107 protein-coding genes, 3 tRNA genes and 1 pseudogene are annotated in these 112263 nt (G+C 65.4%); 45 read left to right on the top strand and 66 right to left on the bottom strand.

The window, feature by feature from the left end; translation table 11 throughout:
- Window positions 1-236: 236 nt before the first annotated feature.
- Together mutL and hisS are read right to left on the bottom strand one after the other, a co-directional pair.
- Window positions 237-2066 (bottom strand): DNA mismatch repair endonuclease MutL, encoded by a 1830-nt coding sequence (gene mutL, locus NOG11_RS10145; RefSeq protein WP_256619642.1) that lies wholly within the window; start codon window positions 2064-2066, stop codon window positions 237-239.
- 10 nt (window positions 2067-2076) lie between these two features.
- Window positions 2077-3516 (bottom strand): histidine--tRNA ligase, encoded by a 1440-nt coding sequence (gene hisS / locus NOG11_RS10140; RefSeq protein WP_256619641.1) that lies wholly within the window; start codon window positions 3514-3516, stop codon window positions 2077-2079.
- 191 nt (window positions 3517-3707) lie between these two features.
- Between hisS and NOG11_RS10135 the strand changes: the two genes are divergently transcribed.
- Window positions 3708-4358 (top strand): outer membrane beta-barrel protein, encoded by a 651-nt coding sequence (locus tag NOG11_RS10135; RefSeq protein ID WP_256619640.1) that lies wholly within the window; start codon window positions 3708-3710, stop codon window positions 4356-4358.
- 54 nt (window positions 4359-4412) lie between these two features.
- On the opposite strand, the gene NOG11_RS10130 is transcribed toward NOG11_RS10135, so the two are convergent.
- Together NOG11_RS10130 and parC are read right to left on the bottom strand one after the other, a co-directional pair.
- Window positions 4413-5222 (bottom strand): MipA/OmpV family protein, encoded by an 810-nt coding sequence (locus NOG11_RS10130; RefSeq protein ID WP_256619639.1) that lies wholly within the window; start codon window positions 5220-5222, stop codon window positions 4413-4415.
- Between the two features lie 91 nt (window positions 5223-5313).
- The gene (gene parC, locus NOG11_RS10125; RefSeq protein WP_256619638.1) at window positions 5314-7581 is read right to left on the bottom strand and encodes a DNA topoisomerase IV subunit A; all 2268 of its coding nucleotides are present in this window, start codon (window positions 7579-7581) and stop codon (window positions 5314-5316) included.
- A gap of 322 nt (window positions 7582-7903) precedes the next feature.
- Between parC and NOG11_RS10120 the strand changes: the two genes are divergently transcribed.
- Complete coding sequence (locus tag NOG11_RS10120; RefSeq protein WP_256619637.1) at window positions 7904-8764, top strand: VPLPA-CTERM sorting domain-containing protein; 861 nt, start codon at window positions 7904-7906, stop codon at window positions 8762-8764.
- Window positions 8765-8859: 95 nt separating this feature from the next.
- Window positions 8860-10296 carry a cryptochrome/photolyase family protein gene (locus NOG11_RS10115; protein ID WP_256619636.1) on the top strand — a complete coding sequence of 479 codons (1437 nt, stop codon included), beginning with the start codon at window positions 8860-8862 and terminating at the stop codon, window positions 10294-10296.
- Window positions 10297-10308: 12 nt separating this feature from the next.
- On the opposite strand, the gene NOG11_RS10110 is transcribed toward NOG11_RS10115, so the two are convergent.
- A complete protein-coding gene (locus NOG11_RS10110) occupies window positions 10309-11703 on the bottom strand; it encodes an alpha/beta hydrolase family protein (RefSeq protein ID WP_256619635.1) in 1395 nt (464 codons plus the stop codon).
- A 151-nt stretch (window positions 11704-11854) separates the two neighbouring features.
- On the opposite strand from NOG11_RS10110, the gene NOG11_RS10105 reads away from it, so the two are divergent.
- Genes NOG11_RS10105 through NOG11_RS10090 form a run of 4 tightly spaced genes read left to right on the top strand, consistent with a single transcriptional unit; the run spans window position 11855 to window position 14298 of the window.
- Window positions 11855-13081: a bifunctional alpha/beta hydrolase/OsmC family protein gene (locus NOG11_RS10105; RefSeq protein ID WP_256619634.1), complete on the top strand. Its 1227-nt coding sequence runs from the start codon at window positions 11855-11857 to the stop codon at window positions 13079-13081.
- A 23-nt stretch (window positions 13082-13104) separates the two neighbouring features.
- Window positions 13105-13398, top strand: a complete 294-nt coding sequence (locus NOG11_RS10100; protein WP_256619633.1) for a chorismate mutase — start codon at window positions 13105-13107, stop codon at window positions 13396-13398.
- Window positions 13399-13402: 4 nt separating this feature from the next.
- Complete coding sequence (locus NOG11_RS10095) at window positions 13403-13864, top strand: PaaI family thioesterase (protein ID WP_256619632.1); 462 nt, start codon at window positions 13403-13405, stop codon at window positions 13862-13864.
- Window positions 13861-14298, top strand: a complete 438-nt coding sequence (locus NOG11_RS10090) for a PaaI family thioesterase (protein WP_256619631.1) — start codon at window positions 13861-13863, stop codon at window positions 14296-14298. Before NOG11_RS10095 ends, NOG11_RS10090 begins: the two co-directional genes overlap by 4 nt.
- 123 nt (window positions 14299-14421) lie before the next feature.
- Here NOG11_RS10090 and NOG11_RS10085 read toward each other — a convergent pair whose 3' ends face one another.
- The 7 genes from NOG11_RS10085 to proC all read right to left on the bottom strand — a co-directional run bounded on the left by NOG11_RS10085 (window position 14422) and on the right by proC (window position 21264).
- Window positions 14422-15501: a class I SAM-dependent methyltransferase gene (locus NOG11_RS10085; protein WP_256619630.1), complete on the bottom strand. Its 1080-nt coding sequence runs from the start codon at window positions 15499-15501 to the stop codon at window positions 14422-14424.
- Between the two features lies 1 nt (window position 15502).
- The gene (locus NOG11_RS10080; protein WP_256619629.1) at window positions 15503-16744 is read right to left on the bottom strand and encodes a class I SAM-dependent RNA methyltransferase; all 1242 of its coding nucleotides are present in this window, start codon (window positions 16742-16744) and stop codon (window positions 15503-15505) included.
- Window positions 16722-17459 (bottom strand): TlyA family RNA methyltransferase, encoded by a 738-nt coding sequence (locus tag NOG11_RS10075; protein WP_256619628.1) that lies wholly within the window; start codon window positions 17457-17459, stop codon window positions 16722-16724. The genes NOG11_RS10080 and NOG11_RS10075 overlap by 23 nt, the downstream gene beginning before the upstream one ends.
- A gap of 9 nt (window positions 17460-17468) precedes the next feature.
- Complete coding sequence (gene dxs, locus NOG11_RS10070) at window positions 17469-19418, bottom strand: 1-deoxy-D-xylulose-5-phosphate synthase (RefSeq protein ID WP_256619627.1); 1950 nt, start codon at window positions 19416-19418, stop codon at window positions 17469-17471.
- A gap of 111 nt (window positions 19419-19529) precedes the next feature.
- Window positions 19530-19775 carry an exodeoxyribonuclease VII small subunit gene (locus NOG11_RS10065; protein ID WP_256619626.1) on the bottom strand — a complete coding sequence of 82 codons (246 nt, stop codon included), beginning with the start codon at window positions 19773-19775 and terminating at the stop codon, window positions 19530-19532.
- Window positions 19772-20398: a histidine phosphatase family protein gene (locus tag NOG11_RS10060; RefSeq protein WP_256619625.1), complete on the bottom strand. Its 627-nt coding sequence runs from the start codon at window positions 20396-20398 to the stop codon at window positions 19772-19774. The genes NOG11_RS10065 and NOG11_RS10060 overlap by 4 nt, the downstream gene beginning before the upstream one ends.
- Window positions 20399-20442: 44 nt before the next feature.
- A complete protein-coding gene (gene proC, locus NOG11_RS10055; RefSeq protein ID WP_256619624.1) occupies window positions 20443-21264 on the bottom strand; it encodes a pyrroline-5-carboxylate reductase in 822 nt (273 codons plus the stop codon).
- Window positions 21265-21356: 92 nt separating this feature from the next.
- Between proC and NOG11_RS10050 the strand changes: the two genes are divergently transcribed.
- Both NOG11_RS10050 and NOG11_RS10045 read left to right on the top strand, forming a co-directional pair.
- Window positions 21357-22142, top strand: coding sequence for an NAD kinase (locus NOG11_RS10050; protein WP_256619623.1), 786 nt, complete (start codon window positions 21357-21359; stop codon window positions 22140-22142).
- Window positions 22143-22404: 262 nt separating this feature from the next.
- Window positions 22405-23115, top strand: a pseudogene (locus tag NOG11_RS10045) (EAL domain-containing protein); the annotation flags it as partial.
- An 867-nt stretch (window positions 23116-23982) separates the two neighbouring features.
- On the opposite strand, the gene NOG11_RS10040 reads toward NOG11_RS10045, so the two are convergent.
- Both NOG11_RS10040 and NOG11_RS10035 read right to left on the bottom strand, forming a co-directional pair.
- Complete coding sequence (locus NOG11_RS10040) at window positions 23983-24939, bottom strand: NAD(P)/FAD-dependent oxidoreductase (RefSeq protein WP_256619622.1); 957 nt, start codon at window positions 24937-24939, stop codon at window positions 23983-23985.
- Between the two features lie 9 nt (window positions 24940-24948).
- On the bottom strand, window positions 24949-25494 hold the full coding sequence (locus NOG11_RS10035; protein ID WP_256619621.1) for a hypothetical protein: 546 nt from the start codon (window positions 25492-25494) through the stop codon (window positions 24949-24951).
- Between the two features lie 135 nt (window positions 25495-25629).
- On the opposite strand from NOG11_RS10035, the gene NOG11_RS10030 reads away from it, so the two are divergent.
- Window positions 25630-27102, top strand: a complete 1473-nt coding sequence (locus NOG11_RS10030) for a coiled-coil domain-containing protein (protein ID WP_256619620.1) — start codon at window positions 25630-25632, stop codon at window positions 27100-27102.
- Window positions 27103-27109: 7 nt separating this feature from the next.
- Here the strand turns inward: NOG11_RS10030 and NOG11_RS10025 are convergent, their stop codons facing one another.
- Genes NOG11_RS10025 through NOG11_RS10010 form a run of 4 tightly spaced genes read right to left on the bottom strand, consistent with a single transcriptional unit; the run spans window position 27110 to window position 30638 of the window.
- Window positions 27110-27763, bottom strand: a complete 654-nt coding sequence (locus NOG11_RS10025) for an ABC-type transport auxiliary lipoprotein family protein (RefSeq protein WP_256619619.1) — start codon at window positions 27761-27763, stop codon at window positions 27110-27112.
- Window positions 27760-28695: an MlaD family protein gene (locus NOG11_RS10020; protein ID WP_256619618.1), complete on the bottom strand. Its 936-nt coding sequence runs from the start codon at window positions 28693-28695 to the stop codon at window positions 27760-27762. Before NOG11_RS10020 ends, NOG11_RS10025 begins: the two co-directional genes overlap by 4 nt.
- 13 nt (window positions 28696-28708) lie before the next feature.
- A complete protein-coding gene (locus NOG11_RS10015) occupies window positions 28709-29497 on the bottom strand; it encodes an ABC transporter ATP-binding protein (RefSeq protein ID WP_256619617.1) in 789 nt (262 codons plus the stop codon).
- 1 nt (window position 29498) lies between these two features.
- The gene (locus NOG11_RS10010; RefSeq protein WP_256619616.1) at window positions 29499-30638 is read right to left on the bottom strand and encodes an MlaE family ABC transporter permease; all 1140 of its coding nucleotides are present in this window, start codon (window positions 30636-30638) and stop codon (window positions 29499-29501) included.
- A 157-nt stretch (window positions 30639-30795) separates the two neighbouring features.
- On the opposite strand from NOG11_RS10010, the gene NOG11_RS10005 reads away from it, so the two are divergent.
- Window positions 30796-33066: a CHASE2 domain-containing protein gene (locus NOG11_RS10005; protein ID WP_256619615.1), complete on the top strand. Its 2271-nt coding sequence runs from the start codon at window positions 30796-30798 to the stop codon at window positions 33064-33066.
- Window positions 33067-33854: 788 nt separating this feature from the next.
- Here NOG11_RS10005 and NOG11_RS10000 read toward each other — a convergent pair.
- Complete coding sequence (locus NOG11_RS10000) at window positions 33855-34460, bottom strand: hypothetical protein (protein WP_256619614.1); 606 nt, start codon at window positions 34458-34460, stop codon at window positions 33855-33857.
- A gap of 155 nt (window positions 34461-34615) precedes the next feature.
- Here NOG11_RS10000 and pip point away from each other — a divergent pair, with 155 nt between their 5' ends.
- A complete protein-coding gene (pip, locus tag NOG11_RS09995; protein WP_256619613.1) occupies window positions 34616-35569 on the top strand; it encodes a prolyl aminopeptidase in 954 nt (317 codons plus the stop codon).
- A gap of 3 nt (window positions 35570-35572) precedes the next feature.
- On the opposite strand, the gene NOG11_RS09990 is transcribed toward pip, so the two are convergent.
- On the bottom strand, window positions 35573-37114 hold the full coding sequence (locus NOG11_RS09990; protein ID WP_256619612.1) for a sodium-dependent transporter: 1542 nt from the start codon (window positions 37112-37114) through the stop codon (window positions 35573-35575).
- 95 nt (window positions 37115-37209) lie between these two features.
- Between NOG11_RS09990 and NOG11_RS09985 the strand changes: the two genes are divergently transcribed.
- On the top strand, window positions 37210-37554 hold the full coding sequence (locus tag NOG11_RS09985; protein ID WP_256619611.1) for an Hpt domain-containing protein: 345 nt from the start codon (window positions 37210-37212) through the stop codon (window positions 37552-37554).
- A gap of 289 nt (window positions 37555-37843) precedes the next feature.
- Here NOG11_RS09985 and rodA read toward each other — a convergent pair whose 3' ends face one another.
- From rodA to NOG11_RS09950, 7 genes are all read right to left on the bottom strand, one after another.
- Window positions 37844-39001 carry a rod shape-determining protein RodA gene (gene rodA / locus NOG11_RS09980; protein WP_256619610.1) on the bottom strand — a complete coding sequence of 386 codons (1158 nt, stop codon included), beginning with the start codon at window positions 38999-39001 and terminating at the stop codon, window positions 37844-37846.
- Window positions 38998-41007, bottom strand: a complete 2010-nt coding sequence (mrdA, locus tag NOG11_RS09975; RefSeq protein WP_256619609.1) for a penicillin-binding protein 2 — start codon at window positions 41005-41007, stop codon at window positions 38998-39000. The genes rodA and mrdA overlap by 4 nt, the downstream gene beginning before the upstream one ends.
- Before the next feature lies 1 nt (window position 41008).
- Window positions 41009-41521, bottom strand: coding sequence for a rod shape-determining protein MreD (locus NOG11_RS09970; RefSeq protein WP_256619608.1), 513 nt, complete (start codon window positions 41519-41521; stop codon window positions 41009-41011).
- A complete protein-coding gene (gene mreC / locus NOG11_RS09965; RefSeq protein ID WP_256619607.1) occupies window positions 41514-42449 on the bottom strand; it encodes a rod shape-determining protein MreC in 936 nt (311 codons plus the stop codon). Before mreC ends, NOG11_RS09970 begins: the two co-directional genes overlap by 8 nt.
- A 212-nt stretch (window positions 42450-42661) precedes the next feature.
- Window positions 42662-43702, bottom strand: a complete 1041-nt coding sequence (locus NOG11_RS09960) for a rod shape-determining protein (protein ID WP_256619606.1) — start codon at window positions 43700-43702, stop codon at window positions 42662-42664.
- A gap of 71 nt (window positions 43703-43773) precedes the next feature.
- Window positions 43774-44574 carry a TVP38/TMEM64 family protein gene (locus NOG11_RS09955; RefSeq protein ID WP_256619605.1) on the bottom strand — a complete coding sequence of 267 codons (801 nt, stop codon included), beginning with the start codon at window positions 44572-44574 and terminating at the stop codon, window positions 43774-43776.
- Between the two features lie 68 nt (window positions 44575-44642).
- Window positions 44643-47915, bottom strand: coding sequence for a YhdP family protein (locus NOG11_RS09950; RefSeq protein ID WP_256619604.1), 3273 nt, complete (start codon window positions 47913-47915; stop codon window positions 44643-44645).
- 184 nt (window positions 47916-48099) lie between these two features.
- Between NOG11_RS09950 and NOG11_RS09945 the strand changes: the two genes are divergently transcribed.
- The 4 genes from NOG11_RS09945 to NOG11_RS09930 all read left to right on the top strand — a co-directional run bounded on the left by NOG11_RS09945 (window position 48100) and on the right by NOG11_RS09930 (window position 51625).
- On the top strand, window positions 48100-48564 hold the full coding sequence (locus tag NOG11_RS09945; RefSeq protein ID WP_370468262.1) for a peroxiredoxin: 465 nt from the start codon (window positions 48100-48102) through the stop codon (window positions 48562-48564).
- Complete coding sequence (locus NOG11_RS09940) at window positions 48564-49385, top strand: ferritin-like domain-containing protein (RefSeq protein WP_256619602.1); 822 nt, start codon at window positions 48564-48566, stop codon at window positions 49383-49385. The genes NOG11_RS09945 and NOG11_RS09940 overlap by 1 nt, the downstream gene beginning before the upstream one ends.
- A 199-nt stretch (window positions 49386-49584) precedes the next feature.
- Window positions 49585-50958 carry a M23 family metallopeptidase gene (locus NOG11_RS09935; protein ID WP_256619601.1) on the top strand — a complete coding sequence of 458 codons (1374 nt, stop codon included), beginning with the start codon at window positions 49585-49587 and terminating at the stop codon, window positions 50956-50958.
- Window positions 50942-51625: a bactofilin family protein gene (locus NOG11_RS09930; RefSeq protein WP_256619600.1), complete on the top strand. Its 684-nt coding sequence runs from the start codon at window positions 50942-50944 to the stop codon at window positions 51623-51625. The genes NOG11_RS09935 and NOG11_RS09930 overlap by 17 nt, the downstream gene beginning before the upstream one ends.
- A gap of 215 nt (window positions 51626-51840) precedes the next feature.
- Here NOG11_RS09930 and NOG11_RS09925 read toward each other — a convergent pair whose 3' ends face one another.
- The 5 genes from NOG11_RS09925 to NOG11_RS09905 all read right to left on the bottom strand — a co-directional run bounded on the left by NOG11_RS09925 (window position 51841) and on the right by NOG11_RS09905 (window position 57891).
- On the bottom strand, window positions 51841-52638 hold the full coding sequence (locus NOG11_RS09925; RefSeq protein ID WP_256619599.1) for a hypothetical protein: 798 nt from the start codon (window positions 52636-52638) through the stop codon (window positions 51841-51843).
- Window positions 52635-53018, bottom strand: a complete 384-nt coding sequence (locus NOG11_RS09920) for a DUF1489 family protein (protein WP_256619649.1) — start codon at window positions 53016-53018, stop codon at window positions 52635-52637. The genes NOG11_RS09925 and NOG11_RS09920 overlap by 4 nt, the downstream gene beginning before the upstream one ends.
- Before the next feature lie 26 nt (window positions 53019-53044).
- The gene (locus tag NOG11_RS09915; RefSeq protein WP_256619648.1) at window positions 53045-54016 is read right to left on the bottom strand and encodes a lysozyme; all 972 of its coding nucleotides are present in this window, start codon (window positions 54014-54016) and stop codon (window positions 53045-53047) included.
- A 359-nt stretch (window positions 54017-54375) separates the two neighbouring features.
- Window positions 54376-56652 (bottom strand): phosphoenolpyruvate--protein phosphotransferase, encoded by a 2277-nt coding sequence (ptsP, locus tag NOG11_RS09910; RefSeq protein WP_256619598.1) that lies wholly within the window; start codon window positions 56650-56652, stop codon window positions 54376-54378.
- A gap of 9 nt (window positions 56653-56661) precedes the next feature.
- Window positions 56662-57891 carry an aspartate kinase gene (locus tag NOG11_RS09905; protein WP_305889031.1) on the bottom strand — a complete coding sequence of 410 codons (1230 nt, stop codon included), beginning with the start codon at window positions 57889-57891 and terminating at the stop codon, window positions 56662-56664.
- Between the two features lie 190 nt (window positions 57892-58081).
- Between NOG11_RS09905 and NOG11_RS09900 the strand changes: the two genes are divergently transcribed.
- The gene (locus NOG11_RS09900) at window positions 58082-59071 is read left to right on the top strand and encodes an MBL fold metallo-hydrolase (protein ID WP_256619596.1); all 990 of its coding nucleotides are present in this window, start codon (window positions 58082-58084) and stop codon (window positions 59069-59071) included.
- Between the two features lie 177 nt (window positions 59072-59248).
- On the opposite strand, the gene NOG11_RS09895 is transcribed toward NOG11_RS09900, so the two are convergent.
- Window positions 59249-60091 (bottom strand): Rossmann-fold NAD(P)-binding domain-containing protein, encoded by an 843-nt coding sequence (locus NOG11_RS09895; RefSeq protein WP_256619595.1) that lies wholly within the window; start codon window positions 60089-60091, stop codon window positions 59249-59251.
- Window positions 60092-60162: 71 nt separating this feature from the next.
- Here NOG11_RS09895 and ubiG point away from each other — a divergent pair, with 71 nt between their 5' ends.
- Entirely contained in the window at window positions 60163-60900 is a 738-nt protein-coding gene (gene ubiG, locus NOG11_RS09890) for a bifunctional 2-polyprenyl-6-hydroxyphenol methylase/3-demethylubiquinol 3-O-methyltransferase UbiG (protein ID WP_256619594.1), read from the top strand.
- 69 nt (window positions 60901-60969) lie between these two features.
- Here the strand turns inward: ubiG and NOG11_RS09885 are convergent, their stop codons facing one another.
- Window positions 60970-63126 carry a ComEC/Rec2 family competence protein gene (locus NOG11_RS09885; protein WP_256619593.1) on the bottom strand — a complete coding sequence of 719 codons (2157 nt, stop codon included), beginning with the start codon at window positions 63124-63126 and terminating at the stop codon, window positions 60970-60972.
- Here NOG11_RS09885 and gltX point away from each other — a divergent pair.
- From gltX to NOG11_RS09845, 8 genes are all read left to right on the top strand, one after another.
- Window positions 63098-64507, top strand: a complete 1410-nt coding sequence (gene gltX / locus NOG11_RS09880) for a glutamate--tRNA ligase (RefSeq protein WP_256619592.1) — start codon at window positions 63098-63100, stop codon at window positions 64505-64507. The two genes, NOG11_RS09885 and gltX, sit on opposite strands and share 29 nt — an antisense overlap.
- A gap of 151 nt (window positions 64508-64658) precedes the next feature.
- Entirely contained in the window at window positions 64659-65948 is a 1290-nt protein-coding gene (locus tag NOG11_RS09875) for a citrate synthase (protein WP_256619591.1), read from the top strand.
- A 63-nt stretch (window positions 65949-66011) separates the two neighbouring features.
- A complete protein-coding gene (locus NOG11_RS09870) occupies window positions 66012-66734 on the top strand; it encodes an aspartate/glutamate racemase family protein (protein WP_256619590.1) in 723 nt (240 codons plus the stop codon).
- A 240-nt stretch (window positions 66735-66974) separates the two neighbouring features.
- Window positions 66975-67472: a DUF2059 domain-containing protein gene (locus NOG11_RS09865; protein WP_256619589.1), complete on the top strand. Its 498-nt coding sequence runs from the start codon at window positions 66975-66977 to the stop codon at window positions 67470-67472.
- Window positions 67473-67529: 57 nt separating this feature from the next.
- Window positions 67530-68684: a GNAT family N-acetyltransferase gene (locus NOG11_RS09860; protein WP_256619588.1), complete on the top strand. Its 1155-nt coding sequence runs from the start codon at window positions 67530-67532 to the stop codon at window positions 68682-68684.
- Window positions 68681-69064 (top strand): hypothetical protein, encoded by a 384-nt coding sequence (locus NOG11_RS09855; protein WP_256619587.1) that lies wholly within the window; start codon window positions 68681-68683, stop codon window positions 69062-69064. The genes NOG11_RS09860 and NOG11_RS09855 overlap by 4 nt, the downstream gene beginning before the upstream one ends.
- Window positions 69054-69488 (top strand): HIT family protein, encoded by a 435-nt coding sequence (locus tag NOG11_RS09850; protein ID WP_256619586.1) that lies wholly within the window; start codon window positions 69054-69056, stop codon window positions 69486-69488. The genes NOG11_RS09855 and NOG11_RS09850 overlap by 11 nt, the downstream gene beginning before the upstream one ends.
- Entirely contained in the window at window positions 69475-70197 is a 723-nt protein-coding gene (locus NOG11_RS09845; RefSeq protein WP_256619585.1) for an SDR family NAD(P)-dependent oxidoreductase, read from the top strand. Before NOG11_RS09850 ends, NOG11_RS09845 begins: the two co-directional genes overlap by 14 nt.
- Before the next feature lie 118 nt (window positions 70198-70315).
- Here the strand turns inward: NOG11_RS09845 and hemA are convergent, their stop codons facing one another.
- Together hemA and ldtR are read right to left on the bottom strand one after the other, a co-directional pair.
- On the bottom strand, window positions 70316-71563 hold the full coding sequence (gene hemA, locus NOG11_RS09840) for a 5-aminolevulinate synthase (protein ID WP_256619584.1): 1248 nt from the start codon (window positions 71561-71563) through the stop codon (window positions 70316-70318).
- A 206-nt stretch (window positions 71564-71769) separates the two neighbouring features.
- Window positions 71770-72279: a transcriptional regulator LdtR gene (ldtR, locus tag NOG11_RS09835; protein ID WP_256619583.1), complete on the bottom strand. Its 510-nt coding sequence runs from the start codon at window positions 72277-72279 to the stop codon at window positions 71770-71772.
- A gap of 134 nt (window positions 72280-72413) precedes the next feature.
- On the opposite strand from ldtR, the gene hemB reads away from it, so the two are divergent.
- Complete coding sequence (gene hemB, locus NOG11_RS09830) at window positions 72414-73406, top strand: porphobilinogen synthase (RefSeq protein ID WP_256619582.1); 993 nt, start codon at window positions 72414-72416, stop codon at window positions 73404-73406.
- Window positions 73407-73482: 76 nt separating this feature from the next.
- Here the strand turns inward: hemB and NOG11_RS09825 are convergent, their stop codons facing one another.
- Window positions 73483-73968, bottom strand: coding sequence for a flavin reductase family protein (locus NOG11_RS09825; RefSeq protein WP_256619581.1), 486 nt, complete (start codon window positions 73966-73968; stop codon window positions 73483-73485).
- Between the two features lie 454 nt (window positions 73969-74422).
- Between NOG11_RS09825 and NOG11_RS09820 the strand changes: the two genes are divergently transcribed.
- Window positions 74423-76267 carry an SLC13 family permease gene (locus tag NOG11_RS09820; protein WP_256619580.1) on the top strand — a complete coding sequence of 615 codons (1845 nt, stop codon included), beginning with the start codon at window positions 74423-74425 and terminating at the stop codon, window positions 76265-76267.
- 123 nt (window positions 76268-76390) lie between these two features.
- Window positions 76391-77110 carry an arginyltransferase gene (locus tag NOG11_RS09815; RefSeq protein WP_256619579.1) on the top strand — a complete coding sequence of 240 codons (720 nt, stop codon included), beginning with the start codon at window positions 76391-76393 and terminating at the stop codon, window positions 77108-77110.
- A gap of 6 nt (window positions 77111-77116) precedes the next feature.
- Here the strand turns inward: NOG11_RS09815 and NOG11_RS09810 are convergent, their stop codons facing one another.
- From NOG11_RS09810 to NOG11_RS09800, 3 genes are all read right to left on the bottom strand, one after another.
- Window positions 77117-78145, bottom strand: coding sequence for a hypothetical protein (locus NOG11_RS09810; RefSeq protein ID WP_256619578.1), 1029 nt, complete (start codon window positions 78143-78145; stop codon window positions 77117-77119).
- Between the two features lie 136 nt (window positions 78146-78281).
- A complete protein-coding gene (clpX, locus tag NOG11_RS09805; protein ID WP_256619577.1) occupies window positions 78282-79583 on the bottom strand; it encodes an ATP-dependent Clp protease ATP-binding subunit ClpX in 1302 nt (433 codons plus the stop codon).
- A 189-nt stretch (window positions 79584-79772) separates the two neighbouring features.
- Window positions 79773-80417, bottom strand: a complete 645-nt coding sequence (locus tag NOG11_RS09800; protein WP_370468261.1) for an ATP-dependent Clp protease proteolytic subunit — start codon at window positions 80415-80417, stop codon at window positions 79773-79775.
- A 235-nt stretch (window positions 80418-80652) separates the two neighbouring features.
- On the opposite strand from NOG11_RS09800, the gene NOG11_RS09795 reads away from it, so the two are divergent.
- On the top strand, window positions 80653-81300 hold the full coding sequence (locus NOG11_RS09795) for a hypothetical protein (protein ID WP_256619576.1): 648 nt from the start codon (window positions 80653-80655) through the stop codon (window positions 81298-81300).
- Window position 81301: 1 nt separating this feature from the next.
- Here the strand turns inward: NOG11_RS09795 and NOG11_RS09790 are convergent, their stop codons facing one another.
- The 4 genes from NOG11_RS09790 to NOG11_RS09775 are packed head-to-tail and all read right to left on the bottom strand — an operon-like array spanning window position 81302 to window position 83648.
- Window positions 81302-81844, bottom strand: coding sequence for a pyridoxamine 5'-phosphate oxidase family protein (locus NOG11_RS09790; RefSeq protein WP_256619575.1), 543 nt, complete (start codon window positions 81842-81844; stop codon window positions 81302-81304).
- A gap of 8 nt (window positions 81845-81852) precedes the next feature.
- Window positions 81853-82674, bottom strand: coding sequence for a 3-methyl-2-oxobutanoate hydroxymethyltransferase (gene panB, locus NOG11_RS09785; RefSeq protein WP_256619574.1), 822 nt, complete (start codon window positions 82672-82674; stop codon window positions 81853-81855).
- A 5-nt stretch (window positions 82675-82679) separates the two neighbouring features.
- Window positions 82680-83117: a TerB family tellurite resistance protein gene (locus NOG11_RS09780; protein ID WP_256619573.1), complete on the bottom strand. Its 438-nt coding sequence runs from the start codon at window positions 83115-83117 to the stop codon at window positions 82680-82682.
- Between the two features lie 3 nt (window positions 83118-83120).
- Window positions 83121-83648 (bottom strand): adenine phosphoribosyltransferase, encoded by a 528-nt coding sequence (locus NOG11_RS09775; RefSeq protein WP_256619572.1) that lies wholly within the window; start codon window positions 83646-83648, stop codon window positions 83121-83123.
- 72 nt (window positions 83649-83720) lie between these two features.
- On the opposite strand from NOG11_RS09775, the gene NOG11_RS09770 reads away from it, so the two are divergent.
- Complete coding sequence (locus NOG11_RS09770; protein WP_256619571.1) at window positions 83721-84137, top strand: c-type cytochrome; 417 nt, start codon at window positions 83721-83723, stop codon at window positions 84135-84137.
- 180 nt (window positions 84138-84317) lie between these two features.
- On the opposite strand, the gene NOG11_RS09765 is transcribed toward NOG11_RS09770, so the two are convergent.
- The 5 genes from NOG11_RS09765 to cpdR form a co-directional block, all read right to left on the bottom strand.
- A tRNA-Val gene (locus NOG11_RS09765) sits at window positions 84318-84392 on the bottom strand.
- 52 nt (window positions 84393-84444) lie between these two features.
- Window positions 84445-85305, bottom strand: a complete 861-nt coding sequence (locus tag NOG11_RS09760) for an acyl-CoA thioesterase (RefSeq protein ID WP_256619570.1) — start codon at window positions 85303-85305, stop codon at window positions 84445-84447.
- Between the two features lie 302 nt (window positions 85306-85607).
- Window positions 85608-85682: transfer RNA gene (locus NOG11_RS09755), tRNA-Val, on the bottom strand.
- Window positions 85683-85725: 43 nt separating this feature from the next.
- Entirely contained in the window at window positions 85726-85941 is a 216-nt protein-coding gene (locus NOG11_RS09750) for a hypothetical protein (RefSeq protein ID WP_256619569.1), read from the bottom strand.
- Window positions 85942-86230: 289 nt separating this feature from the next.
- Window positions 86231-86590 carry a cell cycle two-component system response regulator CpdR gene (gene cpdR / locus NOG11_RS09745; RefSeq protein ID WP_256619568.1) on the bottom strand — a complete coding sequence of 120 codons (360 nt, stop codon included), beginning with the start codon at window positions 86588-86590 and terminating at the stop codon, window positions 86231-86233.
- Window positions 86591-86766: 176 nt separating this feature from the next.
- Here cpdR and NOG11_RS09740 point away from each other — a divergent pair, with 176 nt between their 5' ends.
- The 7 genes from NOG11_RS09740 (at window position 86767) to NOG11_RS09710 (ending at window position 93738) form a co-directional block, all read left to right on the top strand.
- Window positions 86767-87639 (top strand): N-formylglutamate amidohydrolase, encoded by an 873-nt coding sequence (locus tag NOG11_RS09740; protein WP_256619567.1) that lies wholly within the window; start codon window positions 86767-86769, stop codon window positions 87637-87639.
- A 328-nt stretch (window positions 87640-87967) separates the two neighbouring features.
- Window positions 87968-89152 (top strand): glycosyltransferase family 4 protein, encoded by a 1185-nt coding sequence (locus NOG11_RS09735; protein ID WP_256619566.1) that lies wholly within the window; start codon window positions 87968-87970, stop codon window positions 89150-89152.
- Window positions 89153-89215: 63 nt separating this feature from the next.
- Window positions 89216-90298, top strand: a complete 1083-nt coding sequence (plsX, locus tag NOG11_RS09730) for a phosphate acyltransferase PlsX (RefSeq protein ID WP_256619565.1) — start codon at window positions 89216-89218, stop codon at window positions 90296-90298.
- Window positions 90295-91254, top strand: a complete 960-nt coding sequence (locus NOG11_RS09725) for a beta-ketoacyl-ACP synthase III (RefSeq protein ID WP_256619564.1) — start codon at window positions 90295-90297, stop codon at window positions 91252-91254. Before plsX ends, NOG11_RS09725 begins: the two co-directional genes overlap by 4 nt.
- Before the next feature lie 72 nt (window positions 91255-91326).
- Window positions 91327-91698, top strand: coding sequence for an integration host factor subunit alpha (locus NOG11_RS09720; RefSeq protein WP_370468263.1), 372 nt, complete (start codon window positions 91327-91329; stop codon window positions 91696-91698).
- A 163-nt stretch (window positions 91699-91861) separates the two neighbouring features.
- Window positions 91862-93109, top strand: coding sequence for a LysM peptidoglycan-binding domain-containing protein (locus NOG11_RS09715; protein WP_256619562.1), 1248 nt, complete (start codon window positions 91862-91864; stop codon window positions 93107-93109).
- Window positions 93110-93661: 552 nt separating this feature from the next.
- Window positions 93662-93738: transfer RNA gene (locus NOG11_RS09710), tRNA-Pro, on the top strand.
- A 10-nt stretch (window positions 93739-93748) separates the two neighbouring features.
- Here NOG11_RS09710 and NOG11_RS09705 read toward each other — a convergent pair.
- Window positions 93749-94252: a YceD family protein gene (locus tag NOG11_RS09705; protein WP_256619561.1), complete on the bottom strand. Its 504-nt coding sequence runs from the start codon at window positions 94250-94252 to the stop codon at window positions 93749-93751.
- Complete coding sequence (locus NOG11_RS09700; protein WP_256619560.1) at window positions 94239-94811, bottom strand: ubiquinol-cytochrome C chaperone family protein; 573 nt, start codon at window positions 94809-94811, stop codon at window positions 94239-94241. The genes NOG11_RS09705 and NOG11_RS09700 overlap by 14 nt, the downstream gene beginning before the upstream one ends.
- A 132-nt stretch (window positions 94812-94943) precedes the next feature.
- Between NOG11_RS09700 and NOG11_RS09695 the strand changes: the two genes are divergently transcribed.
- On the top strand, window positions 94944-95432 hold the full coding sequence (locus NOG11_RS09695) for an outer membrane protein assembly factor BamE (protein ID WP_256619559.1): 489 nt from the start codon (window positions 94944-94946) through the stop codon (window positions 95430-95432).
- Window positions 95433-95446: 14 nt separating this feature from the next.
- On the opposite strand, the gene NOG11_RS09690 is transcribed toward NOG11_RS09695, so the two are convergent.
- The 9 genes from NOG11_RS09690 to rpmF form a co-directional block, all read right to left on the bottom strand.
- Window positions 95447-96163, bottom strand: a complete 717-nt coding sequence (locus NOG11_RS09690) for a hypothetical protein (protein WP_256619558.1) — start codon at window positions 96161-96163, stop codon at window positions 95447-95449.
- Window positions 96164-96262: 99 nt separating this feature from the next.
- Window positions 96263-96730 carry a DUF2852 domain-containing protein gene (locus NOG11_RS09685; RefSeq protein ID WP_256619557.1) on the bottom strand — a complete coding sequence of 156 codons (468 nt, stop codon included), beginning with the start codon at window positions 96728-96730 and terminating at the stop codon, window positions 96263-96265.
- 335 nt (window positions 96731-97065) lie between these two features.
- Window positions 97066-97521: a type II toxin-antitoxin system RatA family toxin gene (locus tag NOG11_RS09680; protein WP_256619556.1), complete on the bottom strand. Its 456-nt coding sequence runs from the start codon at window positions 97519-97521 to the stop codon at window positions 97066-97068.
- Complete coding sequence (locus tag NOG11_RS09675; protein ID WP_256619555.1) at window positions 97518-97955, bottom strand: hypothetical protein; 438 nt, start codon at window positions 97953-97955, stop codon at window positions 97518-97520. The genes NOG11_RS09680 and NOG11_RS09675 overlap by 4 nt, the downstream gene beginning before the upstream one ends.
- Window positions 97948-98907 (bottom strand): lipoyl synthase, encoded by a 960-nt coding sequence (gene lipA / locus NOG11_RS09670; RefSeq protein WP_256619554.1) that lies wholly within the window; start codon window positions 98905-98907, stop codon window positions 97948-97950. Before lipA ends, NOG11_RS09675 begins: the two co-directional genes overlap by 8 nt.
- A gap of 61 nt (window positions 98908-98968) precedes the next feature.
- Entirely contained in the window at window positions 98969-99094 is a 126-nt protein-coding gene (locus NOG11_RS09665) for a hypothetical protein (protein WP_256619553.1), read from the bottom strand.
- Window positions 99095-99270: 176 nt separating this feature from the next.
- Window positions 99271-99690 (bottom strand): FtsB family cell division protein, encoded by a 420-nt coding sequence (locus NOG11_RS09660; RefSeq protein WP_256619552.1) that lies wholly within the window; start codon window positions 99688-99690, stop codon window positions 99271-99273.
- Window positions 99691-99860: 170 nt separating this feature from the next.
- Window positions 99861-101135 (bottom strand): phosphopyruvate hydratase, encoded by a 1275-nt coding sequence (gene eno, locus NOG11_RS09655; RefSeq protein WP_256619551.1) that lies wholly within the window; start codon window positions 101133-101135, stop codon window positions 99861-99863.
- A gap of 218 nt (window positions 101136-101353) precedes the next feature.
- A complete protein-coding gene (rpmF, locus tag NOG11_RS09650) occupies window positions 101354-101536 on the bottom strand; it encodes a 50S ribosomal protein L32 (RefSeq protein WP_256619550.1) in 183 nt (60 codons plus the stop codon).
- 196 nt (window positions 101537-101732) lie between these two features.
- On the opposite strand from rpmF, the gene NOG11_RS09645 reads away from it, so the two are divergent.
- From NOG11_RS09645 to NOG11_RS09635, 3 genes are all read left to right on the top strand, one after another.
- Window positions 101733-102017, top strand: a complete 285-nt coding sequence (locus NOG11_RS09645) for a hypothetical protein (protein ID WP_256619549.1) — start codon at window positions 101733-101735, stop codon at window positions 102015-102017.
- 141 nt (window positions 102018-102158) lie between these two features.
- Window positions 102159-103115, top strand: a complete 957-nt coding sequence (locus NOG11_RS09640) for a lipid A deacylase LpxR family protein (RefSeq protein WP_256619548.1) — start codon at window positions 102159-102161, stop codon at window positions 103113-103115.
- A gap of 74 nt (window positions 103116-103189) precedes the next feature.
- Window positions 103190-104374, top strand: coding sequence for a hypothetical protein (locus tag NOG11_RS09635; RefSeq protein ID WP_256619547.1), 1185 nt, complete (start codon window positions 103190-103192; stop codon window positions 104372-104374).
- A gap of 1 nt (window position 104375) precedes the next feature.
- On the opposite strand, the gene pyrG is transcribed toward NOG11_RS09635, so the two are convergent.
- From pyrG to NOG11_RS09620, 3 genes are all read right to left on the bottom strand, one after another.
- Window positions 104376-106022: a CTP synthase gene (gene pyrG, locus NOG11_RS09630; RefSeq protein WP_256619546.1), complete on the bottom strand. Its 1647-nt coding sequence runs from the start codon at window positions 106020-106022 to the stop codon at window positions 104376-104378.
- Window positions 106023-106175: 153 nt separating this feature from the next.
- Complete coding sequence (locus NOG11_RS09625) at window positions 106176-106448, bottom strand: HU family DNA-binding protein (protein ID WP_256619545.1); 273 nt, start codon at window positions 106446-106448, stop codon at window positions 106176-106178.
- Window positions 106449-106590: 142 nt separating this feature from the next.
- Window positions 106591-106905, bottom strand: a complete 315-nt coding sequence (locus tag NOG11_RS09620; protein WP_256619544.1) for a chorismate mutase — start codon at window positions 106903-106905, stop codon at window positions 106591-106593.
- Between the two features lie 90 nt (window positions 106906-106995).
- On the opposite strand from NOG11_RS09620, the gene NOG11_RS09615 reads away from it, so the two are divergent.
- Both NOG11_RS09615 and NOG11_RS09610 read left to right on the top strand, forming a co-directional pair.
- The gene (locus NOG11_RS09615; protein ID WP_256619543.1) at window positions 106996-107259 is read left to right on the top strand and encodes a DUF7218 family protein; all 264 of its coding nucleotides are present in this window, start codon (window positions 106996-106998) and stop codon (window positions 107257-107259) included.
- A gap of 260 nt (window positions 107260-107519) precedes the next feature.
- On the top strand, window positions 107520-108062 hold the full coding sequence (locus NOG11_RS09610; protein WP_256619542.1) for a hypothetical protein: 543 nt from the start codon (window positions 107520-107522) through the stop codon (window positions 108060-108062).
- A gap of 229 nt (window positions 108063-108291) precedes the next feature.
- On the opposite strand, the gene NOG11_RS09605 is transcribed toward NOG11_RS09610, so the two are convergent.
- The 3 genes from NOG11_RS09605 to ettA form a co-directional block, all read right to left on the bottom strand.
- On the bottom strand, window positions 108292-109137 hold the full coding sequence (locus tag NOG11_RS09605) for a GIY-YIG nuclease family protein (protein ID WP_256619541.1): 846 nt from the start codon (window positions 109135-109137) through the stop codon (window positions 108292-108294).
- 253 nt (window positions 109138-109390) lie between these two features.
- On the bottom strand, window positions 109391-110473 hold the full coding sequence (locus NOG11_RS09600; RefSeq protein ID WP_256619540.1) for an SDH family Clp fold serine proteinase: 1083 nt from the start codon (window positions 110471-110473) through the stop codon (window positions 109391-109393).
- A 2-nt stretch (window positions 110474-110475) separates the two neighbouring features.
- The gene (gene ettA / locus NOG11_RS09595; protein WP_256619539.1) at window positions 110476-112140 is read right to left on the bottom strand and encodes an energy-dependent translational throttle protein EttA; all 1665 of its coding nucleotides are present in this window, start codon (window positions 112138-112140) and stop codon (window positions 110476-110478) included.
- Between the last annotated feature and the right edge of the window lie 123 nt (window positions 112141-112263).

Raw genomic sequence — 112263 nt, 5'->3', positions numbered from 1 at the left:
ATGTCACCTCTCCCGCANGATCGACATTCCGGCGTTCACAGCGGCGGTGCTGGAGGCGCTGGAGTAACGAGGCAATAGGGATGTCACCTCTCCCGCATGCGGGAGAGGTCGAAATCTATCTGATTTCGGGTGAGGGCTTCGGCGAAGCCGTACTACAAGGCTTGCCACGAAAAACTGAGCTCAGAACGCCCTCACCCCCAACCCCTTTCCCGCAAGCGGGAGAGGGGAGCTGATCGTCAACGCCGCCCGAACAGCCGCTCCACATCCTTCAGCTTCAGCTCCACATAGGTGGGGCGACCGTGGTTGCACTGGCCCGAATGGGGGGTCTCCTCCATCTGCCTGAGGAGCGCGTTCATCTCGTCCGTGTTCAGACGGCGTCCCGCCCGGACCGAGTTGGCGCAGGCGTGGTTGCCCATGCGCTCCGCCAGAAGTTCCGGCAGACTGGTGTCCTCGCCGAGGTTTTCGAGCTCGCAGGCGATGTCGCGGATGAGGCCTGGAAGATCGGCCTTGCCGAGCATGGCCGGGACCTCGCGAACCAATACCCCGCCGCCGCCGAAATCCTCGACCACCAGGCCGTAGGCTTCCAGCGCCTCACGGCGCCCTAGAATCAATTCGGCTTCTTCTTGCGAAAGCTCCACCACCTCAGGCACGAGCAGGGTCTGGCGCAAAGGCGGCTGGCCCTCCCCTGCCCTCTTCATCCGCTCATAGACTAGCCGCTCATGGGCCGCGTGCTGATCGACCAGGACGAAGCCGTCCTTGGTCTGGGACAGGATATAGGTGTCGTGAAGCTGCGCCACCGCCGTGCCCAAAGGGTAGTCGCGCAGGGGCTGCGCCTCCGCCTCCGGGACAGGGACGCTGGCGACTGGCGTATTGTAGCGCCGAGCGCTCGGCGGTGTCGCGTGACCGAAGCTCTGCTGCCTCTCCGCGAAGTGCCCCACCGCCAAAGGCGGTGCCTCAGGCCGAGGCGGCGTAGGGGCATGGGCCGCCGCCATGGCCTGCTGCGCCACGGTGGTGGAGGCCTGGTGCCCCGCCTCCATCAGCGCCCTTTTCAGCCCGCTGACGATCATGCCCCGCACCAGGGCCGCGTCCTTGAAGCGCACCTCGGTCTTGGCCGGGTGGACGTTCACATCGACGTCCCCGCTATCCATGTCCACGAAGAGGCAGAGGAGCGGATGGCGATCGCGGGCGAGGAAGTCCGCATAGGCGCCCCTCACCGCGCCCACCATCAGCTTGTCCTTCGCTGGACGACCACGGACGAAGAGATACTGACGGTCAGGCAGCCCCCGGTTGAAGGTGGGCACACCGGCAAAACCTGAGAGCGTGACGCCGTCCCGCTCCAGCTCGACCTTCACCGCGTTGGCGCCGAACTCAGGCCCCATGATCGCGGCGAGCCTCGCCAGGTGCCCCTCAGGGCCGAGCGCCTCGGCGCGGAAGAAGAAGCGCTGGCGGCCGTCGCTCACCATGCGGAAGGAGACGTCGGGCCGCGCCATGGCGAGGCGCTTGACCACGTCGGCGCAGGCGGTGGTCTCCGCCCGCTCGCCCTTCAGGAACTTGAGCCGGGCGGGCGTCGCGTAGAAGAGGTCGCGCACCTCTACCTTCGTCCCGCGGCCCGGAAAGGGCGCGGGCTGCGGCTCCTCGCAGTGCCCCGCATCGGCCTTCAAGGACCACGCCTCCTCCCCCTCCCGGCGCGAGGTCAGCGAGAACCTCGCCACCGAGGCAATGGAGGGCAGCGCCTCGCCCCTAAAGCCCATTGTATCGATGGCGAGGAGGTCCACCTCGCCCCCCGCGCCGACGACCAGCTTCGATGTGGCGTGGCGCTCGAGGGCGAGGGACAGCTCGTCCCGACCCATGCCGCAGCCATCGTCGGTCACCGAAAGAAGCTCGCGGCCGCCGCCCCTGATCTCGACGGTAATGCTGGTTGCGCCCGCGTCGAGGGCGTTCTCGACCAGCTCTTTGACGGCGGCAGCCGGCCGCTCCACCACCTCCCCTGCCGCGATCCTGTTCACCGCGCCGGGGGGCAGGCGGCGGATCACCGGGCGGGGGTCGAGACGAGGAGAGGCGGACATCAAGTCCATTCTAGGCGAGTCGCGTGGTGACCGCTTCCACGAAGTTCCCCTCGCCCACGGTCTCCTGGCCGGGCCGCTCCTCGGTCCACTGCTCACGGCTGTCGATGTTCTGGGAGGCTTCCTTACCCGCGCGCAGGTCCTTGATGGTCACCTGACCGGCCTTGCGCTCGTCCTCACCCACGATGACCACCAGCGAGGCGCCGCGCTTGTCCGCGTAGCGCATCTGCGCCTTCATGCCCGCGCCGCCCAAATAGACTTCCGCCGCCACGCCTTCCCCCCGCAGGGCCTGGGCCATGCGGTGGTAGCGGGGCATCTCGGCCTCTTCGAGGGCGAGGATCACGACCGGGCCGTCCGCCTCCTCGAAGGCGGCCTTGGACGCGAGCGCCGTCAAAAGGCGGCTGACGCCCACGGAGCACCCGACCGAGGGCACGTCCTGGCCCTTGAAGCGCGCGATCAGGCCGTCATAGCGCCCGCCCGAGCCCACCGAGCCGAACTGCACCACCTGGCCCTTCTCGTTCTCCACATCAAAGGTCAGCGCCGCCTCGAAGACGGGGCCGGTGTAGTAGTCGAGGCCGCGGATGACCGAGGGGTCGAGCTTCACCCGGTTGCCGTAACCGAGCTCGGTCAGCGTCGAGACGATCTTTTGCAGCTCTTCGGCGCCCTCGGTTCCTGCCTGATTGCCCGCGAAGGCGTCCGCCATGTCGGAGCCCTCCATGAAGCGCAGGACCTGGTCGATCTGCCTGGCCTCGAGCTTCGCGCCCTCCGTATAGTCGCCGCTATCGTCCTTGCGGCCCTCGCCGAGGAGGAGCGCCACACCGTCCGCCCCCAGACGGTCGTACTTGTCCATGGCGCGAAGGACGGTGCCCGCGGTCGCCTGATCCTCCGGGTCCACGCCGATGACATCGAGAAGCCCCGTCATCACCCTCCGCGAGGAGAGCCTGATCTCGACATCGCTATCCTCGACGCCTGCGGCCTTGAGCGCGTCGATGAACATCATGATGATCTCGGCATCGGCGTGGGGCGCAGGCGCGAAGCAGGCATCGGCATCGATCTGGGTAAACTCGCGGAAGCGGCCAGGCCCCGGCTTCTCGTTGCGCCAGACCGTCCCCACCGCGTAGCGCCGGTAGGGCCTAGGCAGTGCGTCCATGTTCTCCGCCACGTAGCGGGCCAGGGGCGCCGTCAGATCGTAGCGAAGCGAAAGCCACTGCTCGTCATCGTCCTGGAGCGAGAAGACGCCAGCGTTGGGACGATCCACATCCGGCAGAAACTTGCCCAGAGCGTCGGTGTACTCGAAGGCGGGGGTCTGCAGCTCGGCGAAACCGTAGCTCCGGTAGACGCCGGCGATCCGCTCCAGCATCAGCCGCTCGGTAACGAGCTCCGCACCGGAGCGGTCGGGAAAGCCCCGAGGCTTGCGAGCCTTGGGACGCTGCACTTTGTTCTTCTTGGCCATCCGCGCCGTGTGCCCCAAGGCGGGGTGCGGCGCAATATGCGGGCGAGGCGTGGGGCGGGACCTACGGCTGGCGCGTGATCAACTCGGTTCGCGCCGAAGAACTGCCTTTTTGCGACGAACATCACTTGCAGAGGCTCACTCGCCATTGTCACCTTTCCAGGCTGTCTAACAATTCAGGAGAGGATCGACCCGTGAAGAAACCCGTTCTCATCTCGCTATGCAGTGCCGTTTTCCTGACCAGTGCCGCTCATGCACAGTCAGGCTCCGGTCCTTACGTTCAGCTACACGGCGGCTACTTTGCCAACCTCGCCGACGAGATCGACGTGACGGTTCCCGGTGCCCTTGGGCCGATCGAGACCACCAGCGAGTTCGACTATGGCGGCGGCTTTGCGTTCGGTGGCCTGGTGGGCTTCCATGTCACTCCGGCCTTCGCCCTGGAGGGAGAGATCACCTACCGTTCGAGCGATGTGGACAGCTTCCGCTTCGTGGTCGGCGGGGACGCCGTGGTCGAGACAGGCGGCGGCTCGGTCGATACGGTCGCCTTCATGGCCAACGGGGTCTATCGTCTGCAGAGCGAGGCGGCGTTCACGCCTTATGTCGGGGGCGGCATCGGCTACGCCACGATCGACAGGGACGATGAGGACGGCATCGAACTCGACGGGGCCTTCGCCTATCAACTCAAGGCCGGTGCGGACTTCCCCCTAGGCGCGGGCGCCCTGGGCGGCGAGATCAGCTATTTCGGCACGACGGGGTTCGAGGCCTCGGGGTCCGGCGCGGAGGCCGAGTACGACTACCGGGGCATCAGCGTGATGGCGACCTACAAGCTCCGCTTCGGTTCCTGACGGACGCACGAGCCTCAGGCACGGGGGCGGCGAGTATGTGCGCCCCCTGCCCGGCTACCACCACTGGCCTTTCTTGATGCCCGGACCTGACAGTCCGTAGCTGAGGCCGATGAAGGCGCTGGTTCTGGTGCTGCTGCCGACGATCGGGCTGTCGGTGATCTCTTCAGGCAGGAAGCTGGCTTTGACCTGACCGCTTAGGGCAAAGCGGCGGGAGAGGCGGATGCGGACCTCGGCGCCAGTGAAGGGCACGAAGGCGCTCTCGCCGCGAAAGGCGGTGCGGTCCATGAAATCGCCCTCGCCGGTGGGCAGGTTCAGCCGGGCCTCTCCTGGGTTCACGCCGTAATAGTAGTGCACCACGTTCTGCGAGAGGTAGTTCACCCCGCCGGTCGGCCTGAAGGAGATCATGCGGCCGTTGCCGACCTCGAAGGTGGCCTGGGCCTGAAGCTCGTGGCCGTCATGCTGCCCTGCGACATCGGTCATGGCTTGGGCCTGAAGCCTCAGGCGGTTGATGCGCTTCTGACCCTTGATGCCCACCTCGAACGTACCGTTGCGGTTGCCAAGGCCTTCGAGGAACGGGCTGTCGTCCTCATCGTAGTTCTGGAAGCGGTAGCGGCCCTCCGCGGAGAGCTGCACGTCCAGGGGACGCCAGAAACGGTAGGAGACGTTGGGTCCGGCCAGGGTCAGGTTGTTCTTGTTGTAGACGTAGAACGGCACGGGCAGGATGGTGGGGCTGTCATCGAGGCCGCGATAGGGCTCGTTGTTGATCGCCGTGGCGAGCCCCACCTGGAAGATCGTCATCTTCTTGTACTGCTCGATCTCCTCAGGCGTCTGCGCCGAAGCCAGTGCGAAACTGCTCGCAGCCAAGGCCGCTCCTATACCGATCCAACAACGCATGCGTGATTCGCCTCCCCTAAGTCCCTGATACTGGCACAGCCCGACCAGCAGGTTAAACGCCTCAGCTCAGCTTTAAGTTCCGCGGGAAGCCTCGGGGCACCGGAGAACCGGCCCCGGAGCGCTTTCCGAGCCATTCCTTCCACTTGGGCTCGGACTGCTCACGACCTGCCCGGTCGAGCCAGGTGAAGCCCTCCTTGGCGGTGAAGAGCTTGGCATCGGTGAGCTGACCCTTGGTCGAGCGCTGCAGCACCACGCCCTTGCCGCGGGTCATCACCGGCACGCCGGCTGCGGGGAAGACGAGGAGCTTCCTTGCCGAGGAGACGGCGGCGATGTAGCTCTTGTCGCCCGGCCCCTCTTCGCTGGGGCGCGCCACCACCATCTCGGCCTCACCCGAGAGGTTCAGGAGCTGCTTGCCCTTGCGCGTCGTGGCGACGGTATCCTTCTCCTCCACGAAGAGGCCGTGGCCTGCGGAGGAGGCCAGAAGGAAGGTCCGCCCCTCCCCTTGGGTGATGACCGAGAGCGCGTCTTCGCCGGGCTGGAGGCTGAGGATCAGGCGGATGGGCTCGCCCTGCCCACGGCCTCCCGGCAGATCCTGGATGGCCAGCGTGTAGGCCTTGCCGGCGGTGGAGAAGACCGTGAGCTTCTCATGGCTCATGGCGTTCAGGACGAAGCGCTCCTTATCGCCCTCCTTGTACTTGATGACCAAGGGGTCCTCGGTGTGGCCCTTGAGGGTCCGCACCCAGCCTTTCTGGGAGATGACCACGGTAACCGGCTCCTTCTCCACGAGGTCGTCGAGGTTCACCTCGTCGTCCTCGGGGGCTTCGTCGATCAGCGTACGGCGTGCACCGAGCCCGTCCTTGCCGCTGAACGCCTTCTTGGTCTCGCGGAGCTGGGCGATGATGGCGGCGGACTGCTTCTCGTCGGATTTGAGAAGCGCGCGCAGCTCCTTCTGCTCGGCCTTCAGCTCGCGGTTCTCGCGCTTGATCTCCATCTCTTCGAGCTTGCGCAGGCGGCGCAGGCGCATATCGAGGATGGCTTCGGCCTGCACCTCCGTCAGCTCGAAGGCGGCGATCAGCTCCTCCTTCGGCTTGTCCTCGTAGCGGATAATGCGGATCACCTCGTCGAGGTTGAGATAGGCGATCAGGTAGCCCGCAAGGATCTCCAGCCGCTGGGCGATCTTGTCCAGGCGGTGCCTGGTGCGCCGCTGCAAGACCTCGCGCCGGTGGTCATTGAAGGCGGTCAGGACCTCCTTGAGCCCCATGACACGGGGCGCCCCGTCAGCACCCAGAACGTTCATATTGAGGGGGAAGCGGGTCTCGAGATCGGTCGCCCTGAAGACCGCCGCCATCACGGCGTTGGGGTCGAGGGTGCCAGCGCGCGGCTCCAGCACAAGGCGCACATCCTCGGCGCTCTCGTCGCGGACATCGGTGATGATGGGGAGCTTTTTCGTGTTGATGAGCTCGGCGATGCGCTCGATCAGGCGGGCTTTCTGGACCTGATAGGGCACCTCGGTGACGACGATCTGGTAGCGGCCTCGGCCTAGATCCTCTGTCTCCCAGCGTGCCCTGAGGCGGAAGCCGCCGCGGCCTGTTTCATAGGACTGGACCAGGCTCTCATAGGGCTCGACCAAGACACCGCCGGTGGGAAAGTCAGGCCCCTTCACATGGCCTAGGAGTGTCTCCGTCCGGGCGTTCGGCGATTTAATAAGGTGGATGGCCGCGTCGATCAGCTCTGATGGGTTATGCGGAGGAATAGAGGTCGCCATGCCCACCGCGATCCCTGCCGCACCGTTGGCCAGAAGATGCGGAAAGGCCGCAGGCAGAACGACCGGCTCTTTGCCCTCGCCGTCATAGGTATCGCGGAAGTCCACCGCGTCCTCGTCGATGCCTTCGAGGAGAAGCTCGGCAGCGGGCGTAAGTCGGCTTTCCGTGTACCGCATGGCGGCGGCGTTGTCGCCGTCCACATTGCCGAAATTGCCTTGGCCATCGACGAGCGGCACACGGACGGAGAAGTCCTGCACCATCCGCACCAGCGCGTCGTAGATCGCCTGGTCGCCATGGGGGTGGAAGTTGCCCATTACCTCGCCGACGATCTTGGCGGACTTCTTGTAGGAGCCAGTCGGCGCGAGACGCATGCCCCTCATCGCATAGAGGATGCGGCGGTGAACCGGCTTCAGCCCGTCGCGCACATCGGGCAGCGCCCGCGCCGTAATGGTCGAGAGCGCGTAGGCGAGGTAGCGCTGGGACAGTGCCTCGGTGATCGGCTCGTCGAAGATGTTCTCGGGCGGCGGAGGGGGCGCGGTTTTGGGTTTGGACGGGCGGCGGGCCATAGGGCTCCTCGGAATCGTGCTTGGCCAGCGGGGTTAACGGAGCGCGCCCGGCGAATAAAGGCCGAACTTCGCCAGGAGGCCGGAACGAGGATGCCCTCGACTCGCACGCCCGCCTTATCATTTGCGAAGTTCGGAAAGGCGGGTTCCTTCTCTTCGACAACCCTCTAAAGACTTGCGACTCAACCTCAGGATGTGCTGCAAAAACTTATAGGGTTAACGATCATTAGGGCTTTCCCAACGATCACGAAAATGTTAGCGACCTTCTTAAGATGGATTTGGGGGGTCCAGATCCGCTTGTTCGCACAAGCCTTAGGTACAAGACATGAGAAAGATTCTTGCCGCCGCTGCCTCCGTGGCAGTTCTCGCAGGCGTGGGTGCCGAAGCTGCACTCCTCGACCTGACCAAACGTGACAACGACGTGGTGAAGACCCTCACCAACGATACTGTCCTCAGCAATCTCGGTTTCGACACCACCATGGTCGACGAAGTCGACGTCTATAACGGTGTTCCGAACCCGCAAGGCGACAACCCGCTCATCCTTCAGGTCGGCCAAGTGCTGATCCGGATCGAGGGCTTCAACGATCCCGTCAACGGCAATGAGGGCTTCAAGGGCGACTGCGACGGCGCGCTCGACACTGGCCTGACCTGCGGCACGGGCAGCAATACCGCCATCGACGGCATCGGCATCGGCGACGACGAGATCGACGTTCAGCGTTCCGAGCGTGTGGAGATCACCTTCCACGACGGCACCACCGCCGGTCAGGGCGCAGCCATCGCCGTGAACGTCACCGAGACCTTCTTCCTCGACCTCTTCTTCAACGTCGGCTTCGGCGATGTCGACAGCGCCAAGGCTGCAGATCGCGCCGAGAGCGCTGTGGTGACCTTCGAAACCTCCACCGGTACGCTCAGCGACGAAGTGTTCGCGCTGATGGCCAAAGGCACCGGCTCCGGTTTCGCCCAGGGTCCCGAGCTTCTGGCGGCCCTCGGTGATGTGACGAAGATCATCTTCACCTCGGGTTCGGGCGACGATGACGGCACGGGCGACTTCGCTCTCGCTGGCCTGAACTTCAACACCGGCTCCAACATCGAGAACACGGTTCCGGTCCCCGCGGCCCTGCCGCTGTTCCTGGCTGGTCTAGGTGGTCTGACGGCCTTCCGCCGTCGCCAGCGCACAGCCAAGTAAGCTAGGCTTCTACAGCCCAAACGAGAAACGCGGCTTCGGCCGCGTTTTTTGTGCGCGGTTGCGGACGGCGCCCGCGGCCGCTCTACATGGATGCTATGAGCGACAAGCCCAGCCTCGTATGGCTCCGCGAAGATCTGCGTTTCGATGACAACCCCGCCCTGCGCGCCGCCGCCGACCGCGGGGCGCCCACTGCCCTTCTCTACGTGCTAGACGATGAAACTGCGGGCGAGTGGAAACTTGGCGGGGCGCAGCGCTGGTGGCTACACCGCTCCCTCGAAGCCTTGCAGAAAGACGTGGAGAAGTTCGGCGGCGCCCTCATCCTGCGCCGGGGCGATGCCGAAGAGCAGGTTGCCGATGTCGCCGAAAAGCTCAGCGCAGGGGCAGTGTATTGGAACCGCCGCTACATGCCCTGGCAGGTGGAGCAGGACAAGGCGATCAAGGAGGCGCTGTCGGAGGACTACGAGGTTGAGAGCTTCAACGGGCGCCTGCTGAACGAGCCCTGGGAGATCAGCACCAAGAGCGGTGATCCCTACAAGGTCTACACCCCCTACTGGAAACAGGTGCAGCAGAGGGACATCCGCGATCCGCTGCCCAAGGTGCAGAAGCTCGACACACCGGGCAGCCTTCCGTCATCGGACGACCTTGAAGACTGGGACCTCCTGCCCACCGAGCCCAACTGGGCGGAGGGTTTCGAAGAGGTCTGGACCCCCGGCGAGCGAGGTGCGCGCAAGCGTTGGCTCGACTGGCTGAAGTCCGAAGGCTCGGAGAAGTACGACGAGCACCGAAACCGCCCCGACCTCGACGACACCTCCAAGATGGCGCCCCACCTTCACTTCGGTGAGGCGTCCCCGATCACGCTCTACCGCGAGATGCAGGAGAAGATCGAGGACGGCGAGATACCGGAGGCCCACGGACAGTCCTACCTCTCCGAACTGGCTTGGCGGGACTTCAGCTACAGCCTCCTCTACCATTTCCCCAGGATGCTGGACGAGCCCCTGATGGGAAAGTTCAAGGAGTTCGACTGGGACAAGGACGACGAGGCCTTCGAGGCCTGGACCAAGGGGCGGACGGGCTACCCCATCGTCGATGCCGGGATGCGCCAGCTCTGGCACGAAGGGCACATGCACAACCGTGTACGGATGATCACCGGCAGCTTCCTGGTCAAGGACCTCCTCATCGACTGGGAGCGCGGCATGAAGTGGTTCTGGGACACCTTGGTCTGCGCCGACCCCGCCTCCAACACCGCCGGATGGCAGTGGGTGGCGGGCTGCGGCGCGGACGCCTCTCCCTTCTTTCGGGTCTTCAATCCCGTGAGCCAGGGGGAGAAGTTCGACCCCGACGGCGACTATGTCCGCCGCTGGGTGCCGGAGCTGAAGGACATGCCAACCAAGCATATCCACGCGCCGTGGGACGCGCCGAAGGACGTCTTGAAGAAGGCGGACGTGACCCTGGGCGAGACCTATCCCAAGCCGATCGTCGATCACTCGCAGCGCCGGAAGGAAGCGCTGGAGCGCTACCAGGCGATCAAATAGGCAGGGGCTGGATCAGTTCGACGCCGCGAGGTTGATGAACTCGGCGATGGTCTCCATGACGTCCTCGCACATGGTCTCCTCGATCTCAGCGTACTCCTCCGCACGCCCCGTCCCGGCGGTCTGGAAGAGGTGGTTGGCGCCATCGACGACCTGGATGACCGCGTCCTCGTTTCCTGCCAGCGCCTCCTCCGCCAGCGGAAGGTTCATGGAGACCGGAACCTGGGTGTCCTTGCTGCCGAAAAGGGCCAGCACCGGTCCATCGTAACCGTCATAGCCCGCCGCCGGATCGACCTTCAGATAGGAATGGAAGAGGGGCGAGCAGAGCTGCCGCGCTTCCTCGGCGACACCGCGGGGCTCGGCGATGACCAACGCCGCGTCGCAGCCCGCCTCGGGTGTGTCCTCGGCGGATGCGGCGGCGATGAGGCTGCGCTGGAGGGTCATGGCCTCTTCGATCTCCGCCTCGTTGGCGCCTGAAGCCTTGAGCCCCTCCTCCACCTGGTAGTTCACAATGTCTCCCATCGGCGCGAAGGGACCTGCGAGGGAGACGATGAAGTCCGGCGATGCTTCGTTCAGTGCAGGGACCATCCCGGCGACGATGCCGCCCTCGGAATGACCCAGGAGCCCTACTTCGCCGATGTCCTCCCGCGCCCTCAAAAGGCCGAGCATGGCCGCTGCATCCGCCGCAAGGTCACTAAGATCAGCATCCGCCAGGCTGCCGCCGCTAGCGCCGATGCCCCGGTCGTCGAACCGCAAGGTGGCGATGCCTGCCCTCGTCAAACGGTCCGAGAGCACGAGGAAGGGCCGGTGGCCTAGGAGCGTCTCGTCACGGTCCTGGGCGCCCGAACCGGTGAGCAGTACCACGGCCGGAAACGGCCCCTCCCCCTCGGGCAGGGTCAAGCTGCCACCGAGCTGGATGCCGTCCGCGACGTCCAGGGCCACCTCCTCCACCCGGTAGGGCAGCTCGCCCTGCGGCTCTTGCGGTCTGGCGGACCGGGCGGGGGGCGTTACCTCGTCGTCGCCTTCCTCATAGGGGCTGAACACCAGCTCCAAGGTCATCGGGCCTTGCGCGAACTCGCCCTCGATCAGGCCGTCCTCGCTCAAGCGGCCGAGATAGCGGGCACCGATCGAGCCCCAGGCGGCGCTCAGCGCCCCCTCCTCCACGGCGTGCTCGGTGGCGGGAATGCCGAACGCTCCCTGGGCGGGGCTGTCCAGGGTCACGGCAGGCTCGGCATCAGGATCGACATGCAGGACCAGCGGAAGCTCCGTCCCGGCGATCTCGAGCGTACCGCTCCAGTCGCCCTGGTAGTCTGCGATGGTCAGGTCTTCGCGGCCCGCGGGCGCCTCGGGATCGCCGCCGCAGGCCGTCAGAAGAACCGCCGCCATTCCTACCAGCAAGGTCCTGAGCATCGCCGCCTCCATCACTTGAGCTTGATGTAGCGTCCCCGCCCCCCGCGGAAACCACGGGTTGCAGTCCGGCGAACATGGCAGCACTGCAACCAAAGCTGGCGCGGGGCTCGGCGCCTAGCCAAACCCTGACCAACCCGAAGAGGAGGACCCCATGGCCAACGGCACCAAGACCACATTCAAGGGCGCGAGCGGTGCGGAGCTCGCCGCCAGGCTGGATCTTCCCACCGGCAAGCCCAAGGCGTTCGCCCTCTTCGCCCACTGCTTCACCTGCTCGAAGGACCTGACCGCCAGCCGCGCTGTCGCCACCGCGCTGACCAAGGCGGGGATCGGTGTCCTGCGCTTCGATTTCACGGGGCTTGGGAACTCGGGCGGCGACTTCGCCTCGACCAACTTCTCCATGAACCTCGGCGATCTCGAGCGGGCGGCGCAGTATCTCGCCGAGAACTACCAGGCACCGAAGCTCTTGGTGGGGCACTCCCTCGGCGGCGCGGCGGTGATCGCGGTTGCGGCGAAGCTGCCTTACGTCGAGGCCGTCGCCACCATCGCTGCGCCTTCCGATGTCGGGCACATCAAGGAGCAGTTCGGCGGTGACCTCCAGAAGATCATGGAGGACGGAGAGGCCGAGGTGCGCCTGGCCGAGCGGCCCTTCACCATTCAGAAACAGTTCATCGAGGACCTCGACGCCCATAACGTGCAGAAGTCGGCCCATGAGCTGCGTCGCCCGCTTCTGATCCTCCACGCCCCGACCGACGACACCGTCGGGATCGAGAACGCCACGCGCCTCTTCACCTCGGCCAAGCATCCGAAGAGCTTCGTCAGCCTCGACACCGCCGACCACCTTCTCACCAACAAGGCCGATGCGGTCTACGCCGCCGAGGTCATCGCCGCCTGGGCCAGGCGCTATATCGGCGACGGCCCCACCCAAGCCGAGGGGGCCGAAGAGGAGGCCATGGGCGTCACCGTACGGGAGACCGGCCAGGGAAAGTTCCAGGCCATGATCAAGGCCGGGCCGCATCTGATGATGGCCGACGAGCCCAGATCCGTTCCAGGCGGCATGGGCTCGGCGCCGAACCCCTACGAGTATCTCTGCGCGGCGCTCGGCGCCTGCACCACCATGACCCTGCGCATGTATGCGGACTTCAAGAAGGTGCCGCTCGACCGGGTCACCGTCGAGGTGGATCACGAGAAGCGCCATGCCTCCGACGTGGAGGAGGCTATGGACCACACCCCCAAACGCGACCACTTCACTCGCAAGATCACCCTCGAGGGCAATCTTGACGAGCAGCAGCGAAAACGCCTTCTGGAGATCGCCGACCGTTGCCCTGTGCACCAGACCATGGAACGAGGGTCGGAGGTACAGACGCATCACGCCACCTGACCGGGGCGTAGGAGGGGAGCGAGATGAAACCGCAGGACTGCCGCGACATGAACGAGGTCCGGGCGGAGATCGACCGCCTGGACGCCTCGCTGATCGACCTCCTCGCTGAACGCTGGGGCTATGTGGACCGGGCCTGGCAGCTCAAGAGCGATCCCGCGGAGGCCACCGTGCCCTGGCGCATTCAGGAGGTCATCGACAAGGTGAAGACCCGCGCCGACGAGAAGGGCGTGCCCTCCTCCCTCGCCGAGGCCCTCTGGCGCCAGATCATCGGCTGGGGCATCCAGCACGAGGAGCAGAAGATGCGGGAGCGCGGCTGAAGCCATGTCGAACCCCGAACCCCTTGCGCCAGGGATCGCCCAGGCTTTTCAGGGCATCCAGGCCGCCTTCACCAACGAGCACCCCCTCTTCACCCAGATGGCGCCGAAGCCCCTGCGGGTGGGGCGCGGCGAGCTGCTGATCCGGGTCACGCCGACCGAGACCTTCCTCGATGGCGATCGGGTGCATGGCGGGCTGATGACCATCCTCCTCGATACCATCATGGGCATGGCGACCTGGGCCGCGCTCGAGGAGTTCCAGCCCCTCGCCACCATCAACCTGCAGACAGACACCTACGACCACGCCGTCGCGGGCAGGCACGTCATCTGCGAGGCAATCTGCGAGGGCATCGCCGACGATGTGTCCATCGTTCGCGGCAAGGCGACATCCGAGGACGGAACGCTTCTCGCGACGGCTGCAGGTACCTTCATGGTCGGCACCCGCTCGGCACAGGTGAGCCGCATATGAAGCGTGATCTTCTGGACGCCAGTGACGAGACCGTCGCGAAGGCCGTCGCCCTAACCGAAGGCTCGGCCATGGCGGCGTGGCTCGGCACGAAGGTGAGCCTCGGTGAGGGCGAGCACCTCTACCGCCTCACCTTCGACGAGGCGCATATCGGCAACCCGGTGATCCGTGCGCTGCACGGCGGGGTGATCTCCGCCTTCCTTCAGTATGCGGCAACGCTCGAGGTCCTCTCCCGCTCGCCCCAGCCCGCCACCTGCCGCACCATCAGCGTGCATACGAGCTATCTGCGCGGCTCGCGGGATCAGGACCTCGAAGTGTCTGTCGCCGTCCAAAGGGTCGGCCGTCGCATCGCCTTCGTCGAAGCGCGGGGCTGGCAGGGAGAACGGGACAAAGCCGTGGCCTCGGCACAGATCGCTCTGAGGATGATGGAGGGGTAGCGCCTCCCCCTCAGCCTACCGGCAGCTCCCCCTCGGGGAGGGGGAAGCGAAAAAGAGAGCAACCGGTGGTTCTGTTTCCCTCCCCCACTGGTGGGGGAGGTGCCCGGAGGGCGGAGGGGGCTGCTAACCCTTTCGAAACGCCGAAGCTTTGCTGAGAAACCCGATCTTCGTGCCTTCCAGCTCCAGCCCGGCTTCGCCGAACAGCTTCTCCAGCCGCTCCTTGGCGTAGCTGTCGTAGTAGGGCTCGTGGAAGGCTTTGGGGAAGCTCTCCAAGAGAAGGTCCATCGACGTGTCCCCGTACTGAACGCTGTCGAGATGCACGTAGAGACCGCCAGGCTTCAACACCCGAGCGATCTCCGCCGCCACCTCGCGCCTGACCTTGGGCGGCAGCTCGTGGAAGAGATAGACCGTGGTCAGCATATCGAGCGAGCCGTCTGCAAACGGAAGCTTCTCCGCGGGGGCTGCGAGATAGGAGACCCGCCCCCTGCCCGCCACGGCGCGCTTGGCCGCCTCCAGATAGGGCTCCGAGAGGTCCACGGCGGTGATCGGCATGGCGGGGAAGTTGTCGGCGATATCGGCCAGAAGCGGTCCGGTGCCGCAGGCTACATCGGCGAGGCTGATGTCTTCCTCCGTACGCCCCGCCGCCTTCAAACGAGCGACTTCTTCGGCGATGAAGGCCAGCGCCCGCCGCCGCATGGCACCCGCCGAGCCGGTGAAGAGAACCTCGACCTGGGTGTCGTAGACCTGTGCCGAGCGCTCGGACAGCCAACCATCCGACTGAAAATGAAAGTTCTGCTTGTAGTAGCCGGGCAGGCCGTCGGGTGCGCTCTCCCGCACCTCGACCCCGCCGCCCGGTGTGTTGGCCCGGCGAGTCACCTTGCCCGCCTCGTCGAGATAGTCTTTTGCGCGGCGAAGGGATGCCGCCGGGTTCGGTGCCTGCGTAAACTCGCGGGGCATCTTGTAGAGGCCCGCGGCGATATCGCGGCGCTCATTGTCGAAGAGCTTGGTGAAGCTCTTGCGCATCGCGCCCATATCGACGCCGCCGAACCGGCTGGGTTTCGGCACCTCGCCGGGCTTGGTCAGCGGGCCGACGATATGGCGGCCCATGACGTAGAACGCCGTGTACCACGAGACCTTCGCCGCGGAGGCCGCTCGGTACTGAAGATCCTCGGCTCGGCGCTTCATCATCGCTGCAACGCTCATTCTATCTCCTCTTGAGGACCGCGACCCCCTCGATATGGGGCGACCAGCCGAACTGGTCCACCAGCACCAGCCGCGTGAGGTCGTAGGTCGCAGCGAAATGCCTGAGGTCGCGCGCGAGTCTCTGCGGGTTACAGCTCACCGCCAGCACCGTGCCGGGGCGGGCCTTGGCGATCTCCGCCGCCTGCTCCCCAGCCCCCGCGCGGGGCGGATCGAAGACCACAGCGTCCACGGCCAGCTCTTTCGCCTGAAGCGGGCGGCGGTAGAGGTCGCGGGCCTCGGTCGTCACCGGCAGTCCGGCGCGCCGAGCTGCCAGGGACAGGGCATCCGTAGCGCTACCCTCGCTATCGGCGGCAATCACCTCCGCTCCCCCGGCGAGGGGCAGGGCGAACGTGCCGAGCCCCGAGAAGAGGTCGGCTACTCTTCCCGCCCCCTTGCAAGCTGTCAGCACCTCTCTTTGTAGCGCCTTCTCGCCGGCATCAGTGGCCTGGAGAAAGCTGCCCGGCGGGAGAGAAACGGGAACACCCCCAAACTCGACGAAAGGCGCGCGCCGCTCGCTCACGGGTAGCCCGTCCAGCGCCAGCCGAGCCAGATCATGCTCTTCGGCGTAAGCGGAAAGCGTGGCCAGCTCGCTTGGCCCTACTTCCAACCCTTCCGTGCGTAGCGCCAGATCGGTGCCGTTCGCCGCCAGGGTCGCTTCCGCCTGAAAGCCCGTTCCGAGCGATCGGGCCAGCCCGCGCAGAGGGCGCAGGAGCGCGAAGAGATCAGGGTGCAGAACGGCGCACTCCTCCAACGGCACCACCCGCCGACCGGCGAGCTGCTTGAACCCGGCGGCCTCTACGGTCACGGAGAACTTCGCTCTCCTACGGCTCCGAGGCGGAGAGGTATGGACGCCAGCGAGCACTGCGTCGGGAAAGACCGTCCTCACACTGTCCAGTAGGCGGCGTTCCTTGAGCTCTTGGGCGAGGGAGGCGCCTAGGTGCTGCAGCGTACACCCGCCGCAGCCGTCCCCCGGCAGCCCAAAATGGGGGCATAGGGGCTGCGCGCGAGCGGGCGAGGTCGCCGAACGCTCCCGCACCACGCCCCGGCGACCGGTAACCTCCGCTACGACCTTCTCACCAGGAAGCGCGAAGGGTACGGACAGCCCCCCTGCCCTGCCCTCACCGTCGCTTCCCAAGCTGTCGATTGTCAGCTCACGTAGCTCTGCCTTACGGTTCCGGCGCTTAGGCGGTCGTCTTCGCTGCATGAAGCAGAAACTCCTTCGTCCCCTCGCCGCCGAGCAGGGGGCTGTCGATCAGGTCTTGGGCCTCCCAGCCCAGCTTCTGCAGTCCAGGAACAATCCGTTCCTGAATAAAGCTGCGCTGCTCGGCATGGCTGGCCAGCACGGCGCCGTTCTTGCCGATGACCTCCCGGCCCATCTCGAACTGCGGCTTGACGAGCGTGATGAGGTCAGCACCCTCTTCAGCTAGCGCCAATGCAGGCGGCAGCGCCTTCAGAAGGCTGATGAAGCTGATGTCCGAGACGATCAGACCGAGCCGATCCGGAACGTGCGCCGCCGTCAGGTCCTTGGCGTTCAGCCCCTCCAGGCTCACGACTCTTTCGTTCGAACGCAGCCTCTCATGAAGCTGCGCCGTGCCCACATCGACGGCGTAGACCTTGGCCGCGCCGCGACGCAGCAGGACTTCGGTGAAACCGCCGGTGGAGCTGCCGATGTCGGCGGCCACACGGCCCATAGGGTCGACGGGGAAGGTGTTCAGTGCACCTTCGAGCTTCAGCGCCGCTCGGCTGACATAGTCGTGGGCTTCAGGCGACAGGCTCAATTCGTCGTCGTCGCCGACCTTCTGACCGGGCTTGGAAGCCGTCCGCCCTCCGACGATGACCTGGCCTTGCAAGATCAGGTCCCTGGCGCGGGAGCGGGAGGGGACGAGGCCCCTCTCCACCAGCGCCTGGTCGAGGCGCATCAGCCAGCCTTAGGCCGTAACGTCGGCGGCCAGTTCCTGCTGACCAAGGGCGATCATCGCTTGGCGTGCGATGTCCTCGGCCTGGAGCTTGGCCTCCTCGTACATCTCTTTCGGTGAGGCTTGATCCTGGTAGACGTCCGGCAGGTGCATGGTGCGGACCTTGAGCTGGCCCTGATCGAGAAGACCGTCGCGCACCAGGAACTCCAGCACGAAGGAGCCGAAGCCGCCGATGGAGCCTTCCTCGACGCAGAGAAGGACCTCATGCTCCTTCGCCAGCCTACGGATGAGGTCCTCGTCCAGCGGCTTGGCGAAGCGCGCATCGGCTACCGTCGCGGAGAGGCCACGCTGGGCCAGAAGGTCGGCTGCCTTGAGGGTCTCGCCCAACCGTCCGCCAAAGGACAGAAGCGCGACCGTGCTACCTTCCTTCAGGATACGGCCCTTGCCGATCTCGAGCTCCGGCACTTTATCGGCTTCGTAGAGATCGACGCCGAGGCCCTCGCCGCGGGGGAAGCGGAAGCCAATGGGGTGCTCGTCATAGAGCGCTGCCGTGTGCACCATGGCCTGAAGCTCGGCTTCGTCACCGGCGGCCATCAGCACCATGTTGGGCAGGCAGCCGAGGTAAGCCGTGTCGAAGGCACCGGCATGGGTGGCGCCGTCATTACCCACGAGCCCCGCCCTATCCATGGCGAAGCGGACCGGCAGGTTCTGGAGCGCCACATCGTGCACCACGCTGTCATAGGCGCGCTGCAGGAAGGTGGAGTAGAGCGCGCAGAAGGGCACGATCCCTTCGGCGGCAAGCCCCGCGGCGAAGGTCACCGCGTGCTGCTCGGCGATGCCGACATCGAAGGTCCGGTCGGGGAACGCCTTCATGAACTTGTCCATGCCCGTGCCCGACGGCATGGCGGCGGTGATGCCGACGATCTTCTCGTCGCGCTTGGCGTCGTTGATGAGCTGTTCGGCGAAGACGCCCGTATAGCTCGGCGCGTTGGACTTCTTCGCGACCTCCTCGCCGGAGATGACGTCGAACTTGGAGACGGCGTGGAGCTTGTCTCCCTTGTCCTTGGCCATCTTGTAGCCGCGGCCCTTCTCGGTGACTACATGGACGAGGACCGGGCCGTCGGTGATGTTCTTGACGTTCTCGAGCACCGGCAGGAGGTGGTCGAGATTGTGCCCGTCGATCGGGCCGACATAGTAGAAGCCGAGCTCCTCGAAGAGGGTGCCGCCGGTGACCATGCCGCGGCCGTACTCCTCGGCCTTGGCGGCGAGGTTCTTGATCCGCTTGGGCAGGTTCTTGGTGAGCTGCTTGGCGAGGTTCCTGAAGCCCTGATAGCTGCCAGACGAGGCCGCGCGGGCAAGATAGGCCGACATGGCGCCCACGGGCGGGGCAATGGACATGTCGTTGTCGTTGAGGATCACCGTGAGCTGGCTCGCACGGTCGCCCGCATTGTTGAGCGCCTCATAGGCCATGCCCGCCGACATAGAGCCGTCACCGATCACCGCGATGACCCGGCGGTCGTCCTGCTCTGGAGCCTCTTTGTCGGCCTCGCCCTTGAGGTCCCGCGCCACGGCCATGCCGAGGGCGGCAGAGATGGAGGTGGCGGCGTGGGCCGCGCCGAAGGGGTCGTACTCGCTCTCGGCGCGCTTGGTGAAGCCGGAGAGGCCGTCCTTCTGGCGGAGGGTCCTGATGCGGTCGCGGCGCCCGGTCAGTACCTTGTGCGGGTAGCACTGGTGGCCGACATCGAAGATCAGCCGGTCACGCGGCGTATCGAAGGTGTAGTGGATGGCCGCCGTCAGCTCGACCACGCCGAGCCCCGACCCCAGATGCCCGCCCGTGGTGGAGACCGCGTCGATCACCTCCGTCCGCAGCTCGTCACAGAGCTGTTGAAGCTCGCTTTTTTCAAGCTTTCGGAGATCGGCGGGCGTCGACGCGCGGTCGAGGAGGGGGGTCGCAACAGTCATAGCGGCTAGAGCTAAGACGTTCGACACCTTATCGCAAGCTACATGAACCGCGGGCTAACGCTGCAACACGGCGGCTTCTGCGAAAGTTCGAGCAAGTGTGACCGTGCTACGTCAATCGAAACTGGCGGGCTCGGTGGTGACGCCGTCCTTGGTCTCGACGATCTTCTCGATGCGCTCTCGTGCGGCGCCGAGGGTCTTCTCGCAATGGCTGCGCAGGGCGGCGCCGCGCTCATAGAGGTCGATGGACTGCTCGAGGGGAACATCGCCGCCTTCGAGCTTGGAGATGATCTGCTCCAGCTCCTTGAGGGCGTCCTCGAAGGACAGCTTGGCGACGTCGGCGTGGTTCTTGTTGGTCATTCGGTGGCCAGTTTTCCTACGGGTTCGGCGCGGCCCTTGGTCTTGCGGCGGTAGGCACGGTGGGACCAGTAGTCGTTGCCGCCCTTGTGCTCGACGAGCTGCCATCCTTTGCGGGTCAGCACGTTGTGGATCATCCAGTTGAGATAGCCGTGGGCGCAGAGAAGAACGTCGCCCTCCGCCGCCATCACCTCCTGCTCCAGACGCTTGATGATCCGTCGCACCCGGCGCTGGGCGCGGAAATGGCTCTCCGTGCCCTTGGGCGCGTAGCCCATGAACCAGAAGGTGCGGCTGATGACCCCCCAGGTGGTGGGGGTCAGGCGGATGAAGTCGGGGAAGAAAGGCGGCGGCGGCAGGGGCGCCTCGACGAACAGCGCATCGCGCGGGATGATGCGGGCGCCGTCGGTGACGGCATCGGCGGTCTCGATGGCGCGCGGCATGGTCGAGCAGAGGACCACTTCCGCCTCGGAGGCGATGTCGATGAGGCTCTGGGGCGGCTCCTGATCGGGGGCGAGGCCGGTCTTGTCGTAGTTCGCCCACCAGAAGCCGTACTCCCGCGCCGTGATCTTCACGCTGCGGTCAACATTGGGGCGCCCGTGACGCGCAGTGACGATCATGCCGGTCATCGAACAGCGTCCTTAAAGAGGCTCGCCGCGAGCCGCCAGCCTTTTCACGCGCCCGCCAGCTCTTTGGCCCTTCGGTAGGCCGCCCGCACCGCCTTGGGAAGGCTCTGGGCGAAGCCGTCCTCCTCCAAGGAGGCGAGCCCCGCCGCCGTGGTGCCGCCGGGGCTGGTCACTGCCTCGCGGAGGGCCGAGGGGCTCCTGCCGTCCGCGTCGAGAAGAGCGGCGGTGCCGAGAAAGGTCTCCTTCGCCATGGCCAACGCCGCTTCGGGGGAGGTCCCCTCCTCTTCGGCAGCTTTCGCCAGACCTTCCACCGCGCGGAGGAAGAAGGCCGGGGCACAGCCCGTCACGCCCATCAGGCGGTCGAGCTCCTCCTCGTCGGCGCACCAGTGCACCTCGCCAGCGGCGCGCATCATCGCCTCGCCGATCTGTTCGTCCTCGGCGGAGAGCGCGGGGTTTCTGGCGAGGAGACTGACCCCCCGGCGGACCTTGGCGGGCAGGGTCGGCATGACGCGGAGAACCCTTGGGCTGTCGGCCTGATTTTTGAGCAGCATGGCGATCTCGTCGGCCGTGGTCCCCGCCGCGATCGACACGAACAGCGTCTCGCCGAAGGAGGGCCAGGAGAGCTGCGGCAGGACGCTAGGGAACTGCTGCGGCTTCACCGCCAGCACGCAGACATCGTAGGCGTGATCGGCGGAGGGGTTGAGGGCGATGCCGCTGTCCTGGCAGAGGGTCTCGGTCTCGACGCTCGGCCTCGGATCCACCACCGTGGAGCCCTCCTTATCGAGGAGGTCGCCCTCGGCCCAGGCTTTGAGAAGCGCGCCGCCCATGGAGCCGGCGCCGATCTGGATCAGTTTCAAAGGTCTCGTCATCGCGCCCCCGTAGCAGGCTCACGGGTTAGGACCAGACCCCTCCCTGTGATCCCCCGTTTGACCCGCGCGCCAACACCGATAAGGCTCATCCTATGCGCCGTGACCCACCGAAGCCGGGCGAGATCGCCTTCATCGCCAATGACCGCCCCGAGGCGCAGTCGGCCCTCGCCTCCCTCACCGAGGCCTTTGGGCAGAGCGAGCCGGAGGACGCGCGCTACATCGTGGCGCTGGGCGGCGACGGCACGATGCTAGAGGTTCTGCGCGACAGCATGGAGCACTCGAAGCCCGTCTACGGCATCAACTGCGGCACGGTGGGCTTCCTGATGAACCCCCTCGGCGAGGTGGCGAGCCTGCCCCAGCGGATCGGCATGGCCGACCGGGCGGTGATCAACCCCCTCCTCATGCGGGCCACCGACATGAAGGGCCAGACCCACGAGGCCATGGCCATCAACGAGGTCTCGCTGATCCGTCAGACCCGGCAGACGGCGAGGATCGCCATCAAGGTGAACGGCGAGACCCGGATGGGGCAGCTCATCTGCGACGGCGTGCTGCTCTCCACCCCTGCAGGGTCCACGGCCTACAACCTGTCGGCGCACGGACCGATCCTGCCGATCAACGCCAACCTCCTGGCCCTCACCCCGATCAGCGCCTTCAGGCCACGGCGCTGGCGCGGCGCCCTCCTCCCCTACGACGCCGAGGTCACCTTCCACGTGCAGGACCCGGACTTCCGGAGCTGCGCGGCGACGGCGGACAACGTCGAGGTGCGCAACGTCACGGACGTCACCGTAAGGATCGAGGAGAAGAAGCGCATGACCCTCCTCTTCGACCACGGCACGGGGCTTGAGGAGCGCATCTTGCGGGAGCAGTTCGAGGACTGAGGGCCTGTTGCCGTCATCCCGGAAGCCGAAGGCTATCCGGGACCCATGGACGGGTTTGTGCAATCGGTTCGGTCCGTTGGAGCTGTTGTTTCCATTCGGTCCATGGGTCCCGGATCAAGTCCGGGATGACGAGGGGTCTGGCTCCGACCTTCACCATCTCTCAACCCCGCTTTTACCCCTTCTGCACCCTCTTTAATCGCCATTAACCCTTACCCGTCAGACCTCCATCCTGAGAGAGGCCCCTCGGGGCACCCATTTGAGGATGGCTGGTATGGGCGCTCGGGCGCTGACACTGACGCGGCAGGATATGGACGAGGCCCTGATAGACTCGGCCCAGATCCGCCTGCTCTACCAGCCGATCTACCACCTCTCCGACGGCTCGCTGCACCGGATCGAGGCCCTCTGCCGGTGGGAGCATCCCCGCTTCGGCACAATGCTTCCGGCCGTCTTCCTTCCGGCCTTCGAGCAGGAGGACAAGCTCTCCGCCCTCACCCGCCGCATCCTCGAGCGCGCGGTCGCCGAGTTCGTCACTTGGGACTTTGCCCGCAATGCGGGGCTTTCGATCAACCTCTCGGCAGCCGACATGCTGGACCGGGACCTCCCCGCCACGGTGCGCGCGGTGCTGAAGGATGCGGGGCTCGCCCCCGAGGCGGTCACCTTCGAGTGCCCGATCCGCCTCTCCGACGCCGCCGATACCGCCGCGACCCTGCGGCAGCTCAAGAACATCGGCGTACGCCTCGCTGCCGAGATGATGGGCCGTGCCTCCGAGGCGGCGGATGTCTTCTCCCTCGCGCCCTTCGACGAGATCAAGACCGGCGGCCGCGGGCTGCTCCGGGCCGCTCGCCAGAACCACGTGGCGAGCCTTCAGGACACGTCCGATCTGATCGGCCTCGCCGCCAGCAAGAACGCCGTGGTCTCGGCCATCGGCGCCGAGGACGAGGCCGCCTGCCTCGCTCTCAGGACCCTCGGTTTCCACCATATCCAGGCCAATGTTCTGTCTGCGGCGCTTCCCATCCGCGAGATCACCCCGACGGTGATCGCAGCGGCCGCGCCTATCCTGGGTCTTGGCGGCGAGCTCAGTGGCCGAGACATGCCCGTCCTGCCCAAGCCGCGCTCGGAGGATTTCCGCAACCTGCGCCTGCGTGCCCAGGCCGAGGCGTTCAAGCGCGCCACGGGTCACGGATCGCCCGGCAGCGAGATCGTCGTCCCCAAGGGCGGCGCGAGGGCCATGCAGGCCGAACTCGCCGAATCGCTCGAAGGCCAGCCCCTGGTCAAACATTTCTACCCGCAAGATCCCGCGGCTGAGAAGGAAGAGGCAACGATGTCCAAAGCGAGCCGCGCCGGTCTTCTGATGCGCCCCGACCTCGCCTCCGCCTCCTTGGGCTACGGCAAGAGCCCGCTTCGCCGGCCCAAGCCGCGGGAGCTGCCCGAATCGATCATGGTGGTCGAGCCCACCTTCGAGCAGGCCCGCGCCCTGTCCCAGGAACCGGCGGTGGCGCAGGCCATTACCGAGGTGCTGACCGCCCTTCCCTCCGACGTCGCCATGCGCGGCAGCGAGCTTCCCGACGAGGAAGAGCGCAGCATCGAGGACATCAAGGCGGACGAGCTCGACCAGCGCGTCGCGGCCCTGCCTACCCTCGATCCTGAAGAGCTGAAACGGGCCAAGGAGAACACGGACTTCTCCCCCGTGGCCGACGAGATCTCTTCGCTCGCCGCCCGCCTGCGTCCTGCCGAGGCGAAGAAGAACTTCCTGACACGGAGGTACAAGCTCAAGGTCACCCATTTCTGGCCCAAGCCTTGGAAGCGGGCCTACCACCGCATGATCGTCGACCGTCAGGGCCTATCCTCGGAGAAGGTGCTCGACCGTCTGGGCAGTCAGGGGGGCGAAGAGGACCCCGTTGCGGTAGTGCCCCTGGGCGCGGATCAGGTGGGGCCGTTCACCATCGCGCGCGACGAGGGGTCCGTCCCGGCTGATGAAGGGACGAAGCCCCTTGAAGTGGCCGAGGACGTCAGCGCTCCCGAGATGCGGTATCAGCCTTAGGGCATCGCGCCACAGCTCCTCGCGGGCCTGCGGGATCGCGCCGGGCCAGTTCTCCGTCGCGCCGATATAGAGGGTGCCGTCCGCCCTCGGCACGACATAGGCCGTAGGCGAACGGACGACGGTGGGAACGATCGAGGGGTCGGGCAGCCGGACGAGGAAGGCCTCCCCTTCCACGCCCATCATGCCCTCGGCTCCGAGATCAGGGGCTGTGCCGGTGGCCAGGACGATGCTGCCAGCTTTGATCGTCTCTGTACCGACCATGATGGTCCGTCCGTCTACCGCCGCGTGGCCGTGGACGATGCTGCCCCCCGAGATCGTTAGCCTATCTCGAAGGACGGCGATGAGGCGTAGGGGCTCCACCGCCCCTTCGCCCGGCACGAAGAAGGAGGGCGGTGCGGAGAAGTCCGGCAGCGCCCCCTCATCCACAGGCACGGCGCCGGGCGGGCGGGCGTGGTAGCCGATGCCGTAGGCGCCCCGCCGATGGTAGCCGAACTCCGCATAGGGATCGTCCGAGAGCTCTTCGGCAAAGGCGGACCAGGCTTCGTTCGAGCGCGCGAGAAGGTCGGCCAGCACCGGCTTGCCAGCGTCGTGGCTCAGCTCGAAGCTGGGGCAGAGCATCCCCGCCGCGGCGGCGCTGGCGCCGTCCTTGCCGTCGCCGATCAGGACGACGTCGCGCCCGCTCCGGGCCAGCCGATAGGCGATAGCGGAGCCGATCACCCCCGCACCGATCACCGCGATGTCGCACATCCTGCCCATGGGGCAGCGCTAGCGCCGGGCGCCCCTCCCCGGCAAGCCTGCGCTCAAGAGATGCGTCTTCTCGCGGCTCGAGGCGGAGGAGCCGAAATAGTAGTTCATCACCGCCGCCGCCATGGTCGAAAGCGCGCCGAGCATGATGGAGAACTCGGTCTCCGCTCCTTCGGGTATCTCGCTGATCAGCATCATGCCAAGCACGCAGAAGAAGCCCGTCAGCACCACCGCTCCCAGGAAGCCGGGGATGCGGTCGCGAAGGGCGATCTCCCTCGCCCTGGCATCGGCCCGGTCGGAGGCGGCCACCTCCTCGGACTTCAAGGACAGCTCGAGGACGGCGCGGTCGAAGGCGAGGCCCGCCTCGTGCACCTTCGCAGCAAGTGCCGGATCCGCCGCGCCGAGGGCTGCCGCCAGTTCCTCTTCGCTCCCCTCTTCCTTCCCCAGCACAGCGCGGCTCAAGAGCCGCACCGCCGCCCCGGCAAAGGGGCCACCCAAGGCTTGGGCGATGGAGGGTGCGTGATCACGCACGATGTCTTTCAGGCGGTTCGGTGAAGCAGATGTCATGGCGAGACCCTAGAAGCACCATGCCCCTGCGGGGATAACCCTTCCTTAGCGTTAACCCCTCATTAACCAGGGCCGACCCAAAGCTAGGATGCGCGAAATGCGGGCACCTCGGCCGGGGCGTCCGCCTGAGGTTTTATGGTCAGTGCCGACGAGCAAGAGTTCTCGCCTGCCCAGGCTGGCGGCGGACCCGGACGGTCCGGCGTAGGCCCCATGGCGGCCGACCGCCTGCCTCCCTCCCCCAGCACCGCTCCCGGTTGGCTGCCGAGCCCCAACAAGGTCTGGCGCCTAGCCTGCACCCTAGCCGCCGCCATCTTCGTCATCTGGTTCGTCGCCTGGCCCATCGGCACGATGTTGGCGCATTACGAGGTCACCGGTGTCTGGCGCTTCGGGCTTGGATACTCAGGCGCCGTGGTCATCCTGGCCATGAGCAACGCGCTTCTGGTGCTCGCTGGCGGCTACATGTTGCGTGCCGCTTTGCGCCTCGAAGCCACCGCCGACCGTTTGGGCCGCGCCGCCGAGCGGATCGAGCCGCCCCTCACCTCCGAGGCGGTCAAGGCCGACCTCGCGCTTCTCGGCGGCGAGGTGGACAAGGCCCTCGCCAAGCTCGCCAAGACCGAGCAGCAGATCAGAGCACAGGTCCAGGCCATCGACGCCGCCGCCGAGACCATGAGCCAGGGCACCCATCAGGGAACGGAACGCCTTGCGAAAGAGCGCCAGGCGCTGATCGACGCCACCGCCCGCATGAACGCCGAGGCCGACGCCTTCGCCGAGGCCCTGTCGCGCCGCTCGACGGCGGCGGAGGACGAGGCCAGCGCCTCGCTTCCTCGGATCGAGGAGCAGATGAAGCGCCTCGAGACCGTCTCGGCGGCGAGCGCCGAGCAGTTCGCTTCCCTCCGCGAGGCGATGGTGGAGAGCTCCGAGCTGATGCGCCAGGCGCCCAAGGGGCTGGCCGGGGAGCTTCAGGGCGGGGCCGACACGCTGCGCCAGGCCCAGGCCGAGCTTCTCAAAGAGAGCGAGAAGCTTCACTCCCTGATCGAGCAGCAAAAGGGCCGCGCGGACAGTCTGGGCCGCACCCTAGCCCAGCAGGGCGAGAAGCTCCGTGCACGCGGCAGCAAGAAGGGCGGCACCGGCTCCTGGCGGGGCATCCTCGACAAGGTGGAGAAAGATGCGACCGAGCCCCTCCTGCCGCCGCGGCAGCCCGCTGCTGCTGCTCCGCAGATGCAGGCCCAGCCGAGGCCGGAGATGCACCCCGAGGAGGCGAGGCTCGACCGGATGCAGCGCTTCACCATGGCGCTCAAAGCGCAGCTCCTCGGTATGCCGACGGCTGACGAGCAGCAGCGTTTCGAGGGCGGTGAGCGCAATCTGTTCGTGAGCCAGCTTCTGGCTGTCGACCCCATCGAGATGCGGGCGCAGCTTCGCTCGGCGATCTCCGAGGACGAGAACCTGGCCGAAGCGGCGGAGATGTTCCTCTCCGACTTCGACCAGCTCCTGGCGCCGGTGATGGGCGACGGCCCCAAGCGCTCCGACGAGGCACTGCAGCAGATGCTCCGCTCACCGATCGGCAGGCTCTACGTGGCCATCGGCACGGCCAAGGGGCATTTCGACTAGCGGCGATCTAGCGCGAAGAGGCCCGCCTGTCGCGCCGCTCCTGCTGCGCTTCGCGGCTCACCTCGGCGGCCTCGATGACGCCGATCATCCAGTCCGCAGCATCGGCGGCGGCGGCGGCGGCGGCTTCGTTGAGAGCGCCCGCGACCCCTGCCGTGTCGATGTCGTTGAGAGGCCTCGAAGCGGAGAAGCGCTGGGCGCCGAGGACGCTGCCGGTCCTGTTCTCGAGGCGTACCCGAAAGATCACGTCGACCTGTTCGGGACTGGCCGTGCGGTCGGCCTCGAAGGTCTGGATGTCCGTGTAGACCACGTAGTCGGCCAGGGGCAGCGCCACCCGGTCGGAGACCGCGAGAAGGCGGCCCTGGTTCTCTGCCGCACGTTCCAGAAGCAGGCTGACGATCCGTGGCAGCCGGTCCGACCACTCGCCGTCGGGCATGTAGCGGATCTCGTTGCTGGCCGTGCGCACCGCGATCTTGGAGGTGTTGATGGCTCCTTCGGCCCTGGCATCGGCCACCGCCAGGGTCACCGGCAAGCGCGATGCGACGGGTACGGCAGGTTCGGCCTCCAGCGTGTAGCGCGGCGGCAGCTCGCTCGCCTTGGGCACGAGGGAGATGCAGCCCGTCAGGACGAGCGCTGCTGCGGCAAGGGTCAGGAGGCGGATCACTGGCGGGTCTCCGGGCGGTTCTCACCGAGCAGGAACTGCGCCGGGTTGCGGTCGAACTCCTGCAGGATGGCTTCGGTGGTGGCGAGGACGCGGTTGGCTTGAGCGATCACGCCGACGGTGGCACCAAGGCCCTCCTGGGCGAAGGCGTCGATGGCCGGACGGTTCTCGGTGATGATGTCGTCGAGCTGGGCCATGACCGAGGCGAGCTCCTCAGCGGAGGCGCTGGTCTCCTCCAGCGTCCTCTTGATGTCGCCAGCGAGGAGGCCCTCGGTCTCGGCGAGCACGGCGTTGATGCGCGCAACCGTGCCGTCCAGCGCCTCGGCGTTCCGCCTGAGGATAATGGAGACTGTAGCGGCGTTCTCGATGATGGTGCCGATGTCGTCCTCGCTGTCGGCGACGGCGTCGGTCAGGGTCTCGATATCCTGCAGGATGCGGTTGATGCGGTCGATGTTCTCCGCAGAGACGAGGCTGGTGATGTTCTCGGCGAGGGGGCCGGAGCTCTCGATGACCGCGGCGAGGCCGCCCGCCGAGCCCTCGATCTCGGGGATGCGCTCATTGCTCACCTGTTTCAGCAGAGGCGTCTGCGGATCGCCGCCGACGAACTGGATGATGGAGAGGCCGGTGACACCGACGAGCTCCAGCTCGGCCTCGGTGTCGACCTTGATCGGGGTGTCCTCATCGACGCGGACCAGGGCGCGGGCGATGTTGGGGTTGTCCTCATCGAGGCCCAGCTCCTCGACCTCGCCGACGCGGATGCCGTTCATCTGCACGGCGGCGCCGACCTGCAGGCCCGAGACCCGCTCGGTGAAGGTGACGTAGTACTCGTCATAGGCCCGCTCGGCATTGCCGAGCCAGAGGGCGAACAGGACGGCCATGACCAAGGTGGCGACGACGGCGCTACCGATCAGGACGTAGTGGGCACGGGTTTCCATCGGAAATTCTCCTTCACGCGGCGCCCGACGCAAGATTCGCGCCTGCCGCGGCGCGGCCTCTCGGGCCGCCGAAATACTCCCCTATCCAGGGGTGGTTCGAGCGCCGCACCTCGTCGAGGGAGGCGTTCACGATGACCTTCTTCTCGGCCAGGACCGCCACCCGGTCGCAGGCCCTGTTCAGGCTGTCGAGGTCGTGGGTCACCATGAAGATGGTGAGGCCGAGATTCTCCTTGAGGCTGATGATCAGCTCGTCGAAGCGCGCGGCGCCGATGGGGTCGAGGCCCGCCGTCGGCTCGTCGAGGAACAGGATGCGCGGGTCGAGGGCCATGGCGCGGGCCAGCGCCACGCGCTTCCTCATGCCGCCTGAAAGCTCCGAAGGCATCTTCCCGCCCACCCCTTCGGAGAGACCCGAAAGGGAGAGCTTCATCCCGGCGATCTCCTGGGCGAGCTGGTCGCCGATCTCCGGGTGGTGCTCGCGCAGCGGGGCCATGACGTTCTCGGAGACGGTCATGGAGGAGAAGAGTGCCCCGTCCTGGAACAGGATGCCGATATCCTCGTTGATCTCCCTCGCGGTGGCTTTGCGGGGGAAGATCTGCCTGCCGAGGACGTGGATCTGGCCATCTTTCGGCGTCTGCAGCCCGACGATGGAGCGCAGGAGGACCGACTTGCCGGTGCCCGATCCGCCGACCACGCCGAGGATCTCCCGCTCGCGCACATCGAGGTCGAGATCGTCATGGACGACCTGCTTGCCGAACTGGTTCTTGAGGTCCCTGACCTCAATGACGTTCTTCTGCTCGGCCATCTTAGTAGTCGAGCTCCATGAAGAGGATCGCGAAGAGGGCGTCGGCGAGGATAACGAGGAAGAGCGACTGTACGACCGAGATCGTCGTTCTACGGCCCAGCTCCTCGGCGGAGGCCTCGACCATCATGCCCTGGTAGCAGCCGATCACCGCGATGGCGAAGCCGAAGACCGGCGCCTTGACCATGCCGACGACGAAATTGTCGATGACGATGATGTCCTGCGTCCTGGCCATGAAGAGCGCGGGCGGGATGTCGAGGGCCAGGGCGCAGACCACGCCGCCGCCCATCAGCCCCAGCACCGAAGCGATGAAGGCGAGGCAGGGAACGGCCAGAAGCAGCGCGATCACTCTCGGCACAACCAGCGCATCCATCGGGTCGATGCCCATGGCCCGCATGGCGTCGATCTCCTCGCGCAGCTTCATCGAGCCGATGGCCGCCGTGAAGGCGCTGCCCGAGCGGCCTGCGATGAGGATGGCCGTCAGGAGCACGCCGAACTCGCGCAGCACCGAGATACCCACAAGCTCCACCGCGAAGACCTCCGCGCCGAACTCGGCCAGCACGGTCGCGCCCATGAAGGCGACGACGGCGCCGATGAGGAAGGACATCAGCCCGACGATGAAGAGGGCGTTGAGCCCCGCCGTCTCCATATGGTGCACCACCGCAGTGGGGCGGAAATGACCGGGATGGCGGATGTTCTCGCCGATGCGGGAGACGACCTGGCCGACGAAGCTGAGAATGTTCAGCACCTCTTCGGCGATGTCGTCGGTGGCGCGGCCCACCCGCTCCAGCACGATGAGCGCCGAGTTCGGTCTCTGGGGCACCTCGCAGGAGATGAGGTTGCCTGCCGCCTGCTCGAGCAGCGTCTCGTGATGATCGGTGACGTTGACAAAGCCTGCGAGGGGCTGGCCCTCCTGGGTGCGCCCGCCGCAGGCCTGCATCGTGCGCTGCAGGATCATGGCGCCCACCGTGTCCAGCGCCTCGACCCCGGCCATGTCGATGGTCAGCTTCTTGTCGAGGGTCGTCTGTGCAAAGGCGCGGATCTTGGAATCGAGCGCGGCCACGCCGTCGGCAATGGTCCAGGGACCGTGCGCCGACAGGCGGGGGTGATCCCCCTTCACCACCTCGAAGCTCGCGCTTGTCATGCGATTTGTTCAGCCTTGCTTTACATGCTCGGTTTCAGTTCACGAAGCATGCCAAAAACTGCTTGATACGCCATGAAGGCGAAGCATGCCTAGCCAGGTATGTGACATTGTTATCTTGAGCGCCGGGCGCAACCGGCAAGGATCAGAGGCCAGCCCTATGTTCGAACAGCGTCAGGAACAGCGCCTCAGGCTGCTGCTGTTGAGCCCCGCCGTGCTGGTGTTCCTGCTGGCTGCCTGGGCGCTGCTGACCGCGCAGAACCCCGGCCAGACCCTGCGCGAGGCGAGCTTCGATACCCTGCTCCGCCTCACCCCGCGCGAGGCGGCGGAGGGCGGCGAGCTGCCCGTGGCGACGATCCTCATCGGTGATGAGAGCCAGGAGCGCCTAGGCGAGTGGCCCTGGCCGCGCAGCGCCTACGCCTCCCTGGTGCAGGCGGCTGAGAACGGGGGAGCGGCCTCGGTGACCCTGGCCATCTCGGTGGCGGGCGACGATCCCCTCTCCCCCGACGTGCTGGCGAGGCGCTGGCTCGAGACCTCCGCCTCCGAGCCCGCCGACCGCATCGCCGCATTGTCGGTCCTGCCCTCCAACGATCTGGTCCTCGCCAGAGCCACGGCCGGAGGACCGGTGGCGCTGGGGGTGGGCGAGCGTCTGCGCTCCACCTCGGTGCCGGTGGCCTGGTCGCGGATCAGCGCCCCGGATGCAGGCTGGTTCGCCATCGAGAACAGCGATCTCGGCTATGTCGCGGTCCCCGCCGTGCTGGGCAGCAAGACGCTCTCGGCGGAGCTGCGCGAAGCCAGGCTGGCCGCAGCAGCGGGGCTCCCCCTCGATCGGGACGGGCGGGCCAGGCGGGTCTCTCCCCTCTACGCAGCGGCCGACCTTCCCGCCGCCACTGCCGGTCTGGCAGGGCTCGCCGCCGCGTCGCAGGAGATCGTGGTGACGACGGCGAGGCGCACGGTCTCCGCCGCAGGCGCGCCGCTCGAGAGCGTTCAGGTCGCCGCGGCGCCTCCGATCCCCCTCGACAGCCGGGGCGAGCTGCGGCTGTGGCTGCCCCGCGATACCGGCGTGCCCAACGTTCCGGCCTGGCGGGTGCTCGACCAGCCGGGTCAGTGGACGGCCCAGCTCGAAGGCCGCCATGTCTTCATCGGCGAGACCCTATCGCCAGGCGGCACCGTCTCGACGGCCAAGGGCGAGCTGCCGCTTGCGGCGGTCCACGCCCTCAACGCCCAGCAGTTCGCCGCCGGTGTCGCGCCGCAGCGCCCCGCCTGGGCAGGTTTCGCCGAGGCCTTCGCCGTAGCGCTCGTAGGCGTGCTGGCAGCTTTGGCCGTGGTTTTTCTGCCCGCAGCGCTGGCGACCGCGGCAGCCGTGCTGCTGGCCATCCTCAGCTTCGCCGGAGCGCTCGTCCTGTTCCGCTCCACGGGCATGTTGCTTGACCCCAGCCCCGCAGCCCTTGCTTCAGTTGGTGCGCCCCTCGCCGTCGGCGCCACGGTGCTCGTGAACATGGTGGTGCGCGACGACGCCGTGCGCGGCGCCTTCCACGGCGCCCTGCCCCAGAAGGCCATGTCCCGGCTGCAGCGCCACGGCGGCGCCAAGCTGCTGCACGGCGTTCACCGGGAGGTCACCGTGCTCTCCTGCGCCTTCCAGCTCCCTCCTCGCCTGGTCCGCCAGTTCGAGAAGGACCCGAAGGACTATGTGCTCTTCAAGGCCTCGGCGAACGACCGGCTCCGCCGCACCATCCTCGATCACGAGGGGACGGTGGACTACGGCGAGGACGGCAGGCTGCTGGGCTATTGGAACGTGCCGCTGAGCGAGCCTAAGCATATCGAGCTGGCCTGCGCCTGTGCCCTGCGCATGCTCGATGATGTGAGCGAGATGAGCCAGCAGGTGGCCGAGCGCCACGGCACCGGGCCTGGCGGGCTGTTCGAGGACCTCGCCGATGGCCGCATTGAGATCGGCATCGCCACGGGTCCCTGCTTTGCCGGTCCCGTGGGGCTTGGCGGGCGCAACCGCTACGCGGCGCTCGGCCAGCCTGTGAGCTTCGCGGGCCGCTTGCGCGCGCGGTCGGAGCTCTACGGCCCGGCGATCCTCGCAGACAGCCGAGTATTCGAGGCGCTGCGCCACCACTACGCCTTCCTCGACCTCGACTTCGTCCGCCGCGACGCCGAGACCGCACCGGAGATGATCTACGGCCTGGTCGGCAACCCGTTCCTCAAAGCGTCGAAGAATTTCCGCACCCTGTCGGAGGCCCAGCGAGACCTGCTCGTGGCCTGGCGGGACCGGGACCTCACGGCGGCCACCCGGCAGCTCCAGCAGCTCCGCGGCATGCCCGGCGTGCCCCAGCCCTATGTGGAGCTCTTCGAGAGGCGCATCATGAACGCAAGGGTCCAACGGGCAAGACGCGACGACGACCAAGCCGAGGTGCTCGGCCCGTAGGGTGGACGCCGGCAGGCGGCCACCATTCCTGGGTAGTGAGCACGGCTCCTTCCGCCGTCATCCCGGAAGCGCGCGAGCGCTATCCGGGACCCATGGCTCGACGTTACGATTCATTCGGTCCGGTTCACTGGTGAGAAGCGCTCGGTCCATGGGTCCCGGATCAAGTCCGGGATGACGGCGGTAGGGGGGTGAGGCAGCACGAGCATCCGCTCGATGCGGACCTATCAAACGAACGGGGACCCGGCGCGCGGCGCTGCCGCAGCTTGAGTGTGAAACGAAGAAGGTGCTTTGGCATGAGGGAGGCCCATCTCCCTACGCCGCGCGCCGGCTTGGCGGGGCTCTGAACAGGGGCCAATCCTTAGCTCGCCCTGCTCGGGTCCAGTATGCAGGTAGACGGTAAGCGGACGAGCATCTGCTGCGCCGCCCCCAGGACCACCCGCCCCGAAGCCCCACCAAGGCAGCAAACCAGGTAGGATGGCGCCTCCCGCCCCGAACGCCTGCTGCGATGGAAAGAGAGTACGCGGTGCGGAGATGGCGGGGATAAGTACCTGCTGCAGTACCCCCCTCCGCCCTTCGGGCACCTTCCCCCATGGAATGGGGGAGGGAAACAGTGACCAGCGTTGGCTTACTACTTCGCTCCCCTACGCAGTGGGGGAGCTGCCGGTAGGCTGAGGGGGCGGGGAGCGTTAGGGTGCAGCGAACAGTAGGGCGGCTCGCGAAGCGTGCCGCCTGCGACCGCAGTTCCTACGAACGGCGGCACGCTGCGCGAGCCGCCCTACGGGGTCGGTTTAAAGCGCCGGGGTGTTCTGGGCGTAGCTGGGGGCCAGATCGCCCTCGAGCCTTGTGGAGACGAGGTCCGCCGTGCGGCCTAGCTCCATGATCGCCTGGTTGAAGCGGGATTTGACCAGCCGCACCTCGTCGCGGGTGACCGATGGGTCGTCATCGCCCAGCATCTTCAGCGCCTCGGCATAGACGAGGCGGCAGCGGCGCGCCTCGACGATGGCGGCCTCGAGGGTGCGCAGGTCGCCCTGCACCGGCTCCAGCGCGGAAGCAGCCTCCTTGCCGTTGCGGGCCACGTTCCAGACCGCGGAGAGGGTGGCTTCGATGTCGCGCCTGACGGTCAGCGTCGCCTGGCCCTCGAGGTCGGCGAGGTAGCGCTCGGCATCCTCTTTCGGGCTGGGCGCCCCGCCGCCGAAGAGCGCCTGCACGAAACTGTCGGTCTCGACCGCCTTGTTCTCCGCCCAGGGGCTGTCCTCCAGACGGTCGAGCGAAGCGGTCAGCTCCGCCCGCTCACGGCGAGGCTCGGCGTCGGCCACAGGCTTCGCGCCGGGCATCACCACCTCGACCGAAGCGCAACCTGTCACGGCGAGCGCCAGCCCGCAAAATGCAACCAAACGAATGATCGTCCTGTCCTACCCTTTGATAACCGCGTGCCCTGCGGCCTTGCACCACGGACAATCCCCCTGACGGGTAAAAGGACCGTTGCCCACAGCGAAAGGATGTTTACACCGAAGTGAAACACATCCCGACCAGTTACGTAAAGTCTCCTATGGCGCGTTCAACGTTTTATTCACCACTTGAGCCCTACCGGCGCGCCCGTTTGCAGGTGTCGAGCCTGCATGAGGTCTACTACGAGGTGAGCGGCAACCCCGACGGCAAACCCGTGGTTGTGTGCCATGGCGGACCGGGGGGAGGCTCGACCCCCTCCATGCGGCGCTATTTCGATCCGGCGCTCTACCATATCGTGCTGTTCGACCAGCGCGGCTGCGGCCGCTCCATGCCCCATGCCGAGCTGCGCGAGAACACCACCTGGGACCTGATCGCCGATATGGAGCGGATCAGGCAGGAGCTGGGCATCGAGCGCTGGCAGGTGTTCGGCGGCTCCTGGGGTTCGACCCTGGCGCTGACCTACGCCCTCACCCACCCGGGCCGGGTGAGCGAGCTGGTCCTGCGCGGCATCTTCACCCTGCGCCGCGAGGAGCTCTTATGGTTCTACCAGGAGGGGGCGAACTGGGTGTTTCCCGAGGCTTGGGAGGCGTTCCTTGCGCCGATCCCGGAGGAGGAGCGCGGCGATCTGATGGCCGCCTATCAGCGGCGGCTTCTCTCGGACGATGAGCGCCTGCAGCTCGAAGCGGCGAAGGCCTGGGCCGTGTGGGAGGGCTCCACCGTGTCGCTGGTGCCCAGCCGGGAGCGCATGGACAGCTTCGCAGGCGAGCGCTTCGCTCTCGCCTTCGCCCGGATCGAGAACCACTACTTCATGAACGGCGGCTTCTTTGAAGAGGACGACTTCATCATCAAGAACGCCGGGCGGCTCGAAGGCATCCCCGGCACTATCGTGCAGGGCCGCTACGACGTGGTGACGCCGATGAAGACTGCCCATGAGCTTCACAAGGCCTGGCCCGGCAGCGTGCTGAAGGTGGTCGGCGATGCGGGCCACGCCGCCAGCGAGCCCGGTATCGTCAGGGCGCTGATCGCCGCGACGGACCGCTACGCCGGGAAGTAGTCCCTACCCCAGGAACGGCGCGATGCCGATGCCGTAGACGAGGATGGCGCCGACCACGACCGGGCAGACATAGCGGATGAGGAAGCGCCAGCGCTGATAGTTCGAGACGCTCTTGAAGCCGAGCTCCTCACGGCTGGCCGACTGGGTCACAACGTAGCCAGCGAAGACCGCTACCAGGAACCCGCCCAGCGGCAGGAGGACGTTGCCGGTGAGCCCGTCGATGGCGTCGAGGAGCGTCCGCTCGCCGATCACCGGCAGGCTGCCGAAGGGCTCCCAGCTGTTGAAGAAGGTGTCGGCGGCGTCGGTGGGCACCTGGCTGAGGGCGTGGAAGACGCCGATGACGAAGATCAGGATGCCGATGATGACCGAGCCGATGACGCGGCGCCGGCCGCGTGTGGCCTCGTCCAGCGTGTTGTCGCCTTTGGCCCAGGCGGCGGGGACCTCGAAGAGGGAGATCGCCGAGGTGAGGGCCGCGAAAACCGCCATGATGAAGAAGGCGAGGCCGAAGAGCGCGCCGAAGGGCATCTGGTTGAAGGCGAGAAGCAGCGGCCCGAAGATGAGGCCGAGCCCGCCCGCAGGCTCCAGCCCGAAGGCGAAGACGACGGGGAAAACCGCGAGACCCGCGATCAGCGCGACGCCCGTATCGGCGAAGGCCACCGTGGTGGCGGCGTTCGGGATCGACGTGTCGCGCCCCAGATAGATGCCGTAGGTGAGCATCAGCGCCGAGCCGAGGGAGAGCGAGAAGAAGGCCTGCCCCACCGCGTTAATGAGGACCGAGCCGTCCTTGATGTCGGCGGCGAGCTTGCCGAAGTCCGGCGCGAAGAGGAAGCCGAGCGCCGCCCCCGCATCGCCGATGATCAGCGAGATGACCGACAGCGCCACCAGCAGGAAGAAGAAGATCGGCATCAACCAAGTCGCCGCTTTCTCGATGCCGCCCTTGACCCCGCGGGTGACGATGAAGGTGGAGATGGTGATGAAGATGCCGTGGAAGAGGATCATCTTGCCGGGGCTTGAGAGGAGCGCGCCGAAACGTCCGGTGATCCCGTCGGCGTCCTCACCGGCGAAAGCGGGCGAGGCGATGCCCGCAATGCCGTTCGCGCCGATGTTCCCGGCGATGTCGCCGACCATCACATAGGCGTAGTAGAGCAGCCATCCGGCGATCACCGAGTAGAAGGTGACGATGCCGAAGCTCGCGAACATGCCGATCCAGCCCATCAGGGTCCAGGAGCCGGACGCGCCGTCCGCCTTGGCCAGGCGCTGGATAGCGGCGATGGGGGTGCCGCCGCCTCTTCTGCCGATGAAGAGCTCTGCCATGAGGACGGGAAGACCGATAGCGAAGACCGCCAGAAGATAGATCAGGACGAAGGCGCCGCCGCCCGAATCGCCTGCGACGTAAGGGAAGCGCACCAGATTGCCGATGCCCACCGCAGAGCCGATCGCCGCGAGAACGAACGCCGCCTTGCCCGACCAGGTTTCGTCCTGCGCACTCTTACCAACTGCCATAATCGTCCGTTCGCCCCGCGCTGCACGCTTCTTATCGTTCAAACTTTGTCTTTAGAGGGGAGTTTAAGCTTTGTGGCAATCCTCCCGCAAACCCCTGGCTGTAGCAGCTTGGGGTCAGGGACGGAGGAGCAAGAATGATGAGCAACATCATCGACGACGAACAGATCTCCATGCTGGTCGAGGGCGCGGGCGCGGAAGCGGTAAGGCCGATCTTGGATGCCTACTGGATCTCCAATGAGGAGCTGTCCGCCGAGCTGGGCCGCGGCATCGAAGCGGGCGACCCCGGAAGCATCGCTGCCACCGCGCACGGCCTCAAAGGCTCCTCCGCCAATCTCGGCGCGACGAAGGTGGCTGACCGGGCGAAGGAGATCGAACTGGCTGCGAAGTCGGGCGACCTCGGCAAGGTGGCCGAGCTGTTCCGCTCGCTGCCCCAGGACATCGAAGAGACCAAGGCCGCGTTTGAGAAGGTGCTGGCTGCTTAAGCGCTCGTCTCTCCCTCAGGAGAGATCGACATCTACGATGTCGAGAGAGGGGCGAGATGGGCCGCAAATCCCCTCTCCCCAAATCAGATAGATTTGGACCTCTCCCGAGGGAGAGGTGGTCCCAAACATCGAACTGGCTCCTCGTCATCCCGGCCGTAGCGGCAGCGGAGAGCCGGGACCCATGGACCAAGCCCTGAGCTAGCTACAACGTTCAGTCCGTGGATCCCGGATAAGCCTTTCGGCTTTCCGGGATGACGAGACTGCTTAGCGTTCTACTAAGAACAGCAGCCTACCCCCCAAAGCCCGTCGTCCTCAGCGTATCCTGGTTGCGGTCGATCCAGGTGGACATGACGAGGCCGAAGCCCGCCATCATCGACAGCATCACCGTGCCGCCATAGCTGACCAGCGGCAGGGGCACACCGACCACCGGGGCAAGGCCCATCACCATGCCTGTGTTGATCAGCACGTAGGAGACGAAGGTCACCGCGATGCCCAAGCTGAGGAGCCGCCCGAAATGGCTCTTGGCGCTCATGGCGATCTGCAGGGTGGTGAAGAAGACCCCTAGATAGAGGCCGAGCAGCACAAGCGCGCCGTAGAGGCCGAACTCCTCGCCCAGAATCGCGAAGATGAAGTCCGTATGCATCTCCGGCAGGAAGTCGAGCTGGGTCTGGGTGCCCTGCATATAGCCTTTCCCGTCGATACCGCCCGAGCCGATGGCCGTCTTGGCCTGGTTGGGGTGGTAGTTCGCGCCGAGAGGGTCGGCATCGGGGTTGAGGAAGGCGGTGATCCGCTCCCACTGATAGGCCTTGATGAGGCCCGACTGCACCCCGCCGATGGCGCCCCCTACCCCGGCTATGACGCCCAGCGTCACGAGGCGCCAGGAGATGCCGGCGAGCAAGAGCACGACTGCGCCTGAAAGGCCGAGAAGGATGGCTGTGCCGAGGTCCGGCTGGAGGAAGACGAGGCCCACCGGCGCGCCGATCATCGCTAAGGGGATGATCAGCCCGGTGATGGTCGAGACCTGCTTGAACTCGAGCCCGTGATAGTAGCGGGCCAGGGCGAGGACGAGGGCAATCTTCATCAGCTCCGAGGGCTGGAGCTGGAAGCCGCCAAGGCTCAGCCAGCGCTGCGCGCCCATATTGGTGTCGCCGATGACCGGAACCAGCAGCAGGAGGAAGAAGGTGCCAAAATAGGCCGGGTACGCCACCGACAACCAGAACTTGAGCGGGGTGATCCCGATACCGACCATCACCAGCATGGCGAGGCTGAACCGCAGCCCGTGCGGCATGGCGTAGGGGTTCCAGTTGCCGTCGGACACGGAGTAGAGCGCCAGCACCCCTGCCCCGGCGATCATGGTCAGAAGGAGGACGAGCGGCACGTTCAGCTCGGACAGGCGCTGGCGCAGCTTGTTGCGCTTGCCGGAGGCGGCCTCGATGACGATGGTCACGGCTGACCTCCGAGGCTGGCGACCTCGAGCGGGCCTTGGGTTTCGCCGCGCTCGCCCGACCAGAAGCGGTGCTTGTCGTAGTTGGAGGGGTCCTTCTCGAGGACCGCGCGCATGATGTCTCGAGCCCTCGGACCTGCAGCCTTGGAGCCCGAACCCCCATGCTCGACGACCACGGAGCAGGCGTAGCGCGGGTTGTCATAGGGCGCGAAGGCCACAAACAAAGCGTGATCGCGGTACTGCCAGGGGATCTCCTCGTTCTTGAGGCGGCGACCCGTCTTGGGGTCGCGCCTGAGGCCGACGACCTGGCTGGTGCCGGTCTTGCCCGCCATGAGGAAGTCGGGCTGGAGGCTCGAGCGCGCCGCCGTGCCCCACTCATTGACCACCGCGTTCATCCCGTCGCGGACGGCATTCATGTGCTGCGCCTTGCCCGGAAGGTCCTCGAAGACGGGCTGGGTGATGAGCTCCGACCCCATGGCCCTAACGAGGCGCGGCATGACTTTCTTATGGGTGGCGATCCTGGCCGACATCACCGCGAGCTGCAGCGGCGAGGCCGTGACCGCGCCCTGGCCGATGGCGACCGAGAGGGTCTCGCCGGGGAACCAGGTCTGGTTGGGCGGATCGTTTCTGTAGTAAGCCCGCTTCCAGGCGCGCGACGGCACAATACCGTCCGCCTCCGCACCGATGCCGAGATCGTAGGTCTGGCCGAGGCCGAACCGCTCCGCGACCTTGGCGATATCGTCGATGTCGAGCTGGGTCGCGAGGTTCCAGTAGTAGACGTCGCAGGAGTGCTTGATCGAGCCCTTCATATCGACCCAGCCGTGGCCTTCCTGCTTCCAGCAGGTGGCGGTCCGTCCGCCGAAGCGGAAGGAGCCGTTGCAGAAGTAGCGCTGGTCCGCGCTGATCCCCTTCTCCTGAGCGGCGATGGCGGTCAGGAGCTTGAAGGTGGAGCCGGGCGGGTAGGTGCCCGCCACCGGCTTGTTGAGGAGCGGCTTGAGGGGGCTGTCGTTGAGCTCCTTCCAGAGCTTGGATTCGATCCCCCTGCTGAAGACATTGGGGTCGAAGGCCGGGGTCGAGGCCATGACGATGACGTCGCCGGTGATGATGTCCATCACGACGGCCGAGGCCGAGACCGGGTGCGGACCGAGGGCTTCGTCAGGGTACTCGCCGTAGTCGTCGGCCAGCACCTTCAGCGTCGTCGCCTGAAGCTCCTTGTCGATGGTCAGGCCGATGGGCGCGCCCTGCACCGGCTGCACGGCGTTCTCGGCATAGGTCTTGATGACCCGGCCATGGGCGTTGACCTGCACCTTGACCGAGCCGGAGGCGCCCTGGAGGTCCTTGTCGAAGGTCCGCTCGAGCCCTGCTTTGCCCACCTTGAAGCCGGGCTGGCGGTAAAGAAGCTCTGCCTTGCCCGCATCTTCCTCGTTGGCGGCGGTCTCCCGCGCGCGGGAGATGTCGTCGGAGGTGGCGCTGCCTACATAGCCCACGACGAAAGCTGCGCCTGCATCCTCCGCATAGGCACGGCTCGCGCCGATCTCGGAGACAATGCCGCGCAGGGTGGTCGAGTGGAAGTTGACCGAGGCGTAGGTGTCCCAGTCGAGCTTGTCCGCCACCAGGATCGGCAGGAAGCTGCGCTGCCGCCTCGCCTTCTCCAGGATGCTGGCGATCTTCTCCGGCGGCAGGTCCAAAGTGGTGTCGGCGGCGAGCTTCATCAGCGTCGCCTTGAGGTCGTCCGTCCGCTCAGGGACGACCAGGACGCGGAAGTCCGGCACGTTGTTGGCGACGACTTCGCCGTAGCGGTCGTAGATGTCGCCCCTCAGCGGGGTGATGAGGCGGGTGTTGAACTGGTTCTCGTCGGCCAGCGCCTTGAAGTCGCCGTGGCGCCTCACTTGGAGGTCGTAGAGCCTGTAGGCGATGCCGCCGAAAAGGCCCATCACCCCGCCCGTGACCACGGTGGCGCGGCGGGTGAACTCCATGTGGCGGGAGGTATCGAACGGTTCGACGCGCATATCAGCCGAGCATCGACGGGCGCTGACGCCCGGTCGTCCTTCTGAAGATGGTCAGGATGAGGGGGAAGAAGGCAATGGTGATGACGCCCTGGAGCAGGATCGCCAGAAGCGGCATGGCGGCCCCTGAGATGATCGACATCTCGAACCAGTAGACCAGGAGCGCCAGAAGGGTGAGCACGGAGAAGCCCGTGGTCAACACCACCACGTCGCGGCCCGCAAAATAGCTCCGCTGCCAGATGATACCGGCATGGACCAGAAGATAGACGCTGGCCCAGGGGCCGATGGCGGCGCCGAAGAGGATGTCGTGCAGCAGCCCCATGCCGAAGGTCAGCCCAGGCGGCAGGCTCTCGGGCCGGTCCATGCCGTAGAGGAAGATGACGATCAGCGGCAGGAAGGGTGTGGGGATCAGGCCGCCGAAGAGGTGGATGGGCGCGACGAGCAGGAGCACGCCGAAGAGGAGCGCGAGCCCAGCGACGGCGATGGTGTCCCAGCGTGCGTAGTGGCGCTCATCCATTGGCCGCTGCGGTCTCCAAGGCTGCGGCCGCCTCCCCTGCCCCTTCGATGTCGAGCTCGTCGCCTTCATCGGGGATGAGGCTGGGGTCTGGGAAGGTGTAGTCGACGACACGGACAAGATGCGCGCCCTGATCGGAGGCGTAGAGGCCGACCTCGACGCCGTCCTCGGTCAGGCGGACGATCTCGCCGACTGGAAGCCCGCGCGGCAGCGCGCCGCCCGTACCCGAGGTGACGATCCGCATGCCAACTTCGAGGGCGCCCTTAGGACGACCCGCGAACTGCTTGATCTCAGCGGTGCGCTCGGCGGTGCCTGAGAGGAGACCCTCCGTGTCCACCGCTTCGATATAAACGGGGATGTGGCTGTTGGCGTCGGTGAGGAGAAGGACCCGGCTGGCATTCTTGCCAGCAGAGACCACGTGACCGATGAGGCCTGCCCCGTCCACCACGGCATTGCCGCTCCTGATGCCGTCCTTCGTACCGGCGGAGAGGACCAGCGCCCGGCTGAAGGGGCCGCCATTCTCCGCGATGACCTGGGCGGGGATGTATCGCTTGGCCTCCACCGTCTTGGGCTCGAGGATGGCTTCGTACTCGGCTAGGCGCTGCTCGAGCGCCATGGACTGGTGCATCCAGATGCGGAGCTGCTCGTTCTCTTCGCGCAGGCGCTCGTTCTCCTCCATGGCGGTGAAGACGTCGCCGACGGAAGAGAAGGTGTTGCCGACGAACCGGACGGGGACGGAGAAGACGTTGAGGACGGGCGCGAAGCGGTCGAGCAGTGTCATGCGCGCCTGCTCGAAGACGGAGGCTTGGGCGCCGTAGATCGAGACAATGGAGAGAAAGAGGCTCAGCGCCAGCATGAAGAGGAGGTTGGCGGGGGGCCGTTCCGCTTCCCTGAGACCGCTGGCCCCACCTTTCGTGAACAGTGCCGTCATCAGCCTGCCTTCCCCTCGGCTTCTGCTGGAGCTTCAGCCCGATCTTCGCGCGCCGTGCGCCCCTGGATACGTCCGTTGGTTTCCGCGGGGGGCGCCTCCGCCCAAGCTGAAGCCCATGCCCTTAAGACACCATTAACCCCTCACCGAGGTTCTTAACAGTATCATAGCTCCCGGCAGCGTGATCGCGAAGCCGCCGAGGCCTTACGCTTTGATTAGACCGCAGAGCTCAGCGCCGAGCGCATGGCGCGGTCGTTCTCGAGCGCCGCGCCGGTGCCGAGCGCCACACAAGAAAGCGGGTCCTCGGCGATGGAGACCGGGAGGCCCGTCTCCTCGCGCAGCAGCTTGTCGAGGTTGCGAAGGAGCGCGCCGCCGCCGGTGAGCATGATGCCGGTATCGACGATGTCCGCGGCCAGCTCAGGCGGGGTGGCCTCCAAGGCCACTTTGACCGCCTCGACGATCTGGGTGACGGGCTCTTTGAGCGCCTCGTAGATCTGCGCTGCGGAGATCTTCACCTCTTTCGGCACGCCGTGCATGAGGTCCCGGCCCTTGATGTGGATCACCGCTTTGGTGCTCTCTTCATCGACGGTGGCGGAGCCGACCTCTTTCTTGATGCGCTCGGCCGAGCTCTCACCGATCAGGAGGTTGAACTCGCGGCGGATGAAGGAGACGATCGCCTCGTCCATCTTGTCGCCGCCGACCCGCACGGAGCGCGAATAGACGATGCCGCCTAGCGAGAGGACGGCAACTTCGGTCGTGCCGCCGCCGATGTCGACGACCATGGAGCCGGTGGGCTCGGCGACGGGCAGATGCGCGCCGTAAGCGGCTGCCATCGGCTCTTCGATCAGGTCCACCCGGCGGGCGCCAGCGGAGAGAGCGCTCTCCTGGATAGCGCGGCGCTCAACGGCGGTGGCGCCGGAGGGCACGCAGATGACGATGCGCGGGCTCGCAAAGGAGCGGCGGTTGTGCACCTTGCGGATGAAGTGCTTGATCATCGCCTCGGCCACTTCGAAGTCGGCGATGACGCCGTCGCGCATCGGGCGGATGGCTTCGATGGCGCCAGGGGTCCGCCCCAGCATCTCCTTGGCCTCGTTGCCGACGGCGCGGACGATCTTCCGCCCCTGCCGGACTTCGATGGCCACCACCGAAGGCTCGTTCAGAACAATACCCCGCCCCCGCACGTAGACGAGCGTGTTGGCGGTTCCAAGATCAATGGCCATATCGGCCGACAACATGCCAAAGAGGGCGGAAAGCATAGCCCGTTCCTATTCTTCACCTTTCCCCAGGCCAAACACCCTGCCAGGCCTCTGGGATCAGGGGTAATAAATCATAGAGCGCTTGATTTAGCCTTAATGACCGGCTCCTGGGTAGTGCCCGAGCGCAACGTTTCTTCCGAACCCATGGTTAGCGCGCTCAGACGGCTTCTCTTCATGCGCTTGTAGAGCTGCTGGCAGAAGAGGATGAAGGCGGCCCAGAGCATCGCTGCCACCACCAAAAGGCCGATCGCGCCCGGCTCGCCGCTGGTCATGAAGGTCATCGCCGCCTCGAGCTGCTCGGTGAAGAAGGCGATGATGAGGAGCTTGGGGACGATGCCGAGGCCGGTACCCAGCATGAAGCGCCACATGGCCATGCCGCTCGCCCCGCAGACGGCGTTGACGACGATGAACGGAGCCGAAGGCGTCCAGCGCACGATCATGGAGGCGAGGACGCCCCGGTTCTGCATCACTCCGGTGACGTCGCGAAGGACGCCCGGCGGAAGCCGCCTGGTCCAGCGCGCGCCGCTCATCCGCCCAAGGCCGAAGGTCATCGCCGAGGAGACCATGGTCGAACCCCATGCGTAAAGAGAGCCAAGGACGGGACCGAAGACGGCGACCGTGCCTGCAAACAAGATGGCCTGGGGAAAGCCGATCAGCGCCAAGGCGGAGAAGAGCACGATGACCGCGAAGACCGCGCTCGGCTCACCCCGCACGCTGGCCAGGAACTGGTCGATCCCCTCCCGGTCGAGGCCCAGAAGGCTCTGACCGAAGACGACGAAGAAGAGAACGGTCAGCACCAGCCCCGCCGAAACCAGCGCAGGCACGAGGTTCTTGCGCTCAAACCGCATGGATGCGGCGCTCAGTGCAGACATGGTGGTGGCCCCCGCCGGAAATACCGCACCCTATCTGGAGGAAGGGAGGCCGCTTCACAACGATCCGATCATGGCGCTTCGGACAGGTCCGCCGCGGCGCCGGTCGGCTCCAGCTTTACGGGGTCGAAGATGCGACGAAGGATGCCCGGTGTCAGCGCCGAGAGCGCATTGACAGTGACGATGGGACGCTCCGTCGTGCCGCTGATCTGGTAGGAGAAGGCGACGATCCCCTCGCCGTCGCGGCTGACGAAGAGGCGCCCGAGACCTGGGATGGAGCCGAGCAGCGAGTTCACCGCATAGGCGGGCGCGAAGGCGCCGCGCATGTCTATCCTGCCCGTGTCGAGGTCGATCGTACCGCCTGCGGAGATTCCTAGGCTGGAGCCGACGAGCTTGGCGTTCTCGAAGGTCATCACCCCCTCATCGAGCGCCACATCGCCCTCGAGCTGGGTAAAGCGGATGCCCTCGCCGTTGAGGGCATCGGCCAGCCCGTCGAGGGAGGTGAAGGAGAGGATGCGCGCCAGGAGCGGCGCTTCGGTGATCAGAAGCTCGCCCATCTCGAAGCGGCCCTCGAAACCCTCGCCCTCTTTGGTGGTGCCCTTGAGCGACCCGCCAGCGCCCGAGATCGAGGTGATTCCGAAGACGCCCTGAAGGATGCGGCCGAAATCGGTGGCCTCGATCTCGACGAAGCCAAGCTCTTGCCCTTCGGGCTGGTCGATGGCGACGCTCATATAGCCTTCGGAAGAGGACGCCGCATCACCGATCAGCGCACTGATGGTGAGCTGCTCCACGGCCTTGCCGGTATGCCTTCCCTGGGCGGCGAACTTGCGAAGGCTGATCCCCTCTCTCAAGCTGACGCGGCTGAGATCCATGTCGAGATCGGCGCGGCCCGGAAGGATGAGACTCTGCTCTTCACTGCCGGCGCCCTGGTTCTCCAAGATACTGACGATCAGCGGGCCTGCATCGGCATGCTCGCCGGAGATGTCCACGTTGAGGCGGTAGTCCTTGGGTACGAGCTGCACCGACAGATCCGCGCGGTCCTCGATGAAGAAGCGAGGCAGCTCGAGGCGCACCACCCCGCCCTCGGGGGTGAAGGTACCCGTGCCCTCGATGTTGAAGGTGGGGGAGGTCAGCTTGATGCCGTCGAAGATGATGTTCGCCTCGTCCACCCCCTCCCTCGGCAGGCGGACCAGGGTCTCGAAGAGGCCGCCCGTGCCGCGCTGCTTGAGAAGGCCGAAGGCAGGCAGCGAGACGGCGGCGTCGGTGAGGTCGGCGGTGATCGCGAAGGGCGCACCGGGGCTGAGGTCCTTGGCCAGAACGTCCGTGGTCACCTCGCCGCGGAAGAACTGCCTGAGCGGCACGCCCACCATGTCGGCAGCGAGGTTGTCGACCTCGGCCGTTACGGCAAGCTCCGCCTGCGCAGGGTTAAGGAGCGACTGGCGCCACTCGAAGGTGGCAGGGGCGGAGGCGGCGAGGCCGTCGCCCCTGACCACGAGCTCCTTGTTGGAGAGGAGCACCCGTCCTCCTGCATCGGTGGCGTCGATGCCGGGCAGGACGTCGTCGAGCGAGCCCCTGACGAAGGCCCCCTCCCCGCCGAAGACGATCTCGTCCTCGGCGATGATGTCCTTGAGCGGCCAGGAGACGGAGAGGTCGAAATCGCCCCGACCACGGAAGGCCTCGGGTTGGTAGACGGCTTCGGTGAAGTCGACGAAGCCCGCCTCCTCCACCGCGCTCAGGAGGTTGTCGAGGCGGCCAGTGAGCGTGGCGTCGAACCTCGCCGTGGCTCCGCCGGGAAAGAACTGAGGGATGACGAAGCTGCCGTCGGAGATACCGACCTTCAGCACGCTGCCCTTCTCGGCGTCGACCCTGAAGCTGTTGCCGCGCACCAGCGCCGTGGCCTCCAGGTTCTTAAGCACCGGCATGCCGGGCAGGTAGCGTACCACTCCGTCCGAGGCATCGAAGGTGAAGCGCATCACGTCGTTGCTCAAGGGCGTCAGGGGCCGGATGGCGTTCATCGGAATGTCCGCCTCGTAGCGCAGATTGGTCAGCCTGCCCGCCGTCAGGTTCGCCTCGACCCAGCCCCTGGCACCGAAAGCGAGGTTGTAGGGCCAGCCGGCCAGGACCTCCTGCGGGGTAAGCGGGCCAGGAATGGTGGCCTCCGCCTCGAGTCTCGGGCTCTGATCGAAGCCTTCGGGGAAGGTGAGCGCCAGCTTGCCGGTGAGGCGGGTGCCGAAATAGTCGGCGTGCAGATCGCTGAAGGCGATGCGCCTTTCCTGGGCATCGAAAAGACCCGCCGCCCGCGCCTCACCCACATCGAGGGGGGCGGGCAGGACGCTTTTGAGGTCGAGCACCACATCGGATGCGGTGACATCGAACATCACCTTCATCTCGTTCGGGTGCAGAAGGTTCTCCAGCCGGACGAGGCCCGTCAGAAGGCCTCTATTGCCGTCGATCTCGTAGCGAAGCTCCTCGATGTTGAAGCTCGGCGCCCCCTCGCGGAAATGCGCCCTCACCCTGTTCTCGCCGAAGCCGAAGGCCGTCTCGCCCAGGCGCCCGAGGCCAGGCTCTACGGTGAGGTCGATGTCGCCGGCGAGCGGCTGGCCGTCGCGGTCGACCTCCAGCGCCAGCTCTCCCAGAAGGTTGCCCTGAAGCTCCACCGCGTCGACACCGAGGAGGGTCAGAAGCGGCTGGAGCGGCGCACCGTCGGAGCGGAAGGTGACGGCTGCGCCCCCTTCCGGGCTCGACAGCGCCCGCAGCTTCGCCTCCGTGCGCACGTCCTCCGTCAGCGGAAAATAAGCGGCCGATTCGACTAGGTAGCCCTGCGCTGCGCTGCGGGCCGAAAGGGAGCCCTCGACCGTGCGCTTCCCCTCGCCGCTGAAGACTGGATAGCTGACCAGGAACGAGGGCAGCGAAACGGTGCCCAGCTTCTCGTCAGCCAGCAGATCGAGAAGGGCCGAGACATCGAGAGGCGCCTCGTCGTCGCTGGGCGGCGGACGGTCGATATCCGCCCACAGACGATCTGCGCTCAAAGCCGTCAGCCGGAAGTCCCGGCGCAGCGTGCTGCCCAGAGGCACGAGCAGGCTAGCCCGCTCAGCCCTCGCACCCGCGATCCCTTCGAGGTCGAGCCGTTCGGCGCGAAGGAGAAGACCGTCTTCGGTCAAGGCGAACGCCGTGCCCCGCCCATCGACCCTGCTGCCCGTAGGCAAGCCGCCGCTCGCCAGCTCTAACAGCCAGCCGGTGGGCATGGTCCCCGAAGCCATCAGCAGAAAGACGATGAGAAGGATGGTCGTGGTCAGGGACCCGATCCGGGCAGCCGCGCGCAGGCTAGCCGTCAGTAGAGGCATGACTGCCCCCGCCTTCGCCGTTGCTGCCGCTGCCTTCACTACCACAAAACACCCTGAGCCCTGGAGAGGAGGATAGGTTGCCGGTGCCCGCCTGTGCAAGCGCGAGGCGCGTTACCACATGGACGGGAACTTTCTCCCCCGCTACCCGCTACCTGTTAGCAGCGACGTAACCGAGGACCGGAAAATGCTCGAAGAAGGCCAAAAAGCGCCCCCCTTCACCATGGATAGCGAGAACGGCGAGGTCAGCCTGAAGGACTATGCTGGGAAGACGCTGGTCCTCTACTTCTACCCCAAGGACGACACATCGGGCTGCACCAAGGAGGCGATCGGCTTCTCCGAGGCGCTGGACGAGTTCCGTGCCGCCGGGGCCGAGGTGCTAGGCGTCTCCAAGGACAAACCGGCCAAGCACGCCAAGTTCCGCGAGAAGCACGACCTCACCGTGCCCCTCGCCTCCGACGAGGAGGGCGAGGTTATCGAGGCCTACGGCTCCTGGGTCGAGAAGAGCATGTACGGCAAGAAGTATATGGGCATCGACCGCTCGACCTTCCTGATCGACAAGGGCGGTGTGGTGAGAAAGATCTGGCGCAAGGTGCGGGTGCCGAAGCATGTCGAGACGGTGCTCGAAGAGGTCAGGGCACTGAACGCCTGATGGCTTCCTGGGACGAGCTTGCCGAGCGGGTGCTTCTGACCGCCGACGCACGCGAGAAGGCGGCGATGGCGGAAGAGCTGCTCGGCGAGAGCCGTCCCGAGGAGCTGGCTTCGCCGCCCTCCAGGCTGCCGCCGGCCCGTCCTGCAAGGCCCGATCGGCCCCACCTCGTGCCGCCGCGGGAGGTAGCCAAGCGCGGTCTCGGCAAGCCCGAGGGCCGGGCGGCGCTCCTCCACGCGCTCGCCCATATCGAGCTCAACGCCGTGGACCTCGCCGCGGACATGGCGCTCCGCTTCGCCGGTGAGGTGCCGGAGGGCCTACGTGCCGAGTTCGTCGGCGACTGGTTCCAGGTGATGGGGGAAGAAGGGCTTCACTTCCGCCTGCTCGAAGAGAGGCTTCGCGAGTACGGTAGCCGTTACGGCGCCCTGCCCGCCCATGACGGGCTGTGGCAGGCAGCGATCAAGACCTCGGACAGCCTGCTCGCCCGGCTCGCCGTGGCGCCCCTGATCCTGGAGGCGCGCGGCCTCGACGTGACGCCGGGGATGGCACGAAAGCTGTGTGGGGTGGGTGATGGAAGATCGGCAGACATTCTCGACGTCATCTACCGCGACGAGATCGGCCACGTTCGCACTGGAGCGAAGTGGTTCCGTCTCATTTGCCGAGAATTGGGACACGATCCTGCGGAAAGCTTTCACATTTGTGTGACGACGTACCATCCGCAGGGTGCTACCCCTCCTTTCAACGGCCCAGGCCGGGCGCAAGCCGACCTGCCTAGGGACTGGTACGAGGGCGTAGCGTCCCGAGACTGCCGCAGTTCCGCCTGAAAAACGGCGGATCGGGGTTCTAAGGGGTGAGAGTATGGGGGGCGGTTGCCCAGGGGGCTGCAAAGTCCCGATCGCGGTTAATATTTTTTCGATCGCGGTTTCGTAATGTAACAAGACGTGCCAAGGTTCGTGCCAGTATCACAGCGCCTCGGCAGGGCAACGTAGCGGAAGCGGTGTTGGCAGGTTCTGCCAAGGCGGCGTGTTAGTCAGGGACGGTATGGGCAAGGACAAAGGCAGGTTTGGCAGGTTGCTCGGGCACCTGTTTCGCGAACGCCAGATCTATCACCGCTCCGACGGGGTCGTTCACTTCATCAAGCTGAGCTCGAACACTCAGGTTGTGTTCGCCTCGATCCTGTTCGGCGCTCTCCTGTGGGTCGCCTACGCCTCGGTCAACGTCGTCTTCAAAGAGCAGATCATCGTCGCCAAGGACGAGCAGCGCCGGGACGAGCAGTCCGCCTATCGCCGCCGCCTCCAGAACTCCGAGCGCGCCTATGAAGAGGTCAGCTCCCTCAACTTCATCTACAGCCGCGAGTTCGAGCTGGCTCTTAAGAAGCTTGAGGGTCAACACAACGCCCTTCGCTCCCTGGTCGAGAACAAGAGCGTTCTGGACCAGGAGATGCGCTCCCTGGCTGAGACCCTCTCCGCGGTGGGTGCCCCCAACGGCCAGAAGCTGCGCGGTTCGAACCGCATCATGATCGATCCCGTCGGCCGAGAGCCGACGCCGCGCCAGTCCCGCGTCTCGGCCCTGCGCAAGGAAGCGCTTGAGAGCGTCATCGACCGCGAGATCGCCGAGGGCATCGAGAACGAGGTCCTCTCCGACATGCGCCGCAAGACGGCGCGCCTCTCCGCCAACCAGGTGGTGGTGCTCGCCGCCATGGAGGAGAAGATGGAGCGCACCATCCGCGAGCTCGATCAGATCCTCCGCTACACCGGCCCCGGCGGCTACCTTATTCCCGAGGCCGACGAGGAGATGGGCCGTCAGGTGCTGGCCTCCGCCAGGGGCGAGGAGGCCGAGTATGAGGGCCAGGGCGGCCCCTACATCCCCGCCTTCGATGAGGGCGAGCTGCCCTTTGGCGGTGACACCTATTTCGAGACCGCCGGCCGCGTCGAGCGCAAGATGACCGAGCTCGCGGCGCTGGCCGGGATGGTCCGCCAGGTGCCAATCGGCGCGCCGGTGCTCAACCGCCACCGCCAGACCTCTGGCTACGGTTTCCGCTGGGATCCGATCAAGCGCAACCGCCGTGTACGTCACAGGGGGCTCGATTTCGCCGCACCGCGCCGTACACCGATCGTCGCCACGGCTCCTGGCCGGGTGGTGCGCGCAGGGGTGCGCGGCGCCTACGGCAATCTCGTCGAGATCGACCATGGTAACGGATTCCGTACGCGGTACGCACATTTGGACAGGATCAACACACGCGTTGGTAAAGTGGTTGGGCTAAACGAGGTCATAGGGCTGATGGGGACCACCGGACGTTCTACTGGTACGCACCTCCACTACGAGGTTCTTTACAAGGGCAGACAGGTCGACCCGAAGCGGTTTATTGAGGCAGGACGGTATGTTTTCGAAAGCTAAACGCGACAAGAGTGACGAACGTCAGGTTCCGGAGTTCGAGGAGCCGAAGGTGATGGCAGCCGATCCCGGCATGAGCCGCAGGGCTGACGCCAAAAGCTCCGCACGCGCCAAACCGGTGCGCTCGGGTCCTTCGGGTGTCCCCTCGCTGATCTCGGCGGACATGGTCATCCGCGGCGAGATCCGCTCGGAAGGCGAGGTCCAGTTCGACGGCGAGATCGAGGGCGACATCTACGCCAAGGGCCTCGTCGTCGGCGAAGGTGCCACGGTACGCGGCGAGATCATGGCCGAGAAGGTCAAGGTGGCCGGCACCGTCGAGGGCCGCGTCCGCGCGACACGCGTCGAGCTGACGGCCTCCTCCATGGTCAAGGGCGACGTGATCCACACCGCCCTGATGATCGAGGCCGGTGCGCGCTTCGAAGGCTCCTGCCGCCACTCGGACGATCCGATGAGCGAGCAGGCAGTGAACGCGGCGGCTGCCGAGCTTCCCGCCCCGACCCCGGAGCGTGTGCTGAGCAACCACCCCGCCCCCAACGCACCGCGCGAGCGTGAGGCCAAGCTGCGCGAAGCGGCCCCCATCCGCCGCGACGCCTCCGCCGCGCCGAAGGTCGAGACGCTGCAGCCGATGCAGCAGGGCCAGAAGCAGGCTGCCAAGGCGAACCTTCGCTAGGCTGAGGGTTATAAAGAGTTACGGAGACGGCGTCCCTTGGGGCGCCGTTTTTGTTTTGAAGAGGTCTGGAACGTCATCCCGGAAAGCCGAAGGCTTATCCGGGACCCATGGACCAGCCGTTCTCTCTGCTTGATCCGGCGGGTCCATGGGTCCGTCGACCCGCGCTGCGGCTCAACCTCCGCTTCGCTACGGCCGGGATGACGACCAAGGGGAACTTACCCCGCCGCGAACGGATCCACCGTCCTGAAGCTCGGCGGCGTGCCCTCCGCTAGGCCGTAGCCGATCGCCCTGGCCGAGCCGCCGACGGACTGAAGCCGCCACTCGATCAGGTACTCCGCGCCCGGATCGCCGTCGAAATCGGCGGTGCCCACATGCACGAACTCGCCGCGCAGGTCACTGTCCTCTATGCTCCAGATCAGCGGGCTCTCACTCTCGATGACGATGACCGCGTCCGCATCGAACACCGCCTCGCCGAGGCTAGGCAGCTCTGCGCGGGGAATGACCGAGAAGAGGCCCTGCCCCGGCGGCGGGCCTTCGGCGGGCTGGGCGCGCCCGGCCATCAGCACCAGGCCGCAGACGCGGGCGAGCTGGGCCTCGCGCGCCATGTCGCCCCCCGTCTTCGCGCCGTAGCCCGCCCGGCGGAGCTCGGCGAAGCGCTGGCAATCGGTGGCTTCGTCCTCGGTGCCGTCTTCGCCGGAGATCAGGGTGAGCGTCCGGTTCGGCATGGCCTCGGCGCGGAAGAGGCCTTGCACCTGACCCGCCACCGCCTCGGCTTCCGCGCAGCCGTCACCGCCGAGAACCGCAGGGGAGCAGAAACGCATCGAGGTTTCAGCGCTGGCTTCCGTCATCTCAGGCCGGACCACGGGGGCCTCGGTCAGCACCTCGCGCTCTTCGGCGATGACGTCGCTGGCCTCCGGCACCTCGTCATCGCCTCCGAAGAAGAGCGTTCCGGCCACCGCCAGCACGCCGACCGCACCGGCGGCGGCCCCTGCTTTCGTCTTCGTCCCCGTCATAGAAGTCCCAGCTCCGCTAGTTCGGCCCTGATGGGCAGGTCGTCCTCCGCCGCCTCGTGATCGAGGTCAGGCGGCGCCTCCTCCGGCTTGAGGTAGCGCCAGCCCTGGAAGGGCTTACGGGCTACCGGACGGACCGGGATGAGGGAAGGTTCCAGGACGATCCTGCACTTGGTGCCGCTCTTCGTCTTCACCGCCACGAGGTCTTTGATGACCTGGCGTGCCTGCACCGAGCCCTGGATCACCCAGTAGATCGAGCCGCCTGCCTTCAGCTCCTCCGCCCGTTTGGGAAACATCCGGGTGGTGTGCGAGGGGCCTTTCTTGCCGAAATAGCTTTGCTGCCAAGCGCCAAGGTTCGCGACCGATTGGGTCCCGACGCTCAGCTTGATGAGATGGACGGACGGAGCGCTCAGCGCCCGCGCACCCGGCCGAGCTCCTTCGCCCGTGCCTTTTTCAGGCTGTGCCGGGCGGCGCGCTTGGCGACGATGTAGAGGGTGAAGTAGGTTAGGCCGAGACCGGAGGCGAGAAGCCAGATGGGCAGGTCCGCCATGACCGGCGAGAGAAGACCGGGGGTGATCCCCAGCATCCCCGCCGTGTCCGGCGCGTAGGTGTCTAGCGCCATGGCGCCCGCAAAGAGGGTCAGCGCGAGGGCCAGCACCGCGCCGAGCACCGCACCGATGGTCACGCCGATATCCTCGCGCTCCTCGGCCTTGGCGATGATCATCTTGGAAGGATCGCCCATCAAAGCGTGGCTGGCGGCGTAGAGGGCGGAGAGCCTGCCCTCGATCTCCTCCTCGGTCAGCGCTCGGCCCTTGTCGCGGCGGTAGCTGTCGAAATCGACCAGCGGCGCATGGGTCACTTCGGAGGGAGCCAGGAACTGGCCGTCGCACTCCTCCGCCGGAGAGACTTCGGAGGTGGGGATGACCAGCTCGGCATCGGTGGGCATGAGAAAGAGCGACTTCTCAGCCGCCCGCCTGCGCACGAGGCCGTCGAGCTTCATCAGCTTGCCGTCGACCCGCGCCTTGGTCCAACGCTCGAAGGCCTCCGCCGCGCCGAGCTTGTCGCCTGCGTTGAGCTTGGAGAGCACGGTGGAGCGCTTGAAGTTCTCCGCGCCGATATTGAAGACGAAGGAGACGAGCGCGTCGTGCTCGTTCTGGTTCAGGGGCGTGCGCACCGAATCGCGGATCAGCGTCTCGATCGGGGTGACGTCCCGCATGAGCAGGTTCGTCGCCTCGCGCTGGCTGACCTGGGGCATGGGCGAGGTGGTGTGGTGGCCGTAGCCTACCACGAACCCGCCGCCGCGACGCTCATCGGCGCGCGGGCTGGCGGTGAAGCCCTCATAAGCCTTGATCAGATTGAGACCCGTGTCTCCGGTCTGCATCACGCCCCCGCATTCGGTCCTGCCTCCCCTCGGGCGAGGGGCACCAACGGGCACCCTAGCCCAAAGGAAGGCTTCTGTTAACCTCCCGTCATTCGTTTTGGGAGGGGGCTGCGCAGATTTAAGGTTTCGGGGCGACGTTGGGACCGCGCTCGTTGGCTTTTCGTAGCAGGAAGGTGCCGACTACCTCCTCGTCATCCCGGCCGAAGCGTCAGCGAGGAGCCGGGACCCGTGGACCCACCGGATCAAGCAGAGAGAACGGCTGGTCCATGGGTCCCTGATAAGCCTGGCGGCTTTCCGGGATGACAGAGGATGGGAAACGACGCTTCGTCTTCAGATTTCAACCAAAGCCATCGAGGCAATCAAACGAACCGCACCGTGGGAATGTCGAGCCTCTCCGCCAGCGCCGCGATGTCGCCTCTGAGCGTGGAGCGCTGGCCTTCGGTGAGCAGCCTGCCGATCTCCTCTTCGACCAAGGCGAGGTTCACCCGGCCCACCATGCGCTTGATCGGCAGGACGGCGCTGGCAGGCACGGAGACGCGCCTGAAACCGATCCCCAAGAGGCAGAGCGCCATGAGCGGATCGGCCCCCTGCTCGCCGCAATAGCTGAGCATGGTCCCCTCCTTGTTCGCCGAGCGGGCGATGTGGCGGAGGAAGGTGAGAAAACCGCGGCTGATATAGTCGTAACGGCCCGAGACCATCTCGCTCTCGCGGTCGGCGGCGAAGAAGAACTGGGCGAGGTCGTTGCCGCCGACGGAGAGGAAGTCCGCCTGCCGCGCGAGCTGCGAGGTGCACCAGGCGGCGGACGGGATCTCGATCATCGCCCCAACTTCGAGCCTGCTCGGCACGGGCTCGCCGAGCCGTTCGGTGCGAGCGATCTCCTTGTCGATCAGCTCACGCGCCTGTTCGAACTCGCGCGGCGTGGTGACGAGGGGGAGGAGGATGCTGAGGGGCGTGCCTTTGGCCGCAGCGATCAGGGCACGGAGCTGCATGCGCAAGAGACCCTCGCGGTCCATCGCCATGCGGAGGCCGCGCCAGCCCATGGCCGGGTTCGCCTCGAGCGGCCCGCGCATATAGTCCGCGCGCTTGTCCGAGCCGATATCGGCGGTCCTGAAGACCACCCTCGCGCCGCCCGCCGCCTCGATCACCTCGCGGTAGCTCTCGGTCTGTTCACGGACGGTAGGGAGCTGTTTGCCAATCAGGAACTGAAGCTCGGTACGGAAAAGCCCCACGCCCGAAGCGCCGACCTCGTCGATGAGCGGCATGTCGAGGGCGAGGCCCGCATTCATCTCGATGGCGATGGGAACGCCGTCGGCGGTGACGGCGGGTCCGTCCCGGTACTGCTGGAACTCTGCCAACCGTTCGGAGCGGATGCGGACCTTTTCCTGGAAGTTCTCCACCGCCTCGCTGGCTGGCCGTAGGAAGACCTCGCCGGTGCCGCCGTCGAGGAGCACGGTGTCCCCCTGCTCCGCCCGGTCGATGAGGCGCCCGAGACCGGACACCATTGGCACGCGGAGGGACCTCGCCACGACGGCTGCGTGGGAGTTGGAGGAGGCCTCGGCCAGCACCAGCCCAGCCAGCTTGCGCCGGTTGAGCTCCAAGAGCTCGGCAGGACCTAGGGTTTCGGCGAAGACAATGGCGTTGTCGGGCAGCTCGCGCCTGTCCTTCTCGCCGCTCAGCACCCTAAGGAGGCGGCGGGAGAGGTCGTCGAGATCGTGCATCCGCTCGCGCAGGTAAGGGTCGGCGGCCGCCCTCATCTGGTTGCGGTTCTCCTTCTGCACCTGCTCGACAGCGGCCTCGGCCGTCAGCCCGCCGAGGATCTTCTCCTCGAGCCGCCTCGCCCAGCCGCGATCGTAGGCGAAGAGGCGGTAGACCTCGAGCACCTCGCGGCTGATCTGGTTGAAGGCGTCGTTGCGCGCCATCATATCGTCGACGGACTTCTGCAGATCGCTGAGGCCTTCGGTAAGGCGCCGCTTCTCCTCGGCCATGTTGGCCGCGAAGATCGACTTGCTGGTGCGGCGGGGCGTCAGGAGAAAGACCGTGCCCTGAACGACGCCGGGAATGATGGCGGTGCCCTGCTCGTATTCGGACTGGTGGACGAGCTCCTCCACCTCCGCCGCCTCGCGCTCGGAGAGGAGCTTGTCCGAGGAGATGATCTCGGCAAGGACGGTGGCGACGAGCTGCGCCGCCTCGATCTCGTCCTCGGCATAGGCGCGGCTGGTACGGTTCTGGACCGTCAGGACGCCGATCACCTTGCCTGAACGGACGATCGGCACGCCGAGAAAGGCGCTGAGGTCCTCCTCGCCCGTTTCGGGCCGGAAGGAGAAGTCCGGGTGGAGCTTCGCCTTGCGCAGGTTGAGCGGCCTGCCCGTGCGCGCGACGAGACCAACAAGGCCCTCGTTCCAGTTCATCTTGGTCAGATGCACCGCGCCCCGCTGCAGACCCTCTGTGGCGAAGAGCTCGAGCACGTCGCCAGGACGGCGCACATAGATCGAGCATACATCGGCCACCATGTTGCGGGCGATGGCCTCGACTAGATGGTCGAGCCTCGTCTGGGGATCGCTCTCCTCGGCCATCACCTCGCGGAGCTGGCGCAGCAGCACACGCGGGGTCGGTCCTATACGCGGGGTCACACTCATGAAGGGAATCTAGCCTGGAGTGCCCGAGAGCCCAAAGCCTTCGTGAAGCGCCCTGACCGCCAGCTCGGTGTAGTCCGCCTCGATCAGGACGGAAATCTTGATCTCGGAGGTCGAGATGTTCTCGATATTGATGCTGCGCTCGGCCAGGATCTCGAACATCTTCGCCGCCACACCCGCATGGGACTTCATGCCGATGCCGATGACCGAGACCTTGGCCACGTTCTGGTTGAAGTCGATATTGTCGAAGCCGATCGCGTCCTTCATCAGGGTCAGCTTCTCCTGGGCGCGGTGGAGGTCCTTCTCCGACAGGGTGAAGGACATGTTGGCCTGAGTGTTCTGACGCGCGGCGGACTGGACGATCATGTCCACGTTCACCCCGGCATCGGCGAGCAGCCTGAAGATCATGGCCGAGCGGCCAGGCGTGTCGGGGACGCCGAGAAGGCTGATCTTGGCCTCGCCGCGCGAGGGGACGACGGCGGTGACGACCTCGTGCTCCATCATGGCTTCTTCGGAGGTGATCAAGGTTCCGTCTCCTGTTTCTTCGGGTTCTCCCAAGGAGGAGAGCACACGCACCGGCACGCCGTAGGTCATGGCGAGGCCCACCGAGCGGGTCTGCAGCACCTTGGCCCCGACCGACGCCATCTCCAGCATCTCCTCATAGGCGAGCATGGGCTTGCGCTTGGCGTTCGGCACCATGCGGGGGTCCGTGGTGTAGACCCCGTCCACATCCGTATAGATGTCGCAGCGGGCCGCACCCAGGGCCGCTGCCAGGGCCACGGCGGTGGTGTCCGAGCCGCCCCGGCCCAGGGTGGAGATGCGCCCGTCCTTGGTCGCGCCCTGAAAGCCCGCGACCACAGCGATCTCTCCCCGCTCCATCGAGGCCATGAGGTGGTCCTGGGGCAGGTGCGCGATCCTGGCCGCGCCGTGCGCCTCGTCAGTGCGCAGCCCCGCCTGCCAGCCCTGGAAGCTGCGGGCGGCGTGGCCCTTGTGCCTCAGATGCAGCGCCAGAAGCCCCGCCGTGACCTGCTCACCGCTCGCCACCACGGCGTCGTAGTCGGGGTCGCGGCTGACATCGCCGCCGCCGAGGCGCTCGGTCAGCTCGACCAGGCGGTTGGTCTCCCCCGCCATGGCCGAGACGGTGACGCAGACCTTGAAGCCCTGCGCCTTCGCCGCCGCCACGTGGCGCGCCACCCGCTCGATGCGGTCTGGGTCGCCGACGGAGGTGCCGCCGAACTTCATGACGAGCACGTCGTCACGGCGGGGGGCGAGGCTGAGCGGGGCGACGGGCACGGATGGCTCCTATTGCGCTGCGGTAAGAACCTGCCAGGGGTAGCGGCGCGGGCAAAGTCCGACAAGTCCGCAGGCGACTGCTGATCTTGTGTAACCTTACGCTCGCACCGTTCGAAACTTGGCACGAGGAGACCTATCCATGCCCCAAGCTTCCCTATTCCGCCCCGACCGCAGGCTGTTCCTGGTAGGGAGCGCAGCCGGGCTCGCCGCGGCAGGCTCCGCCTCCGCCCATACGGCGGCCCAGCTCGGCAAGACGGTGGCGACGGAGAGTTTCGCTCGCCTCGAAGAGCTGGCCCCCGGCGTCTACGCTGTCGTCTCTACCCCCATCGGCAAGGATGGCAGCTTCCAGACCCAGACCGTCTGCAATGGCGGGCTGATCGTCGGTGAGGAGAAGATCGTCGCGGTGGACGCCTTCCTCCAGCCCGCAGGGGCCGCCTGGCTGCAGGGGGAGGCCAAGCGCCTAACCGGGCGGGACATCACCGATGTGGTCCTCACCCATTTCCACCCTGACCATTCGGGCGGCGTGGCCGGTTACTTCCGCGGCGGCGAGGGGCCGAACATCTACGCCACCGAGACCACCCGCCGGATCATCATCGACCGCCTCTCCGCCCCGCGCGAAGTGGAGGACTCCGCCTTTCTGCAGACCGGCATCATCCCGGTCCTGCCCACACGGATCATTCCCGACGATGCCGGCACGGCGAGCCTCGATCTGGGCGGGCGCAGCGTCACCCTCGACCTCAAGCGCGGCCACACCCCCAGCGACGTCGCCATCCATGTGGACGACGAGCCCGTGACCTTCGCAGGCGACCTCGTCTGGAAGGATTTCTTTCACAACTATGTCGACGCGATCCCCACTGAGCTGCGCCGCTCCGTAGGCGAACTGCTCGAAGACCGCTCACGGATGATCGTCACGGGGCATGGAAGCCTCGGTAAGGCGGACAGCTTCGGCGACTATACGGGCCTCCTCGACCATGTGGAGGAGCAGGCTAAGAAGGCCCATAAGAAGGGCATGGAGGTGAGCGCTGCGGCTAAGGAGTTCTCCGTGCCAAAGAAGCTGGGTGAGTGGCGGCTGTTCAGCCCGAGTTATTATGAGACGGCATTTCAGGCTTGGTATAGGGAGCTTGGTTGAGCAGCGCGAACTACCTCTCCCGCGTGCGGGAGAGGTCGAAATCTATCTGATTTCGGGTGAGGGCTTCGGCGAAGCCGTACGCCGGCACTCGAAAAGAAGGCGAGCGCTTAGAACCCCCTCACCCTCGATCCCTCTCCCGCAAGCGGGAGAGGGAGGCGGTACAGGCGAACCTAGCTCCTAACCCCTCCCCGCCTCGATATCAGCAATCAGCCGTACCAACCCTTCCCCCAGGGATACCTGCGGTGTGAACCCATAGAGCGGCGCTTCGGTGGCGATCTTGTCCTGCTCGATCCTGGCGAGCTGCGCCGTGCCGAGGGGCAGCTTCAGCCCCGCCGCCTCGGCAATCCTCACCGCCGTTCGAAGCGGCGAAAGGGGCACACGGAGGAGCCTCCCCTCCCCCTGGCCCGCCGCCTTGAGAACCGCGGTGAACAGACCTTCCGTGCTGACCACGTCGCCGCCGCCGATGGAGAACGGACCCGCAGCATAAGGCCCTGTGACCGCCTGAGCCGCGGTTCTGGCCAGATCCAGCACGAAGACCGGCTGCTGCAGCGCCCTGCCCTCACCAGGGCATGGCAGAAAGCCGTAATCCTTGGCGAACCGCACGAGCCGCGAGAGATTACCGTCGCCCCGGTGACCGTAGATCATCGTAGGCCGCAGGATCACGACTTCCGCGTCCACTCCCGCCAGTTCCTCCTCCGCCCGCGCCAGCGCCCGGTAGACCGGGCTATCCCGGTCGATGCCCACATTGTTCGAGGAGAAGACCACGATACGCCGCACGCCCTCCTCGGCCAGCCACCGAGCCGCCTGGGCCGAGACGGTCAGGATCGGCACCAGAAGGGCTGCGTCCAGCCCCCTGGCCGCCGTCCGCACGGCGTGCTCGTCGGTGAGGTCGAGGCGTAGGTCGGGCACCTTGAACGCCCGCCCTCTGGCGGCGCGCACCACCTTGCAGCCGTGCCGCTCCAACCCTTCCGCCGCGTAGTGTCCCAGAACGCTGGAGGTGCCGCTGACCAGAACCCTCAACGCCGATCCGCCGCGTTGCTTGGTCCCGCCTTCCGCACTAGCTCTCCACCTTCAGACCAGGGAGCCATCAGGTGAGCAGCACGACCATCGACCCCGAGGAAGTGGACAAGTTCGAGCGCATCGCCGCCGAATGGTGGGACCCGCTGGGTAAGTTCAAGCCGCTGCACAAGTTCAATCCGGTCCGTCTGGGGCTCATCCGCGACGAGCTCTGCCGACACTTTGGCCGTGACCGCTTCGCAAAGAAACCGCTGGAGGGGCTGAAACTGCTCGATATAGGCTGCGGCGGGGGCCTGGTGAGCGAGCCCATGGCACGCCTCGGCGCCGAAGTCACCGGCATCGACGCGGCCGAGGGCAATGTGAAGACGGCGAAGCTCCATGCCAAGCAGTCGCGGCTCACCATCGACTACCGCCACACCACTGCCGAGGAGCTGGCTTTGTCCGAGGCAGGCAGCTTCGACGCCGTCCTCAACTTGGAAGTGGTCGAGCATGTGGCCGATGTGGAGCTGTTCCTTGGCACCTCCGCAAAGCTCCTAGAGCCCGGCGGCATGATGGCCCTCGCCACCCTCAACCGCACCGTCAAGGCGGCGGCCACGGCGGTGTTCGCGGCAGAGTACATCCTTCGTTGGCTGCCCAGGGGCACCCACGACCCGCGCAAGTTCATCAAGCCGTCGGAAGCGAAGAAGCACCTCATAGCGGCAGGGCTCGAAGTCCGCTCCGAACACGGACTGACCTATCTGCCCCTCCTCGACGGCTGGCGCGTGGGCAGCGATATGAGCGTCAACTACATGCTGTTCGCGGTGAAGCCGTAGGGCGGAACGCGAAGCTTTCCGCCTTGCAACGCTGGTGCGTATGAGCGGCGGATGGCTGCGCAATCCGCCCTACCGCGTGGCAGCGAAGGGGGTGGCCACACGGATCTCCCATCCCCTGTCCGTATAAAGAATGCCAGCGGCGGGGTGGTTGCCTTCGGGTCGCAGGGCGATGAGGAGGGCAGCGCACTTCCCTCTATCGACAGACTCGTCGGCACTCCTCAGTACGACGATGGCAGCGCTTCGGCAGGCCGAGCGAAGCTGCGACCGGTCGGTGAGGACCCAGAGCTCACCTCCCCTACGTAGGGGGTGCCTGCAGATACCGGCTGTACACGTAGCAAAGCTCTGCTGCTCGTTGATGTTTGGGTGTTTGCCCAAGGCCTGCAGCCAGCTTTCGGCGCTGAACTTGTCTCGGCGCTTCGATAAGAGCGCCAGGGAGGCGTCGCCGTCGGTCCTTACACCGACATTGCGCAGGTCGCGCGAGAGGAACACCTCGGGCACTTCCGCCATCCGGCTCAGCGGCATAGCCAGGATCACCAGGAACAGACCCGCCGCCCGCCACGGCGCCTTCAGTAGGGTCAAGGTCAGCATACCGCATGCCGCCACGGCCAGACCGAGAGGGTCGAGCTGGGGCACTGTCCGCACGGCACCTGGGAGAGAGGAGGTCCACTCGGCGATGCTCAGCACCAGGCCGATCCCCTTCCCCACCAGGATGAGCACCGGGCCGTCGAGCCCGAGGGGCATCAGAAAGAGGGAGGTCACCAGAGCAGGCATCACCGCCAGGGTCACGATGGGCATGGCCAGCATGTTGCCTAGAAGGCCAAAGACGGCGATGCGGCCGAAGTGATAGGCGGCGAAGGGGCCTGTGGCGGCACCCGCGAGGAGGCTCGTCAGGAACAGACCTCCAAGGAAAGCTGACGCCTTCGTCAGTGGGCCTCCGGTCCCTATTCTCGGCCAGCGCTCTTCGATGGCGGCGAAGGCGGCGATCAGCGTGACCACAGCGGCAAACGACATCTGGAAGCCGGGCGCGAAGACCGCTTCTGGCCTGAGGAAGAGAATGATGAGCGCCGCCGCCGCCGCGTTGCGCAAGGAGACGGCTCTGCGGTCGAGGAGGATGGCGACGCAGGCGACCCCTGCCATGATGAACGCCCGCTGCGCCGACCAAGCTCCGCCGGAAAGGACGAGGTAGAAGAGGCCCGCCGAGAGGGCGCACCCGGCGGCCAGTTTCTTGATCGGCAGGCTGAGCGTCAGCCGCTCGGACCGCGACAGAAGCCAGCGCGAGGAGAAGAAGATGAAGCCGCAGACCAGCCCCATATGGAGGCCCGAGATCGCGAGCAGGTGCGCGAGGCCCGCATCGCGAAGCGCGTCCACCACATCCTCAGGTATACGCTCCCGCTTGCCGGTCACGAGGGCGGCGGCCACGGCCCCTTCCCTGCCGCCGATACGGCCCTCGACCCGTTCGGCGATACGCTCGCGCAGCGCTTCGGCATCGGTTCTCCACGAGCCTCCTCCCCTGCCCAGGACCTCCGGCGGCGTGAAGGAGTAGCCAGCCCCGCCGATCCGCTCGAAGAACATCTGCCGCGAGAAATCGTAGCTACCCGGATGGGTCGGCCCTGGCGGCGGGGCCAGGCTCGCCCGCAGGCGGACGGTGTCGCCGGGCTCTTCTTCACCGGGGGCACCCCGCCAACTGATCCGTACGCGGGCAGGAGTGTCTTTGCGCGACAGCCCCTCGATCTCGGCGACATCGATGGTGTAGCGGCGGTCTCTCTCACGCAGCTCGACCTCGCCCAAGGTCCCGGTGACGGTGACCGGAGGCAGCCCGCTCGGGATGACCGGCGCCGCGACCACAGCCAGCCTGACCGCCAGAAGCAGGACGCCCGCCGCGACCAGGGCCAGACAGCGGAGCATGTAGCTCAGCCGCTCGTGACCTCGGCGGGCCAGGACGAACCCAGCGACTATCGAACTGGCAAGGAGCGCCGCCGGACCCGCGATCCCCACCCGCCACAGATCACCGAGAAGAATGCCCGCCCCCAGGAGCACCGGGGCGAAGACGAAGAGGCGCTGGCTCTCCTGGTCGGCGTAGGCGCTGGCCCTGTCGCGCGTGTCCTGCCATAGGAGCCGCCAGAAGGCGCGCCGCTGCCAGGCCGTGCCCTGCCAAAACCCAGGGCCTGCCGCCCGCCTGCCTGTGAAGGAGCCAGTCATGTCCGGCGAGACTAAACCGATCGTCACCCGTTTCGCACCCTCGCCGACCGGTTATCTGCACATTGGCGGAGCGAGGACGGCGCTCTTCAACTGGCTTCTTGCACGCGGGGCGGGGGCGCCGGAAGGCTCGAAGTTCCTGCTGCGGATCGAGGACACCGACCGTGCGCGGCACAATGAGGAGGCCGTGCAGGCCATCCTGGACGGGCTTACTTGGCTGGGCCTCGACTGGGACGGCGAGCCGATCAGCCAGCACGCCCGCGCCGAGCGGCACCGGGAGGTGGCCGAGGAGCTCCTCGCCAAGGGCAAGGCCTATCGCTGCTGGCTGGCCGGTGACGAGCTCGATGCCGCGAGAGCCGAGGCTCGCGAGAAGAACGTGCGCTTCACCAGCCCTTATAGAGACGGCGGCGAGGGGGAAGGCCCCTACTCCGTGCGCCTCAGGGCACCCATCGAGGGGGAGACCGTGGTGCGCGACGCGGTGCAGGGTGAGGTGCGCTTTCCCAACGCGGTCTCCGACGACACGGTAATCCTGCGCTCGGACGGCACGCCCACCTATATGCTCGCCGTGGTGGCGGACGACCACGATATGGGCGTCACCCATGTGGTCAGGGGCGACGACCACCTCAACAACACGCCCAAGCAGCAGCATATCTACGAGGCGATGGGCTGGGATGTGCCCGTCTTCGCCCATGTGCCGCTGATCCACGGCGCGGACGGCAAGAAGCTCTCCAAACGCCACGGCGCTCTCGGTGTCGAGGCCTATCGCGACGAAGGATACCTGCCCGAGGGGCTGATGAACGGGCTTCTCAAGCTCGGCTTCGCCCATGGCGACGAGGAGGTGATCCCGGAGCCCCGTGCGAAGGAAGTCTTCTCCCTCGGCGGTATCGGCAAGGCCCCTGCGCGCCTCGATCCTGAGAAGATGGCGTCGCTGAACGCGCACTATATCGGTGAGCTCAGCGAGGAGGACTTGGTGAGCCGCAGCGTGCCGTTTCTCTCCGCCGAGCCCACCGCCGAGCAGCGCGCAGCCCTGGTCCGGGGGGCGCCCTTCCTCAAGCCGCGCATGAAGCTGCTTTCCGACATTGCCGGCGCCGCGGCCTTCCTGCTCCTGCAGCGCCCCTTCGAGATCACCGGCAAGCCGGGCAAACCCCTGCGCAAGGAGGGTTCGGCTAAGATCCTCGGCGACCTCGGCGAAACCCTAGCAGCCGTGGAGGACTGGTCCGCCGCCACCCTCGACCTCGCCGTGCAGACCTACGCGGAGACGAACGGTCTTGGCTTCGGCCAGGTCGGCCCGCCCCTGCGCGCGGCCCTGACCGCCGGTAACCCCGCCCCCACTCTGGGCGAAACACTCTATGCGCTGGGACGCGAGGAGAGCCTCGCACGTATGGAGGACGCCCGCGCAATTGCTGGTTGAACGCAGTGCGACCATCCTACGGCACGGCCAACCTTGCAGTTCTGAAAACCGGCCTTATTGTCGCGCTGCACAAAAGGGGCGTGGTTTAGGCGCCCCTCACCCCCACGGCGGAAGGCAATCCTGCCGAAAGCGCCGCGCGAGGAGACATATTATGGAAAGCAAGATCAAGGACGCGGGCAGCGCCACCATCGAGGAGCACGAGTTCCCGGTCTATTCCGGCACCCACGGCAACGATGTCATCGACATTCGCAAGCTGACCGCCCAGACGGGCAAGTTCACCTTCGACCCCGGCTATACCTCCACGGCTTCCTGCGAGAGCCAGATCACCTTCATCGACGGCGGCGAGGGCACGCTCCTCTATCGCGGCTACCCGATCGAGCAGCTCGCCGAGAACACCGACTTCATCGAGACGGCGTACCTCCTTCTCGAAGGAGAGCTCCCCACCAGCGAGCAGTGTGCGGAGTTCCGCAACAACATCACCTACCACACCATGGTACACGAGCACTTCAATAAGTTCTTCGACGGCTTCCGCCGCGATGCGCACCCCATGGCCATCATGTGCGGCGCGGTGGGTGCTCTGTCCGCGTTCTATCACGACTCGACCGATATCAACGATCCGCAGGCCCGCAAAGTGGCGGTCCATCGCATGATCGCCAAGATGCCGACCATCGCGGCCATGGCCTACAAATACACCGTAGGCCAACCTTTCGTGTACCCTCGAAACGATCTGGGCTATACGGAGAACTTCCTCAACATGTGCTTCTCGGTGCCCGCCGAGGACTACGAGATCAACAAGACCCTGGCCGACGCGCTGGACAAGATCTTCATCTTGCACATGGACCACGAGCAGAACGCCTCGACCTCCACGGTGCGCCTCGCGGGTTCCTCGGGCGCCAACCCCTTCGCCTGCATCGCGGCGGGCATTGCCTGCCTCTGGGGCCCGGCTCACGGCGGCGCCAACGAGGCGGCGCTCAACATGCTGATGGAGATCGGCTCGGTCGACAAGATCCCCGAATATATCGGACGCGCCAAGGACAAGTCCGACCCCTTCCGCCTGATGGGCTTCGGTCACCGGGTCTATAAGAACTACGATCCGCGTGCGAAGGTCATGCAGAAGGCCAGCCACGAGGTGCTCGACGCCGTCGGCATCTCCGACCCGCTGCTCGACGTCGCCAAGGAGCTGGAGCGCATTGCCCTCGAGGACGAGTACTTCGTCGAGAAGAAGCTTTACCCGAACATCGACTTCTATTCCGGCATCACGCTTCGCGCGATGGGCTTCCCGCCGTCCATGTTCACCCCCCTCTTCGCCCTAGCCCGCACGGTGGGCTGGATCGCCCAGTGGCGCGAGATGCTGGAGGACCCCAACCAGAAGATCGGCCGCCCGCGCCAGATCTATACCGGCGCCGCCAAGCGCGACTTCGTGCCGATGAACCAGCGCTAGGTATACGGACGAGACACTGCAGGAAGGGCGAGCCATCGGTCCGCCCTTTTGCTATGGGGCGCCATGCCCCATCCCATCCTCCCCACCATCGGCATCGTCGCAGGCTCGAGCCACGCCATCACCGGCCCCTTCTACGACATGGTCAACGAGGCCGTCCGTAGGCGGCTCGGCGGTAAGGAGATCGCCGAGACCCTGATCGCGGGCATGAACTACGGCCGACTGGTCGCCATGATCGAGGCGGGGGACTGGGAGGGCATCGAGGACTATGTCTCCTCCAAGGTCGACAGCCTCTGCGCCGGCGGGGCGGAGTTGATCGTCGGCACCTCGAACACCATGCACGAGGTCATGCCGAAGGTGATGGAGGGGCGCGGCGTGCCCTACCTGCCGATCACCGACCCCTTATGCGCAGCGATCGAGGCCTCGGGGCTGGAGCGCATTGCCCTCTTCGGCACCATGACGACCATGTCCGGCGGCAGGGTCATGCAGGAGGTCCAAGAGCGGACCGGCGTCGCAGTTCTGGTACCCACCGACGCCGAGAAGGAAGAGATCAGCCGCGTTATCTATGAGGAGCTGGTGGAGAGCTTTTTCCTCCCCGCCTCGAAACAGCGCTACTTAGAGATCGCCCGGCGCCTGGCCCGCGAGGATGGCGCCGAGGGCCTCATCCTGGGCTGCACCGAGATCGTCCTTCTGATCGACCAACCGGACCTGCCCGAGATGAAGGTCTTCGCCACCGCCCGCCTGCAAGCCGAAGCGGCTGCAGACTGGGCAGTGGGCCGGGTGGCATAAACCTCGGGTCTCCACGATGTTCGCTACGCCTATCTCTCCCTCTGGGAGAGATCGACATCTTCGATGTCGAGTGAGGGCGAGTGGTGAACTGAGCTGGGTACTCAGAAGGCCCTCACCCAAACCCGCCTTCGGCAAGGGTTTGACCTCTCCCGCAGGGAGAGGTGGGACGTCGGCGCCGTCTTGGAAGCTTCTGTTCCAAACCGTGGCCCCCCAGCCCCGCCCCTGCTAACCCTCCCCCCCATGCTTCACCGTCTCGCACAGCTCGCCCCCGCCGCCGCGCTTGTCTTCTCCGCCGCCCTCGCCCAGCCCGGCGCGGTGCCCGATCCCGCCAAGCTCGGCGAACGGCGGGAGGCGGCCACGGTCTATGTCAACGGCCCGGCCATGAAGGAGATGTTCGATCAGATGATGTCCGAAGAAGCCATTGCGGCGCAGCTCAGCATGGTCGCTCCCGGTGCCTTCCAGCAGGGCCAGCTCGACGCCATGACCGGCGTTCTGCGGGAGGAGTTCAATGCCATTCTGCCGGAGATGCGGGCGATCATGATCGAGACCGCTGCCGAGACCTTCACCCTGGCCGAGCTCGAAGCGGCCAACGCCTTCTACCTGACGCCCGCCGGGCGCGGCATGATGGCGAAGACCAAGGACTTCCAGGTCAAGACCTTCCCTGCCTTGGCTCCTGTCATGCAGAAGCTGCAGCAGCGCATCGTGGCGCGTGCGGAGGAGCTGATGGCGCAGGAGTGACCAACCCTGCGAAAAGCCACATCGGCAAGCGGGTTGAGCATCCTATATGGTCCGGTGATGACCGACGCCCCAGCCGCCACCATCGAGACCCACGCCTCCATCGCCGAGATAGGCCGGAAGGATTGGGACCAGCTCGCCAACCCTGAGGGCGAGCCCTATAACCCCTTCATCGCCTTCGACTTTCTGGATGTGATGGAGCGTTCCGGCTCGGCCCGTGCGGAGACCGGCTGGCAGCCCGCGCATCTGACCCTGAAGACGGGGGGTGAGCTTCGCGGGGTGATGCCCGCCTATCTCAAGGGTCACAGCCAGGGCGAGTACCTCTTCGACCACGCCTTCGCCGATGCCTGGGCCAGGGCCGGGGGTCGCTACTATCCCAAGCTCCTCTCCGCTGTGCCCTTCACCCCCGCCACCGGGCGCCGGGTGCTCGCACCCTCTACGGAAGATCGTAGGCTGCTCCTTGCAGGATATGCTCAGCTAGCGGAGCGGATGGGCGTGTCGGGCGCCAACATCAACTTCCTCAGTGAGGAAGAAGGAGCGCTGGCCGAGAGCCTAGGCTATGCCTTGCGCTTCGGCGAGCAGTTCCACTTCGAGGATGAGGGTTTCGGCGACTGGGAGGGCTTTCTCGCCGCCCTCTCCTCCCGCAAGCGCAAGGACCTGCGCAAGGAGCGCGCAAGCGTCGCAGAGAGCGACCTCACCATCGAGTGGATCACAGGCAGCGATATCGAAGAGCGCCATCTCGATGCCTTCTGGTGGTTCTACCAGGACACCGGAGCCAGGAAATGGGGCAGCCCCTACCTCACCCGCTCGGCCTTCGAAATGCTGGCCGAGCGCCTGGCGGATAGGCTGCTCTTCATCCTGGCACGGAGGGGTGAGGAGTATGTGGCAGGCGCCATGAACATGATCGGCGGCGACACGCTCTATGGCCGCTATTGGGGCTGCACGGAGCATATCCCCTTCCTTCATTTCGAGCTCTGCTACTATCAGGCCATCGACTACGCCCTCGCGCACGGCCTCACCCGTGTCGAGGCGGGCGCCCAGGGCGAGCACAAAGTGGCACGAGGCTACAAGCCCGTGGCCGTCCGCTCGGTGCACAAGATGACCGACCCCCGCTTCCACGAAGCGGTCGCTGATTATGTCGAGCGGGAGCGCGAGGCGGTCGGCCAGGAGATCGCCTTCATGGCGGAGCATACGCCCTTCAGGAAGACCCCGTGATCGAGATCGCCCGCTTCCTCGACCCCACCGAGGCACGCGTCTCGCTAGGCTTTCTTCGGTCCCAGGGCCTCGATGTGAAGCTTGCCGACGAGCACGCCCTCGACGCCATGACCGATAGCTGGATCGCCATGGGCGGCTACCGGCTTCTGGCGGCGGAGGAGGACGCGGCTCAAGCCAGGCTTCTTCTGCGTCCCCATCAGAGCAAGCGGCCGGGCACGGTCTGCCCGAACTGCGGCAGCGAGCGTGTGCGTCGGCCGAGGCGGTGGGGTTTCCACCTTCTTCGCACTGCTCTAATAGGCGGAACCCCGCCGCCCGCCGCTTCCGGCAAGCTGAAATGTCAGGCGTGCGGAGAACTGTTCGAGGACCCCGATGAGCCTTAACCAGAGCTATGACGACGACAACGTCTTCGCCAAGATCATCAGGGGCGAGCTGCCCAAGGTGACGGTGCACGAGGACGACCACATCCTCATCTTCATGGACGTCTTTCCGCAGTCGGAAGGTCACATGCTGGTCATCAGCAAGATGGCCAAGTCCGTCAACATCACCGACATCGACCCGGAGGAGCTGTCGCGCCTCATCGGCGGTGTGCAGCTCGCCAGCCAGGCGGCGGTGAAGGCGCTGGATCCGGATGGTATTCGCGTGGTGCAGTTCAACGGCGAGCCCGCCGGGCAGACGGTGTTTCACACCCACTTCCACGTCATTCCCGTCTACAAGGACCAGGGCATGAAACCGCACGGTGCGGAAGCTGCGCCCACGGACAGACTGGAAGCCATGGCGGAGAGGATCAGAAATGGTCTCTCCTAGTCTTCAGGGTAGGAACGTTCTCGTCACCGGTGCCAGCCGCGGGATCGGCTACGCAGCGGCGGTGGAGGCAGCCCGGCGCGGCGCCCATGTGATCGCCCTCGCTCGCACCGTGTCCGGTCTCGAGAAGCTGGACGACGAGGTCAAGAGCGCGGGCGGAAGCGTCTCGCTGCTGCCCGCCGACCTCACCGACGAGGCCTCCCTCACCCGCCTTCCGGCTGCGTTGGAGCAGCGCTTCGAGCGGCTGGACGCGCTGGTTCTGAACGCAGGGCTTCTGGGTCCGCTCACCTCCATCGCCGATCTTCAGGGTAAGGAGTGGCACGAGACCTTCACCACCAACCTTCACGCGAACCTTGCCCTTCTCAAGCTGCTCGACCCGCTTCTTCAGCGGTCGGAAGGCGCGCGCGTGGTGGGGGTGACGAGCCGGGCGGCCAGGGTCATCAAGCCGTTCTGGGGCGCCTATGCCGCGTCCAAGGCTGCGTTCGACGCGCTGATCCAGACCTATGCCGCCGAGCAGCAGGGCGGCCTCCGGGCGAACCTCCTCGACCCAGGGCCGACGGCGACCTCGATGCGCAAGGAAGCGATGCCGGGAGAAGACCCGTCCACCATTACTCCGCCGGACGTGGTCGGTGCACGGATCGCCGATATGCTGGAGCCTGGATTCGATGCCCAGGGCGAAACGGTGGCGGTGCCTAGGCCGGAGGGGAAGTAGCCCCCTCCTCCCCTTCAGCGAAGCTGACGGAGGGGAGGTTGAACTAGCGAAGGCGCTTCTGGAAAGTCCCACTCCGCCCTTCGGGCACCTCCCCCTGGTAGGGGGAGGAAGAGGAGCGTTACTGCGCTGCCAGATGCAGCGGCGTGTTCTCTTCACGGGCGAGTTTGCACATGGCCCAGAGCTCATCCAGCGCATCGACCAGATGCGCGATGTGTTCTTCCGTATGCAACGGGGTCGGTGAGAAGCGGAGGCGCTCCGTACCGCGAGGGACCGTGGGGTAGTTGATCGGCTGAACGTAGACGCCGTACTCGTGCAGGAGCCGGTCCGAGATGCCCTTGCAGTGGACCGGGTCGCCGACCAGCAGCGGCACAATGTGGCTCTCACTCTCCATCACTGGCAGGCCGCGTTCCGTTAGGGCCGCCTTGAGCTGCGCGGCGCGCTTCTGGTGCAGTGCTCGAAGCTCCTGGCCTTCTTTCAGTGCACGAACGGAAGCCAAAGCGCCTGCGACCAGCACGGGTGAAAGCGCCGTGGTGAAGATGAAGCTCGATGCGAAGGAGCGCACCGCATCGACCAGCACGGCGTCGCCGGCGATATAGCCGCCCATGACCCCGATAGCCTTGCCGAGGGTGCCCTCGACGATGTCGATCTCACCTAGAAGCCCGTCGCGCTCGGCCACGCCGCCGCCCTGCTCGCCGTAGAGGCCGACGCCGTGGACCTCGTCGAGATAGGTGAGCGCGCCGTATTTCTTGGCGACGGCCGCGATCTCGCCGATGGGGGCGATGTCGCCGTCCATGGAGTAGACGCTTTCGAAGGCGACGATCTTCGGCTGGTCCTCGGGAAGCGCGGCCAGCAGCTCTTCGAGGTGGGCGACATCATTGTGGCGCCAGATGAGCTTCTCGCAGCGCCCGCCCTTGATGCCCTGTATCATGGAGGCGTGGTTGAGTTCGTCCGACAGGATGACCACGCCGGGCAGCAATCTGGCGAGGGTCGAGAGCGTCGCCTCGTTGCCGATATAGCCCGAGGTGAAGAGAAGCGCGGCCTCCTTCTGATGAAGGCTGGCCAGCTCCTGCTCTAAAAGAACGTGGTAGTGGGTGGTGCCGGCGATGTTGCGCGTGCCGCCCGCCCCCGCGCCTACATGCTTTAGAGCGCCGTGCATCGCCTCCAACACTCGCGGGTCCTGACCCATGCCGAGATAGTCGTTGGAGCACCAGACGGTGATCTCCTTGGTGGAGCCGTCTTCCAGGTGCACGGTCGCAGCGGGAAAGCGCCCGCACTGGCGCTCCAGATCGGCGAAGACGCGGTAGCGACCTTCCCGGTGAACGGCGCCAAGGGCGTTCTCAAAGGCGGATTGGTAGTCGAAACTCATGGTGTCGCCCCGCTAGCACGCTCTTCTATGGGAGGACATAAGGAATGTCCCGCACGGTTAGCAGGGATTGGGACGAAAGAGCGCGGTTCATCTCCCCTTCAGGGGAGGTGGGCCCTTAGCGGCCGGAGGGGAGTAGCAACTAGCGAGGTGCTGTTTGACGGTCCCCCTCCGCCCTTCGGGCACCTCCCCCTACGAGGGGGAGGAACTTAGAGCTGAAACCGGATCTGGTCGGCCCAGAAGCGTTCGAGACGCTCGAGGGTCACGTTGGTGGTGTCCATCATGTCGCCGGAGACGTCGCCGACCTTCTCGAGGCTGGTGAGGTGGCGGTCGAAGAGACCGGCGATCTTGTCGCGGATCTCGAAGCCTGCGCGGGTCAGGGAGACGCGCACCGAGCGGCGGTCCCGCTCGGAGCGGGCGTGGGAGATGTAGCCCGCCTCGACCAGCTTCTTGAGGTTGTAGCTGACATTCGAGCCGAGATAGTGGCCGCGGCTGCGAAGCTCCCCGGCGGTCAGCTCGGCATCGCCGATATTGAACAGGAGCAGCGCCTGGACCGCGTTGATGTCGGTCTGGTCCTCGCGCTCCAGCTCGTCCTTGATGACGTCGAGGAGCTGCCGGTGAAGGCGCTCGATCAAGGTCAGTGTCCGCAGATAGATGGAGGCGATGTCGCCTTCTTCAGCGGTGTGGTTCAAAATCCTGGCCGTCGCTTGGTTGGTCATCGTCTTGCTTTGCTGCTTAGAAGGGTCACTCATCCTGCCTCGCCACATTAGCCCCATCTAGGTGAAGAATCTGCCAACAGGGTACAATCTGAGGCATTTCCCCGGCGGGAGCCATTCACTTACAAGGGGTAAAAATGACAAAATTTTACGCTTCCTACCCGGAAGGCCGCCCCCGCCGCCTACGCCGGACGGCCGGTATGAGGGCGCTGGTGCGCGAGACCAGCCTCGAGCCCCGGCACCTGATCCAGGCGGTGATCCTGCGGGAGGAAGCGGACCCTTCCGAGGTGAAAGCCTTGGACGGCGTGAAGAGGATGACGCCTGCGGAAGCGGCGGAGGCCGCCGTTCGAGCCCGAGACTTAGGCCTCGGTGGGCTGGCGCTCTTTCCCTACACCAAGACATCGGACCGGGATGCCTCCGGCTCATTGGCCTTCGATGAGGGCAACCTGATGGGACGGGCGGCACAGGCCATCAAGGAGGCCGCTCCGGAAATGGTCATCATCGGCGATGTCGCCCTCGATCCCTACACGGACCACGGCCATGACGGGCTGATGGGTGAGGACGGGACGATCCTCAACGACCCCACCATCGAGGCGCTGTGCCGCCAAGCCCTGGCCCTGGCGAGGTGCGGCTTCGACATGGTGGCGCCTTCCGACATGATGGACGGCCGTGTGGGCCGGATCAGGAAGGCGCTGGACGGGGAGGCTTTCGAGGACACCGGCATCCTCTCCTACGCGGTGAAGTACGCCAGCGTGTTCTACGGCCCCTACCGCGACGCCGTGGGCAGCCGGGGGGCGCTGAAGGGCGACAAGCGGACCTACCAGATGGACCCGGCCAATGCGCTCGAAGGCCTGAAGGAGGCGGCGCTCGACATCTCCGAGGGCGCGGACATGGTGATGGTGAAGCCGGGTCTGCCCTATCTCGACATGATCACGAGGGTGAAAGACAAGTTCGGCGCCCCCACCGTCGCCTTCCAGGTCTCCGGCGAGTACGCCATGCTGAAAGAGGCTAGTAAGGCGGGGGCCTTCGACTTTCAGTCCGCCATGATGGAAGCACTGATCTGCTTCCGGCGTGCGGGGGCGGATGCGGTCATCACCTATGCGGCGGAGGAGATGGCGGGGCTTTTGTAGGGCGGAACGCGAAGCTTTCCGCCTCGCAGGCGCCGGTCCGTTGAACGGCGGATGGCTTCGCAATCCGCCCTACTGGTCAGTCCGTGATGACCGGGCCCTGGCTGTAGCCCCTGCCTACATACACCAACGGCGCGGCTTCGCGGCTGTCGAAATGGACGATCTCGCCTATCAGCATGGTGTGGTCGCCGACGCGGAAGCGCTCGGCTAGGCGGCAGTCAAAGCCTGCGATGCGGCCTTCGAGAAGCGGCGCGCCGGTGGCGAAGCGCTCACCCTCCCCTTCCTGGAAGGCGTGGTTGTCGGGGGTGGCGAAGCGCTGGGACTGGGTCTCCTGGTCGGCGGCGAGGACGCTGACGGCGTAGTGGTCGGCGTTCAGGAAGGCCCCGGCCACGCTGGTGCGGTCATCGAGGCACCAGGAGACGAGCGCGGGCTCCAGGCTTACCGAGGTGAAGCTGTTGACGGTGATGCCCAGCGCCCGGCCGGACGGGTCCAGGCAGCTCACCACGGTCACCCCGGTGGTGTAGCGGGCGAAGGCGTTCTTGAGCGGACGGAAAGGATCGGACACAGTTTCAGGGCCGTAAGGGAAGCCGTGGGCGCTGTCTACGCGGGATTTGGGGGTGTCTCGCTAAAGAGTGGCATGGAAAACTAGCGCCTCCCTCTCCCGCTTGCGGGGTTGGGCGTATACGACCAACGGACCGAGGGTTAAGGGGGCTATGCGCGCAGGTCAGCTTCTCAGGCTTTACGGCTTCGCCGATCCCCTCACCCGAAATCAGATAGATTTCGACCTCTCCCGCAGGCGGGAGAGGTGAGACACGCCACGCCCTCCCGCTAGGAACGCGAGCGAAGCGAAAGCGAAGTCGAGCCGGCGCTCAAGTAGCGAGCGCGAGCGAGCGGTAGCGCCCAGCAAATAACTCAACCCGCGTTGCGCAGCATCGCGGGTTGAGGCAAACCTCGACGTTCTGTCATGTCGCCCACCCCCCAAGCGGGCGAGACGCTTCGGAGCTCTATCGCCAGTGGGTATGGAGGAAGTTCTTCAGCAGTGGGCGATGTGGTACGTGCTGGTGGTGATCGCCGGGGCGGTGATCGCCTATGCCGCCGACAAGTTCTCCATCGAGCTCGTCTCCGGCGCGGTGCTGAGCGCCTTGATCGTTCCCTTCGCGCTCGACCCCTACCGCCAGGCGGAGACGGGGGAGATCCTCCTCGACCCGACGAGCCTGCTGATGGGTTTCGCGAGCCCCGCCCTCTTCGCTATTCTAGGCCTGCTGATCGTCGGCCAGGGCATGTACCAGTCCGGCGCTTTGGAGTATCCCACCCGCGTGCTGGTCAGCGCCTATGAGCGCTTCAAGGGCCTCGCCGTGGTGGCGATCTTCGCCTTCATCATGGTGGTTTCGGCGTTCCTGAACAACACGCCGGTGGTGGTGATGTTCGTGCCGATCATCGGGGCCATCGCGGCCCAGGGCGGCATCTCGAGCTCGAAGATGATGATGCCGCTCTCCTTCCTGTCGATCCTCGGCGGCATGTGCACCACGATCGGCTCCTCCACCAACCTTCTGGCCGTCGAGGCCTTCAGGGTCGCGGGCGGCGAGACGCTGAGCTTCTTCTCGCTGATGCCCATGGGCCTTGTCATGGTGGCGGTAGGTTCGGCTTACCTTCTGGTCGCCTCGCGCTTTCTCCTGCCCAACCGGGACGGGCCCAACGAGCTAGCCGAGCCGGACGGGCGGCAGTTCGTGGCGCAGATCACGGTGGATCGCGGCAACCCGCTGATCGGCGCCTCGCCCAAGGCAGGCATGTTCGACCAGCTCCCGGACATCACCGTGCGCATGATCCAGCGCCGGGACGAGGTGATCCTGCCGCCCTTCGACGACACCGTCCTGCGCCTTGGCGACAAAGTCATCGTGGCGGGCACGAGGACGACCCTCACCAACCTTCTCCGCAAGAGGCCCGAGATCCTCAACAGCTTCATGAGCGAGGTGGAGGTCTTGGAGGGCGCTTCGGGCGAGCTGACCATGGTGGAGGCGGTGGTGGCCCCCGGCTCCCGCGTCATCGGCCGCTCGATCAACCAGATCCGCTTCCGCTTCCAGACCAACTGCGTCATCGTCGGTCTGCAGCGGCGCAGCCGCATGATCCGCACCGAGGTGGCCTCGATCCGGCTCGAGGCCGGGGATGTGCTGCTGATCCTCGGCGACCGCTCGGACGTGCAGGCCCTGCGCGGCGACCGCGACATCATCATGCTCGAGAAGTCGATGCAGGAGATTCAGGACCCCGCCCATGCGCGCTACGCGGCGATGATCTTTGTGGGGGTGGTGGCCTCGGCCTCGACGGGTTTCCTGCCGATTGCTGTCGCGGCGCTGGCGGGCGCCATGCTGATGGTCGCCACCGGATGCCTCAACGTGCGCCAGGCAAGCCGCGCCGTGGACAGGCGGGTCTACCTCCTCGTCGGCGTGGCGCTTGCGCTGGGTGTGGCGCTGGAGAGAACCGGCGGGGCGAACTACCTCGCCTCTTTCATCGTGCCCCTGGCGGAGACAGGCGGGGTCACCCTCCTCATCGCGGTCCTGTTCGGGATCACGGCAATCCTCACCAACCTTCTCAGCAACAACGCCACCGCCGTCCTCCTGACGCCCATCGCCGTCAGCTCGGCCCAGGCGGCGGGGATCGAGCCTGCGGTGCTGGTGCTCACCATCATCTACGCGGCCAACTGCTCCTTCGCGACGCCGGTCGCCTACCAGACAAACCTCCTCGTCATGGGTCCGGGCCACTACCGTTTCAGGGACTTCATCACCGTCGGCGTGCCGCTGACCGTGCTTTTGTGGCTGGTCTACACGCTGGTGGCGCCGGTCTACTTCAAGGCAGCAGGCCTTCTTTGATCGCCCGGCGGCTTGCCAGGCGTTACCAACCGATTCATCTTAAGAGGCTCAGGCGGTAGGGCTTTCTCATCCCCCGTCTGCTAGTGGCCCGGCCGGGGCGCGGATGAGCGGGAAGAGAGCGGCATGAACAACTTCTTCCTGGGTCAACGCTCGGAGTTCTACGTCACCGCCGAGACCCCCTGCCCCTATCTCGAGGGCAAGCGCGAGAAGAAGATCTTCACCTTTCTCGGCGGCGATCAGGCGCCCATCATCAACGCGACCCTGTCCAAGCGGGGCTTCCGGCGCTCGCAGAACATCGCCTACCTGCCCGCCTGCGACGGCTGCAGCGCCTGCCGCGCGGTGAGGGTTGTCGCCGATGGCTTCGGCGAGGACCGCTTCAAGCGGACCATCCGCCGGAACCGCGACCTCAAGCGCGTGATGCGCCCGGCCAAGGTCACCACTGAGCAGTTCTCCGTCCTGCGCGGCTATCTCGACCACCGCCACGAGGGCGGCGGCATGGCCGAGATGACAGTGCTCGACTACCAGCAGATGGTCGAGCAGACCCCGGTGGACACCTTCATCCTGGAGTACCGCGACGAAGGGGGAAGGCTCATTGCCTGCGCCCTTTCGGACCGGCTCGAGGACGGGCTCTCCATGGTCTACAGCTTCTTCGAACCCGAGGAGGAGAAGCGCTCGCTCGGCACGTTCATGATCGCCGACCATGTCCGCTTCGCCCGAGAACTAGGGCTGCCTTACGTCTACTTGGGCTACTGGGTGAAAGGCTCGCCCAAGATGGACTACAAGGCGAAGTTCCAACCCCTGGAGGTCCTCAGCCGCGAGGGCTGGGTGCCGCTCCAGGCTTGAGGAAGGCTACCGCCCCGGACGCGGGTTGCGGGATACGAATTGTATCGTCCGCTTGTTGTCGTAGAGTTGCTGCAACCACTTGCCGTAGTCCCCGAGCTCCTTGTCACCAGGGTAGAGTTCGTAGTTCGCGTCCCCCACCGGCTCTTTGAGGAGACTGGCACTCGCCGACCCGAGGGCTTGATAGAGAACGCCCCTGACTTCCTCGAAGGCCCTGTCGCTTTTTATTCCGAAGCGCCAACTCAGCCAGCCGTGGATGATAAGGAACCCGCCCGCACATGCGGTGATCACCGGAAGCGCCACCGCGATGGCGACGAAACCAGGCTCCCGAACGTCATAGGCCGAGACCAGTGGGACCACGACGCAGCTCATTCCGAGAAGCAGCGTCAGAAGGACCATTGTAAGAAAGTTTATGCCGCGCCGAGCGTCCTTTGCGTCCGCGAGCTTCCGTCGCAACACGACCGCTTCGCCCTCCATCCCTCTGGTTAGGCTGCGGTATAGACGGGTCAGTAGAACGAACCGCACCACGCCTGCTGGTGCCCTGGCGGCATCTTCGGTCCGGGCATCGCTCGCCGCCAGCGACCTCCTCCTACCAACTTCATGGACGACTTTGTCTCGGCAGAGCTGTCGGAGATCTGCCACGAAGCTGCGCCTGACGGCCTCTCCGGCATCGTCTGACCACAGCTTCTGCAGTACCACACGTGCACCAAGGAGGGCCAAGACGCTACAGATTAGCATACCCAAGGCGGTCTCGGCCCCAGGATAAGGTTCCATCTCTGCATAGGCGCGATAGGCGAAGGCAAGTCCGGGAACCAGAGCAAGTAGCATCGTCCCTGCGGCAATGGCGACGGGATAGGTGTTGGTGTACCGATACAGTCGCTTTCGCAGCGGCTCTAGAACGCTCGATCTCATCTGACTGCGAAAGAGTTCGACCTCCTTCTGCGCTAGCCCGTCGAGCGTCTTCTCGTTGAAAGCCTGGATATCAAGCTCATCGAGTCTCTCAAGATACGAGCTCGACCCAGTCACCTTCTGCCCCACCAATGCCCCCAGAAATTTCACTGCGCATTATGAGGATCATCGCAACACCACGCGCGGTCAACCGCTAAGCTGATTAGGCCAGAACGAAAGAGGCCGCCTCGAGGGCGGCCTCTTCTCATCTGTGAGTCGCCGAGCGCTAGGCGCTCTGGTCGCGCTTCTCTTCTTTGTTCTCGGCGAAGACCTGGAGCGGTTTGCCGCGGCCTTCCACGACCTCCTCGTTGACCACGATCTCCTCGACGCCCTCCATGGTGGGCAGGTCGAACATAGTGTCGAGGAGGATGCCCTCCATGATGGAGCGGAGGCCACGGGCGCCGGTCTTGCGGGTGATGGCCTTGCGGGCCACCGCCTTGAGCGCGTCGTCGGTGAAGCTGAGCTCGGTGTTCTCCATCTCGAAGAGGCGCTGGTACTGCTTGACCAGGGCGTTCTTCGGGCTGGTGAGGATCTGCACCAGCGCGTCCTCGTCCAGATCCTCGAGGGTCGCGATGACCGGCAGACGACCGATGAACTCGGGGATCAGGCCGAACTTGAGGAGGTCCTCAGGCTCGACGGCACGCAGCACCTCGCCGATGCGCTTGTCGTCCTCGACGGCCTTCACCTCGGCGCCGAAGCCGATCGAGGCCCCCTCGCCGCGGTTCTGGATCACCTTGTCGAGGCCGGCGAAAGCGCCGCCCACGATGAAGAGGATGTTGGTCGTGTCGACCTGCAGGAACTCCTGCTGCGGATGCTTGCGGCCCCCTTGCGGCGGCACGGAGGCGACCGTGCCCTCCATGATCTTCAGAAGCGCCTGCTGCACGCCCTCGCCCGACACGTCGCGGGTGATGGAGGGGTTGTCCGACTTGCGGCTGATCTTGTCGATCTCGTCGATATAGACGATGCCGCGCTGGGCACGCTCGACATTATAGTCCGCCGCCTGGAGCAGCTTGAGGACGATGTTCTCGACGTCCTCACCCACATAGCCCGCCTCGGTCAGGGTGGTGGCGTCGGCCATGGTGAAGGGCACGTCGAGGATGCGCGCCAGGGTCTGGGCCAGAAGCGTCTTACCCGAGCCGGTGGGGCCGACTAGCAGGATGTTCGACTTGGCGAGCTCTACATCGGAGTTCTTCTGGGCGTGGTTGAGGCGCTTGAAGTGGTTATGCACGGCGACCGCGAGCACGCGCTTGGCGAAGCTCTGCCCGATCACGTAGTCGTCCAAGACCTGGTGGATGTGCTGGGGTGAGGGGACGCCGTCGCCGGTCTTGACCAGCGAGGACTTCGACTCCTCACGGATGATGTCCATGCAGAGCTCGACGCACTCGTCGCAGATAAAGACGGTCGGCCCGGCGATGAGCTTCCTCACCTCGTGCTGCGACTTCCCGCAGAACGAGCAGTAGAGGGTGTTCTTGCCGTCGCCGCCGCTGCCCGTCGGTCCGCTGCCGCCTTTATTGCTGACTTTACTCATCGCATCACTCCTCGTGACGTTGCCTGCTCTCAGGCAACGCTGCCACCGCCCCGTGACTACGGCGCTTGCCGATCAGGCGCAGCCTGCCCCGTTTTAGGACGCTGCGCAATCACACCAAACCGCAAGCTAGGCGGGACAGGTTGATTTGGCGTTGCAGAACCGGGGCCAAGCGCCCCAATCCTGTCAATATTACTTCGCGTCGCCCGACTCTTCGGTTGCAAGACGCTTGTCGAAGACCTGGTCGATCAGGCCGAAATCGAGCGCCTGCTGGGGCGTCATGAAGTGGTCGCGGTCGAGCGTGCGCTCGATCGTCTCGTAGTCCTGGCCGGTATGCTCGACATAGATCTCGTTGAGCCGGCGTTTCGTTTCGAGAATGTCCTTGGCGTGGCGCTCGATGTCCGAGGCCTGACCCTGGAAGCCCGCCGAGGGCTGGTGCACCATGATCCGGCTGTTGGGCAGCGAGAAGCGCTTGCCCTTGTCACCCGCCGTCAGGAGCAGCGAGCCCATGGAAGCGGCCATGCCGATGCAGATGGTGGAGACCGCCGGGCGGATATACTTCATCGTGTCATAGATCGCGAGGCCCGAGGTGACCTGCCCGCCGGGGCTGTTGATATAGAAGGCGATGTCCTTCTTCGGGTTGTCGGCCTCCAGGAACAGAAGCTGCGCCACCAGAAGCGTCGAGACCTGGTCGTGCACGGGGCCGGAGAGAAAGACGATCCGCTCTTTGAGGAGGCGCGAGTAGATGTCGAAGCTGCGCTCGCCGCGGCTGGTCTGCTCGATCACCATCGGGATCAGCGTGTTCATGGTGAGATCGTGCGGGTCGCGTTCGGACATCAATGGCTCCGGTCAGGGGAAGGGCGTTTGTCTGGGACAAGCGCAGGTAGAAGGTGAGAGCCGTCGTGACAAGCGCACGGTTAATGCCCGGTGAAGCGCCTGCGGACGGGAGGGTCATGGGGAGAGATAACCCTCCCGTGACCCTCTTCAACGGGGGGAAAGGATTACCAAGGCGTGAAGCTTGGCACGTCCCTTGCGAGGGCTGCGGCATCGTCAACAGCCGCAAGGGGACACCATGCGCATTCTCAAGAACGCTGCGGCTGCCGCCGTGATCGCCGCCGCCACCCTCACCACCGGCGCCAGCGCCAACGTCATCGTCGATCTCGACAAGCAGGGGTCGAGCACCTTCGGCAGCCCCGCCTGGAAGAAGAACGTCACCATCACCACCGATGGCCAGTCCAAGCGCGTCGCCGCTGGCCTCTTCCGCCTCACCGACGGCGTCGATCAGGTGCTCGCCTTCTGCATCGAGCCGGAGACCTTCCTGAACCTGGGCGAGGATTTCGACACCACCGACACCTCCGGTGACTGGTCCGACAGCTGGGGCGAGATCGTGTCCCTGTTCGAGACGTCCTACGAGTTCGTGGTCGATGCCCGCACCGCCGCCGGTTTCCAGGTGGCCCTTTGGGAAATCGTCGTCGAGGACGACAACAACTACGACCTCTCCGCCGGTGACTTCAGCGTCAGCGCTGGCAGCGGCGTGCTGAACGCCGCCAACCAGTTCCTCGCCATGATCGGCCAGCAGGGCACGGGCGCGTACAACTTCACCACCTTCGCCAATAGCGGCCAGGACCTGATCACCGCCGAAACGCCGATCCCGGCGGCGGCGCTGCTCTTCGCCCCGGCCCTCGGCGCGCTCGCCATGCGCAAGCGCAAGACGGCTTAGGTCACTTCAGGCCGGGCAGACCGTCGATGCTTTCGGCGTTCTTGGCCCGGCGCTTCTGCCACCACTCGTCCTCGGGGTCCTTGACGGCCCAGCGGGCGAGCTGGTCGCGTTCGCCCTCATAGCTGTAGAAGGGCACGCCCCAGCCGCAGCTATCGGCGATGCGGGTGACGTCGATCTCGACGACGTTCCGTGCACGCTCGATGTTCGGGAACGGCTTCATGGCATCGCCGAAGCCCTCCTCGTCATGCTGGATGACCCGGCCCTGACCGTAGAGGCGCAGGATGTTGGCAGGCCCCTCGAAGGCGCAGAACATGATGGTGATGCGTCCGTTCTGCCTGAGATGCGCCACCGTCTCGATGCCCGAGCCGCCAAGGTCCGCGTAGGCGACCTTGTTCGGCCCTAGGATCGCGAAGGCATCGTAGCCCTTGGGCGAGAGGTTGACGTGGCCGCCCTCCCCCGACGGCGCGGTCGCGACGAAGAACATCTTCTGCTTACCGATGAAGGCTTCGATCCGCTCGTCGATGGCGTCGTAGGTCTTGCCCATGGCTCACCTCATCCCTTGCGCAGCCGGTAGGTCTCCGCTTCGCCGGGGAAGCGGCGCCCGCGCACTTCCTCCGCATACTTTTCCGCTGCCTCTTCGATGACGCTCTTCATATCGCCGTAGCGGCGCACGAATTTCGGGGTCCAGTCGAAGAGCCCCAGCATGTCCGGGGTGACGAGGATCTGCCCGTCGCAGGCCGCCGAGGCGCCGATGCCGATGGTCGGGCAGGCCACCTTGCGCGTGATCTCCGCGGCGAGCTCCTCGTCCGTGCCCTCGATGACCATAGCGAAGGCCCCTGCTTCGGCGCTGGCCTCGGCTTCTTCCAGGACGCGGGCGCGCTCTTCCTCTGTGCGGCCCTTGGCCTTGAAGCCGCCATCCACCAGCGCCGCCTGCGGACGAAGGCCCACATGGGCCATGACAGGGATGCCTCGCTCCGTCAGAAAGCGGACGGTCTCGGCGGCATAGGTGCCGCTCTCGATCTTCACCGCGCCGCAGCCTGTCTCCTGCACCACGCGCGAGGCGTTGGCGAAGGCCTCTTCGCGCGAGGCCTCGTAGCTGCCGAAGGGCAGGTCCACGACCACCAGCGCCCGGTCCGCGCCGCGCATGACGGCCTGGCCGTGGAGAATCATCATCTCCAAGCTCACGCCCACGGTGGAGGGCATTCCGTGCACCACCATACCGAGGCTGTCACCCACCAGAAGCACATCGCAATGGGGGTCGAGAAGCTTCGCCGTCGGCGCATCATAGGCGGTCAAACAGACCAGCGGCTCTCCCCCCTTCCGGGAGCGGACGGAGGCGGCGGTGGCCTTCTTCGCGGCAGTCTGCGCGGACACCGGCGCTACTCCGCCACCGGCTTGAGCGCGTCGGCTTCGGCGCGGGTGAAGCCGAGAAAGTCGCGCACGGAGGAGATGAGGAGGTGCTCGTTCAGGGTCTCTCCGTTCACGGACGTCACGACCCAGAGCTGGCGGATGAGATCGGCCTGCTCTTCCTTGGGAAGTCCCTTCACCGCCGCCGCGAAAGGAACGAAGCTCATGCTCTTCTCGACCTCGGCGTCCGCCTCCTGACGAAGGGCCGTGGCCTCGGGGTTGCCAATCATGAAGAGCTTCATGAGCGCCGCCGTCACGGCGTCCTGCTCGACCAGCGTGTAGCGCCCGTCTCGGTGAGCCGCGGCCACGAGAAGCCCGGACGCTCCCTGCTGGGGCGTATAGGCGGTGGGGTGGGTCTCGCCGTCACCGTCGCCGGGGAAGAGCCATTCCGAGAGCTGACGAAGCACCATCCTTCAGTCCTCCTTGAACTGAGTGAGGGACCAGACGTCCAGGCTTAGCTCTTCGAGCTTCGCCCGGCCGGGCAGGCCTTCGAGCTCCACCACGAAGGCGGCGGAGAGGACTTCGCCCCCCGCCTCGCGGATCAGTTCGGCGGTCGCCCGCGCCGTGCCTCCGGTGGCGAGAAGGTCGTCGAGCAGCAGCACCTTGGCGCCCGCGGGCAGCGCGTCCTTGTGGATCTCCAGCGTGTCCTCGCCATACTCCAGCGCGTAGGACCGGCGCAGGGTCTCGCTGGGCAGCTTGCCCGCCTTGCGGACCGGCACGAAGGCGCATCCGAGGCGGTCGGCCACGGCAGCACCGAAGATGAAGCCCCTCGCCTCAATGCCTGCCACATGGGTCACGCCGCGGGACTTGAACGCCTCCGCCATGGCACCGCAGGTATGGGCGAAGGCTTCGGGGTTGCCCATCAGCGTGGTGAGGTCGCGAAAGACGATGCCGGGCTTGGGGTGATCGGGGATGGCCCTGATCGAGGCTTTGAGGTCCATGGTTCTGGTTCATCCGCCGGGCGGCAATCCGCCCGTGGCCTTCGCTGGAAATGACGGTAGAGGGTGGACCCCATGACGCCCCGCCTTGCAAGCCTCGCCGCTGGTCTTTTTCTCCTCGCCGCCTGCGCCGAGGACGCGCCGCCCACTCCCCTCACCGATGAAGAGCGCCTGACGCTGCCCCCGGACCTGGAGATGGGCCAGCGCCTCTTCCGCCAGTGCGGCGTCTGCCACGACGCCGAGGCCGGGCTGCCTCACCGGGTCGGGCCGAACCTCCATGGCGTGGTGGGAGCCGAGGCCGGACGGCACGCGGATTTCGCTTACTCAAGAGCGCTGCAGCGCAGCGAGCTGGTCTGGAATGAGGAGACGCTCTCCGCCTATCTAGAAGACCCCCGCGCGGTCATCCCTGGCGGGCGCATGGCCTATGGGGGCATGCCGAGCGAAGCGGATCGGCGCGATCTGATCGCTTATCTGAAGACGAAGGGGGAATAGGAGCGCAGTGCCTCCTCCCCTACAGGGGGGTAAGCGCAGCGGAGAAGTATGTTCGCAGAAGACCAACGCTGCCGCGGGAAGGCACCCGACCGGGTGCCCAAGCGGTATGGCTCGCCCCATCGGAGGCGCTGCGCGCCGTGAGATAGAAAAAATCCCATTTTCAGCCGCAAGGGCTGAAAATGGTGCGCGTACCAAGGATCGAACTTGGGACCCCTTCGATGTCAACGAAGTGCTCTACCGCTGAGCTATACGCGCGTTCCCCTTCGGGAGAGGCGGCATTAGCGAAAGGGTCTGCGCGGCTCAAGCCCTAACTTTGCGGTTTGTAGCGAATGAGGCCTTCCTGGGCGGTGGAGGCGACGAGGGTGCCGGAGCGGTCGAAGATGCGCCCGCGCGAGAAGCCTCTGGCTCCGCCGGACCAGCCCGAATCCATGGTGTAAAGAAGCCACTCTCCGACCTTCGGGGAGGCGTGGAACCAGACCGCGTGGTCGATCGAGGCCGAGCGCACGCCCTTCGTGGTCCAGTTCACGCCGTGGGGCAGCAGGGCCGTGCCGAGGAGCGCGAAGTCCGAAGCATAGGCGAGGACGGCGCGCCGGACGGCGTCTTCGCCGGGGGTGTCGGCGCCGAGCCTGAACCACAAATGCTGTTGCGGCTCGGCTTTGCGGCCTTGAAAGGCGTGGAGGGACGTCCGCCGCACCTCGATCCCCCGCCTGCGCGCCATGAAACGGCGGAAGGGCTCCGGCAGATGGGTGAGTTCCTCGGCGATCTCCGTGTCGGAGCGCAGCTCTTCGGGGCTGGGCACATCCGGCATGTCTTCCTGATGGGAGAGGCCTTCCTCGCGCAGGTGGAAGGAAGCGATCATGTTGAGGATCGTCTCGCCCCCCTGGCTCGCGACCACCCGGCGGTTGGAGAAGCTACCGCCGTCGCGGTCCCGTTCGACATGGTAGATGACCGGGTGAGCATCGTCGCCTGGGCGGACGAAATAGGCGTGGAGGGAGTGAGCCTGGCGGTCCTCGCTGACCGTGCCGTAAGCCGCCATCAGCGCCTGGGCCACCACCTGCCCGCCGAAGATCCGCCCCCTGGCCTCCGGGTCCTTCGCGCCGCGATAGAGGTCGCGGTCGATGGGTTCGAGGTCGAGCAGGGTCAGAAGCGACTGGGCAGGGCTGGTCATGCTGCTGCACTGCGGCAGATGCGCTAGGTTGGCAAGGTTTTGAGACCCCCTCCCCTTCAGCGAAGCTGACGAAGGGGAGTAGCAACAAAGGACTTCGCTAGCCGACAGTCCCCCTCCGCCCTTCGGGCACCTCCCCCTGGGAGGGGGAGGGAAGCGCAGCGTCTGAGCGACACACCCTTCGAGGCTCGGCGGTCGAACGGGAAGGCACCCGACCGGGTGCCCGAGCCGTATGGCTCGCCCCATCGGAGCGCCCACGGCGCGTGAGATCGAAGAGAAAACCATTTCGATCCGCTGGATCGAAATGGTGGTCGCGGCTGGGATCGAACCAGCGACCACTCGCGTGTGAAGCGAGTGCTCTACCGCTGAGCTACGCGACCAAGGCGGCGGCCCTTAGCGAGGGTGCTGCGCCCCCGCAAGGGATTAGTCGCGGCGGACGGCGCCCTCGTCGAAGGTTTTGCAGGTGTAGCCCGTGGAGGTCACCTTGGCGACGTTGCCCTGACCGCAGGCTTCGATGGCGAGGCGCGTGCGCTCGGCGAGCGAGGAGTTCTCCTCCCAGCCGTCGCTGCCCGCGTCGATGACGCAGCCCGACAGGACGAAGGCGGAAAGAAGGGCGGCGGGCAGTGCGATGCGTTTCATGGAAGACCCTGATGCTTGCTTACTGAGTAACGATAAGAACGCCCAAGGGGCCTTTCAAGAACGTAAGGCTGGGAAAATGGGTCTGGAAAGCCGACATCATTCCCAAGGCCCGATCCACTCAACACGCGGGAGATGGGTCCCACGGTCGAGCCGTGGGAAAGCGTCGATGGATACGCTCCAGCCTCTTATGAAAAATCCGACGCGCCACACTGCAGCGGGAAGGCACCCGACCGGGTGCCCGAGCCGTATGGCTCGCCCCCGCCGGAGGCGCTGCGCGCCGTGAGGTCAGTTAAGCCGCGATCAGCCGGTCCACCTCGTCCACGAGGTCGCGCAGGTGGAAGGGTTTAGAGAGCACTTTGGCTTCCTGGGGCGTTCGGTTGGCCGGGTTGAGGGCCACGGCGGCGAAGCCGGTGATGAACATGATCTTCATCGCCGGGTCGATATCCGCGGAGCGGCGAGCCAGCTCGATGCCGTCCATACCGGGCATGACGATGTCGGTCAGCAGCAGGTCGAACTCGCGAAGCTGCAGCTCGGCCAGGGCGTCGTCGCCCTGCCCCGCATCGACGACCACGTGGCCGGCCTTCTCGAGCGCGCGCTTGAGGAACGAGCGCATGGACTCGTCGTCTTCGGCCAGGAGAATGGCGGCCATCTTCATCGTCCTTCATTGTCGTTTTTGAACGCAACCAGACTACCCAATACGCCCTTAATGCGGCGTGAAGAGAGGTTGTCTTCGCGCGATCCTAATCGGACTTTTCGCCCCTCGCCAAGGGGTTTTCGATAGGCGATCTTGACGCTACGCTGCAGCTTGGTTGAGGTCGGGGTGGCATGGTCGCGCGAATCGTCAAGCAGAACTACCCCAGCCACGTGGTCGAGCGCCCCTCGAGCTGGCGGCACCCCTATCTCTTCTGCTGCCCCCACGCCGGACGGGACTATCCCAGACGCCTACTGAGCATGTCGCCGCTGCCGCTGGAGACCCTGCGCCGCTCCGAGGACGCCTATGTGGACCAGCTCATCCCCTCCTTCGCGAAGGAGCTGGTGCCCACGGTGCACGCGCATTTTCCAAGGCTCTTCGTCGATGTGAACCGCTCGCCGCGGGAGCTCGACCCAGGCCTCTTCAGCGGCCAGGTGGACCCAGGCCCCCTCACCCGTTCGAGCCGGGTCGTGGCCGGTTTCGGGGTGATCCCGAAGCTCGCCGCCGACGGCCGCTCCATCTACGGCTCGCGCCTGCCGAGCAGCGAGGCCAAGAGCCGTCTCAAGCAGTGCTTCCACCCCTATCATGACGACGTCTCGGCCCTTGCCGAGGAGGCGAGGGAGCGGTTCGGCCGTGTGCTGATCGTCGACTGGCACTCCATGCCCTCCTCCGCCGGTGGTCAGCAGAAGCTCGCCGACATCGTGCTCGGCGATCTCTTCGGTGCGTCCTGCAGCGAGGAGGACACGGGCCTCTGGGAGGACGCGTTCATGCGCGAGGGGTTCAAGGTCGCCCGCAACCAGCCCTATGCCGGGGGTTTCGTCGCCTCGAACTACGGCAAGCCGCGCGAGGGGATCGGGGTCCTGCAGATCGAGATCAACCGCGGGCTCTATATGAACGAGCGCCGGGTCGCCCGGAACGCGGGCTTTCAGACCACGGCGAGGCGGATCGAGCAGGTGGTGGACAGGGTGCTTCTCGCCTCGGCCCCAGGCGCCATCGCCGCGGAATAGATCTCGCGCTATCGCCGGAAAATCGAGCGTCAGCGTATCTATTGACTCCGCGTAGGATAAAACCCTTGCGGCCTCGAAAAGCGTCTGGCAGAAAGAGGAAAAAAGGACTGCGGCCGAAGCCGCAGCCAGTCTTAGGGAGGAAACGCCCGGAAGGGCATGTCGGCAGCGCCGACATCTCTTACATGCCACTCCGGGCCGTTTCTGTCCAGCTTTTTTTGCACCGCACAACAGACTGCGTCATTCTAGCCAATCCTCGCCTGTGAGATGGCCGTTTCTTGCCGCAGAGTCCGGGTGACACGCAGGGGCTGTCAGTTTATTGCGATGCCCTATGAGCACGCTTCCCCCTGAGCCCGCCGCCCCGTCCGACAAAGGCCGCCTCAAGACCATCGGACGCAAGGTGCGCAACATCCCGCGCCCCAAACGCAAGTTCGACATGCCGAACTCCGAGGGCGGCCTGAAAGTGGTCATCGCCACCGATGCCTGGAAGCCGCAGCTCAACGGCGTGGTCACCACCCTCGACACGCTGGGCAACATCCTGGAGGCGAAGGGCAACCAGGTTCTCTACATCACGCCGCAGGATTTCCACTCGGTGCCGATGCCTAGCTACAACGAGATCCGCCTGTCGCTCTTCCCCAACCGGAAGGTGGCGTCGATGATCAATACCTTCCAGCCGGACGCCATCCACATCGCCACCGAAGGGCCGATCGGACGGGCGACCAGGCGCTTCTGCAAGAGGCGGAAGTTTCCCTACACGACGAGCTTCCACACCCGCTTTCCCGAATACGCCTATGACCGCATACGCTTTCCCATCGACTGGGGCTACGCGCTGCTGCGCGACTTCCACAACGACGCCGAGACCCTGATGGTCGCGACCCCCGGCCTGATCGAGGAGCTCGAGGGCAAGGGCTTCAAGAACATGAAGATCTGGGCTCGCGGCGTGGACACCGAGAAGTTCCACCCGATGGAGACCGATGTCTATGAGGGCCTTCCCCGCCCCATCATGACCTATGTCGGCCGCTTCGCCGTGGAGAAGACGGTGGAGGACTTCCTCGACCTCGACCTCCCCGGCACCAAGGTGATGGTCGGCCACGGCCCCCAGGAAGAAGAGCTGAAGGCCAAGTACAAGTACAAGAATGTCCACTGGGCCGGCACCCATTACGGCGAGGATCTCGTCAGGCACTTCGCCGGCTCCGACGTCTTCGTCTTCCCCTCGCGCACCGACACGTTCGGCCTCGTCAATGTCGAGGCGCTGGCCTGCGGCGTGCCCGTGGCCGCCTATCCTGTGCGCGGACCGCTGGAGATCCTGGCCGATGCGCCCGAGGGCTGCGGCTGTCTTGACGAAAACCTGAAGGCGGCGATCGAGACCGCCCTCGAACGAAAAGACCCCGAAGCGTGTCGGCAGCACGCAATGAATTTTTCCTGGGAGGCGGGCACGAAGCAGTTCATCGCCAACCTCGAGATACCGGGTTTCGATCAGGAGTGGTGGCTTCGCTCGGCAAAGATGACGGAGTAGAGGCAGCTTCGAAACCTTCGGTTTCGTACCCTCCCCGGACCCTAACGAAAGGCCTCTCTGGCTATGGCACTGGACCGAAGCACACTGACCCTCGCCGTCGACGTCATGGGCGGGGACAACGGCCCGCAGGCCGTGATCGACGGCTGCCGCCTGGCCCTGGACGATGGGCTTCAGAGTAAGCTCGTCCTGGTCGGACAGGAGAGCGCCATCGCCGAGGCGCGGAGCCGGACCAGCCTGCCTGACGACCGGGTCAGCGTCATCCACGCCGAGGGCGTCGTCGCCATGGACGACAAGCCCGCCAAGGCCCTGCGCCGGGCCAAGGACAGCTCCATGTGGGCGGCCATCGACCAGGTGAAGGAGGGGGCGGCCAACGGCATCGTCTCCTGCGGCAATACCGGCGCGCTGATGGCCATCGCGAGGATGCGCCTCAAGATGATCGAGGGCGTCGACCGCCCTGCGGCTTCGGCGCTCTGGCCCAGTATGTCGGGCAAGGCGGTGGTGCTCGATGTCGGCGCCAATGTGGACGTCACCGCCGACCAGCTCGTCCAGTTCGCGATCATGGGCGAGGCGTTCTTCCGCGCGATGACCGAGAAGGAGAAGCCGCGGGTCGGTCTTCTCAATATCGGCGAGGAGGACCTCAAGGGGAACGCCCTCATCAAGCACGCCGCCAAGGTGCTGCGCGAGGCGGACCCCGAGATGGACTTCATCGGCTTCGTCGAGGGCAACGACATCTCCTCCGGCGAGGTGGACGTGGTGGTGACCGACGGTTTCACCGGTAACATCGCCCTCAAGACCGCCGAAGGGACCGCGCGGCTTCTCGGCGGCTGGGTCAAGGAGGCGCTCACGGCGAACCTGATGTCCAAGATGGGCGCGGCGCTGATGATGCCCTCCCTCAAGAAGCTGAAGGACCGCATGGACCCGGCCTCGGTCAACGGCGCGCCCCTACTGGGGCTCAACGGGCTCGTGGTGAAGAGCCATGGCGGCTCGGAGCCAGAGGGCATCGCCTCCGCCCTCGAGCTGGCGGAGGAGCTGGCGGCGCACCCCTTCCTCGACCAGATCAAGGAGACCATCGCCGATGTGGCGGACCGGGCCGTGGAGCTTCCCACCGATGACGAGGAGACGGCCTCGGCGGCGGCCGCGGAATGAGACGAGCGGTCCTGAAGGGTGTCGGCAGCTCGCTGCCGGAGCGCTGCCTCACCAATGAGGAGCTGACCAAGACCGTCGACACCTCCGACGAGTGGATCAGGGAGCGCACCGGCATCCACCAGCGCTACATCGCGGGCGACGGCGAGACGACGGTGAGCCTCGGCACCGAGGCGGCCCGTAAGGCCCTTGCCGATGCTGGTCTGGGTCCCGCCGATATCGACCTCGTTGTGGTCGCCACGGCCACCCCGGACAGGACCTTCCCCTCCTCCGCCGCCCTCATTCAGCAGCAGCTCGGCGTCACCGATGGGGCGGCCTTCGATGTGGCGGCCGTCTGCTCGGGCTTTCTCTACGCCCTGTCGATCACCGCGGGTCTGCTCGAATCGGGCCAACACAATCGCGCACTAGTGATCGGAAGTGAAACCTTCAGCCGTATTCTTGACTGGGAAGACCGGCGCACCTGCGTTCTTTTTGGCGACGGCGCCGGAGCCTTTGTTCTACAAGCAGAAGACACGTCGAAGAGAGGTATTCTATCGAGCTTCATGCGATGCGACGGAAGCCTCGCCGACATCCTCTACGTGGATGGAGGCCCCTCCACCACGGGCACGGTGGGCCATCTTCGCATGGACGGACCGCGTGTGTTCAAGGAGGCGGTTTCGCGTATCAGCAGCGCCATCGTTCAGTGCGCCGGTGACGCCGATGTTCAAATCCCGGAGATCGACTGGTTCGTCCCCCACCAGGCTAACCAGCGGATTTTGAAGGGCGTTGCGAAGAAGCTGCGGCTCAATGAGGAGCAAGTGGTCTCCACCGTGGCGCTGCACGCCAATACTTCTGCGGCCTCCATCCCCCTCGCCTTCGATGCGGCGTGGCGCGACGGGCGTATCGGCGAGGGCCAGCTCTGCATGCTGGAGGGGATGGGCGGGGGCCTCACCTGGGGAGCTGTATTGCTGCGCACCTAAACTTGGATCAACTTCTTATTGATGTTATACCGCTCGCAATATAGTTCGCCGACATAAAGATGCATCGCGGGGATAGTCATGAGCCGAACGAAAACCAGAGCCGATCTGACCGACGCCGTGCAGCAGGCTATCGGCGTGTCCCGGACCGAGGCGGCCTCTTTGGTCGAGAGCACACTCGATCACATCTGTCAGGCTTTGGTGGACGGCGAGACCGTCAAGCTCTCGAGCTTCGGCACCTTTCAGACCAGGCAGAAGAACGAACGCATCGGCCGCAATCCCAAGACCGGCGAGGAGGTTCCCATCACCCCGCGCCGCGTCCTGACCTTCCGCGCCAGCCACGTTCTCAAGGACCGTATCAACGCCACCATGCGGCCCGGTCTGTCCCATGAGGAACATGGCGCAGGAACAAGCGCAGCACCCCAACGCCTGCAAAGCGCAGGCTGACTCTCTGACTAGTTCCGGACTAGCCTCAACTTATCCACTTCTTCATGGTATGAAGAGTTCTTCGGGGCTCTTCCCTACCGATTCACACTTCACCGTGTGAAGGGTTTCGGAACGCGTTCCTTCGACTCCTGTTCGTTTGGCAAGAGTTGAGGGAACACTTCCCATGCGTAACATCAAGTTTGAAAAAGCCTCGAAGCTTGCCACCGGCCTGCTTGGCGCGACTGTTCTCGCCGCCTGCACCACCGCGCCGCGCGACGAAGCCGTGGTAGAGATCATCCGCGGCGAGGAGGCGGTCGTACCAGCAGGCCTCGGTTATGACCGCTACCAAGTGGGCATGGCGGGCGACCGCTACGGCCCCTCCCCGGTCGGCTACCAGCCCAGCGGCACCGGCGGCAGCTATCAAGGCTTCGCCGCCGCGCGCGAGGCCCACCGCCTCTATGATGAGATCACCGCCGAGGGCATGGATGGCGGCTGCGAGCCTGTGGTCTCCGTCAGCTACGGCGACACACTGTCCGATGTGGCCGAGTACTGCGACACGCCGGTGGCCGCTCTTCTCGCAGCCAACCCCTCGATCCGCAGCCCGCACCACCTGCGGGCTGGTCAGCGCGTGGCGATCCCCCGAGTCCGCGGCAATGTCTATGAGGGCATGCGCAGCGCCGCCCTGCCCATCCGCCGCGCGCCGGTCATTCCGGCTGCCTATACCGGAGACACGATGAGATACGTGGTGCGCTACGGCGATACGATCTCCGAGATCGCGGCACGCTACGGCACCTCGACCGGGGCTATCCTGGCCCTCAACCCCCTGATCGACCCCTATGCGTTGCAGCCCGGCGATAAGCTCCTGCTGCCTGCCGGCGCGACGGTGCTCACCCCCCGTCAGTCCAGGACGACCAGGGTCGTCCACACCCGTGAGGCTGCTCCTGCTACGACGGGACCGGTGGTGGTCAACATCAACGGCAGCGGTCATGTCGCCGCGCCTACCCCGTCCACCAGCGTGGCGATCAACGTGAACCAGCCCTCTCAGCCCATGGCGACGGTGAACAGGGTCGTGACCACACCCGTGATCGAGCGGACGGTTACCGTTCCCGCCGCCCAGCGCAGCCTCGGCCAGCCGGGGGTCCACTACGAGATGATCGGCACCACTACCCCTACCGTCGTCGCCGCGGCACCGACCGCCAGGGTATCCCTTCCGGCATCGACCGTCGGCCATGTTGCAGCCGCCCCCTCCCGCGAAGCGCTGCGCTACCAGGCCAGCCTGCCCAGCGACGGCCGCAGCTACAACGATCTCGGCACGGCCTGTATGCGGATCAACGCATCTGGCGAGCAGGAGGTCTACCGCGTAGCCGCCAGCGCCTCCGGTCCGAGCTGCGGCGCGGACAAGCCGGTCCGGCTCTACAAGGCCAGCAACTGATTGGGTCGCAAAGACCCTCAGTCTCAGTCAGTTGAGCAAGGGCGGCAGGGAAACCTGCCGCCCTTGCCATATGAAGCGCCTACGGACGCTTACGGAAAATGAGCTTATTGAGTGATCTCACCCGCAATCAGGAGAGGTGGTCCGTAAGCAAACCACCCGAACTGAATTTAGACTGAGAAACTACCGAACGAGTAGAGGCGCTGCCCCATCTCTCCCTCCGGGCGAGATGGGCGGCCTGCCGTTTCCAAGTTCACTCCTAGCCTAAGACGGCTGTATTTTCTGCAAACGCTGAGGCCCCCTCCGCCCTTCCGGCACCTCCCCCACTTCGTAGGGGAGGAAAAGCAGAACCACCACCTGCTCTCTATGTCGCTCCCCCTCCCCGAGGGGGAGCTGCCGGTAGGCTGAGGGGGAGGAGTCAGCAGCGCCTATGTCTCCGTCTGTTTGCAAACGCTACAACCGCCAATCAACCGCGAACCCCACCCAGCAAATTCCGCGCTTGCTGGCCCCTTAGCCTTTTGCTAGGGCCCGGTTTCCTCGCTGCGGCGAGGCGGTCGGAGTGTAGCGCAGCCTGGTAGCGCACTTTACTGGGGGTGAAGGGGTCGTCGGTTCGAATCCGGCCACTCCGACCATTTTACCTTTTCAAGTCAGCCCCTTGAGGGCGTCGAACGGGCTGATCCTCGCGCCTGCGCCAGGATCCTTGGGCGCCTCCGCCCCTTCGATCCGCGGATGCGCCGACATGCTCAGGACGAGCTGCTCGAGGGCCACATCCCAGAGGTTCAACGTGTCCCCCTCCAGCGGTTCGGGCGCGTCGAGGTCCGCCTCGAACTCCCCTTCCCGCTCGTCGCCTGCCTCGGTGATGTACTCGGCGGTGAAGTCCTCTTCGATCGTCTCCCGCATCGGCTCGAGGCTGACGACGCAGGTCCTGCCGAGATCGCCGCGAATGCTGCCCTCGATACGGATCAGCGTATCGCGCCTGGTGATGGAGAGCTCGGCGGCGAAAGCCTTCGCGTTCTCGATATCGAGGCGCTCCGCGATGGCCTTCAGCTCCGTCTCCCCGGCCACGAGGCTCGCCGTGTAGGCTTCGCTACCGAACTCGTCGAGGCGGACCAGGCGGGTGAGCAGATGATCGTTACTGGGCTGCATGGCTGACCTCTTCTTCTAGTGTGAGCGGGGGAAAGGTGACGATGCCGCGCTGGAGCTGGGCGGTGTCCTGCTCGGCCAAACTCTCGGCGCAGCGTCTGACATAGCCCGCAAGCACAGGGGCTCGCGGGTGGCTTTCCTCGTCATAGACGTTGCGCGAGAGCGCGTCTTCGAGATCGCCCTCCCCGGCGAGCGCCTCCTGATAGACCTTGGCCCTGCCGAAGAAGGCTTCGGCATAGCTGCGCACTTTCTTGCCCACACGCAGGTCGCCCACCCCCATCTCGCGAAGGTTGTCGTCGACATCCCTGAACATCACGTCGAAGAGGAGCTGGGCCAGTTGCGCCTGAGCTTCAGCCTCCTGGCGCAGGCGGCGGATCAGCAGGATCATATGCAGGGAGAGGAGGTCGTAGCGCCCCTCCACCGTGTCCGGCACACCGGCTTCGGTATAGAAAGCGGGCCTGCGCGACGCTTCGGCGGCCGCCACGTAGAGATCGTGCGCCACCCGCCGCCGGTCGTTGCGGCCGGTCGCTTTCGCCAGCAGGGTCTTGATGCGTTCGTACATGGTGAGGACCTAGGCCGCTTCACGTTTTCCGCCTAGTTCTGGCAGGCAGGCAACGCCTATCTTTCAACATTATCACAGGTGGAATGGCCGTCGGGGATTGACCCTGCGGCGAGATAAAGCGATCAAAACTGCATGATCCGACAGCTCACCGCCGCCGCCATGATCGCCCTCCTCGCCTCGGGTTGCGTATCGACCAGGGCACAGCACGGCTATGTGGTGGAGTTCGGGGAGACAGGGCTTGACGCCCTTCCCGGCGTAGACAGCAAGGAATCGGTGCTGGCGCGCTTCGGCGAGCCTTCGGTCAGGCCCCCGCTGAACGACGACACTTGGTACTATATCAGCCACAAGACCAACGCCCGCGCCTTCTTCCAGACGCAAGTTTATGACCGGAACGTGGTGGCTTTCCGCTTCGATGAGGAGGGCCTGGTCGAGGGCGTGGACCGCTACACCCTGGAAGACGGCACCCAGGTGGACATGGTGGGCCGCGTGACCGCCACCCGCGGCAAGACGCTCAGCTTCTGGGAGCAGCTCCTCGGCGGCGTCGGTGCCGCCGCGGGTCTGGTGCCCGAAGGCCAGCCCGGTGCGGGCGGCGGGGGCGGTGGCCCCGGCGGACCTCGCTGACGCTTAGAACCCTACTAGTAAGGAGAGGTGGGCGAGGCTGTCTCGAGCTCGTCGATCGGCACGACGATGATCGTGTCCTGCTCTTCGGCGACTTCGGCACCCTCGAGAACGATCACCTCTTCCGTGGTAATGACCGGAACGTTCGCCTGCATCCGCTCGGCGGCCTGCTCGGTCAGGATCGCCTGACGCGATGCGGCTTCCAAGGCGTTCTGCGCCTGCTGCGCCTTGAGGGCGGCTTCCTGCGCCTCGACCCGGCTGTTCTCGACGCTCGCCACCATGGCGGCCGCCTCTTCGGCATCGTTGGCCAGACGCTCCGCCTCCCTCAGCCTAGCCTGCAGCTCCTCCGAATAGGTCTGCATCAGCGCTGCGGTGCGGTCGGCGTTCTGGGCCGCGGCGACGGTCGTCGCTCGCGAGGCGGCGGCGGCCTGGTTGGTGGAGACCAGGGTCTGGACGGAGTTCGCAGCCTCATAGGCCCGCTCGCTGGCCGCGTTCAGTTCGACGGCGAGCTGGGCTGCGCGCTCGGCGTTGCGCAGGGCATCCTCCAGCACCGCATCGAGGTCGCGGGCGGCATCGTGGCCGCTCACCGCAACCCGTGAGGTGGAGCGGTTCTCCGGGCTGATATTGGGGTTGGAGCTGACGCTGAAACGCTCGCCGGAGACCGCCATCAGGACGATCCAGCCGACGAAACCGATCACGCCGAGGAAGAAGAGACCGCCGAAGAACTTTCCCATGACCCTGCAACTCCACTGAAGACCTGGAAAAGAGAACGGCCGGGAGCGGGGGTGGGTTCCCGATCTCCCGGCCTGAACACTCAAAGCACTGGAGCGTGACTATTGAGTCGTGTCCGTGCTGCCCGGCTGTTTGTTTTCCCAAGCGCGCTTGAAGTTGTCGAACTCCTCGCGGTCGCGGGCCATGCGCAGGTCGCGCATGTGCTGCTCGAAGGCGTCGCGGGCTTCGTCCAGCTTGCGCTTTTCCTCGCGTAGGCGCTCGATCTCGGCATCACGCCAGGCGTCGAAGGCGGCGTTGCCCGAGCCTTGGGTCCGGTTGGACGTCCAGGCGAAGCCCTTATTGGCAGCGCGCTTAGCGGTGCTCTTGGTCGCTCCCCAGTTGGAGAAATCAAGCCCCATCTCGCGGCCATACATCATGTAGGCGATCATGGCGAGGCCGAGGAACCACAGTCCCGACACGAAGAACAGGATCATCAGCGCAATATTCACCGGCGTCCATGCCGGTCTCAACTGGTGCTGAAAGGTGTTCTGGTCGAATACCTTGTCGCTGGTGGTGGATTGGTTGTTCAAGTCTGCCTCCTCTTTCCTTTGCGGAAGCTGTGACAGTTCCGCCATGACTATCAGATGGGGACGTTATCGAAGAACGGCAAGAGGGCACGCGCGAAAATCGGTGCCCGGCGTTCACACACCCGTTTGGGGGGAATGGGTTCACATTCTTTCTGCCTACCTCTCCCGTTCACGGGAGAGGTCAAAGGCTGCGCCAGCAGGCTTTGGGTGAGGGCTTCGGCGAAGCCGTACTTCGGCACTCGCGATAGAAGAGGTCGCCCAGAACCCCCTCACCCTCGGTCCCTCTCCCGCAGTCGGGAGAGGGAGGCGGCAGGAATGACCGGGCGCAGCCTGTGTTATTAGGCAGCCACCGGCTCGTACCGCCTATGCGCCTCCTGCACGAAGGCGCCGACCATGCGCTTGAAGCCGTGCTCCACGAACTTGTTGGCCGCCGCCTGCATCAGGCGGTTCTGGAAGGCGAAGCGCAGGCGGAAATCCACCATGCAGCCGCGCTCGTGGGACTCGAAACGCCAGTTGTTCTCAAGGTCCTTGAGCGGCCCGCGCACATATTTCGCCCGCGCCGTGAGGGCCTGCCGGTCGGCATCGACCTCCGAGCGGAAGGTCTCGCGGAACACCGAGTAGCGCACCACCATGTCGGCGCAGAGCTTGCCGCTCCCGTCCTCCCGGTCGTCAGCCACCACCCGCAGCGCCTGCACAAAGGGCAGAAAGCGCGGATAGGTCCGAACATCCATGACGAGGTCGAACATCTGTTCAGGGGTAAAGGGCACGACGACCAGCTCGTGATGGGGGGTCATGCGGGCTCGACCAATGTGAGAACGAGCCCATCGTCCTGACCATTTGTCCGCCGTCCAACCAAAGGGCGCCGCCCATCAGCCAACCGCAGACCTAAAACTAGAGTCGACCAGATGATGCCGATGACTGCACCGATCAAACCCCCAGCTAGCAGCGCACCATCGGGCGCTAGATCGGGTTCTTGGTCGTCCTTCAACTCTTCCATCGTCCTTCTTCGCACCGCGATAGCGATGTCATTGGCAGGTAAGTCGGACAAGATATTGCTTACTTCTCCGTCGCACCGCACGCGAATAGAAGTGGTCTCTTCTGGGAGTTGCAGTCGCATCTCACGTGCCACCCGACCGGAAGCAATGATTTTCGTCGGATCGAGCACCTTCAACGTAGGAATACCGGTGAGCGTGTAGTCGTCCCAGGCGTGAACTGTCAGCCTACGCACCAGCCTTCGCTTCCCGCGCCGCCTTCAGCTTAGCAAAATCCTCGCCCGCATGGTGGCTCGACCGGGTGAGCGGGCTGGCGGAGACCATGAGGAAGCCCTTGGCGCGGGCCAAGACCTCGTAGCGCTTGAACTCCTCAGGTGTGACGAAGCGGTCGACGGCTGCGTGCTTACGGGTCGGCTGGAGGTACTGGCCGATGGTGAGGAAGTCGATCCCGGCGGAGCGCATGTCGTCCATGACCTGCATGACCTCTTCGCGGGCTTCGCCCAGGCCGACCATGAGGCCGGACTTGGTGAACTGGTTCGGCGCCCGGTCCTTGACCCGCTCCAGAAGGCGCAAGCTGTGAAAGTAGCGCGCACCGGGGCGGATCGAGAGGTAGAGCCGCGGCACGGTCTCGAGGTTGTGGTTGAAGACGTCAGGCGCCGCGTCGATGACCTTGTCGAGGGCGTAGGCGGGCTTCCTCAGGAAGTCAGGCGTCAGGATCTCGATGGTGGTGCCCGGCGAGCGCTCGCGGATGGCCTCGATGACCTCGACGAAGTGCTGCGCGCCGCCATCCTCCAGGTCGTCGCGATCGACGCTGGTGATGACCACGTGCTTCAGGCCCATCTCGGCAACCGCATCGGCCACCCGGCGGGGCTCGTCGCTGTCGACGGCGTTCGGCAGGCCCGTGCGCACGTTGCAGAAGGCGCAAGCCCTCGTGCAGATCTCGCCCAGGATCATCATGGTGGCGTGCTTCTGGTCCCAGCACTCGCCGATATTGGGGCAGGCCGCCTCCTCGCAGACGGTGACGAGGCCCTTGGACTTCACGATCGCCTTGGTCTCGGCATAGCCTTTGGAGACAGGCGCCTTGACGCGGATCCATTCGGGCTTGCGCAGGATGGGGCTGTCCGGGTTCTTCTGCTTCTCCGGGTGGCGAAGCGCCGGGCGTTTGTCGAGGTCGATGAGCGTGGCCATGGGGGGCACTTAGGCGCGCGGGGCGCTCACCTCAATATGAAGTCGGCGGCGAAAAGCGCCGTCAGTCCTGCGACTTCTTGCGCGCCTGGTGGCGCTTCTCGTAGCGGACCACGTAGAATGACAGCGGTACATAGAAAGCGACTAGCAGCGCTCCGATCAGAACGAGTTCAGGACCTGTGATCGTCATTCCTGTCGTCCTCCATTGACTGCCAGTACGATATAAGCACTTCCCAGAAGAATTGCACCAAGTGCGATGGTGAGGATGCGCGAAACTGGACCTACAGGGGTGAGAAGACCAGCACCGAGCAACACCAACCCAAACCGGCGCAAATCTTCGGTGACCCCTTTCGAAAACTCTGTCATCTACGCCCCGCGGCTCTCCAGGAGCGCCACGGCGATCAGGTCGGTGAGCTCTTCGCCCTCTTCCGTTTCCAATGCGGCAACGGCGTCGAGCTCCATGACCGGGATCCGGTACTCGCCGGGGCGCATATGGCCGAGATTGGCGCGGACCCGCTCCTCCAGGAGGTCCTCGTCGAGAGAGGCCAGCACGAGACGGTCGGCTCGCTCCTCCAGCCGCGCCTGGTGGCGGCGCAGCGCGTTAACCTCTGCCCGGCGATGGGCCGCCCTCGCCTCGAGCTGCTCGGCGCGCACGAAGCCCTCCGGCCCGTTGAACGCCATGAGGCCCTGATAGGCTGCGGCGACAAGCAAACCAGCGGGCAGAACGGCGCTGAGGAACAGGGAACGGAACATCTTCATGCGGAACATCACCTCTCGATGAGTCATGCTTCGCCAATCGTCGTTACCGTCCGGTGAATCATATCACAGAAAATCGGTGGCAGCCCGGTAATCGAGGTCACTGCGCCGTTAAGCATAGTAAAGAAAAAAGGCCTGTCCCCATCTGGAACAGGCCTTAACTGCGCTTAACGGGTTTTCCCCAAACCCTTGCCGAAACCTTACCTGGCAAAGATATCCGCACCCGGATAGACCGCCGTCGGGCCGAGGGCCTCCTCGATCCGCAGGAGCTGGTTGTACTTCGCCGTGCGGTCGGAGCGTGCGAGCGAGCCGGTCTTGATCTGGCCGCAGCCGGTCGCCACTGCGAGGTCGGCGATGGTCACGTCCTCGGTCTCGCCGGAGCGGTGCGACATCACCGCCTTGAAGCCAGCTTTGTGGGCCATGTTGACCGCCTCAAAGGTCTCCGTCAGCGTACCGATCTGGTTGACCTTGACGAGGATGGCATTGCCCGCCTTCTGCGCGATGCCGTCCTTCAGGCGCTTGGGGTTGGTAACGAAGAGGTCGTCGCCGACGAGCTGCACACGGTCGCCGATCTTGGCCGTCAGCTCAGACCAGCCCTGCCAGTCATCCTCGGCCATGCCGTCCTCGATGGAGCGGATGGGGTAGTCGCTGGCTAGGCTCGCCAGGTAGTCGGCCATGCTGGAGCTGTCGAGCTTGGTGCCCTCCCCTGCCAAATCGTACTGACCATCGGCAAAGAACTCCGTAGACGCTACGTCCAGAGCGAGAACCATGTCCTCGCCGGTCTTCAGGCCGGTCTCCTCGATCGCCGACATGATGAGGTCCAGCGCGGCACGGCTTGATGAGATGTTCGGCGCGAAGCCGCCCTCATCGCCCACATTGGTGCCCATGCCTTGCGACTTCAGTTTCTTCTTGAGGGCGTGGAAGGTCTCCGCGCCCATGCGCAGGGCTTCGGAGAAGCTGTCCGCGCCCACCGGCATGATCATGAACTCCTGGATGTCCACCGGGTTGTCCGCATGGGCGCCGCCATTGAGGATGTTCATCATCGGTACGGGGAGAATATTGGCGGAGGGGCCGCCGAGATAGCGGTAGAGCGGCAGGCCGTGCGCCTCTGCCGCTGCCTTGGCCACCGCCAGGCTGACGCCCAGCACCGCGTTAGCGCCCAGGCGCGACTTGTTGGCGGTACCGTCGAGGTCGAGCATGGCCCGGTCGATGAAGGTCTGCTCCTCCACATCGACACCGAGAAGCACGTCCGAGATCTCGGTCTGCACAGCGTGGACGGCCTCGCGCACGCCCTTGCCGCCGTAGCGCGAGCCGCCGTCACGGCGCTCATGGGCCTCATGCATCCCGGTCGACGCCCCCGACGGCACCGCCGCCCGGCCGAGCGAGCCGTCCTCGCAAAGCACATCCACCTCCACGGTGGGGAAGCCCCGGCTGTCGAGGATCTCACGGGCGAGAATGTCGGCGATCATGACCATGGTGCGGCTCCGTCTTGTGTTCGCGGGCGCCATGGCAGGTTTTGAGGCAGCGCGGAAGACGCATCAGCCGTAGAGCGGACCCGCAACGCCATCCGCCGCGCAACGCCCGAGCTTCTGAAAGGCGGAGAGCTTCGCGTTCCGACCCACGCGAAAAAGGCGCTACCCTTCCGGGCAACGCCTCACATTCGCTTCAACCAAAGGGCCTTTCGGCCCAAGCCTCAGTCTTCCTGGGGAGGAAGCACCTGGCGGCCGTTATAGGTGCCGGCCTTGAGGTCGATATGGTGGTTGCGGCGCAGATTGCCGCTCTGGCTGTCCTCGATATAGGAGGCAGCGTCGAGACGGTCGTGAGCACGGCGCATGCCGCGCTTGGATTTGGTGATCTTACTCTTGGGGACGGCCACGCGGGTCTCTCCTGAATTCTGGAAGTCGCGGCGCCTAACGCGGGCCAGGGGTTTTGTCCACCTCGAAGTTGACATTATGGCTAAAGGCCTGTGACCGGAAAGCTTCAATTCTCCCCCTGCCCCGCCACCAAGCCTGAACACGCTCTGTGTTACAGCGGAACAGTACCGAGTTCCAAGGGGTGGGCCAGCAGTGGGTATGGGTATCAGAGCCAGGGCGGCGGGGGCCGCTCTTCTTGTCGTAGCAACGTTGGGATCGGCCTCGGCCGAGCGGCAGCTCATGGTGGCGAGCGCCGCCTGGGCCTCCCTGACGCCGGACCAGCGCGAGGTGATCGAGCTGGTCGCCAAGGATGTCTGGTCCGAGGGCGAGACCTACGGCGTCCGCTACGAGGACCTGTCCGAGCGCCGCAAGACGCCGATCAGGCGCGAGGCGATGGACCGCCTGGGCTTCACCCCGCAAACGCCGCGCGGCGTGGAAGCATAACGACAAGCCAGTCTTCTGGGAGAGAAGAGACGGGGTCGCGGGCCGAAGGGCTGGCGGCCCCGTTTTCCGTTGGGCGGGAGAAGTCCGCAGCGTCCTCCCGCGGGACGGGAGTGTTGGCACGAGACTTGAAACAACCTTGGCATGTTCAAACGTGCCATCCTCACCGCCGCCGCGCCCCTCGCCCTCCTCGCCGCCCAAAGCGAAGCCAGGGACCTCGGCACGTTAACCGTGACGGCGGAGAACGACTTCGTCGCCAACCAGGACAGGCACTACACGAACGGCCTGCGCGCAGCCTACGTCACCGGCGAGGTCAGGGGGACAAGTCTCGAGCGCCGCCTCGGCGGCTACGGCGCCACCCTCCGCCGGAGCTTCGCCGTCGCCCAGCAGATCTACACGCCCAAGGACTACTTCACGGACACGCCCGACCCCGACGACCACCCCTATGCGGGCTATCTCTTTGCCGAGGCGGGGCTCCTGGCCGAGAAGAACGGCCGCTTCGACCTCTTCACCCTAGAGCTGGGCGTAGTCGGCCCCGCGGCCCTGGGCGAGGAGACCCAGAACTGGTTTCACGAGCGCCGCAACTACATGCTGGCCGAGGGCTGGGACCACCAGCTTCCCAACGAGGTCGCGGTGAACCTCTCCTACGACTGGAAAGGTCGTCCCTGGGCGGAAGGAAGGATGGGACCGCTGGAAGCGGAGTTCACCCCCGTCGCCGGTGCCTCCCTGGGCAATGTCGCGGTCAACGCCCGCGCCGGCGGCATGGTCCGTCTCGGCTCGAACCTCCGTCCCAATTTCGGACCCGCCCGGATCAGGCCCTCCCTCACCGGCTCGGGCCACTTCTCCCGCGGGGTGAGCTGGTTCCTCTTCGCAGGCGCCGAGGCCCGCGCGGTCGCCCACGACATCTTCCTCGACGGCAGCCTGGTTCAGGACAGTGCGTCCACGGACAAGAACCCCCTGGTCGGCGACCTGCAGGCAGGCGCGGTGATGGAGCTCGGCCGGGTCCAGCTCTCCTGGACCTATGTGGCGCGCACGGAGCGCTACGAAGCGCAAGACGACCCGGACGGCTATGGCGGGTTCTCGGTTGGGGTGAAGTTTTAAGCTGCAATGCTCGGTGGCCCCTTCTTTCCCTGTCGCCTATGAACATTTGCTGATCAAGGTCGAAGGGGAGCTCTATGCGCTATCTCAGCGTCACTATTATCTTGCTGCTTGTTGCCTGCGGGACAGCACCTAGTCCGAACGTTATCCTCGTCGATGGGGGGACTGTAGCCGCCTCTGAAAGCGGACAGAACGGAAGCCATGCTCAGCTCACATTCGAACGTTTGAGAAAGGGGGAGCTAGAAAGCGGCAGGCTTGATCAGTATGTGGCGCTCTACGGACGCGAAGACCTGATTGCCGGAGGGCATTTGCGTGAGTACGAGCGGTCGGACTGCCAGCCGATCGAAAGCGGAAGCGCTCCGCTTCAAACGATCGTTGATCGGGCAAGGGACGCGCAAATCGTCATCATCAACGAGAGCCATGTTCGCAGTAGTACCCGCGCCTTTATTGAGAACGTGGCTGTTTCGCTCGCGCCATTGGGGTTCGACGTTTATGCGGCAGAGACCTTTTCGAACTTCGACGGAGGCGGCAGTTTCCCCTTCACCGAGGATGACGACGAACCTACCGACGTCTTGACGGATAACGATGGCTACTATCTTCGCGAGGCGACATTTGCGCACCTTCTGCGACGGGTGCGGGGCCTTGGCTACCGCTTTGCCGCCTACGAAATTGCGTACGATCCAGAGTATGAGCGCCCTGAAGATATGCTCGACGCAATGCACGTTCGAGAGGAAGCACAGGCTCAGAACATCATCGAGAACATATTGGAGGACGACCCCAATGCACGGGTTCTCGTCCATGTCGGCTACAACCACGCCTTCGAGCAGCCAATCACCTGGAGAGATGGCAGATCAGCAAAATGGATGGCCACCCGTTTGAAGGAGAAGACCGGCATCGACCCTCTGACCATCGATCAGACCACTTGCCGCGGTGCAAGTTCAGACAACGAGCTGGTTCTGGCTGAGGTTGCGACGAAGGACCCAGTGGACCTTCGGGTCATCAGGCCCCCGGATACCTTCGTCTACGGAAGGCCTACGTTCCGGCTCACTCGCGGCTACGAAGCCGTTGCCATTCCGCAAGACCTTCTGCCTTCTGACGGCTGGGCGATCATCGAAGCCAGACCGGTTGACGATCCCGTTGAAGCGATCCCCCACGACCGGGTTTTAGTGGAGGCAGGCGAGGATGTGCGGCTGATGCTTAAAGCAGGACGCTATAGTGTTCGGGCTGTCGTACCCGATGCATCAGTAGATACAGACAAATAGGCTACACCAGTCTCGACCGCTTCAGCGCCGCGTCGATGAAGCTCGAAAAGAGCGGGTGCGGATCGAAGGGGCGGCTTTTGAGCTCGGGGTGGAACTGCACCGCGATGAACCATGGGTGGCCTTCGACCTCCATGATCTCCGGCAGGCGGCCGTCGGGGGAGCGGCCGGAGAAGGTGATGCCCTTCTCCTTGAGCGCCTCCTCCAGCGCCATCTGCACCTCGTAGCGGTGGCGGTGGCGCTCGGAGATCGTCTCGGTACCGTAGATCTCGCGGGCCAGCGACCCTTCCGCAAGCCTTGCTTCATAGGCGCCAAGGCGCATCGTGCCGCCCAGATCGTCCTCGGCGGAGCGGGTTTCGGCGCTTCCGTCCTTCTCCCACTCGGTCATCAGGCCGACCACGTGCTCGCCACTCTCGGTGAACTCTTTCGACGTCGCCGTCTCGACACCGAGAAGGTTCCTGGCCGCCTCGACCACGGCCATCTGCATGCCGAAGCAGATGCCGAAATAGGGGATGTTCTTCTCCCGCGCGAAGCGTGCCGCCTGGATCTTGCCTTCCGAGCCGCGCTCGCCGAAGCCGCCGGGCACGAGGATGCCGTGGACGCCGCCAAGACGCTCCGTAGCGAGATCATCGTTCTCAAAGACTGCCGAGTCGATCCACTCGATATGCACGCGGACATTGTTGGCGATGCCGCCGTGAACCAGCGCCTCGATCAGCGACTTGTAGGCGTCCTTGAGCACCGTGTACTTGCCCACCACCGCGATGCGGACCTCGCCGTCGGGGTTGATGATCCGGCGGGTCACCTCGCGCCATCGGGTGAGGTCGGGCTCGGGCGCATCGCCGATACCGAAGGCCTTCAGAACCTCCGTATCGAAACCTTCGCCGTGATAGTCCAGCGGCACCTCGTAGATGGTGCGCGAGTTCATCGCCTGGACCACCGCCGAGGGGCGGACATTGCAGAACTGGGCGATCTTGGCCTTCTCTCCCTCGGGGATGTCGCGGTCGGCGCGCACCAGAAGGATGTCGGGCTGGATGCCGATCGAGCGCAGCTCCTTGACGGAGTGCTGGGTCGGTTTGGTCTTCATCTCTCCGGCCACGGAGATATAGGGCATGAGGGTCAGGTGCACGAACACGCAAGCACCGCGCGGCTCTTCATTGCCGAACTGACGGATCGCCTCGAAGAAAGGCAGGCCCTCAATGTCGCCCACCGTGCCGCCGATCTCGCAGAGGAGGAAGTCGACGGGCCTGCCTTCGGGATCAAGAGCGTCCGACCGGATGAAGTCCTTGATGGCGTCGGTGATGTGCGGGATCACCTGGACGGTGGCGCCGAGATAGTCGCCTCGCCGCTCCTTCTCGATCACGCTCTGGTAGATCTGCCCCGTGGTGATGTTGTCGTCCTTGGTCGCCGAGACGCCGGTGAAGCGCTCGTAGTGGCCGAGGTCGAGATCGGTCTCGGCTCCGTCATCGGTGACGAAGACCTCGCCATGCTGATAGGGGCTCATCGTGCCCGGATCGACATTGATATAGGGGTCGAGTTTCCTCAGCCTGACCGTATAGCCGCGGGCCTGCAGAAGCGCGCCTAGCGCTGCCGATGCGACCCCTTTGCCGAGCGAGGAAACCACGCCGCCGGTGATGAAGATGTACCGCGTCATGGAAGGCCCCCTTAGGCGCGAAACGGCTCAGCCCGCAAGCGCTATCCGGGGGATGCAGGAGGCTTTTTCCCGCAAGACGCCGCCCACGAAAAAGGGCGCTCGGCATGCTTATCTGATAGCATGCCGGGGCGCCCTCGGGGATAAGGTCGCCGACTAGTTCAGCGCGTCCTTGAGGCCCTTGCCTGCCGAGAATTTCGGCTGGTTGGAGGCCTTGATCTTGATCGTCTCGCCGGTGCGGGGGTTGCGGCCCTCGCGGGCTTCGCGGCGAGCGGAGGAGAAGGTGCCGAAGCCGACCAGGCGGACATCGTCGCCGCCCTTGAGCGCCTCGGTGATGGTGTCGAAGACCGCGTCGACAGCCTTGCCGGCCTGCGCCTTGCTCATGTCGGACTTGCGAGCGACCTCGTCGATGAACTCGTTTTTATTCATGCCTGAAACCCTTTATTCATGCGCCTTTCCGGGGCGTGGGGTGACGCTAGGCAGTGTTTTTGCTGGAGGTCAAAGGGGAATTTTGCCCTGTAACCCGCATGAAACCTGGAGTTTTCGCTATCCCCCTCAAAAGGTTGAGCTTTCAGCCCTCCTCACCGCGCTGCTTTTTCCACGCCTCACCCTCATGTGCGATGCAGCATTCGATCAGTTCGCGCCAAACGGGCTCTGCGATTCGCGCCGAAAGCCCGTATTTTCGCGATTCCGTCAGCACTTTCTCCACCACGTCCTCGATGCGCCAGGGCACCCTGACGTCGCCGAAGGTCGGTTTGATCCGCGCCGCCGCCTCCATATAGCCCTGCCGGATCGCGAGCATCCGCACGAGCTCCCGGTCGAGGGCGTCGACGCCCTCGCGGACGTCCTCCATGGTCTGGCAGTCTTGTGGGGTCTTCACGCTCATCGCCGGGGGGTTAGGGGGAGAGCTTGGCTTTGGGAAGACCTCTCCGGTGCCCCAGCGGAACGCGCCCGTCCTCCCCTCTGTTCAGAGGCCATGACCAAGGACCACGGCCCCTCCATCAAGGACGACGAGACCTACGAGGCCCTCCGCGAGGACGGCGCCAGCAAGGAGAAGGCGGCGCGCATCGCCAACGCGCAAGCCGACGGCGGAACGAGCCCTTCACAGAAGGGCGGCGGCTCGAAACCCTATGAGGAGCGCACCAAGGAGGAGCTCTACGAGCGCGCCAAGGAGGTGGGCATCGAGGGCCGCTCGGACATGACCAAGGACGAGCTGATCGAGGCCCTGCGCAGTCGTTGACGGCGGAGTTGGCCGACGCGCGACGCCGTAGGGTGGACGCGAGTAGCGGCCACCTTTCCAGGCGCCAGCGCCCACCCTACGGAGGAGCACGCCCCATAGGTCGGGTGCGCATCGATGAGGCCAGCATGAAGGCGAAACGATACGCCCATTGCCAGGCAACCAGAGAAACTCGCTTGCGAGCCACCCGTTTTCATGTAACAAATCTTGACAAGGCGCTCGAGAGCGCTGGCGGGGTTTGTTACCGGGGGGATCGGAACGACATGAAACGGACGTTTTTCGCTGCCGCGGCCTTTGTCGCGGCGTGGGGGGGAGCACTGAACGCGCAGGCCGCCCTTGTGGATGGCAGCTATCAGATCGGGGGGATCTTCGACACGAACAACCCCAACGCGCTGCTCACCGGCTCGTTCGATGTGGTTGGAGGCAGCATTGAAAACCTGATCGTCGAGACCGACTTTGGAGTCAATTTAGGGGATCCTTCGATCTATGTCGGTACGGGGACGATCGAAGCCGGCGGCTCGATGTTCGCGGCGGCCCTGACCCTGACCAACCCTGGACCAAGCGCGAGCGGTACGGGGTTCCTGACGTTCTCCTCGGACGGAACCTTCGCCTGCGGGGGCATCACCGTGGGTAGCTTTGCCAACACGTGCCAGCTCGCCACCAAGGCGTTCGGCACGGCGCCAAGCGAGAAGTCAGGCACGTACACGATCGAAGCGTCGCCCGTCCCCCTTCCCGTGGCAGCTCTCCTCTTCGTCCCCGCACTGGGCGGAATGGCCCTCACTCGCCGGGCTCGCCGAACCGCATAAGTCTCAGGGCACGGAGGATATACGGGGCCGGCGCAGTGACGGCCCGTGCTGCTGCGAGAGCGTCCAGGTGGAGCTTTGATGACATAAGCTCGTAGGGTGGACGGCGGAAGCCGGCCACCTCGCCACCCTCACCGCCCAGGAAAGGTGGCCGCCTGCCAGCGTCCACCCTACGGGCTCCTACCCGCTACGACCCTCGCCACAGTGGAGGCGAGGCTTAAGACCGCGGGGTCTAGTTGCGGTTCAGCCCCGCCTCGACATCCCGCGTGTTCAGGACCTCTTTCCAGTAGTTCTCACGTGCGATCACCACGCTGTCTTCCGTTCGGGCGGGAAGATGCTCGAGAAGCGTGAAGCGGAAGTGCTGGCGACACTCCTCGATGCCCTCTTGGCGAACCAATCTCCGAAGCTCCAGGTTTCCTCCGTGCCCGGTCTGGATGTACTGCGCCCAGCGCGACCATATCCCTGTTTCGCCATAGGCCGATCCGACATAGCGCTGGCTGCGTCCGGTATGGGTGATGAGGTAGACGCCTTTCACGTGACGGAGGGCGGTGGCCCAGTCCCGGCGGCTGTTCGCCATCAGGCCCTCGATCTCCTGAAAGCTGAGATTGACGCTGTCGTAGCCGGGAAAGGGGCGCCCTGTGTAGGGCTCGGGGAGGATCTCGCTGATGACCATGTCGCGCAGGTGGTTCTCGAGGTTCAGCCTGGTGCCGCGCGACTTATGGACATGGCGCACCTTCAGCCTCGCATAGAGCGAACGTAGCTCGTCCGCCAATCGGACGCGGTAGAAAGGTGTGCCGTCTTGCCGTTCACCCTGCCCCTCGACCTGCCAGATACCGCCGAACACCCAGCGGTCCTTGGCGCTCAGCACCTGGGCCAGCGAGAAGATACGTACACGGTTGAAATCGTTCTTGCCCGGATAGAACTCCTGCCACCCCCGCCACTCCTCGAAACTGCGCGCCAGGACATGGAGCGGCTGGTTCTGCGCGTTCCACCTTGCGAAGTGCACCTTGTAAGAGGTCGGGTCCGCAGGAGACCATAGGTCGGTGAGAAAGCAGGGTCGGACGCTATCGGTTTGCATGGACCGACGGTTGAGCGGTTGGCCCGGTGTTGCAAAGAGCCGGATGCAGTTGGCAGGCTGCTTTAGCAGCCCGCACCCTTCGGAGCCGGTTGACGGTCAGTGAGAGAAAAGGTCCGGTGGACCTTTTCTAGGCGGAGAAGGCCACGGCAGTGGCGTTTCAAACGCCCAACCGTCGCAACGCGGCTGCCGGAAACGTCAGCACCTCAGACCATTAGCACACGGGCAGCCGCCCTACGGCGCAGAGCGCCCGGCTCTACTTCAGGGTCTCTTTGTCGTGCAGTTCCGTAGCTGGATCAGAATGTGCGGTTGAAGTTTTGGCCGTTTCGCCATCGGATGGGTTCGAGCCGCTGTTGCTGTAACCGCTCGATTCTGAATCGCCCGACCTATCTGGGAAGCCGCTATCGTCCAACGATCCGCTGGCTTTGACTTTGGCTTCTGTGTCTGGTTCTTCGTCATGGTCCAATCCGCCTTCCTCAGCATCATGTAGCGATTTCGTTAATGACATGCAAAACGGGTCTGCAGCTTCGTTATATAAAATCTCTGCGAATGCCGCGTAGATTTCATATAACTCGTCGCTTGGGTCGGCGACATTGTTGAATAGTGTACGAGCTTCTCTGACGTCGATGATAAAATCGTGAGAAGGATATTCGTGCACCAGCCGATGCACAGCCATAGGCATCGCATTCTGAGAATAATCAGCGAGACGAGACCCATAGGCTATAGCAACATTGAGGTCGCGGTAGTCGCTACCAAGTGTTTCAGGGTTTATCTGTGAGTATATACCCGCCATCACGCCAGTGGATAGGTTAGTGGCAATTTCAGAAGCCAATTTGAAGTTGATATTGCCGTAACTCGAAACCGTTGTCCTGAGCATAAAATCTTGGAACGCTTCGAAGGTAGCATCGTGCAGGCTTTCAAATGCTGCTTTTGATATCAAGCCAGACTTACGACCCGCGATTTCATTCTCCTTCACAAGCTGGACATCGAGCGGCCCTAACTCAGAGAATGAATCCATTATCAATTTGCTTGCACCTAAAGCGATCAGCGTCCCGGCACTTTTACAGTAGCTGGGAATTAAGAGAACGACTTCGTCGTAGGTTTCTTGCAGCAGTCGCGAAATTTGAAATGCTGCGTTTGCTTGACCACCGTTCGTGGTTAGTGAGAATACAACGCTGTTGCGCTGAGAAACCATTCTGGTTTCACCTACTGCAGACGCAATTTTTCCAAAAGCTGTGTTGTCGATTGATCCAGAAAATAAGATTAGATCAGCATCGAAGCGATCCTGAACTTTTTCAATTGTAGATGGATCGATCTGAACGTCAATATTATTTCTCATCATCACCGCTCCGCCTTCCGGTACTTGATCCGCCGCGGCACTTCCGCATCCGGTCCCAACCGCCGCTTCTTGTCCTCGATATAGGCTTCGTAGTTGCCCTCGAACCACTCCACGTGGCTGTCGCCTTCGAAGGCGAGGATGTGGGTGGCGATGCGGTCGAGGAACCAGCGGTCGTGGCTGATGATGACGGCGCAGCCGGCGAACTCGTCCAGGGCCGCCTCGAGCTCCCGCAGCGTGTCGACGTCGAGGTCGTTGGTGGGTTCGTCGAGAAGGAGGAGGTTCGCGCCCTCCTTCAGCATCTTGGCGAGCTGCACGCGGTTGCGCTCACCGCCCGAAAGGTCGCCGACCTTCTTCTGCTGGTCCGCGCCCTTGAAGTTGAACCAGGTGCAGTAGGCTCTTGAGTTCACCTCGCGCTTCTCGCCGAGCTTGATGATGTCGAGGCCGCCGGAGATCTCTTCCCATACGGAGTTCGTGTCGGTGAGGTTCTCGCGCGTCTGGTCGATATAGCCGAGCTTGACCGTCTCGCCGAGGGTGATGGCGCCTTCGTCGGGTTGGTCCTGGCCGGTCAGCATACGGAAGAGCGTGGTCTTGCCCGCGCCGTTGGGGCCGATGACGCCGACAATGCCGCCGGGGGGCAGCTCAAACGTGAGATCGTCGATGAGGAGCTTCTCGCCGAAGGCCTTCTTCAGATCCTCCGCCTCGATCACCTTGCCGCCTAGGCGCGGGCCTGGCGGGATCTGGATCTGGGCGGTGGAGATGTTCTCGTTGGCGGCCTGGTCGCGAAGTTTTTCGTAGGAGTTGATGCGGGCCTTGGACTTGGCCTGCCTCGCCTTCTGGCCCTGGTTGATCCATTCGAGCTCGCGGTCGAGGGTCTTCTGGCGCTTCTGCTCCTCGCGCTCTTCCTGGGCGAGGCGCTTGGCTTTTTGTTGGAGCCAGGAGGAGTAGTTGCCCTCGTAAGGGATGCCCTTGGCCCGGTCGAGCTCGAGGATCCAGCCGGTCACGTTGTCGAGGAAGTAGCGGTCGTGGGTCACTAGCACCACGGCGCCGGGGAAGTTTCTGAGGTAGTTCTCGAGCCAGGCGACGCTCTCGGCATCGAGGTGGTTGGTGGGCTCGTCGAGGAGGAGAAGGTCGTTCTTCTCCAGGATCAGCTTGGCGAGGGCGACCCGGCGCTTCTCACCGCCGGAGAGCTTGTCCACGGGCCAGTCGCCGGGGGGGCAGCGCAGGGCCTCCATGGCGAGCTCCACCTTGCTGTCGATGTCCCAGGCGTCGAGGGCGTCGATCTCTTCTTGCAAGGACGACATCTTCTCCATCAGCTCGTCGGAGTAGTTCTCGGCGAGCTCCATGGAGACATCGTTGAACTCCTGCACCTTGGCCTTGATGGGGGCGACGCCCTCGGCGGCGTTCTCGAAGACGGTCTTGGTGGGGTCTAATTGTGGTTCTTGCGGGAGGTAGCCGACCTTGGCGCCGTCGGCGGGGTGGGCCTCGCCGGTGAACTCCTGGTCCACGCCGGCCATGATCTTGAGGAGGGTCGACTTACCGGCGCCGTTGACGCCGACCACGCCGATCTTGGCGTCCGGGTAGAACTGCAGGTGGACGTTATCGAGGATCTTCTTCGCCCCGTAGGACTTGGTGAGACCGTTCATGAAGTAGATAAACTGGCGGGCCATGGGGTTCTCCTCGCATGGGATGAAGGTGAGGAGCCGCGCCTAGACCACGCGGGGGCCGGGCTCAACAAGCATGCTGCCAAAGAAAAACCCCCGCGCCAGGGAGGGGGCGCGGGGGTCTTGGGG

The organism is Parvularcula maris, from assembly GCF_024505085.1.
Lineage (GTDB): Bacteria > Pseudomonadota > Alphaproteobacteria > Caulobacterales > Parvularculaceae > Parvularcula > Parvularcula maris.
The sequence above is the reverse complement of the archived record's forward strand: the minus strand, read 5'-3'. Positions and strand labels throughout refer to the sequence as shown.

Coding starts and splice junctions, on each gene's coding strand:
- mutL (WP_256619642.1), bottom strand. CDS start 2,066: ATGTCCGCCTCTCCTCGTCTCGACCCCCGCCCGGTGATCCGCCGCCTG.
- hisS (WP_256619641.1), bottom strand. CDS start 3,516: ATGGCCAAGAAGAACAAAGTGCAGCGTCCCAAGGCTCGCAAGCCTCGG.
- parC (WP_256619638.1), bottom strand. CDS start 7,581: ATGGCCCGCCGCCCGTCCAAACCCAAAACCGCGCCCCCTCCGCCGCCC.
- NOG11_RS10120 (WP_256619637.1), top strand. CDS start 7,904: ATGAGAAAGATTCTTGCCGCCGCTGCCTCCGTGGCAGTTCTCGCAGGC.
- NOG11_RS10115 (WP_256619636.1), top strand. CDS start 8,860: ATGAGCGACAAGCCCAGCCTCGTATGGCTCCGCGAAGATCTGCGTTTC.
- NOG11_RS10110 (WP_256619635.1), bottom strand. CDS start 11,703: ATGCTCAGGACCTTGCTGGTAGGAATGGCGGCGGTTCTTCTGACGGCC.
- NOG11_RS10105 (WP_256619634.1), top strand. CDS start 11,855: ATGGCCAACGGCACCAAGACCACATTCAAGGGCGCGAGCGGTGCGGAG.
- NOG11_RS10100 (WP_256619633.1), top strand. CDS start 13,105: ATGAAACCGCAGGACTGCCGCGACATGAACGAGGTCCGGGCGGAGATC.
- NOG11_RS10095 (WP_256619632.1), top strand. CDS start 13,403: ATGTCGAACCCCGAACCCCTTGCGCCAGGGATCGCCCAGGCTTTTCAG.
- NOG11_RS10090 (WP_256619631.1), top strand. CDS start 13,861: ATGAAGCGTGATCTTCTGGACGCCAGTGACGAGACCGTCGCGAAGGCC.
- NOG11_RS10085 (WP_256619630.1), bottom strand. CDS start 15,501: ATGAGCGTTGCAGCGATGATGAAGCGCCGAGCCGAGGATCTTCAGTAC.
- NOG11_RS10080 (WP_256619629.1), bottom strand. CDS start 16,744: ATGCAGCGAAGACGACCGCCTAAGCGCCGGAACCGTAAGGCAGAGCTA.
- NOG11_RS10075 (WP_256619628.1), bottom strand. CDS start 17,459: ATGCGCCTCGACCAGGCGCTGGTGGAGAGGGGCCTCGTCCCCTCCCGC.
- dxs (WP_256619627.1), bottom strand. CDS start 19,418: ATGACTGTTGCGACCCCCCTCCTCGACCGCGCGTCGACGCCCGCCGAT.
- NOG11_RS10065 (WP_256619626.1), bottom strand. CDS start 19,775: ATGACCAACAAGAACCACGCCGACGTCGCCAAGCTGTCCTTCGAGGAC.
- NOG11_RS10060 (WP_256619625.1), bottom strand. CDS start 20,398: ATGACCGGCATGATCGTCACTGCGCGTCACGGGCGCCCCAATGTTGAC.
- proC (WP_256619624.1), bottom strand. CDS start 21,264: ATGACGAGACCTTTGAAACTGATCCAGATCGGCGCCGGCTCCATGGGC.
- NOG11_RS10050 (WP_256619623.1), top strand. CDS start 21,357: ATGCGCCGTGACCCACCGAAGCCGGGCGAGATCGCCTTCATCGCCAAT.
- NOG11_RS10040 (WP_256619622.1), bottom strand. CDS start 24,939: ATGGGCAGGATGTGCGACATCGCGGTGATCGGTGCGGGGGTGATCGGC.
- NOG11_RS10035 (WP_256619621.1), bottom strand. CDS start 25,494: ATGACATCTGCTTCACCGAACCGCCTGAAAGACATCGTGCGTGATCAC.
- NOG11_RS10030 (WP_256619620.1), top strand. CDS start 25,630: ATGGTCAGTGCCGACGAGCAAGAGTTCTCGCCTGCCCAGGCTGGCGGC.
- NOG11_RS10020 (WP_256619618.1), bottom strand. CDS start 28,695: ATGGAAACCCGTGCCCACTACGTCCTGATCGGTAGCGCCGTCGTCGCC.
- NOG11_RS10015 (WP_256619617.1), bottom strand. CDS start 29,497: ATGGCCGAGCAGAAGAACGTCATTGAGGTCAGGGACCTCAAGAACCAG.
- NOG11_RS10010 (WP_256619616.1), bottom strand. CDS start 30,638: ATGACAAGCGCGAGCTTCGAGGTGGTGAAGGGGGATCACCCCCGCCTG.
- NOG11_RS10005 (WP_256619615.1), top strand. CDS start 30,796: ATGTTCGAACAGCGTCAGGAACAGCGCCTCAGGCTGCTGCTGTTGAGC.
- pip (WP_256619613.1), top strand. CDS start 34,616: ATGGCGCGTTCAACGTTTTATTCACCACTTGAGCCCTACCGGCGCGCC.
- NOG11_RS09985 (WP_256619611.1), top strand. CDS start 37,210: ATGAGCAACATCATCGACGACGAACAGATCTCCATGCTGGTCGAGGGC.
- mrdA (WP_256619609.1), bottom strand. CDS start 41,007: ATGCGCGTCGAACCGTTCGATACCTCCCGCCACATGGAGTTCACCCGC.
- NOG11_RS09970 (WP_256619608.1), bottom strand. CDS start 41,521: ATGGATGAGCGCCACTACGCACGCTGGGACACCATCGCCGTCGCTGGG.
- mreC (WP_256619607.1), bottom strand. CDS start 42,449: ATGACGGCACTGTTCACGAAAGGTGGGGCCAGCGGTCTCAGGGAAGCG.
- NOG11_RS09960 (WP_256619606.1), bottom strand. CDS start 43,702: ATGCTTTCCGCCCTCTTTGGCATGTTGTCGGCCGATATGGCCATTGAT.
- NOG11_RS09955 (WP_256619605.1), bottom strand. CDS start 44,574: ATGTCTGCACTGAGCGCCGCATCCATGCGGTTTGAGCGCAAGAACCTC.
- NOG11_RS09950 (WP_256619604.1), bottom strand. CDS start 47,915: ATGCCTCTACTGACGGCTAGCCTGCGCGCGGCTGCCCGGATCGGGTCC.
- NOG11_RS09945 (WP_370468262.1), top strand. CDS start 48,100: ATGCTCGAAGAAGGCCAAAAAGCGCCCCCCTTCACCATGGATAGCGAG.
- NOG11_RS09940 (WP_256619602.1), top strand. CDS start 48,564: ATGGCTTCCTGGGACGAGCTTGCCGAGCGGGTGCTTCTGACCGCCGAC.
- NOG11_RS09930 (WP_256619600.1), top strand. CDS start 50,942: ATGTTTTCGAAAGCTAAACGCGACAAGAGTGACGAACGTCAGGTTCCG.
- NOG11_RS09925 (WP_256619599.1), bottom strand. CDS start 52,638: ATGACGGGGACGAAGACGAAAGCAGGGGCCGCCGCCGGTGCGGTCGGC.
- NOG11_RS09915 (WP_256619648.1), bottom strand. CDS start 54,016: ATGCAGACCGGAGACACGGGTCTCAATCTGATCAAGGCTTATGAGGGC.
- ptsP (WP_256619598.1), bottom strand. CDS start 56,652: ATGAGTGTGACCCCGCGTATAGGACCGACCCCGCGTGTGCTGCTGCGC.
- NOG11_RS09905 (WP_305889031.1), bottom strand. CDS start 57,891: ATGAAGTTCGGCGGCACCTCCGTCGGCGACCCAGACCGCATCGAGCGG.
- NOG11_RS09900 (WP_256619596.1), top strand. CDS start 58,082: ATGCCCCAAGCTTCCCTATTCCGCCCCGACCGCAGGCTGTTCCTGGTA.
- gltX (WP_256619592.1), top strand. CDS start 63,098: ATGTCCGGCGAGACTAAACCGATCGTCACCCGTTTCGCACCCTCGCCG.
- NOG11_RS09875 (WP_256619591.1), top strand. CDS start 64,659: ATGGAAAGCAAGATCAAGGACGCGGGCAGCGCCACCATCGAGGAGCAC.
- NOG11_RS09870 (WP_256619590.1), top strand. CDS start 66,012: ATGCCCCATCCCATCCTCCCCACCATCGGCATCGTCGCAGGCTCGAGC.
- NOG11_RS09865 (WP_256619589.1), top strand. CDS start 66,975: ATGCTTCACCGTCTCGCACAGCTCGCCCCCGCCGCCGCGCTTGTCTTC.
- NOG11_RS09860 (WP_256619588.1), top strand. CDS start 67,530: ATGACCGACGCCCCAGCCGCCACCATCGAGACCCACGCCTCCATCGCC.
- NOG11_RS09850 (WP_256619586.1), top strand. CDS start 69,054: ATGAGCCTTAACCAGAGCTATGACGACGACAACGTCTTCGCCAAGATC.
- NOG11_RS09845 (WP_256619585.1), top strand. CDS start 69,475: ATGGTCTCTCCTAGTCTTCAGGGTAGGAACGTTCTCGTCACCGGTGCC.
- hemA (WP_256619584.1), bottom strand. CDS start 71,563: ATGAGTTTCGACTACCAATCCGCCTTTGAGAACGCCCTTGGCGCCGTT.
- ldtR (WP_256619583.1), bottom strand. CDS start 72,279: ATGACCAACCAAGCGACGGCCAGGATTTTGAACCACACCGCTGAAGAA.
- hemB (WP_256619582.1), top strand. CDS start 72,414: ATGACAAAATTTTACGCTTCCTACCCGGAAGGCCGCCCCCGCCGCCTA.
- NOG11_RS09820 (WP_256619580.1), top strand. CDS start 74,423: ATGGAGGAAGTTCTTCAGCAGTGGGCGATGTGGTACGTGCTGGTGGTG.
- NOG11_RS09815 (WP_256619579.1), top strand. CDS start 76,391: ATGAACAACTTCTTCCTGGGTCAACGCTCGGAGTTCTACGTCACCGCC.
- clpX (WP_256619577.1), bottom strand. CDS start 79,583: ATGAGTAAAGTCAGCAATAAAGGCGGCAGCGGACCGACGGGCAGCGGC.
- NOG11_RS09800 (WP_370468261.1), bottom strand. CDS start 80,417: ATGTCCGAACGCGACCCGCACGATCTCACCATGAACACGCTGATCCCG.
- NOG11_RS09795 (WP_256619576.1), top strand. CDS start 80,653: ATGCGCATTCTCAAGAACGCTGCGGCTGCCGCCGTGATCGCCGCCGCC.
- NOG11_RS09790 (WP_256619575.1), bottom strand. CDS start 81,844: ATGGGCAAGACCTACGACGCCATCGACGAGCGGATCGAAGCCTTCATC.
- NOG11_RS09780 (WP_256619573.1), bottom strand. CDS start 83,117: ATGGTGCTTCGTCAGCTCTCGGAATGGCTCTTCCCCGGCGACGGTGAC.
- NOG11_RS09775 (WP_256619572.1), bottom strand. CDS start 83,648: ATGGACCTCAAAGCCTCGATCAGGGCCATCCCCGATCACCCCAAGCCC.
- NOG11_RS09770 (WP_256619571.1), top strand. CDS start 83,721: ATGACGCCCCGCCTTGCAAGCCTCGCCGCTGGTCTTTTTCTCCTCGCC.
- NOG11_RS09760 (WP_256619570.1), bottom strand. CDS start 85,305: ATGACCAGCCCTGCCCAGTCGCTTCTGACCCTGCTCGACCTCGAACCC.
- NOG11_RS09750 (WP_256619569.1), bottom strand. CDS start 85,941: ATGAAACGCATCGCACTGCCCGCCGCCCTTCTTTCCGCCTTCGTCCTG.
- cpdR (WP_256619568.1), bottom strand. CDS start 86,590: ATGGCCGCCATTCTCCTGGCCGAAGACGACGAGTCCATGCGCTCGTTC.
- NOG11_RS09740 (WP_256619567.1), top strand. CDS start 86,767: ATGGTCGCGCGAATCGTCAAGCAGAACTACCCCAGCCACGTGGTCGAG.
- NOG11_RS09735 (WP_256619566.1), top strand. CDS start 87,968: ATGAGCACGCTTCCCCCTGAGCCCGCCGCCCCGTCCGACAAAGGCCGC.
- plsX (WP_256619565.1), top strand. CDS start 89,216: ATGGCACTGGACCGAAGCACACTGACCCTCGCCGTCGACGTCATGGGC.
- NOG11_RS09725 (WP_256619564.1), top strand. CDS start 90,295: ATGAGACGAGCGGTCCTGAAGGGTGTCGGCAGCTCGCTGCCGGAGCGC.
- NOG11_RS09715 (WP_256619562.1), top strand. CDS start 91,862: ATGCGTAACATCAAGTTTGAAAAAGCCTCGAAGCTTGCCACCGGCCTG.
- NOG11_RS09705 (WP_256619561.1), bottom strand. CDS start 94,252: ATGCAGCCCAGTAACGATCATCTGCTCACCCGCCTGGTCCGCCTCGAC.
- NOG11_RS09700 (WP_256619560.1), bottom strand. CDS start 94,811: ATGTACGAACGCATCAAGACCCTGCTGGCGAAAGCGACCGGCCGCAAC.
- NOG11_RS09695 (WP_256619559.1), top strand. CDS start 94,944: ATGATCCGACAGCTCACCGCCGCCGCCATGATCGCCCTCCTCGCCTCG.
- NOG11_RS09690 (WP_256619558.1), bottom strand. CDS start 96,163: ATGGGAAAGTTCTTCGGCGGTCTCTTCTTCCTCGGCGTGATCGGTTTC.
- NOG11_RS09680 (WP_256619556.1), bottom strand. CDS start 97,521: ATGACCCCCCATCACGAGCTGGTCGTCGTGCCCTTTACCCCTGAACAG.
- lipA (WP_256619554.1), bottom strand. CDS start 98,907: ATGGCCACGCTCATCGACCTCGACAAACGCCCGGCGCTTCGCCACCCG.
- NOG11_RS09665 (WP_256619553.1), bottom strand. CDS start 99,094: ATGACGATCACAGGTCCTGAACTCGTTCTGATCGGAGCGCTGCTAGTC.
- NOG11_RS09660 (WP_256619552.1), bottom strand. CDS start 99,690: ATGACTCATCGAGAGGTGATGTTCCGCATGAAGATGTTCCGTTCCCTG.
- eno (WP_256619551.1), bottom strand. CDS start 101,135: ATGGTCATGATCGCCGACATTCTCGCCCGTGAGATCCTCGACAGCCGG.
- NOG11_RS09645 (WP_256619549.1), top strand. CDS start 101,733: ATGGGTATCAGAGCCAGGGCGGCGGGGGCCGCTCTTCTTGTCGTAGCA.
- NOG11_RS09640 (WP_256619548.1), top strand. CDS start 102,159: ATGTTCAAACGTGCCATCCTCACCGCCGCCGCGCCCCTCGCCCTCCTC.
- NOG11_RS09635 (WP_256619547.1), top strand. CDS start 103,190: ATGCGCTATCTCAGCGTCACTATTATCTTGCTGCTTGTTGCCTGCGGG.
- pyrG (WP_256619546.1), bottom strand. CDS start 106,022: ATGACGCGGTACATCTTCATCACCGGCGGCGTGGTTTCCTCGCTCGGC.
- NOG11_RS09625 (WP_256619545.1), bottom strand. CDS start 106,448: ATGAATAAAAACGAGTTCATCGACGAGGTCGCTCGCAAGTCCGACATG.
- NOG11_RS09620 (WP_256619544.1), bottom strand. CDS start 106,905: ATGAGCGTGAAGACCCCACAAGACTGCCAGACCATGGAGGACGTCCGC.
- NOG11_RS09615 (WP_256619543.1), top strand. CDS start 106,996: ATGACCAAGGACCACGGCCCCTCCATCAAGGACGACGAGACCTACGAG.
- NOG11_RS09610 (WP_256619542.1), top strand. CDS start 107,520: ATGAAACGGACGTTTTTCGCTGCCGCGGCCTTTGTCGCGGCGTGGGGG.
- NOG11_RS09605 (WP_256619541.1), bottom strand. CDS start 109,137: ATGCAAACCGATAGCGTCCGACCCTGCTTTCTCACCGACCTATGGTCT.
- NOG11_RS09600 (WP_256619540.1), bottom strand. CDS start 110,473: ATGAGAAATAATATTGACGTTCAGATCGATCCATCTACAATTGAAAAA.
- ettA (WP_256619539.1), bottom strand. CDS start 112,140: ATGGCCCGCCAGTTTATCTACTTCATGAACGGTCTCACCAAGTCCTAC.